Below are 115,343 nucleotides of genomic sequence, written 5' to 3' on the forward strand. Positions count from 1 at the left end.
CAGGGCAAACATCTTCTGTTCCTTGCTCATCGTATACTATTTTAGGGCAAAGCTAGAGACAGGAAATCAAGATGGCAATATGTGCTTGGTGGGGTGGATACGGAGTACCACCGTTTTTGTATTAAGGTTTATAAACCCTATCCGTAATTCCTTACCGCGAAGTACTCCCTGGTGGTTCATGTCATTATTGGAGAAATAGATCTTAGGGTCGGTCTCGCCCATCACGCTGAAAAGCCCTTTGCCGGAATGCATGCCCCCGTTGGGTTCACGGTAGGAAGCCCCGTGGATATGCGAAATACCGTTAATGCCGAACCGGGCAAAAAAATCGGCCTTCGGCATTACCTTAAAAAGCGTATCCATCACGTAAAAGCCACCAGTAGTGGTTGTTAGGCCATAGCTTTGAAAGGTGTCAAATTCGTGATTGCCCAGCTTTCTTTTATCTTCCGCCGTTTGTTTAAATACGATCTCCCCCTTTTTATTGATGAATGCATATTGGAACTCGCTACGGTCTTTTGGTTCCACCTTTGCAAATCCTCCGGAAAATCTAGAGGGCCTTATAGAAAACAGAAGCGGAATTGCCAATTCGCCTTTTTCATTGACATAGCCGTATTTCTTTATCCCATATTGATCTTTCTGCCCCACTACCGCCATGCCATCAAAAAAAGGTTCGGCTTCGTCAAAAACGGCCTCAGTCAACTTTTCTCCCGATAGTTTCATATATCCCAGTTTCCAACCTTCCCTGTATTCGGAATAAACACCTATACCATTGCCGATCTTCGCCAACCCCGTACCAAGAACGTACCGCTTACCGGTATGGGTGATGTAATGGTGTTGAACGGGATGTTTGCCCTGTTTGTTTTTTGGACGGTCGTACAAGGTCCGTACTCCTTCAAGGAGTTGGCCGTTAAGTCCCATCCGAACACTCTTGGTCTCCGGGGATCCGGTGAGTTCTTTTCCTTCGGCGTTCATATACGATTCAAAGCCGCCCTGTGCCTTTTTTTCATATTGAAAAATACCGTTGACATACACCTCGTTTTCACGAAACACATAGGTATTGCCAATATCATAAAATCGGTAGGTATTATACGGAAACACAAATTGTCCGTCGGCATTTATCATGGTACTGGCAGTGCCTTTGTGGACTATGGCCTTGCCGTGGTTGAAATGCCCAAATCTATCCGCATCCACATACACCACATTTTCCGCAATTTCTCCCCCGTGCAGGTGTAAAAAATTTGTGCCGTTGGGGGCGTTGGGCTTCGTTTCCGTTTCACTTTTGGTATCGGCCTTCTTCTTAAAAATAGTTTTCAGGGCATTGAAGTCTTTTTTTACCTGCTCTACCGATTCCTTTACGGTAGGTTGGGTCTGGGCCAGGAAAACAGCAGGAGACAATAGTGTAAGCAACAAGCTGATTTTCAAGGTGACAGTTCTATAATTTTTCATCTCTACAAAAATTCAATAAATCACTGATTTAAGGTTGTTTATGTCGGTTGGCATTGCTATTCTTTTTAAAAGCCCACCTGCCTGTTTTTGCACAGTTTATTGGCCTTGATGGTCGCCATGATTTTGTGCTGGTTTAATTATATGCCATAGTAAAGGCTATTTGGGGATTTCTTTTTTATCCATAAAATATCCAATTGTCCCGCCCACCAGGGCAAAGACCACCATGCTCAATACAATGTTGAAGACAATGTCCACGCCGTTACCTATAAAACCGTTATATCCGTCCACGACATCGGGGAGGTTCCCCACATAACTGAACATCCCCATCAAATTTTTGATGATATCCGATTGAAAATAATAGCTCAAAGGTATTCCCAACAATACTCCGACAAACCCAAAAATTACCATCCTGCTTTTATTTTGGACAGTTGCCAAGTATAGGCCAAAGTAGGCAATAACCCCTAGGGGAATAAACAAAAACGTAAGCACAATAAAAGCTATCCTGACCCCTACAGGAGCCAGTCCAAGTTTGTGGGAAAGCTTACTGCAAACCCCGAAAAGCGATTTTTCCGGGCGTGTAAAAAAAGTGGGAATGTTTTGAGTATCCATAAAAAAGGAACCGTTTATGGTTTACGATAAAGGTATCACAGTTACTTACCTTATAAAACCCCAAATGATTATCCGTTGTATTTGATTTATTTCATGATGGATCAAAATGATTTTTTGTTAAAAACCATATCTTTACAAGTATTCCTTTTTTAACATTCTTATGAAATGAGCCATAACAAATCGTTGATACGCACCAATAAATATAATGGCGAATCGAACCCGCCTGAACGGAACCGGCAGGTCTTACCTATAAAAACAATAAAATGAACGGATGAAAAGGGTTTTTGCATTGATTTTTCTACTCTTTTTTTGCATTGCAACCAACGGTCAGGGCCTGAAAAAAGAGCTTGACTCCCTGTTGGGCCGTATTACCGTATTGCCCTCTACGGATACAACGACCATTAATTTAAGGAATGATTATACCAAAAAGGCCCTGTTTGCAAATCCTGCCGACAGTACACTTACCGATTTTGCCCAGCAAACCTTGGAAGATGCAGGAAAAATTGGCTATCAAAAAGGTGTAATGCTGGCGTATGAACGTTTGGCACTCATCAGCCAATATTCTTTGTCCAATCCCTATAAAGCCCTCGACTACTACCATAAAGCCCTTTCCGTTTCTGCGAACGATCCTAAGCTGGCACCTTATAAATGGGGTGTTACTGGTGGCATAGCCACGATTTATTACGAGCAGGAAGAATTTGAGAAAGCGCTGCGCTATTTTAAGGAAATCCTACAAAACAACAAAGACCTGGGACTCACTGCTACTGCGAATATCGCTAATGTTTATGGGTCGTTGGAGAAAACCGACTCGGCCATTTATTATTATCGGAAAGCATTGGCCTATAAACAAATAGAGGAAAACCCCACTTACAAGGCCAATTTGTACAGCAATTTGTCACTGATGTACGAAAAAGCGGAAAATGCCGAAGCAGCCGTAGCCTCAGCTGAAAAAAGCCTGAATTTGGTCGATTTGCATGGAATCGAGTTTGTACGTCCTACCGCTTATGCCAATGCATCCATGGCCTATCTGAAAGCAGGTGATTTTGACAAGGCCGAACACTTTGCAGGGGAATCCTTAAAGCTAAGTGAAGCACAAGGGAACTTATTTTTGCAAAAATCGGCCTGGGGAACCTTGGCAGATGTTTTTGCCGCCAAGGGCGAATACCAAAAAGCCCTCGAAGCCCATATTGCCTTTTCCGGACTGAAAGACAGCCTGAACAACCAAAACCGAAGGGTAGGAATAGCCCGAAAGCAAATGGAGTTCGATTTTGAAAACGAACGTACCCTGGCGCAAGCCGAAATAAAACGGCAAACCACCATAAAAACGGTTTCTGTTTTGGGCGCTTCTGCCCTATTTGCCGTTTCGGTATTGGGTTTTATATTGTACAAGCGTAGAAGGGATGCATTGGGGCAAAAGCAGGAGGCCGAGTTTAAGGCCCTGATTTCGGATACCGAACTGAAGGCCCTCCGTGCCCAAATGAACCCGCATTTTATTTTCAACTCGCTCAATTCCATAAGCGATTATATCCTGAAAAACGACACAGCTACGGCCCGGGACTACCTTACGCGGTTCGCCCAGCTAATGCGGATGGCACTTGAAAATTCGGGACATAGGGAAATTTCCCTGAACGAAGATCTGAAGTTCATTGAGCTCTATCTGCAAGTAGAGTCCAAAAGGTTGCCGGGCAGGTTTTCCTACACCATAGATGTTGAAAACGGACTGGACACCGAAAATATCCTTGTCCCCCCGTTAATCCTCCAACCATTCATAGAAAACAGTATTTGGCACGGTTTTATATCCAAAGGTTCCAAAGGGCATCTTATGGTGGAAATAATAAAAGAAGGCGAAATGCTGGTATGTAGCGTGGACGACAACGGAACGGGAAGAAAACTAAATGGAGCGGAAACCGATAACAAAAAATCGCTTGGCATCGCCATTACCGAAAACCGTATAAAGATCCTGAACAAACAGAAAAAATCCACTGGCCAACTTCAAATCACGGACAAGCCCAATAATGCAGGAACGCGGATAGAGGTAAGCCTTCCACTGCAAACCGCTTTTTAAAAACAAGTAACATGACCATAGCCGTAATAGACGATGAACAACACTGTACGGACAGCCTCCTTGCTTTGTTGGAACCCTACAAGGGCGAGATGGAAACCGTGTGTTTTAATACCGTAGATGGAGCAATAAGGGGTGTGGAAACCTTGCGGCCAGACATTGTATTCCTAGACGTACAACTAAACGAAAAAACGGGGTTCGACGTACTTTCTTCCGTTTCCCATCGTGATTTTTGCCTGATCTTCACCACGGCCTACGAACAATATGCCATTGAAGCCTTTAAATTTTCCGCCATTGACTATTTATTGAAACCCATTGCCAAAGAAAATTTTGAAAATGCAATGCGAAAGGCGTTGCTACGGTTGGAACAAAACCATCTTAACGAAAAGATAAATGTATTGCTGTCGCACATTTCCAAGGGAAACAACCCAAAAAGGATAAGTATCCCTTCCAAAGAGGGCTATAGTTTCCTCAATATCACGGATATTGTACGCTGCGAAGCCGATGTAAACTATACACATATTTTCACTTTGGATGGGAAGAAACACACGGTCTCCAAAACATTGAAATATTTTGACGGACTTTTATCCCATCACGGCTTTTTCAGGATACACAGTTCGCACCTTATTAATCTGAACAGCATAAAATCGTACGCTAAAAGCGGTTATGTCACCCTTTCGGATAATACCAAATTGGAGGTTTCGGTAAGAAGAAAAGAGGCGTTCATAAAGGTTTGTATCGGGATTTAGTTTTTGTTGGGCAAAGCCGGCATATTATCGTATTACATTGGTTTAACTCTCACATCACCATACATGCAAATATAGATATCAAAAAAACAAGGGATTTCCCTTTCGAAAAACCCCTTAAGAATACAAGTGCTGTATTTTTACCGATTTGTTAAACACCTACCTTAACGCTGATTCTCCGGTTGTGCTATCCAGTTGGCATAATCCGTACCCCCTAAATATACCGCATTATCCGGAGCCAAAGTGTCTGTTTCTATAGATGCGCCCGAGTACAATGACTTTGTATCGGAAACGATCTTATATTTCTTTTGTGTGGCAGCAGTATAGGATTTAATCCAATCCGCCATAGGGTATTTTTTAGGACCCCCTATTTCCAAAATGGTATTTTTAGGTTTTTCAACAGCTATTTTGGCAAGAAATCCGGCAACGTCCTTACTGGCAATGGGCTGTATGTTGGCGTCTGGCAAAACCACTTGGTCATTGATTAGACTCATGTGGACGATACCTGCCGCAAATTCAAAAAACTGGGTAGCATGTACAATGGTATAAGGAATCTCCGAAGCCTTGATCATATCTTCCTGTACTTGTTTGGCACGGAAATACCCACTTTCCTGTAGTTTTTGGGTACCGACAACCGAAAGTGCCAGATGGTGGGTTACCCCTGCTCTTTTTTCTGCTTTCAACAAATTCCCGTTAGATGTTTTAAAGAAATTCATTACGGCATTGTCTTCAAATGAAGGGGAGTTGGATACATCTACCACCACTTGGGCGTTTTGCAAAACGGCATCCAGACCTTCACCGGTAAGCGTATTCACTCCCGTGTTGGGGGCCGCCGCAATGACTTCATGTTCGCTGTTTTTTAAGAGATTTACTACTTGACTTCCGATAAGTCCGGTGCCGCCGATAACTACTATTTTCATAATTGTAAGATTTAATTATTTGATGGTACAAAGTTGAAAATAGTGCGGGCTAAAAAACTTAAGCTGGTTTAAGAAAGGTGTTCCGCCTTAATTTTTTTGAAGGCTTTGAGGGAAACGCCCATATACGATGCAAAAATGGATTCGGGAACCCTTTGTATCAAGATCGGATAGGTAGTTTTAAAGTAATTGTAAAAATCGGCTTTGGAGGTGGTGGCATAGGTTTTTTGCTTTAACAGGGCAGCCCCGTAGGCCCGTTGGTGTATTGTTGTACTGATTTTAAAATATGTTCTCGCAATACCTGCAACATATCCCATTAATTATTTAGGTTACCGATTTCTTACGAAGTTCGCTCAAATATTCGGGGGTAAAGCCCAAAAACGATGCCAGATACTTTTGTGGAATACGTTGGGCAAACTCAGGATGTTTTACCATGAAAAAATGGTACATTTCCTCTTTGGTATACCCATAAAGGTATTTAAACCGCATTTGTGCAGCGGCAAAAGCGCGCTGGTATATGAAACGAAAGTAGCGCTCCAAAACCGGATGCCTATCCAATAGCTCATCAAGTGCCTTTCGTTCTATAAACAACACTTCCGAGATTTCCATTGCCTGAATATAAAACTGGGTCTGCAGTTGATGTTCAAAAGCGATGGTGTCCGTCAGCCACCAATTTTCAATGGCAAACTCTGTGGTCTGTTCAGTGCCTTTATCATCAATGAAAAATTTGCGCAAGCAGCCTTTCAGTACAAAATAGCGGTATTTGCATAGTTGTCCCTCTACTAGCAAGTTTTCTTTTTTACGATAGGTCTGGATTTGGAAATATTGGAGTACCTCGGCAAACTCTTCGTTACCTATATGCGTAAATTTGTTGATATGGGATTGGAAAATATGCATATCTAAAACATGGTTCTACTCGGTTTTATTAATACAAAACACTAAGGACAGGCCTTTGCAGGAAAGGCAATCATCTGCCGACCATAAAATTACCCATATTGGCCTTTGGAATTTCATGAACATCATTATATTTTTCAAATATAACGAACATTCGTAAATCGACATCTGATATACAAACCAAAGAAGCACAATAGGGATAGCTATATTGGTATTTCAGGTAAAAGACCTAAAATAGCAGGCTTATAAGAATCTCTTCGAATATGGGAAAACGAACACTTTGAACGGTAGAGAAGCTACCGAGCCTTTAACTATTGTATCAACAGGGTTTCCTGTGCAAGGAGCTGCGTTATACGTCTTGGACACCAAAGACGAACAAAAAATTCAAAACAATTAAGCTGATTTCTTAGCCAATTGGGAAAAGTTTAAATGAGTTCTAACAGTATATAACAAAAACCGATTAGAGCATAAAAAATGCATCATCGGTAAGAGGAACGAGGAAGCAATCTGATCATTTGAATGGACAGACTGCCACGCTGCACTCACAGTGACGGGTCGTCATTGCGAACAAAGTGAGGCAATCTGCCCAATGTGCGACAGATCGCTTCGTACCTCGCGATGACGAAAAACTATTTTTTGTCATGTACTAAAATGAGTTCTATATCCGTTTTACGAATTTAATGGTTTTATGTTCTGGTTGACGTGGAAAAAGTTTTCCGGATCATATTTGGCTTTTATTTTGGCAAGGCGCCCATAGGTATCACCATAGCTTCCCCGAATCCGTTCTTCGCCTTCCTCCATCATAAAATTGATATAGGCACCGCCCATGGAATATGGGTGTAGGGCTTCCCAAAAGTTCCGCGCCCAGGACTTTATTTTCCCCATATTTGCCGGATCGGGATCCACACCGGCAATTACCATGGACCAGTTGGCATCACGTTTTCCCCAGGCGGTTTCATCTTTGCCCACTTTATGGGCCGCACCGTTTACAGGATATAAATGCATCCCCGATTTAAGGTTCGGTACTTCCCCAAAACGAAGGTGTTCGGCGATGGCCCCATCTGGTATCTCCCGTACAAAATCCCCTTTCCAATACCATTGATCGCCCGGTGGATAGAGTTCGTCAAACATTTGTTGCAGATTTGGATAGGGCATCTCCCCGGTAAATTCGAACAGTGGTTTGGCCACATCCCGTGCCTGTTGTATGTATTTTTCAAAACCATCTACAGGTCCGGTGTAGCACCATAGCAGGCCACATATTTTTTTGCCCTGAATGTCTTCCGGGAAAGGTGCTGCGGGCGGTACAGCATTTTCAAGGTAAAAGGCATATACATCATCGGGCAATTGTGGAAGCCAGTCGCGATACCACTTTAAAGTTGTTTCAAGTTTGTCGAGCGGCCAGAACAAGGGTCCTGCGATAACATTTTTTACGGGATGGAGCTGAAACTTAAATGTGGTTACAATTCCGAAGTTTCCCCCACCTCCGCGCAGGGCCCAGAACAGGTCGGGGTTTTTGTCCTTGCTTGCGTGGACAAAATCCCCGTTTGCAAGAACAACATCGGCGCTCAAAAGATTATCGATGGTGAGTCCGTATTTACGTGTCAGGTAACCATGCCCGCCACCGAGGGTAAGTCCGCCCACTCCGGTTGTGGAAATAATCCCGCTAGGCACGGCCAAACCGTGTTCGTGCGTTGCCCTATCAACATCCCCCCAAGTACAGCCTGCGCCAACAGATGCGGTTTTGGTTACTGTATCAATTTTGATTTCCTTCATATTGGAAAGGTCAATAACCAACCCATTATCTACAACTGCCAAGCCTGCACCGTTATGACCTCCCCCGCGTACGGACACTTCCATATTGTTCTTACGGGCATAATGTACTGCATTTACCACATCCAATTGGTCATGGCATTTAACAATGAGTGCCGGTTTTTTGTCGACCATTGCATTGTAGATGGTCCTTGCCTCATTATATTGTGCATCTTTAGGCGTGATGACCTCACCTGTTAAGCCTTTATGTTCCATAATTGTATGTTTTGGTTGTTTTTACGGAATAAAGGTAGTTATACTTATAGGCCGGTAGCTAACGGCTATGGTTCAAAAAATACCGTTAATGATTCGAAATTTAAAAATAGCATCGAGAATTTACAGACCACGAACTATGGATGTGTTTTTGCCCGAGTTATCATTTTAAATCGCAGAAGGTTTGAACCCGAATTTTTCGGTAAAACATTTTGAAAAGTAGGACAGGTTGTTGTAGCCAACTTCCATGGCCACTTCCGAAACATTTCCTGATTTTTGTTGCAATAATGTTCTTGCTTTATTCAATCTGAGGTCTCTTATGAAGTAGTTGGGAGATCGTCCCGTAATGGTTTTTATTTTTCGGTACAGTTGCGGTCTGCTTACACCAATGTTCCTGCAAATACGACCGATATGCTTTTTATCCTCAAACAAACCGCTTTCCAAGGTATTGATCAATTCGGATAAAAGTTTTTCTTCAGAGGGCGTGACCACTTTTAGGAGTTCAGGATCGGTACCAGGTCCCAGATGGGCCAATTTTCCAGTAAGCGAAGAAATCAAAATCTGATTATCACTGGCAGCATTGCTCAACCTATGGGCGAGTTTAATGGTTTCGTTAAAGAAGTCACCATCCGTTGTTACCGGTTGTGCCGTTGCCAATCCGATCTTAAAAATTATGCTTGGTCTTTGATTTTCACTATTGAGCAATTTTTTTTGAAGCCGCATCGAACATTGAACCGCTTGCGAAGCATCGTCGAAGGCTGCAATTAAACTATCGTCAATTTCCCAGGGTATTGCCCTGCCATGGAATGTGGCAAAGTTATCCAATGTCTTTTTTATCGCCCAATTGGGAAGTAAAAGATCTTCGAGATTTGACGAATCTTTTGCAGTGGTGACACCTCTTATGGATATAGCCAACATACTCCGGTACCCCAAATCGGCTTCCCCGCTACTATAGGCCACCAATCCCCCATCAGACTTGGCAGTATGGGTGCCTATTGCCAATTTATAAAACCCTTGTTCTACTTCGGTAATGGCACAGGCCACATTTCCATGTGCCAGTTTGTGTACCAGTTCACAAGTTTCCCTATCGGGAGCTTCTATCAGACAAAAAACCGTACCCGCATTTTCATTGACCCAAAATTGATGGTATTTCACTCCATAATCATCCTGGATCGCCTTGTCGGCCATATGTGCCTCTTTGACTTCTTCTATGGTAACAGCGTCGAATTGATGATAGTCTATAAAAAGTGGCATCGTATTTAAGTTTATTCCGATTCGTATTCCAATAGCAAAATAGAATTCTTATATATATCTGGTAAAAGTCTACAGTTGGCAAAAGGCAGTGGGCGGTAAACAGTGTTCAGTAGACAGTATTCAGTAAACAGTTTTTAGTAGGTAATTTTTTGCCTACTGCTTACTTATCCCATTCCGTTCCAAAACATTCGTAATTTGATTGTATGGTAGTTTAGTTAAGGATTGGTTTACAACATATTAAATGTACAAAATTTAACTTTTTCAGGGCATTTTTACAAAAGAAAAAAAACATACCTATAATCCTGAAATCAATACTTCGAAAGGTCCACCTACAGTTAAGCAATTGCCTTTAAATTTGAATGACCGAAATGGCCAAAATCATGACTGCGGATTTACGGTCGATTGGGCGTTTGTATAATGGGTTCAGGAAAGTTGTTGATCGATCTCAATACAAAATGGTGCATCCTGCTTTGAAATACAAAACAATGGAAGTGCTTCCCAATACAGTCATCACTATTACGGATATGAAAAATACCATGGCTATGCAACATTTTTTTGCCTTGGCTAGATAAACTTAAACGACACAGTAGCATTGACACTACACTAGTTGAAAATAAAAAAGCGGAGTCTTTCGATTCCGCTTTTTTTATGATTGCTGCACTCAATACTACATTTAGTTCCCTTCTTCGGTTACAGCGGCATTAAGTTCAAAATCTTGAACAGTCTTGTTCCCCGCAACAATTTCAATATCTTCGGCAGATTGTGCATCGTACCCATCAAGTTCTACGGTTACATCGTAGTCCCCGGACAAAAGACCCATAACCATATAGGCACCGGTCTCGTCCGTAAAAGTGGTCGTATTCAGGGTATCTGCCGCAAAAACAGATACTTGTGCCCCTTCTAGTCCAACGGCAACTTCCTCCTGCAGAGTAGTCACCATTCCTGCAAGGCTTCCGGCAGTAGACAGATTACAGGCCTTGATTACCGGTTTAAAATTAAATCCTGTAATACCTGCCAAATCCTTGATATTCCCCTTTGCTATAAAAGATTTGCTCACATCAAAATCCAGCAACAGGTCGGCACTTAAATTACCGGCTACGGTTATACCCGGTTTTATAAAGACCTTAATTCCGGTTTGTTCACCACTTGGAACTTTTAGATCATAAGTGGTACCATCGGTAAGTACCACATTGATTCCTTTTACATATACCCTTACCAGATCATAGGTGCCATTGGGAACTTCCGTGTCCACCAGGGTTTCGGTTATTCCATTTGTTAGGTCCAAGAGGTTGACCTCTATTTCCTGTTCCATCAATACGGTAAAGGGAGAACCGGTTTCATCTGCCATTTCCCCTTCCGTTTCGGTATCGGATTCCATGGCTATATTGCGGGCATCTATTTTAAAGATGGTCACGTTGGCCTCTGCCACCAAATCATGGGGAAAAGGGGCATCTGTCAATCGAATTGACATCTTTCCCATTTTTGCACTCTCATCGTTATTATCCGTACAACCAATGAACGCGGCAAAACAAGCCAATAGAATAAATGACAAAAATTTGATTTTCATAGTTTTAGATTTTGTGTTCAACATTATTATGTAGGTTTTAGCCCAAAAATTAGGGTCGTTCATCCATATAACAACCCAAAGCTTACAAAACCCTACCTCCAAAATCAATTTTGTTCATTTTTTTCGATGAAATGCAAGCTTTAAAAATTGGTATACTATAAATATATACGGGTCCAACCACTAAAATGGCCCTTTTCGCAATACTAAATTATGGGATTGGCCTATGTAGTTGGGCATAATTATGTTTTCAGAGGCTGACCAACGTTGCAGACGAGTGTTAGCGGGTAGAATTTATTGAAACGAACAACTAGTGTTAAGTTAACCCTGAAATGACTTCTCGACTGCCCGCCCGAACGGGCCGTTCGGCGGGCGCTCGAAGTGACGATAGATTGTCTGGTCGAGCGGAGTCGAGACCTGAATTTAATGACATAACATCCTTAACATAACACTAGTTTAAATTAAAAAAGACGGGATTTAACAAAAAAAGTGATTTTATAAAGTGACTTTTGCATAATATTCGTGTCACAACCTAAGGATATCCATTCAATTAAATTAGTGAAGTGATTAATTTGGACAAAGAACTAGGTGATAATGAGCTGGTTGCTAAAATTGTTGAAACAAATGATGCGGAATTGTTCGGTCTACTTTATGATAGGCATGCTCCAAAAGTCTATAACCGATGTTTGAGTATTTTAAGGAATAAGGTGGAAGCACAGGATATGACCCATGATATTTTTGTGTTGATTTTTATCAAATTGCGCTCTTTTAACGGCAAATCAAAATTTACGACCTGGCTATATTCCATAACCTATAATTACTGCATCAATTATATACAGCGGGACAAGGAAAAGGTAAATAAAAAAGTAGATCTTGAAAATCATATGTTGTCCGTGGATAAAACTATTTCGGATGAGGAAATTTATCAGTTGAGAATAGACAAACTACTTCAAGCAATGGAACTCATCCATGCAAATGATAAAATCTTGCTTATTATGAAGTATAAGGACAATTTTACATTAAAGGAAATAATGGAAATAATGGAAATTGGTGAAAGTGCCGTAAAGATGAGGCTTAAAAGAGCAAAGAACAAGTTAGTTGAAATTTATAATCAAATAGATTAAATGGAGAATCCGTTCGAGCAAATATTGAGTAACGATACCTTGCCTGAAATCATCAAAGCAAGGGTAATGGACGATATCAATCTTATTAAACTTGGTTTCGACCTGGCCAATCTTTTTGTGGTAAAAAACCCTAAGATAATTAACGAATCAATTAAGAATTTAAAAAAATAAGCCAACCTTATGAAAAATAGTTTTTTATTTCGATTACCGGACAATTTGTTGGATTCCCTTTATAGTTTAGGTCTAAAGTTTGTCAAAATAATACTCTTTATCATCCTGGCCTGGATCGTATTGCGAATTGTCCTTTCCATTTTAAAGAAGTTCCTGAAGTTATCCAAGGCCAAAACCAAATTTGAATGGATACAGCATAAGGTAAAACTGCCGTTTCAAATAGATTTGGAAACGGTGTTGACCGGTTTTGTACGATGGTCGTTAATTTTGATATTGGTAACCATTGGAGCGGATATTTTGGAATTCCCCAGTGTTTCTTACCAAATGACCAGAATAATAGACTTCTTTCCAAAATTGGTTAGCGCATTGGCTTTGTTTTTATTGGGACTTTACCTGGCCTCAACAGTGAAGAAATTCTTAGGAAGTATATTGGATTCATTTCAATTGGGAGGCAGAAAGCTATTGGGCAATATAGCTTACTTTTCCATATTTGTTTTGTTTTCAATTTTAGCCGCGAACCAGGCCGGCATTAATACGGATATCATTACGACCAATCTGGCATTGATATTGGGAGCCTTCCTGGCTTCAGTGGCCCTGGCCATGGGATTAGGTTCCAGGGATATTGTTTTTCGACTTATTTTGGGATTTTATTCAAGAAAAAACTACACCATAGGAACCCTGGTGAAAATTGATGATTTTGAAGGGCGGATAATCGCCATTGATAACATTTGTATGACCGTGGAGAACCATGATAAAAAAATTATATATCCTATAGAACTGGTTGTCAACAGCAAAGTGGAAATAGCGAAGAGTTAAAGGGATATTCAAGTGACTTTTTAAACTTTTTTGTGTCAAATAAGAACGAATCAAACTTATTTGAATGACACTTTTTTTAGTCCTTGCAACCCTTGTATTTATCTTATTGATCTATCTATCATTTAAGCGTTGGGATGTATTACACGCAATGATAGTGCATCAAAATACGGCTCCCTTACAGAAATATTTGAATCGCTTGGAAGATAATTCCCAATCGGGGCTCCTAATTACAGAACTATCCAAAATAAAAGATCAGGAAGCCCGGGAAGCATATTTGAATGAACTGCCCTTGGCCACTTATGTGTTTTCCGCTTTTACCGGCCGCGGGAAGTTCGTCAACCCCACATTTGAACAACTTTTCGGGTATACCCTTAATGAAGTTCCATCGGTCCATCATTGTATGCAATTGATCTTTCCTGATGAAAATTATCGGCGTTACGTTAAAAATGAGTTGGATACCATATGCAGGGAGAACAAAAAGGGATCCTCTATTTTTAGATCTGTAGAAGTTTATGTTTCCTGTAAGGACGGTTCAAAAAAATGTATTTCTTTGGGTTGTGTTGGGAAAGGAAATAGAATGTGGTATTATGGCTATGACACCACCAAGAGTATGAAGAAAGAAGACCCCCTACTTCATGGGGAATATCAAATGAATACGCTTAATACCGATAAAAACAAAATTTTTTCCATTATTGCCCATGACCTTAGAAGTCCGTTCAATACCATATTGGGCTGTTCCGAACTATTATTGGATAGCATTGGGGAGAAGAATAAGGAAGAAGCGTATAAATACTCGGAAATAGTACATGCAACGGCTCAAAATTCACTTGCCCTACTCGACAATTTGTTAAATTGGTCAAAATTGCAGACGCAACAAAATAATTTCAATCCCCAAAATATAATTCTATCCGATATTATTAATGGGATTATAGAACTATTCTCTTCAGCTGCAACGATCAAGGAAATAGAGTTGGTTCATCTTGGATCGTATGATTTTGAAATCTGTACCGATATGGATATCTTAAAAACTGTATTAAGAAACATAGTCTCCAACGCAATTAAATTTACCAGAGTTGGTGGAAAGGTATGTATTATGACGAAAAAGGAACCGCCTAAGGTCATAATTACAATTTCTGACAACGGCATTGGTATCAACGAAAGAAATGTGGATAAGTTGTTTAATATTGAAACAAATAAATGGACCTTTGGAACGTCCGATGAAAAAGGTTCCGGCCTCGGATTGCCCCTTTGTAAGGAATTTATGGAAAAACTCGGGGGGAGTATATGCGTTAAAAGCATAGAAGGTGAAGGGAGTGAATTTAAATTGATCCTTCCCCTTAATTATGGAGGTCAAAAATTGTAACAAAGGATAAATTGACTGAACACGGACGGGCTCTGCCTTGGATGCGCCGTAGAGATAGTTACGATACAAGGCATTGAATTTTTTGTCCTATATCTTGGTTCTTGTAGCGCAGCGGTCTTGCTTCTGACACCCCTGATACTCTGTGCCGAGGTAGTTCCTTTTAATCCCGATGGTTATTGGGCGGGTATTTAGCCTAATTTAGCCCATAAGAACAAAACCACAATACATGAAAATAAAAATTGATAAGTTTGTCCTATCCATTATAGGCATTATCATCATCGCTTATTTTTTTCCGCAATGGGGAACCCGTGAAAGTAAAATTCCTATCGACATCATTAGTGCGATAGGAATTTCACTTATATTCTTTTTTTATGGACTTAAATTGAGTCCGGATAAATTAAAGGCTGGACTAAAAAACTGGAAATTGCATGCGCTAATACAGGCTACTACTTTTTTGATCTTCCCTCTATTGGTTTTGATTTTCCGTCCCTTCCTTCAAAATGAAGAACAAGAAACCATGTGGTTGGCCTTCTTTTTCTTGGCAGCCCTTCCCTCAACCGTATCCTCATCGGTGGTTATGGTGTCCATAGCAAAAGGGAACATACCGGCCGCCATTTTTAATGCCAGTATTTCCGGAATCATAGGCATAGTTATTACACCTCTTTGGATGGGACTTTTTGTACATGGGGCGCAAACAGATTTTGATTTTACCGCATTTTACATGAAACTTTTTGTACAAATAATACTACCAGTGGTATTGGGATTCTCCTTGCAACGTTTTTTAGGTAATTTTGCCCAAAGGCACAATAGTAATTTGACCCTCTTTGACAAGTCCATTATCCTACTGATTATTTATAAGAGTTTTGCGGTATCCTTTGATGACCAAATCTTTAGTGCCGTCTCTCTTGTAGATCTATTGGTACTTTTTTTGGGTGTATTGGTATTATTTGTTGCCGTTTTTTACCTGACCCGATTTATGGCCGGAAAATTACGGTTTAACAGGGAGGATCAAATTACGGCACAGTTTTGTGGCACCAAAAAATCATTGGTACACGGCACGGTCTTTTCTAAAATACTTTTTGGAAACATGGCGTCCATAGGAATAATATTATTGCCCTTGATGCTGTTCCACGCCACCCAAATATTGATCATTAGTATGATTGCTTCAAGAAAAAGCCGGATCTAGGGCTTTTTAGTACATGACAAAAAATAGTTTTTCGTCATCGCGAGGTACGAAGCGATCTGTCGCCCATTGGGCAGATTGCTTCACTTTGTTCGCAATGACGGCTCGTCACTGTAAGTGCAGCGTGGCAGTCTGTCCATTCAAATGAACAGATTGCTTCCTCGTTCCTCTTAGCAATAACGCATTTTTATGCTCTAATCGGTTTTTGTCATGTACTATTATTGGGCTTATAAATTGGGTATTATTCATTTAAATCAACATTAATAGTCAATTATCAAGTCTATGCAATAATGCCCGGATCCCAAAAGCCACTGATATTTAGTTCGGTAGGGACATGCAAAATTCATTATGTATGGACAATTCAACGGTTTCCTAAGCTAACTTTGGATTAGGTTTTTATACCTTAGCGCATTCAAGCCATAAATATGGCCATGGCAAAACAACAACGCTATTTTGTTAAAGATTAAATGGAGCAAATCTTCCGGATCGGATTTTAAAAAGGCATTACTTTTTATGGTCATCAGTACGTTTTCATTTACTTTAATGAATGTTACCGTAAAATCTCTGGACCGGATCCCAACCTTCCAGATCGTATTCTTTAGATGCCTGGGTTCCTTCGTACTGGCAACCACCTATATTATGGTAAAGGGGATTCCAATTTTTGGCACCCAGAGAAGACTGATGTTGTTAAGGGCCGTGTTGGGCTTAACGGCCATGAGTCTTTTCTTTCTTTCCCTAAAGCATCTCAATGTGGGCACGGCAGTTTCATTACGGTATTTATCACCTATTTTTGCCGCTTTCTTTGCTGTTGTCGTATTACGGGAAAAGTTGAAAAATGTGCAATGGATTTTCTTCCTGACCGCCTTTGCAGGGGTATTGGTCCTAAAGGGATTTGATGGCAATATCAATACTACCGGGTTTGCCCTAATCTTAACTGCTTCCGTTTTTAGTGGAATGGTCTACGTTGTTATTAGAAAAATAGGGGTGTCGGACCATCCGGCAGTTGTAGTAAATTACTTTATGTTCGTTGGTACCGTTATTGGCGGACTGTTGGCCATAGCGGTTTGGGTGGAGCCAATAGGGTACGAATTGATGTTTTTGCTTTTATTGGGTGTCTTTGGTTTTATGGGACAATTGTATATGACCAGGGCTTTTCAAATTGCCAAAACGAACCTTGTGGCCCCCTTAAAATACATTGAAGTGATTTTTACTATTTCCATCGGGGTTCTATGGTTCCATGAGGCCTATACAATTTATAGTTTCATAGGATTGTTTATGATTATTTCGGCTTTGGTGCTGAATACTTTGGTAAAGAAGGATTAAGTATTATTAAAATAAGTATTATTAAAAAAGGGCAACAAATCCCAAATAAGTTATAGCTTTGTACCTTAAATGGGGTGCTTGCATTTACTGCAGGCTGAGATGATACCCAGGAGTTTTTACTCTGAACCTGATCCGGATAATGCCGGCGTAGGGATTTTGGTCCAACAGCAGCATCTTGCAAGTTGGGATTTGCTTCATCTTTTTCCATTTTATAAATTAAGGAATCGATGGAGAATTTTTTTACACAGCTTACATACTTACAGATAATTGGAACGGCCCTTGGGGTGGCACAAGTCCTTTTGGCAAGGAACAATAATATCCACAACTATTTATTTGGAATAGCATCCATACTTATTGGTATATGGGTACTTTATCAAACAAAACTATATGCGGATATTGTACTTCATCTGTACTATTTGTTTATGAGTATCTACGGCTGGCTTTTTTGGAAATATGGCAGACAAAAAAAGGAAACGCCTATTACCTACTCGGACAGATCGGAACAAATAATGGCTATTGCTATTGTAATCGCCTGCTTTGCGCTAATGCTCTATTGGTTGGGCCATTTTACCAATTCGGATGTCCCTGTCTGGGATGCGGCCGTAAGTGCCTTTGCCTGGGCGGGGATGTGGCTCATGGCCAAAAGAAAGATGGAGAATTGGATCTACCTTAATATCAGTAATCTTATTGCGATCCCCTTGTTCGTTTACAAAGAACTGTACGTTTATGCGGGCCTGACCATTTTTTTGTTTGTTGTGGGGACCTCTGGATATTTTAAATGGAGAAAATTAATTTTGGAAAACAATAATGGACAAACTGCACAAGCTTAGAAAACTGGATTGGGGAACCGATGTATTTCCACAAGATGTTTTGGATTGCATCAACAGTGAAAACCTTTGGAACCTATGGGTCCCAAAAACCCATGGCGGATTGGAACTATCCCTAAAGGCGGGATTGTCCTTGCTGAAGGATTTGGCCAGGATCGATGCCAGTCTGGGATGGACCATCACACTTTGTAGCGGGGCCAACTATTTTGTAGGCAATTTACAGCCAAACAAGGCCAAGGAAATTTTTATGAAGGCCGGATCCCCTGCTTGTTTGGGCGGAAGTGGAGGGGTTTTTGGGTCGGCGGAAAAAGTGAACGATCAGTACAGGATCAAGGGGAAATGGCGCTATGCCACTGGCGCTCCCTACCTTACCCATTTTACCTTAAACGCAGAAATTCTGGAAAATGGAACCCTATTGCGAAATGATGACGGATCGCCAAGGGTGCAATCGTTCGTAATTCCTAAAAATGCAGTGCAGGTCATTGAGGATTGGAATACCATGGGCCTTAAAGCTACTGCCACACATTCTTTTGCCGTTAAGGATTATATGGCCCACAAGAGCTGTAGTTTTACCTATAATGAAGTTTATCTGCCCCAGCCTATTTTTAAGATCCCCTTTTCCCTTTTTGCCGATCTAACACTTTGGGTAAATTACATAGGTATTGCGGAACATTTATTGGAAGAGGCCAATACGGAAATTTTAAAGGGAAGCTTGGATGCCTTGAAAAACATGATTTTGGAGTCCGATCGAAAAATATTCCATTACGTTAATGAAATTGAGGGAATGATCGAGCAAAAAAGGGCTATTGAAGAGGATTATATGCGAAAAATACACCATGGGGCCGTACACTCCGTGAAGGAAATTTCCAGGAATATCATAGAAATCTTCCCAAAATTAGGGGTAAGGGCAAGCACAAAGGACCATCTGTTAAACCAGATTTTCTGTGATTATTTTACAGCGACCCAGCATCATATTTTTTCAAGGGAATGAAATTGGTTGAAAGTTGAAGGTTTGAATGTTCAAAGTTGTCCGATGTGTGTGGAGATCTTTTTATTGGGTTGGGCAATAAGAAGTAGCGGTTGACAGTGACAGTTGGCAGCTTTAAAATTCAAGGTTTCAGGTTCAAGGTTCAAAGCGTGTTCTATGCGGGTATCAGTAGCTGATTGAAGTTTCGAGGTTCAAATTTGTAAAGCTGTTATTTTAGTTTCTTTGGAAGTTTTATAGGCACGAGTGTGACACTCGCGCCAACTCGGGAAGTGGAAAACAGGCTATGTTATGGGCATATTAAAGGTTGCATGTTCTATGGATTCAAGAACTTGTTTGTAGGCAATAACCTTCATAAGGTTGTAGCCATCTTTATAACAAATACAAGTGATAAACCTATCTTTTCCTTGGATTTGGAATTAGCCAATAAAGTTGTACCAATTACCTTAAAGGAATTCATCGATTAAATTTTAAATGTTACTATTCCATAGTCCATTGCAAATATTTGACCTGAGATAGAGGATGCTCTTTCCGATAATAGAAATTCGGCCATTTCCGCTACTTCCTTTGGGCTTAGGTATTTCTTTAAAGGATGGCGCTCTTTAATATTTTCGACCATCTTTTCATTGCGCAGTAGTTTGGAGGCCAACGGTGTATCCGTCACCGTGGGTGCAATGGCATTGATACGTATTTTTGGTGCCAATTCCGCACCAAGGGATTTTACCAAGCCTTCCACCCCGGATTTGGATGCGGCAATACTGGCATGGTACGGCATACCCAATTTGGAAGCCACTGTGCTAAAAATTAAAATGGAAGGGTGATCGGCTTTTTTAAGCACATCCAAATATTTGTGCAGGGCCTTTACGGCACCAATAACATTGATTTCATAATCTTCCCTGAAATCCTCCAAGCTTAACCGTGTAAATGGTTTTAAATTGATACTTCCGGGACAATAGACCAGTGCATCCATTATATTTATTTCGGGCAATTCATCCTTTAAAATGTCGCAGCCCATATGTGTTAGATTGGAGTGGGACTCTTCCGGTGAAGATCTACTTATGTTAATTACCTTATGGGTACCCAAAAAGGTTTTTACAATAGCCTTGCCTATTCCCTTACTACCTCCAATTACCACTATTGTTTTCATTTTTTAAGTGGATTTATAGGCCGGTTACCAAATGTTTGCCGTTTAATCTTTTTTCTACCTTTCTTTTTAAGGCGGTCAGGCGTTTCATGATTTCCATTATCCTGTCCTCCTTTTTGTTTTTATAAATTTCGTTCAAACCCAAAATGAGTGCTTTTGCTTTCCTTGAAATTTCAATTCTGTCACTAGTGGAAAGCGATTTAAGATTTCTTTTTTCAAATTCCAATGCTTCGTCAATGAGATCCATAATGTTAATTTTTAATATAATTCTGTAATTCCGCTATTTTTGATGGGGTATTGAATTGTCCTCCAAAATAGGAGGTTACCGTAGAGGAGGATTCATCTTTTATTCCCCTGGAAGAAACGCATAAATGTTTGGCATCTACAATGACCGCCACGTTTTCCGTACCCAAAATACTTTTCAGATCCTCCGCAATTTGGTTGGTAAGACGTTCCTGTACCTGGGGCCTCTTTGCATAATATTGTACAATCCTGTTCAACTTGGACAAGCCTATTACCTTTCCAGAAGAAATATAGGCTACATGGGCCTTTCCTGTTATGGGTACAAAATGGTGTTCACAATTGGAGTAAAAGGTGATGTTCTTCTCTACCAACATTTGATTGTATTGGTATTTGTTATCGAACAAAGCTATCTTTGGCTTGTTCGCCGGGTTTAATCCAGAGAAAATTTCATCTATATACATTTTGGCAACGCGTTCTGGAGTGCCCTTGAGGGAATCGTCCGTAATGTCCAATCCCATTACGGCCATAATTTCCTGAAACAATTGCGCAATACGTTGCTTTTTCTCTGTGTCCGGAATTTCGAATGCGTCCACTCTCAATGGCGTTTTCAAACCGGTATGTAAATGGTCGTCGCCAATATCGGTATGGGAAAAACCGTTTAATTTAGGATTGCTCTTTTTATTTGGTGTCCAGGTTTCTGTATGCATATTATCTTTTTAATTGTGCTGTACCTTTGTACTCTTTACATAAGTCAAAGCACTGTTAGCGTTTTGAAATTGAGTTATTTGTAATTTGTTTTTGTCTAGAACACTTAAAGCGGCCTTTTTCAAAGGTTCTTAATTTTTGGTGTTTGGTGGCGCGCCCTTGTACACGCTTACGCCATAATATAAAACTGCTTGGCTTCATTTTCCGTCGCATTAGCCTAATTACCTCCTGTTCCGGTATTAAAAATTGATACATTATGGCTTCAAATGGGGTTCTGTCTTCCCATGCCATTTCAATAATTCGGTCAATATCCCTTTCGCTTAAACTCATTTAAAATTTAAAAAAGCATATTTCAACTCGTACCTGGATTTATATTTCATCAATTTATTCATGAAGGATTTATTGTTTTCAAAGGCCTCATCCTTTCTGAACCTAATATATCTTCCTTGGGCATATAGACTGCTACGGTCACCTTTGTAAATTACCAGTTGATAATATGGTATTACCCATGTAAAATTTGTAAAACCTTTGATAATTCTGACAAGTACCCCTAAAGGCCTTAACTCTATATGGGCATAAGTAGCATCAAAAGTGCTGTTGAGGTAAGTTTTCATATTATCACTGGATTCCCTTATTATCATTCTTTTAGAAACAATGCCTTTCATTTGTATGGTTTTTATAAAACTGAAAGGTTTCCCAACGAGATCATTTGCAAGTAGGGGAGTATCTTTGTTATTATGTGTGGTTTCTAAAATCATCTTTTACTCCATAATCGATATTTAAACCTGCCTGCCGTAGGCAGGTGCTCCGACGCTTGCCCGCCCGTATCGTTAGGGCGGGCCTGCCTTTGTCGGCAGACAGGCGTCGAAATCAAACTTGAATTTTCTTTCAATGCCTCGTGGGCCTGCCTTTGTCGGCAGACAGGCTTGCCCCGAGGTAGTTTACGACACTATTCCCAAAATTACACAATGTTTAATTATTATTAAAATAAGTTAAACAGTATTGGATTCTATTTTCTTATGACGGTATAGGCTTCCACTATATAAATAAGTTCTAGTTGGTCACCAATTTATTGATCAGCCCATTAAAGATCAAGCCATGAAATGGAAGCACAGTGTACCAATATATACGGCCGGCAATTCCACGGGGCCTAAAGGTTGCCGTTTGTTTTAAAAGTCCTTTTTCAATCTTAAATTCTAGCCAAGCTTCTCCAGGAAGCTTCATTTCCGCATATAGTAACAGTTTTTTTTCTTTTTTATCACTAAAGATGACCCGCCAAAAATCCAGGGCATCCCCAGCAGCCAATTCGGAAACATGGGTTCTTCCTCTTCTTAGTCCAATACCACCCACCAATTTGTCTAGATATCCTCTAATTTTCCATAGAAAATTGCCGTAATACCAGCCTGTTGTACCTCCAATAGACCAAATTTTGTTGATGCTGGCCTGCTCATTTTGAATTTTACGTTCTTTATAATCCTTAAAACATCCGTATTGAGGAACATTAACATATTTGTGAAGGTTATTCTTTAGGCGGCCACTGCTTACCATGGAATCTTTCCAGCTGGATACAATACTGTTCTGTTCAATTTTTTCGAAAGCCAACTCGACTGCCTCTTTATAGGTAATGGGGCTCACTCCCAAGAGTTGATTTATCTTGCTAGGTTTCCCAACAATTTGGACACCCATACTATCCACTAATGTTGTTGCCAATTTGTAAGAGGTGGAGGTAACAAAATAAAGCCAATAAGAAGAAAGTTTTGGAGTCATGACCGGTACTGTTAAAATGTAGCGCTTTAACCCCCTTATTTCCGCAAATTCCAATAGCATTTGTTTATAGGTCAAAATCTCGGGACCAAAAATGTCATATGAGGTGTTGTAAAGCTCTTTCTTTCCTTTTGCCCTTGATAAAAAGGCCAAAACGTCCCTTACCGCCAAGGGCTGTGTTTTAGTGTTGAGCCATTTTGGTGCTACCATTATGGGTAGTTTTTCTATGAGGTCTCGAATGATCTCGAACGATGAGCTTCCAGACCCAACAATGATACCTGCCTTAAAAACAGTTAGGGCATAGAAATCCGAGGCTAGAATTTCTTCCACATTTTTTCTGGATTGTAAATGTTTGGAAAGTTGCGCTTCGTTTGTAATGCCACTTAAATAAATAACTTGTTTTAAGGGTGTAGAGGAAAAATAGGTTTTGAAATTAGCAGCGCAAGCGGCTTCCAAATGTTCAAAATTTTTGGAAGAGTTGGACATGGAATGAATTAAATAATACGCCACATCAATATCTTTAGGAATACATTTTAGAGTTTCCGGTTTTAAAAAATCGGCCTCGACAATACTGATGTTGTCATCCTCGAGGTAGTTTTTATCCGCTCTTAATTTATCCCGTACCACACAGACCACATGGTGCCCTTCGTTGGTTAAAATAGGAATCAATCGTTTGCCTATATATCCTGTAGCACCTGTGACGAGAATTTTCATTTGATATTTTTAGGATAAATAGTTCAATTGGATGGAAACACTAAAACGCATGGAAGTTGTTGATCTTAATATGGCCTGCTTTTAAATCGAACATAAGATTATAAAGACCAAAAAAAGTTCTATTGATATATATAAAATGCTTGGAACCTCTGTTGCCGTTCATTTTGCGCAGTTCGGTACTTTTGGAGTAGCGTTGCCCCAATTCCATTATTTTACCAAAGAATTCACCATTGGAAAAGTCGAAGCTTTCTGCTTGAAATGGCAGAGTGAAAAGACCCAACAATTCGCGGAACATCTCGGTGAAAAATTCCTTTTCCTCTATGGAATCGTCCTCACGTAAAATTTCCAGTTCATACAGTTTGGAGACAAAGAATTTATAGTCCGTAATATTTTCTGGTTTGGCCAGTTCAAAATATGGGACATAAAAGTCATTTGGAATAACTTTCATACAGCCAAAATCCAGGGCAATCAATTCATCATCCTTGGACACCAAGAAATTTCCAGGATGTGGGTCGGCGTGTACTTTTCTTAGACGATGTATTTGAAACATATAGAAGTCCCATAATGCCTGCCCTAATTTATTGGCTTTTTTTTTGTCGGTATTGTTGGCCGTGAACTCCGAAAGGTGTTTACCTTGCATGTAGTCCATAGTGATAATTCGGTCGGATGATAATTCTTCATAATATTGAGGAAACAAAAGGTTGGGTATGCATGAGCAGGCTTTGGCAATTTCCTTGCTCTGTTTCATTTCCAACACATAATTTGTTTCCTCTATTAATTTTCCTTCAACTTCTTTGAAGTACTTGTCCGAATCTTTGCCTTTAATGTTGAACATTTTGATCGCAATGGGTTTAACAAGGGCAAGGTCCGAGCTTATACTCTCGGCAACTCCGGGATATTGGATTTTCACAGCAAGTTTTTTCCCATATTTTGCTGCCTCATGGACTTGTCCAATACTGGCAGCGTTTACTGAAGTTGTGTTGAAGGAATCAAATAATTCATTGGGCGGTTTGCCAAAATAATTTTTAAAAGTTTTAATTACCAGTGGCGGGGATAAAGGAGGTACGGAAAATTGTGCCAAGGAAAATTTTTCTACGTAGGCTTGGGGCATTATACTTTTTTCCATACTTAACATTTGAGCTACTTTTAGGGCGCTTCCCTTAAGTTGTTTAAGGCTGTCATAGATGTCCCCGGCATTGTTTTCGTTAAGCCTTGATCTTGCTTCAAGCTCTGTTTTAGTAAGTTTGTCACCAAAGTACTTGAGATAGTTAACTCCAACCCTGGCACCTGTGGATACTAATTTTGAGGCACGATGTATTTTTGAAACAGGTATATTGTCTATTGTTTTCATCCAATGTTTTTAATTCATGTTCATTTTTTCCTTGAAAATGAATTTTCCAAAGTCGAGTACACTTTTAAGGGGAACAATATTTAAAACATCAAAACTAGTATTGACCGATTTCTCTATAAATATATCCGTCTTTTCAAAGGCAACCGAGTTGTCCTCCATCCAGAACTTCAAGGTCATTAGTAATTGCAGCCAAGCTGATTCTTCTAATGCACGCCGTTGAAATTGCCCTATTTTTTCCTGTTCAACGTCTATAGTTCCTATATCCAAATCATTAATGTAGGACCTAAAATGCCTTTTTAGCCCAGATAACATGCTTAGCCCTTTGAGACTGTTTTTATGGCGCTGCAGTGAGTGCGTTACATAACTTCTATTAGCTGTTAAAATTTCAAAAAAGGTGAAATAAAAACTTAATAGTCTATTGCGTGCATCGTAGGATTTATATTCCTCGCTTTTATCCAAAATTAAAACGGTATTATCAAAAAATGTTTTGAAAATATGTTTTTCTATGGCCTCGAACGACCCAAAAAAAGCATAGAATTTAGACTCTTCAAAGTTGTTGGCTTTTGCAAATAGGTAAACCGATTTTGGATTTTCATTATGTTCAAGGACATGGTCCATATAAGCTGAAACAATGTCGTTTTCTGTAATAGTTTTCTTTTTTGCCATGACTGTAGAATGTTGGGTACAAGTTATAAAATGTTTAACGTTATAACTTAAATATTGAACAAAATTTAACTTCGTTTTGTGACATTCCAGCTAACAATGCCATTGTAGGACTTTTTTATAATTTATAACCCAAAAATGGCCCTGTTATTTAAAGGGGACAACTCCACAACATTTTATTTAAATTAGTTATGGGGATTTTTTCCCAATCTTGCCCGAAAAGTTATAATGGGGGCAGTTTCGGCAAAAGGAACGGAATTTACTTAGGTCTTGGGCTATCAAAGAATTTGGACCAATTGATCTATCCGGGAAAAAGTAAAAATAGATTTGGGCAATTCTTTTTGATTTACTTCTTGGAGCATTTTTCCTGATATCCAAAGCTCTGAAGTAGTGTCTTTTAGCAGCAATTCATGAAAATCATGTAGATATCCCATCACATTTTCTTTGCCAGGTTGTACTGTGAAATTGGAAACGAATACAACATGGTCATACAAGGGCAAAAAATCCTTTAAACTGAATATTGGAATGCTTGGACCAAGAAAGATGGACTGATACCCTTTTAATAGGATTTCATAATGCAGGAACATTAGCCCCAATTCATGTATTTCATTGTCCGGAAGATACAGTACAAAGGTCTTGGAGGTATTGGAGGGTACGCTGTATTGCAACTTTTCGGTATTTACCAGAATCTTTTGTTTGATCAAGGCACAAATAAAATGTTCATGGGAGGGCGTTATGGTATCGGTTTGCCAAAGCAATCCCACTTCGTTTAAAAAAGGAATAAAATAGGCATAGAAGATTTCCCTAAACGATTTTTCCTTTAACAGGTCATTGTACGTTTTGAAAAACAGCGCCTGGTCAAAGTTCATCATGGACATTTTAAAGGAATTCATCACATGTCCATTATCGTTTTGTTCTGAAACCAAATTTCTTACAATTCCCGAAATTTTATCCTCCCCTAGTTGCGAGATCTTTGAAATTTTATAACCGTTGTTATAGAGAAAAGTAATATTGAGAAGTTTTTGTAAATTCTCTATATCGTAATATCTAATGTTGGTGTCCGTTCTATTAGGTTGAAAAAGATTATAGCGCTTTTCCCATATCCTAATGGTGTGGGCCTTAATGCCGGATAGATTTTCAAGATCCTTAATGCTAAAGTTGCTTTTAACGTTGTTCATTAATATTATAAAAATAGTAAACAAAAATATTGTTTTTAAAGTTCGATACAATGTTTCTTGGAGCGTTTAATTTATGGCCGTGGTTTGGACACCAATCAAGCACCAGTTTTTTAAGTTATATTCCCTGAAAACAGTTTTTTCCAATATTTGCCATAGCCGTGGAAATCGTATCTTTATGGTTCAACAAGGATCTATTGAAATTACACCGCCAAATCATTTTCAGTAATTTAGGGGAACTACTGCATTTCTTGAAAAGTACCAATTTCTCCAAGGCCATTCTGATCGCTATGGCGGTTACGATTCCCGTTTTGCTCTCCTTAAGATGGGGACATTTGGAAATTGGACTGGCGCTTTGCTTTGGGGCATTCTGGAGTTCCCCCAGTGACGTGAGCGGCAATTTTCGACACAAAGAAATCGGGATCCTATTTTCTGCGGTCTTGGTAATGCTGGTAAGTTTTATTGGGGGCTATTTAAAATTTGAAACTTGGCTGCTGATTCCGGTTTTGGGGCTTTTAACCTTTGCTATCGCCTTTATTTCGGTCTATGGATTTCGGGCTTCCCTAATTAGTTTTTCCGGCTTGTTGGCCTTGGTATTGAGTTTTGCCCATGAACCCCAGGAACTTGAAGTTTATGAATATGCTCTTTTAATAGGTGCAGGCGGACTATGGTATCTGTTTTTGGCAGTAGCCTGGTACCGCATAAATCCCAAAGCCCAGACCGAAGAACTTTTTTGGGAGACTTATAGACTCACAGCTGAGTTTTTGGAAACCCGGGGTAAATTGGTGGGTCCTAATACGGACCGGTTGGAATTGCAATCAAAATTATTCGAAATTCAAACCAAGTTGATCGAACATCATGAAACGCTAAGGGAAATTCTGCTTCTTTCAAGAAAAAGCTCCGGGCGATCCGGTTATCAGGCCAAGAGATTGTTAATTTTTGTTGAATTGATAGACATGCTCGAAACCGCTATAGCCAATCCGGTCAATTATGGAAAAATGGATGCTCTTTTTAGGGATCATCCCGAGTTTGTTGGGAGTTTTCAAAATATAATATTCGAAATGGCCGGACAATTAAGGACCATCGCCGAAGCGGGAACAGACCACCGTAAGATTCCCAAAAATGCCATATTGGCCAATTGTTTTGAAAAGGTGGAACATCATATAGCCTTTTATAGAAACGGTACGGGCACTGGGGATTATGAGGGGTTCCTAATGCTCCAGAATCTTTTACAGTATTTGAAAGAGCAATTTGAAAAGCTCAAAAAGATAAAATGGCTTTTGGGGAATCCGGATATGGGTTCGGTAGATTTGGTAGATCAGGCCGCGGCCAAACGTTTTATCGTTCCCCAGGATTATGATCCCAAATTATTGCTGGGCAACTTTAGTTTTAGGTCTACCATATTCAGACATTCCTTAAGGTTGTCAGTGACCGTTATGATAGGGTATGCCCTTGGTACTTTTTTCGATTTTCAAAACCCCTATTGGATACTTTTGACCATTATCGTTATCATGAGGCCCAGTTACGGACTCACCAAATCCCGCACCAAGGATAGGATAATCGGTACGCTTTTGGGAGGGGCCATTGCCACCGGATTTGTTTTTATCATACAGAATCCCTATGTTTTTGGGGCCTTGGGAATGGTGTCCTTGGTGATTGCCTTTTCTATGGTCCAGAAAAATTATAAGGCAGGGGCAACCTTCATTACATTGACCGTAGTATTCGTTTATGCCATTATTAGACCGGATATCATAACCGTTATCCAGTACAGAGTATTGGATACTTTGATAGGGGCAGGGCTGTCCTTTGTGGCCATGTTGTGGATTTTGCCGGCATGGGGATTTATGGAGATTAGGGAGCAAATAGAAAAAAGTGTCAAGGCCAATAGAGGTTTTTTTGCCCAAATTGCGGCTTATTATGAACAAAAGGGAAAGGCGACTACCACCTATAAGATATCCCGAAAAGAGGCTTTTGTAGAAACTTCCAACCTTAGTTCGGCCTTTCAAAGAATGGCGCAAGAACCGGTATCCAAACAAAAAAATCTGGATAAAATATATGAATTGGTAGTGCTGAACCATACCTTTCTTTCGTCTTTGGCATCGTTTAGCACCTATATCCAGAACAATCCTACCACTAAGGCCTCCTTAAAATTTAAAAAGTTTATTTCTGAAATTGATGAAAATCTGTCGCAAGTACTTCTACTTTTGGCGGACTCAAATTCCAAAAGGGCACTTATAGAACTGGGGAACGATCAATTTTCCAAGGAACAGCTCCCCACCTTTGTGCCGGAGGATATTAAATTGTTTCCAAATGTAGATTTAAAATTGGAGCGGGAACTTCAGGAAGCCCACCTGGTCACCGAACAATTGCACTGGCTATATTCCTTAAGCGGAAAAATGTTAGGGGTGGTCTCGAGAATTGAATTTGAATAGAAGATTCAAGGAAGACTTTTTATCCATAGAATTCCCTGAAGCCCGCCCGAACGTCAAGGACGGACAGGGCCCTGCCTCGGGTGCAGCGTTTTGGATTGTCACGATGCATGGTCTTGCTACCAATACCTCGTATTCTATACCTTGAGGTAGCTCATTGAGGTATTGGTAGATTGTCCATGTCAGTTTAAACCATTTATGTATTTTTACATTTATGACTTTTCTGTTCATTCACATTTAAAATTTTATGATTAAAAGAATTATTCTTACCCCTTTCCAAAAGTTTGTAAAAATTGAGAGTTTAAGCGGTATCCTCTTATTTAGTGCCACCCTAATTGCCATGATCTGGGCAAATTCAGGGTTCAGTGAATCCTACAATTCCCTATGGCAATATAAAATAGGCATTGGCTCAGAAACCTTCCAGCTTACAAAACCCCTTATCCTTTGGATCAACGATGGCCTAATGGCCTTGTTTTTCTTTCTGATCGGATTGGAGATTAAAAGGGAACTTCTGATCGGGGAACTTAACGGACTTAGAAAGGCAATGTTTCCACTTTTTGCGGCCATTGGGGGAATGATCTTTCCCTTGTTGTTGTTCCTTTTCTTAAACGACTCGGACCAAACGGCCCAAGGATGGGGTATTCCCATGGCAACCGATATTGCCTTTTCTTTGGCAATCTTAAAACTCTTGGGGGATAGGGTTCCCTTAAGTCTTAAAATATTCCTTACCGCATTTGCCATAGTGGACGATTTGGGCGCGGTTATGGTCATCGCCATATTTTACAGCGGGGGGGTAGATTGGCTATTAATTTTATATGCCTTGATCCCTCTATTGATACTTTCTTTTCTTGGATTTAAGGGAATCTATTCCAAGTACTGGACAGTAATTCTTGGAATTGTAATCTGGGTACTTTTTTTAAAGTCGGGCATACACCCAACAATAGCTGGCGTACTTGTAGCCTTTACCGTACCTATCCGACAAAAGATAGATATGCAGTATTATACGGAGAACTTATCCAAAATAATGACGGGTATTGCCCGATCCGATGACGGGAATGTTCCGGTCCTGTCCAATGAACAAATAGGACATATGGACGATCTGGAGGATTTGACCGATAAATTTACTTCACCTCTACAAAAATTGGAGCACCGGCTTCATGGTTGGGTGGCTTATTTTATTATGCCCATTTTTGCCTTGGCCAATGCAGGGGTCGTCTTTGGTACCGATATGGAATTGAATACCTCCCTGATGCTGAATATAGCTATAGCTTTGTTTATGGGGAAATTGATAGGGGTTACCTTGTTATCATGGTTAGGGGTTAAATTAAAGATTGCGGTATTGCCGGACGATATTAATTTTCTCCAGATTACAGGGATAGCTATTTTGGCCGGAGTTGGTTTTACCATGTCCATTTTTATAGCCAACCTCGCATTTTCAAGCAATTTAATATTTATTGATTCGGCCAAAGTGGGCATCCTTATTGGGTCTGTTGTTTCAGGTATTGTGGGATATCTTGTATTGCGATGGAGCGGGGGGATAGGAAAGAACCTATAAAAGGACCTAGTGTCCAGTCAAGCCTAAACCTACGGGTAATTTAATTTGTCTCTTGAGCCGCTCCTCGTTGCAAAAATCCTTACGTAGCTACAGCTATGCTCGTTTTTTGAGCCTTGGCCCAACTCAAGATCCATCATTCCTTATCCGTGAATTAAACGTTGACTAGACACTAGTGTGGTGTCAATGCTACCGTGCTCAAGGTTGTAGGGATGTCAAAATCATGCATTACAATTAAAAGGACATCAAATTTCTTGGCCATTAAATGGGCCAATTTTAAGGTGGAAGCTGAATTTAGGGAATAGTCCGTTGCGTAGAGGATGGTATTCATCTTTTGCTAATTTGGAATACTGTTCCCAAGCTACAGCATAAATTTTATTTTTAAAATGACGGATGTCATGCAATACTTATTGGTCACCTGATATATGTCATGGTCAAAGACCCATGCCTGAACTAAATTTGTAACTATAACCATTAAAATTGAGCACCATGGAACATATCGAAAAAAATAAGGAACTTCAATTTGTTAAGAACGGACCATGGCCCGAGTTGTACGTGCTAACCGAGCATTGGAAATCTGATTTGGAGTTTTATGCGGACGATCTCCGTTTTTTGCACCATTTAGTGGATAAATACTTTATGTGGATTACCAAGCCGGAAAATTTGGATATGGTAAAAGAGCTAAAAGTAGGACTGTTCCACCTAAAGAATAAGTGCCATGATTTATTGGAAAAAGTGCAAAGACATAGAATACAGTTGGGTGAAATGGTAGCGGATTATAATAAGTCGGATGCCAATTTAATACGTACCGAACACGAACATCTTGAAGAGGAGGTGGCCAAATTCGTAACCCTGTTCCGAAGCAATAGGAAAGAGGTCTTTGCCATAACCGAATTTATAATTGATAGTGAGAAACTTGTAAATCTGATGGACAATAGATAAATATATCCCCGACCTTGAAAGTATTTCTATACGATAAGTTTACGGTAATGCTTTCTCCTGTTCCATTAAGGGGGGTATATAATTGATCCAAAATAGTATGGCTGACATCTTTTTGATTACTGTACAATTAAGCAAAAACGCCGCATTTGGAGGAGCCGGAGATGAGTTATAAACAGTCTGTTCATCATTTAAATTAAAGGTGTGGAATATGCGCATTGGGTTGGTCTTATTTATGGTACTACACGGCCTCATACATTTCATGGGTTTTGCCAAGGCTTTCCAATTTGGGGAGATGGCACAATTTACCAAAGAAATTTCAAAACCATTAGGGATACTGTGGTTCATAGCGGTCTTATTGTTTTTAGGGACCGCAATACTGGTATTGCTGAAAAAGGAATTGTGGCCTATCTTGGGCATTGCGACAGTAGTCTTTTCTCAAATCTTGATAATCACCGTGTGGACGGATGCCAGGTACGGAACTATTGCGAACATCATTATTTTGGGAGCGGCCATTGTAGGCCAAGCCAATTTGACATTTGAAAGGAGTTATAAAGACGATGTTGCTTCTGCCATGAATACAGTTGTCCCGAACCCTGTACTTTTATGTGAAGAGGATTTGGAACCTTTGCCGGAATGTATCAAAAATTATTTACGATATACGGGGGCAGTAGGAAAGCCAAAGATTTATAACATGAAGATTACTTTGGAAGGTGAAATGAGGGAAAGAGGTAAGGATTGGTTTAAATTTACTTCTGAACAACATAATTTTTTTGATTGCCCAACCAGAATGTTCCTTATGAAGGCCAGGGTAAATGGACTACCAACAATGGGATACCATAAGTACAATAGGGAAGGGGCAAGAATGAATATTAGGCTCTTGTCCCTATTTTCAATTGTGGATATCAACGGTTCTGAACTGTATCCTACAGAGACCGTCACCTATTTTAACGAACTATGTCTATTTGCCCCGGCCGCCCTTATTGATGAACGGATCAGCTGGGAGGTTATCGACAATTTATGCGCAAAGGCCACCTTTGACAATAAAGGAACTGTAGTATCTGCCGTATTGTACTTTAACGAAAAGGGGCAACTGATAAATTTTGTTTCCAATGACCGCTATTCCGTTTCTGAAATGCAGGCATTTCCTTTTTCAACTCCTGTAAGTAATTATAAAAACGTAAATGGCTATAAACGGCCTTTCTATGGCGAGGCTATTTGGCAATACCCTGAGGGCGAATTTGTCTACGGAAAATTTTGTGTTAAAGATGTTGTATACAATATAATGAACCCTAATGTATTTGGTGATGAAACTCAATAAAGAATGGCACCTGGCACATAAAATGCCAAAAAATGCTACCGTAGATGAACGTATTCAATGGCATTTGGAGCATCTAAAAAACTGCCAATGCAGAACCGATATTCCAGAAAAATTAAAAGTTGAAATACGGAAAAGGGGCATACCAATGAAATAGAAGTATGAAGGCAATGATATTAAATAGGGTAAGCGTTTTAAAAATTACTTCATATCCCGTCCATTAAAGCCTTGTTACGGGCCAAGAGCCCAGAGGGGGGCAGGAAGCCGTTGTATAAACATTGGAGGTAAAAATATTGGATTAAGTTATCATTACATTTTGAACCGTTACCTTGTAATTATTTATTCTACATCCGCCAATTGGTCCTTGCCCTTTACTAAATTGGATTGATGCTTCTTTACCAAACGATCTATATCGGCAAGAATTTCAGGGTGCTTTGCCCCAATATCAAAATTCTCGGAAGGGTCTTCGTTTAAATTATATAATAATGGGGTATTGTGCACTACCTTGTCCCCAAATTGGCCGTAAGAGCCTTGGGTAATGTAATGCGCTTTGTAACCTCCGAGTCGGGCCGCATACAATTGTGTTCCCCTGTAGTAGAAAACTCCGTTTCGCGGACTAGGTCCATTTTTAAAAAGGGCGACGCTTAGGTCATAACCATCCATTACCCTATCCTTGGGCATTGGCACGCCTGCCAAGGCACTAAAGGTGGTGAATAGGTCCATAGTAGTACCCAATTCGCTTACTACGGCAGGAGCTATGTTGGAAGGCGACCAAAAAATACAGGGTTCCCGCATTCCACCCTCCCAGGTCATGCCCTTTCCTGCCTTTAATAATCCGGCACTGCCACCATTAATACCATAGGACAGCCATGGTCCATTGTCCGAAGTAAAGACTACAATAGTGTTTTTATCCAATCCCTCTTCCTTAAGCGTAGCAATTATTTGTCCTACGCCATGATCAATTTCGGCTACCACATCACCGTAAATTCCTCTTTTACTTTTGCCCAAAAAGTCCTTGGATGCAAAAAGGGGTATATGCGGTAGGTTGTGGGCCAAGTATATAAGGAAAGGATTGTCCTTATTTTTTTTGATATAGGCAATGGTTTCTTGGGTATATCTTTTTGTAATGGTGTTTTGGTCGGCCGGCCGTTCTATTATCTCCGTATTCCTCATAAGGGGGACATTGAAATTTTCGGTGGGCAAGTTGCCATTCGCTTCCCTATATTCGTCTCGGTTGCCCACAAAATCCATGTCGTTGGAGTAGGGGATGCCAAAATAATAATCGAAACCGTTATTGGTAGGCAGGTATTCTTCCTTATGCCCTAAATGCCATTTGCCAATGCATGCCGTACTGTAGCCTACTTTTTTTAGTTGTTCCGCCAAGGTAATCTCCGAGGTGGGCAATCCAAATTTGGAATTCGGGAACAACACCCTTTTTACATCACTGGCCATACCGCTTCTTACCGGTAGCCTTCCAGTTAATAAGGCAGCCCTACTGGGGGTACAGACACTGGCACCTACGTAGAAATTGGTCCATTTTTGTCCTTCGGTGGCCATCTGGTCCAGATAGGGTGTCTTAATGGTAGGATGGCCATAGGTGCCAAGATCCCCATAGCCCAGATCGTCTGCAAAGATAATGATGAAATTAGGGGTTTTTCCTAGGTTTTCCTGGCTCTGACCAAAATTGCCACAACTATTGAACAATATAAGGGTTATTAAGGTTTTAAAATATAGCTTTTTTGTAAATACTTGATCGGTCATTGTTTCTATTGGCTTTTATTGGGTTTGAAGATAACAAAAAAAAAGCATGGACACTTTCTGCAAAATCACGACTTCCAAATGTGGTATCATGCTTTTCCACTCTTTGGGCGTGTATAGGCTTGGGCTATAAATTCGGCAACACATGCCGGTTTTTCTTCCCCTTTTAGTTCAAATACAAGCTTCAATTTGTATTTGGCCCCGCCTTCAAAAGGGCTGAAATCCATTAGGGATACCCGAGCCCTTAAGAGGGCGCCTTCCGGAACGGCATTCATGAACCGTACTTTGTCCAATCCATAGTTTACCCCCATGACGATATCTTTGATCTTGAAGGTTTCAAAGCAGAATTTGGAGGTCAGGGACAGCACCAAAAATCCATGTGCCACTGTTTTTTTGTAGGGAGAATATTTGGCTGATTTCTCCGGGTCTATGTGGATCCATTGATTATCTCCCGTTATTCTGGCAAAGGTATCGATCATATCCTGGGTTATTTTCATATAATGGGATACCCCCAATTCCTTGCCTAAGTGTTGGGCCAAATCCGATAGCTGTGGAATTTCTGTGGAATAGGCTTGGTTGGTTGGTCTTTCTTCCGTCATTTGTTTGTGTAATTATACAGTTAATGGGTCTTATTACACGGGCATGGCACCACCATTGGCATGCAAGGTATGGCCACTTATAAATCCGGCTTCTTTGGAGGCTAGGAAGAGATAGGCATGCCCCATATCTTCGGGAGTACCGATTCTGCCTACGGGAATCATCGAAATCCCGGCCTGTACAACATCTTCGGGCATTGAATCCGTCATTTCGGTTTTAATAAATCCTGGAGCAACAGCATTGACAGTAATATTGTATTTGCCAACTTCCCTACAGAGGGAATGCGTAAAGCCTACTATCGCAGCTTTACTGGCACTATAATTGGTCTGTCCAAAGGCACCTTGATAGGCATTGATGGAGGAGGCGGAAATAATCCTGCCATAATTGGCCGTCTTCATATGGGGGACAATGGCTTTGGCGGTGATATATAGGGAATCCACATTAACGCGCATAACTTGATCCCATTCCCGGCGACTCATTTTTAGGATAGATCTGTCGCGGATTATTCCGGCGTTGTTGATAAGTACGTCTATCTTCCCATATTCGGAAATTACCTTTGCAACGGCCATGTCAACAGAATCTTGGTTGGACACATCTACATTTTGATAAAATATCCTGCCACCCATTTTGGCAATATGGTCCGCAGTTTTCCGGCCTTCTTCCAGTACATCCCATAAGGCTACAGTGGCCCCTTCATTGCAGAAGATTTTGCAGATTCCTTCGCCTATTCCTCTTGCACCACCGGTTATGATGACCACCTGCCCCTCTAATTTTTTCATTTCGTGTTTTTTTTAACCTATTTTAATCTAGTATATAGTCAAGCCTAAACCTACGGGTAATCCAAGGTGTCTCTTGAGCCGCTCCTGCGTTGCAAAAATTCTTACGTAGCTATGGCTATGCTCGTTTTTTCCGCCTTGGCCCAACTCAAGATCCATCATTCCTTACCCGTCATTTAAACGTTGACTAGACACTGGTAATTTAAAAAACTTTGGACACAAACGCTAAAGAAGAGGCATGTATTATTGGGAGAAGATAAGTAAGGCCATCCCTTCTGGCCGTGATTATTACAAGTATGGTATTTTTAAAAGAAAGCATAGAAAGAAAATACCCTAGAAATCAAAGAAATTGATTTATAGGGCAAATGTTATTTTTTATCTTTTATTGTTTTAAAACTGATACCTAACACCTAGTGCAATATCCAAATCCAGATCATCCGAATAGTCGTCATTGAAACCCAACTCGGGACGTATGTCCAGGGACAGCAAAAGGGGGAAATCAAAATTACATTCTATACCTATATCGCCGGCAACCAATGCAAAGGTACCATCCCCAGCCGGCGAATCAAAGGAGCCAATTCCTGCTCCGGCACCGACATACCAATTAAATAGCCCTTCTATCGGCATTACCCATTGATAGAGTCCCACCAATTTAAAGGCATCCACATTGTTGGAATCGCGCCAACCCAGATCAAATTCGAGCCTGTTGTTGTCAGTTACCGCCCTCTGATAGGAGACCTCCCCTCCAAATCCGTCATTGTCCCCAAGCCTTAAACCAAGGGCATTTTTGGAAACATCTTGGGCATTGGCCGCCACAATTGTCATTGTTGTAATAGCTATTACACTAAGTATTTTCTTCATGATTATGACTGTTTTAATTTATTACAAAAATAGATATTGTTGGGTATCCCCATTGTCCCCATCAAAACAAATTATAACTCCATTGGGATTCTAAGGGGTGGTCTATGGAAAAAGTCAATATTAAATGTTGTAGGGCTATTAATTAAAATGGGATTGCCGTACTTTGTAATTACTAGTTTTTAATTTATATACCGTTTATGGCCCACCGCAAACAGATAAAGCGCAGGGTATGGATCATCCTGATTCCGATAGTCTTGATCCTACTTTTGTTTACCGTATTACATTTCAGGGCCAAGGCGTTTATTAAAAATTTTCTGGACGAAAAAATACCCGATCATATACATTTGACCTATAACCAAATTGAAGTAAATCTGTTGGCGGGCTCCATTGGATTAACGGAGGTAGGGTTGGATTTTTTGGACAAGGATACGGGCATTGGAAAAGCGGGGCTAAGCTTGGAAACTATAGATATTGAGGGGATAGGTTATTTCAAGGCACTATTTGGAAACACCATAAGTGTCCGTCATATCCGATTGTCAAGGCCAAGGGGGGAATATTATCAAGGATCGCACCAAGTAGAAAATCAAGAGGGTTCGGTACCCGAAGGAACCGAGGAAAAAACATTGTCCATAGCCCAATTGTCCATTGAAGATGGTGCATTCAGGATTTTGGGAAAGGTTGGGGATTCTTCCGTTTTTTCCGTGGAAAAGCTGAATTTGGCCTTAAAAAATATAAACGTGGATAGGGAAACAATAAACGGGGAAATTCCATTTTCCTATGGGGATTATGATCTGAGTACAGGAATGATTTCTGCTGATCTGGGCCCATATGAGGCACTTACCCTAAGCGGAACAAGTATTAAGAACAGGGAATTACTACTTGGTAATTTATCCCTGAAATCTAAATTTGACAAGACAACCCTTTCCAAAAAATTGGACAAAGAGCACGATTATATTGATTTGAAAATTCCTGAAGTGCGTATGGTAAATATGGATTTTGGATTTAATGCAGAACGATTTTTCCTGAAGGCCACATCGGTTGTTCTTCAAGAACCAAATATGGAAATATATCGTGATAAACTAGTTGCGGATGATTATGGGCAAAAAAAACTATACAGCCAAATGCTTCGTGAGCTGCCCATAGATCTGAATGTTTCAGAAGTTAAAATTAACGATGGATATATTTCGTATTCGGAATTGGTAAAAAATGGTACAAGCCCGGGAGAGATCTTATTTGCAGATCTGGAGGCCACCTTGGGCAATGTTTCCAATACCTATGAAAATGGTGTAAAAACCGAGATTGATGCCAGGGCCAAACTTATGGGGGAAGCACCGATAGAGCTTACATGGAATTTTGATGCCAATAAGGATAACGATGCATTTTTTGTTTCTGGCGTAGTTACGAATTTTAGGTCTGAAAGCATCAATCAATTTCTGAGGTCCAATCTTCGTACAGAGGCAGAAGGTGATATACAAGAGCTCTATTTTACAGTTAGTGGGGATGTGAACAGTTCCACTGGGGACATGAAAATGAATTATGAAAATTTTCGCTTTAGAGTTCTTAAAAAGGATAGGATGGGCGTAAATAAACTATTGACCTTCGTTGGCAATATTTTTACCAATGATGGTTCAGGGACGGACAAATCCGGATATAGATATGGGGAAATATATGCTGAAAGGGATAATACCAAGTCTTTCTTTAATTATTTATGGCTCAATGTAATGGACGGGATGGTAAGTACACTTACCGGGAATGGCAAAAAGGAATAATTTATTTTCGGGATAACGGCCATACAATTACCTTTCCATAAGCCTTGTGCATATAAAGCAAAGCAATAAATCGTTTGAATCAATTCTTCAGGAGAAACCATCGTAACTTGTGCTTATTAATAGAAAATAAAATTATTTAAATATTATGAAAACAACACAAGCAACTATCGGGATCGAGAAAGACAATAGAAAGGCTGTAGTGGCAATGCTGGGCAAACTTTTGGCGGACGAGTATTTACTCTATACCAAATTGCGGAATGCGCATTGGAATGTAGAGGGGATCGACTTCCACACCAAACACGTTTTTTTTGAGGAAGAATACAATAAGATAGAAAAAATTGTTGATGAGGTTGCAGAGCGAATCCGTATGTTGGGATTCTATTCTCCTGGAACTTTAAAAGAGTTTTTAGCACTTTCCCATTTGAAGGATGAAAGCCCAAAAAAGAACGATAGTGCCAGTTTTATGGAAGTTTTACTGGAAGACCATGGTACTATAATCAAGTTCATTAGAAAAAGTATCAGTGAAAATGCAGAGGACCACAATGACGAAGGTACGGCCGATTTTATAACCGGAATCATGCAAATGCACGAGCAGATGTCCTGGATGCTGAGAGCTTCCTTGAAAACCTTTTAAAAAGAAAACAACACACTTTAACTTATTCAAGAACGGCAGGGGAATCTCCTGCCGTTTTATTGTAAGCTGGTGTCCTGTCAACCCTACTTTAGCCATCCCAAGTCTTGCTCTTTTTCACCCGGCCTTCGTTAAAAAACAGTTCCGTAGCTACGGCTATGCAACTTTTTTTTGCCTTGGCCAGATAAAAAATAGCGGAGACTTAAACGACACAGTAGCATTGACACGACACTAGGCCAATGGGAATGAATGCCTGTTGGGTTAATAAAAAAATAAACAAAAAAAACCAGTCAAAAAGACTGGTTGTATAAATAATATCAACTATAAATTAGGCTGTAACAGCTAACTGATTTTGATGGTCCTGATAGTGTTTGGGACTACAATTGTATTTTTCTTTAAATATCTTGGAGAAATAGCTTCTGCTGGTTAGGCCTACACTATATACTATTTCCGAAATATTGAGCTCGGTGGTTTTTATAAGATGTTCTGCGGTCTCTACCCTTACGTTCCTAATGTAATCTGTAACCGTTCTATCGAACATAAGTTTAAAACCTTCCTGAAGTTTCGCAGGTGAAAGACCGGATTTATTACTTAGGTATTTTAGGCTATATTGAATTTCCGGATAGTTCTTAATGAAGTTGGATAGCTCCTTTATGTCGTCCATCTCATCTTTGGTCAAGGATCCGAAATTATTTTTTGCATTCTTTTTATCCTCCTTGTGTTGCTGGATCTCCATGGCCAAAATAACGTGGACAATACCTTTTATCAAAAGATTTCGCACCAGTCCCTTTTGGGTAATTGCGGCCAATTGTTGTATTTTCTCTGCAATCTTAAGATTATAGGAGCCGACATAGGCACAAATATTCTGCCCTGTTTTTGGTAAAAAGGTTTTTAATAGCTGATTTCTAAGGAGGTCGATACTTTCACCCTCATGTTCAACTTCATTTGTGTCCACCATAATATTGGTAAGCTTAACAAGTTCATCTTTCCTAAAGAACAAGGTAGTGTCCTGACTGGGGTCACAGGAAAAAATTCCTGTTTGGAATTGGTTTAGAATTCTTTTTTCTCCTTTGATTCCAAAACTGTGACTAATTTTTCCCTTGGCACAATACATAAAATGAATGGGATTGGTAATGGGCATATTATTTATGAGCAGCATATCCTCTTTGAAGACAATGTTGTATTCCATGAACGATACGTTGTTCTTAAAGGAAACTCCACTGATGACTCCGCTTACCAAATTATTGTGCAGTTCTAAACTGTATTCCTGTGGTCGGATTTTTAATTTTCCTCCTAGGTCTTGCTGTAACTGATTGAATATATTGGCTATATTGTTCGTTTTTAAATATACAATTTTCATGTTTTCGTATTTTAGAATTATTACTTCTTTTATTTATCCCTAACAACCCTGATAATAAATAGAACCACGGCAATTAGAAGGAATAGGTGTACCATCATGCCAATGTTGAATAAGAAAAAGCCAATTACCCAAAGTAAGAGCATAAGTAAAGCGATGATAATCAGTATTTTCGATATTTTCATTGTTAAAAAAGTTACTGAACCTGGTTGGATTCAGGTTGGCAATTGGTCATTCCTAGGATAAAATTATCAGGAATGTCATAATTTTTGTTGTCCTTGGAATCCAAAGTCCAGCTTTTACCGATCTTTGAATTTAATGGTGCTGTTATTTTTTTCATGTTGGCCGTCTTTAAATTTGTGTTCAGTAAAGGTCGTTATCGTAACAGCGTTTAATGTTATACAATTTTTGTATTCTGTTATATAATTCAACGAAACAGTCCCTTTTCATTAAATAAAACAGGATTTTAATGGATAACATCAATTGAAAGGAATAGTGGTAATTATGTTGTACTGGATTTTATTGCCGGTCTTAGGGGTCTTGGTCGTTGTGGGTTGGACCAAACCTTGGAGCATTATGTAAGGTGAAATAATTATATAGATGCAATCCCAAAAGTTAAACATGCAATGACTTCTCACTGCGCAAACCTTGAATCTTGAACCTTGAACCTTAGACGGGGAGGTATATATAAAAGGTAGCTCCTTTGTTTACATGGCCATGTGCCACAATATGTCCTTTGTGCTTTTCAACAATTTTTTTGCAAATGGCCAATCCGATTCCGGTACCCGAATATTCATTTTTTTGATGCAGGCGTTGGAATAGTTCAAATATTTTTTGGGCATTGGCCTGATCAAACCCAATGCCGTTATCCTTTACGGAAATACAGTAATATTCCTTGGCTTTTTTATTAAAGTCGGCAGCTATGGAATTGCGTTCCATTTTTTGGCATGCGATCTCTATTCTTGGAGTTTCTAGGATACTGTGATATTTGATGGAATTGGAGATCAAATTGTTGAAAAGCTGCTCCAATTGAAAGGGAACGCCCCGTACTTCCGGAAGATTGCCAAGCACAAACTCTACCTCGGATTCCCTAATTGGGGCCTCCAGATCTTCCTGCACTTTTTCCATAACAAGATTCAGGTCAACCTGTACAAAGTCCTTTTTTTTCTTGCTGATCCTGGAATAGGACAATAGGTTTTTTATAAGGGTCTGCATGCGGTTGGCAGAAGATTTGACCTTATCAACATATAGGGCTTGCTGTTCCGTAAAGTTGGAGGAATCGGAATCCGATATTCGTGAGATAAACATCTGTATCTTCCTTAAGGGTTCCTGGAGGTCATGACTGGCAACACGGTTAAACGACTCCAATTCACTGTTGGTGCGTTTTAGTTCCAGGTAATTGTCCTTTAGTTTTTGTTCGTTCTTTAGCTCATTGGTAATATCCTTTACTACCCCAATAAATTCAGTTTTTAATAAATGACCTGTATTTTGAAGACATTTTACCTTCCCATTTTTAGTTATAATGCGATAGGTGTAATTATTGATCGTTTTTTTCTCCAGGGCAAGGTGTAATTTTTCATCGAATTCCTTAAGGTCTTTTGGGTGTATAAATTTCCTATAATTTTCAAGTGTCGGCTTAAACTCGTTGGGTCGGCAATCCAATAACCTGTAAAAATTATCGGACATGGTGGCCTTCTTGGTTTTAATGTTCCAGCGGTAACTACCAATTTTTGCAACGGCTTCGGCATCGTTTAGAATGGAATTCTGTACCGTTAATTGTTCATTGAGCTCCAACAAGCGTTGTTTGGCATTAATTATTTGAGTACTGTCATAGGAGGTTAGGGTTATACCATCGTTTAGTTTGTTTATGGTAGTGTGGACCCATACCTGTTTTTCCTTCAGGGGGTATTCGGCTTCATGTGTTTCAATGCTACCGTTGTCGGCACATTTTACCATGAGGTCGTATAGTCCGGATTCATGCACAAAGGGATAGATTTTGGAGATTGATCTTCCAATAACTTCTGCCACTTGTATCCCGGTAAGGTTCTCACTTTCCGTGTTGGTGTACAAATACTTAAAATCCATTATTTTACCGTTCAAATCCCTCTCGGTAATAAGGTGACTAACGGTATTACTGGTACTTTCAAGGATATTGTTCAAAAAAGACTTGGTCTCGATCAAATTATGGTTCTGTTCTTCCAACTGTTCGTTCAAAACCTTTAAATTCTGTGTAAACTTTTTTTCCGCTGTAGTATCGACCGAAGTAGTCAAAACGCCGTTCTCCATTTTTACGGCCGTAGTTTTGAACCAAAACTTATTGTCATTAAATTCAAAATATTTTTCGAATTTACGGGTGGCGCCCTCAGTTATAACCATGGACAGTTCTTTAAAAATGCCATTCTCAAAGTTAACGGGAAATAGTTCGGACATTTTACGATGCTCAATTTGGTGGGATTTTAAGCCGATGACCGATTCAATTTTATCATTGGAAAAGACGATGGTAAAATCTTCTACTTGACCGTTTGTATTATAGACAGGTGAAAAATAACTAATTATATTGTCCGTACTGCTCAACGTATTTTGAAGGAATTTCTCAGCAGTAACCATTTTTTTTCGCTGGGAATTAATTTTGATAAATGAAACAATGAATATGACCAGGGCGAACATGCCCAATAATAGGGAGGTAAGGGGGGTAAAAAAAATTTGGTTCCTATATTCCGCTTTATGTTTGGCAAGTTGTATCTGCTTTTCTTGGTACATTTGGTTTCTAAGCAGGTTCAATTGGGTGATGGATTTGGAAACTTTGGTTATTTTTTCCCTGTCCTTTGAAGAATAATTTGTTTTTTGAAAAGGAATATTCGAGATTATTTCCAAGGAAATATATAGGCTATCCTGCCAAGATCGGACCGCTTGTAGGATTTTCTGATGTACAGGATTTTCGTGGGTAAGTAGCCTTAGTTTTAGAAATGATTCCTGTACCTCCGGTTTGTAATTTTCGTAGGAAGAAATACTCAAGGTGTCATGGGAAAGTAGGTTTTTAAGCTCGGTAGATTGCATTTGGGCATAATAGGAAAAAAGTTGATTTATTTCCATGTCTACCTCCAAGGTATGGGAAACCATATCTGCCGATTTCCCAAGCTGTACGATTTGTTTGTAACTAATGCTCCCCAGAAACATGAGAAGGGCGATGGCCAAAATAAGGGAGATGGCAAGTACTTTGGGAGAGGATGTTATTTTTCTTATCGGCATGCCATAACTCTGTTTAGATCCGCAATAAAAAATTATCCTTGTTCAAGGCCGAGGTATGGTATTGCCAATTAAGCTGTAAAACCTTTTCAATGGCCTGTTTTAAATCACTAAAGCTATTCGGTTTATTAATGTAAATATTGGCTCCGTTCACAAAGGTTTCTTCAATATCGGCCTCGGAAGAGGAAGTGGAGTATATGGCAACCAATAGGTCATGAAGTCTGGGATGGTTTCTAATTTCACAGAGACACTGCATTCCATTTTTAATGGGCATGTTCAGATCCAGAAATACTATTTCAGGGAGGATTACATTTGGCAGGACCAAATAATCCATTAACTCTTTTCCATTATTGAAAAGCGATAGTTTTGTTTTGATCTTTATTTCGTTAATGGCTTCCTTGAATAATGTTCTGTCATCATCGTCATCATCTGCCAAAGCAATGTTTAGGGAATGTAAGGGCATATTTTGGTGTGGTTATCCTTGGGTTAGGGTTCTTTCCTTCCGTTTCAAAATTATTTTTTGAAAGGCGGAGGGAGTAAGTCCGGTCGTCTTTTTAAATTGGGCAGATAAGTGTGATACACTACTATAGTGGAGCTTGTACGCTATTTCTGTTAAGGTTAGGTTGTTCTGGAGGATTAAGTTTTTGGCGAAATCTATTTTTTTTAAAATTATAAAATTTTCGATGGAAGAGTAGGTAGCTTCTGAAAAGACCGAGGACAAATACGTATATGAATAATCCAATTTTTCAGAAAGATAGGTAGAGAAATTATAAAGCTTGGGGTTCTCTTCATCATTGATCCATTCTGTAATGGAATCTTTGATCCGTTGCACTAGGGCCATTTGTTGGTCGTCCATAATTTCTATGCCGTAATTTCCCAATAGCGAGGCCATTTCCTTTTCTTCCTTATGTGTGGGCTCTCTTTCAAACTCAATTTCCCCAACACCATGAATGGTATATTTCATGCCCAAGGCATCCAATTGTTCCTGCAGAACGGCCTTGCAGATATGGTTAAAATCAAATTTTAGATAGATTCTCATCAGTTGCATATAATCTGGACCACGTTATATGGATCCTATAAATTATAGAAAACAATGTAGGCCTTATACACAAAGATGATGATTTTTTAATATTCAATAGCCTGCTCGGTGAATTTTTTTATCAATTGTAAAATTACATGATGTTGTAGTTGATTTTAATAACCTAATTGGTAGAGTTGTAGGAGGTACATCTAAGGCCTTGGCCATATTAAGGATATACAACATCATCCTTCTATCCCAACCGTAGTGGTTTTATTAGGTGTTATGGGGCGTTAGTTTTTTAAGTAGTTTTCTTCGGGAATTTCCTTAAAAAATTCTGCAGTTTCAATGTTACTGGAAGGACTATAATTGGCCAAAACCGTTCCTTTGCTGCCATCGGTCGTTTCCACAATATACAAAATGGACATATCGGACGGATTGCTCATTCCTTCAAAACGATATTCCTCCAAAATGGTAACATTCTCTGGCGAATACCCTATTTTAGTATTCAAATCTATCAATTTCATATGATCTACCCGGTAGGTAGCCTTATAGCCCTTTTTTTGATATTCGTCTATTATCTCCTTTTCGTTCTTGGTAAATTCATTCTTCATTATTAATAATTTTAATATTTATATACATTTAATCATATCCCTGTCAGGGGATTTACTTGTTATACCCCGCCAATGGCCGTGGTTTGCACCCCTGGCTATAGGTTCTGGATTTTCTGGATGAAATAAAAACGGACAAGATCCGCTAGGGAAAATGTCCGTTGTTAATCAAATCCAACCAATCTATGGGATTTTATTAATTGTCGTCCGTGGCATCATCAATTTCATCCCCAACTTCTTCCACACCTTCCTCAATGTCGTCACCTACTTTTTCTATTCCATCCTCAACTTTCTCACCTGTAGTCTTTTCTTCCCTACAACTGGTTAAGCTGGCCAATGAAACAGTAAATATGATAGTAAGCAAAAAATAAATTATCGATTTTTTCATTTTTTTTTATTGTTTTAAGGTTACGTACGTTGTGTACTTATTATTATTATTATTATTTACCATGTGGTATTGATCAGATTTTTTTTCTTCCTGTAAATAATGAAATTACAAACAGAATCAAGAAAATAAAAAATAAAATTTTAGCGATACTGGCAGCTCCTGCCGCTATACCCCCGAATCCGAAAATTGCGGCAATTATTGCCAATATTACAAATGTTACTGTCCATCGTAGCATGATATATGTGCTTTTAGGTTAATACTAGTCAATTGTTCTTTACACAATCTCTGTAACAAATCTCGGGATATTCAATTACATGGTTTAACGTTATCACAATAATGGTTAACACATACGGATTTGGTGTAAGTAGTTTTGGTTCAGTTGCCTGTAGGGTCGTTATTTTTAAAGTTTTCTGGAAAATCCAATGTTCGAATAGGGAATGGGATATTGATGCCGTTATCGTCAAATGCTTTTTTTATGGCTATCATGGCCACTGTTTTGGCCTTTAGTACCTCAAGGGCATTGGTAGATTTGATCCAAAATCGGGTTTCAAAATTAATGGAACTATCCCCAAATTCGGTATAAAGAAAAATGATCTCTTTGGCATCCCCTATATTTTCAAAATTGGAGATAATGGTCTGGCACACCAAATCGCGCACAAATTCCAGATTGGACGAATAACTAACACCGCACTTAAGGATTACCCGTGATTGGGCCGTGGTCGAGAAATTTCTAATCGGGTTTTCCAAAACCAACTTATTGGGGATATACACCAAATTGTTATCCGATTGTTTTATGGTTACCGCCCTTAGGTCTATATCGATTACCTCGCCCTCGTAATCGTTGCTTTCTATCCAATCACCAAATTTTATATGTCTTATATAGGATAGTACAATACCGGAATAGGTGTTGGTGAGGGCGCCCTGCAAAGCTAGGCCCACGGCAAGACCGGCTACCCCGGCACCGGCCAAAATGGTGTTGAGGGTTTTGCTTAGGTCCAAAATTCCAAGTACCAAAAATAATCCCGCTAGAATAACCATAATAGAAATTAATTTGGCAATTAAATTCTTCATGGATTTTTGCAAACTACTTTTTTCCAGTAGTTTCCAAGTAATTTTGGTGACATATTTGGAAAGTAGAATTACTAATGTGAAAACGATCATCGCCAATATAATGTTTGGCAAATTCACAATTAAATTGTCTGCCCAAGAGACTAGCCTCTTTGTCATTTTCTTCCAGGCTTCGTCGATATTTAATTCCATAGGGATGCTTAAAGTTGTTGTTGATAAGGTAAGAAGATTTTTGGGAATAGTCCATTATTCTGAACAATATAATGGAACCGATACAATAAAAATGGTTCCGATATAAAAGTGTACCGGAACCATTAATTAACAACCAACCTAATCATCTTGATTGAATTACCGTTGTAGTTCGTGGTAATCCAAAGAAGAATATCTTTATTCATATGTCCCCTAAGATTGGGTCCACCTGATTTCCAAATTTATTTAATGCTTCTTATTTCTTACATACAAAATTACAGTGTCCGGCCCAAATGATTGTGCTGTATTCTATTTTATGTTGACTCTTATGCTATTGAGATAATGGTGTCGGCCGTTTTTCCGGCCTATTCCTGATTTTACCCGATGGACGTAGATTATTGTTTGTGTTACTATTTTTTGGAAAAGGAATATGAGGAAATTGGGTAATCACTATCTTTAATTCCATGAAAAGGGGCAATTTACGACCTCAATACAATCTTAAAAATAATATGGATATGGAATATGTTGAATCGGTGAATCCCTACGATGGAAAGCCAATGGAAAGATATAGAATATTTTCGGAAGATGATATTGATAGGGTAGTTGATAGGGCGGGACACGTCTTCCAAAGCTGGAAAAATGAAAGCGTGGACCATAGGTCGGGACTGTTAAAAAAATTGGCCAAGGCATTGTTGAAGAATAAAAAATCTTATGGGCAGCTGATGTCCAAGGAGATGGGAAAACCTATTAGCCAAGGTATTGCCGAAATTGAAAAATGCGCATGGGCCTGTGATTTTTACGCCAAGAATGCTGAAGGATTTCTTGCCGACGATCTTATTGATACCGAAGCGGATGAAAGTTTTATTAGTTACGACCCCATAGGCTGTGTATTGGCCATAATGCCCTGGAACTTTCCTTTTTGGCAGGTTATCCGCTTCGCGGCTCCTACACTCACTGCTGGTAATACCGTAATTTTAAAACATGCCAGCAACGTTCCTGGCTGTGCAATGGCACTTCAGGAGCTGTTTCTTTCTGTAGGCTATCCGCAGGGGTGCTTTCAGATTATTATTGCAGATCACCAGCGGCTTGATTCCATCATCGGAAATTCTATTGTTCAGGGGGTAACCCTCACAGGTAGTGAGAAGGCAGGGAGGGCCATTGCCGCTTTGGCAGGAAGGCACTTAAAAAAATGTGTTATGGAACTGGGGGGCAATAATGCCTGTATAGTATGGGAAGATGCGGATTTGGATAAATATATGGACACCATGGTAATGGCCCGAATGCAGAATACCGGTCAAAGTTGTATAGCGGCAAAACGATTTATTGTAGTGGAGGCTATTTATGAGGAGTTTTTACTGAAATTCTCCGATAGGATCCAGGCTCTTAAATCTGGTGATCCGTTGGACAAGTACACAGATATCGGGGTAATGGCAAGGGAGGATTTGGCGAACGATTTGGCGCAACAAGTGAGTGGTTCCTTGGAAAAGGGAGCCAAAGTTGGGGTTGGAAATAAGCGGGACGGCTCCTATTATGAGCCTACGGTACTTATAGATGTGGTTCCCGGGATGCCCGCTTTTGACGAGGAACTTTTTGGTCCGGTAGCAGCTGTGGTCAGGGCAAAGGATAGAAAGGAAGCGGTTGCCTTGGCCGCAAATTCCAACTATGGACTAGGGGCCATGCTGTTTACCAAAGACATCAAATCTGCGCGGCAAATAATCGGGGATATCCCCGACGGGGCATTTTTTGTCAATGAAATGGTTAAGTCCGATCCAAGATTGCCATTTGGTGGTACAAAAGCGTCCGGATTTGGTCGTGAACTTTCTATGGAAGGTATGTTGGAGTTTGTGAATAAAAAAACGGTTTATCTAAGGAAATAATGGAATAGGAAGCTTTGTGAAGAATGGCCTTACTCTATGTTATCTAATTAAAGGCTAAAATTCTGCCTGTTCCCAATAATTATCTGGATTCATAGCTCATGATCTATCGGGATTGGTATCCAAAAACTTTGATACTCCAATTAGATAAAAAGGGGAAGTGGCAGTGAAATCCATTTTTTGCCTACGGTCTACAGCCTCCATCTTTTTGCTTACTGCCAACATATCACCCAGTCATTGAAAAGGAATTCCATTCCGTTCCAAAATTCCTGCCTACCGGCCAGGCAGGTCTGTAATTTCATTGAATAATAGATTAGTTTAGTCTGTGCCCCAATTGTTCCTAAACGCAAATTGCTCTTGGGGCATACGTTGCCTTTCGTTCATTTCTTTTTTGCGAAGTTTTTCGGGCAGGTTCTCCAGTTCCCCACCATAGTAGCCTATGGCAATTGCCGTTGCTATATGGAAATCCTTTGGAATTTGGAAGATGTGCTGGGCCTTTTTGTAGTCCAAACCTGCCATATGGTGCATGGCTATACCCATATACTGGGCCTGGACCGTCATTGCGCCCAATCCAAGGCCCAAGTCATGGAGGGCATGGAAATTTTCTTTTCCTTTTTTTGTTTCTTTCTTAAATGCAGTAAGCATTAATAGGGGCGCATTTTTGGCCCAAATTTTATTGGAATCGCTAAGGTTGTCTATAATTTTTTTATAGGCCTCAGAACCTTTTACCGCATAAAGGAACCGCCAAGGTTGTTCGTTATTGGAACTTGCGGCCCAACGTACGGCTTCAAAAAGTTGGTTCAAATGCTGTTCAGCGATTTTTTTATCCTTAAAAATTCGAGGACTATAGCGCTGTTTTAAGAGTGCAAATATTTCATAATCGGAATCGGCAATATTTTCTAATTGTACTTGATCCGGAGATGTCATATTTATTGTTTTTAAAGTGTTTTTAAATTATTTTTTTGTGGCGGCCAGTTTGTAATCTTAATAACTGGTACTGTTTTGAAAGCCTCTTTTGGTTTGGCCTACCTTGTTCGGTTTTTTAGACTTGTTCCAAGATTTAACTTCATTGGTTTTCTGATTTTCCAAATGGACCATTACGTAATTTCGGTCGGTATAAGGAAAAGTTTTTGTGTTTAGTGGGGGTTGAACATCACTCTTATTCCTACATTGGTTTGAGGTGTATTTATCCCTGATTTAGGCATTTGATCCGTTTACTTGTCCTAGACCACAAAGGAGTTTAAACTTTACGGACTTTGGATATTATACCAATGATAATAATTTATGGGAAGCTTTCTTGACTCAGAACCAATAATATTTGATTCTTTCCAGAATGGTTTTTTAATGTTTTTTATGGTACTTGGAATAGGCAGGTGGCTATGGCTTACAGAAATTGGCTGTCTGAAATATGATGAGGGATAATGTAGCTGGCCATTTCTAGGAAAGGAATTATACCGGGATGGTCTATGGAGTTTTAGGCAGGTCTCGGTTAAATCCAGAATTTGCGTTTCATTCTTAGGAACCCTATAATAAAATTGATATACATCAATACGATAAGGGATAGGTGAATTCTTCTTAGATGGACAAATTCATTTAATTGGTAGATAAAATTATAAAATCTGGATATCTTGATGGGGGCATAACCCAGATAAAAAATGAGTAGCCCAATGCTTATCCATTGAATACCGGTTAATCCATAGTCCATTTTTTTTGATGTATGCCTATGTTCCCAGAAAAAGAGGATAATACAGATTAAAATGGCAAAAGCCCCGACCAAATAGCTATATACCTGGGCTTCTAGCTTAAAGTTTTGAAAAAATGGATTTATTAAGGAGGTAATCATAAAGAATATTCCTGTCAAGAGTATAAAGTTTTTATATTTTTTGTTCTCTATGTAGCTCCAATAGACATAAAAAAAATAGTTGAAGAAAATTATGTTGTAAATATTGTATATTATAACATTATGCTTAACAAAAGCGGTAAAAATGGAAATATGGAATACCTCATAATGCTTTGTAAAATAGCCCAATAATTCCGTTAGGAAGGTGTACATTAAAAGTATGGGAAAATACTTTAAGGGAGTACTGTAATATTTGGGATATTTTATTAAGGCTATCAATAAGGTCAAGGCATAGAGAGGTAGGCAGGCATTCTCTAAAATAGCATCCAATATTTCCATTTTTGCTCAGATCCGGGTTAAGGGGCCATATTAATCCTCATGATATGGAGGAGGAACCATATGGGCTTCGTTCAACACCAGACTTTTATTTGTGCCATAGAAGGGGGCAGGTGATGTTGTCGGCATAAATGAGGCTTCCGATTTACTTTCCCCGGACCTATCCGTTCCTGCTTCTTTTTTCGGTTCCAAATTATCTGTAAGTAGAACAGGGACATTTTTGCCATCGTCCTCTTCCCTAATATAGAACCCATATTCCCGGTCGTTTTCCTTTAGGGCGGGAATAATAAAAAAGGAATTTTGTTTGGGATGCTTTATTTCCCTACCATCATCAAAGGTCTTTTTATCGGGATAATTGGAAAAATAAAAACGTAGGGAGGAAATTTCCACATTGGCCCTTTTGGCCTCTTGTTCAATATAGTCCATATATTCCTTAATGGTATTGTAGTCATAATATCCAAAACGGGCCACATCAAATTTTTTCTCCGGGGCAAGTTCATTTTCATATGCCTCGATCAGGCCAACCCTGCGTTCGCCATATGCATCGTACATGGTTTTTGCCTGGGCTACGCTAACAATCTGCTTGGGGGCGGAAATTTCCGTGGGTGCGGGTTCTTTTACCGGGTTTTTTTCTTTTTTCTGTTCACAGGAAGTGAAACCAAAAACAATAAGGGCCCCAACGCATAATTTGGCCTGGGTTCTTTTTAGGTTTTTCATAATTCAAAGATTTTCAATTAGTTGTTAATACTGTAATTATTCAGAGATAAGCGTTGGGGGAAAACACTTGTTAAATTAGGTGTTAAAGTACTGATTATTGTACATCTAAAAAAATGCCTTAAAAAAATATTCATTTTTTTAAGGCATTGATAATTAAAAAAAATCCCATTGGGCGTCATAACCTAATGGGATAATAGGACTGTTCCCGATTTTTAGGGATTATGCGTAATAATTTTATTGGTTCATAGTCAATAAAAACTCCTCGTTGTTCTTGGTTTGTCTAAACCGTTGTTCAATAAATTCCATGGCCTCTACCGGATTCATATCGGCCAAATACTTTCTCATGATCCACATTCTCTGAATAGTGTTTTCATCCAATAATAGGTCGTCCCTTCTTGTACTTGACGAAGTAAGATCAATGGCCGGGAATATTCTACGGTTGGATATTTTTCTATCCAATTGCAACTCCATATTACCTGTTCCCTTGAATTCTTCAAAGATTACCTCATCCATTTTTGAACCGGTTTCGGTAAGTGCGGTGGCAATAATGGTCAGGGAACCTCCGCCTTCTATATTACGTGCTGCCCCAAAGAATCGTTTTGGTTTATGAAGGGCGTTGGCATCCACACCACCACTTAAGACCTTTCCGGACGCAGGTTGTACCGTATTGTAGGCCCGGGCAAGTCGGGTAATGGAATCCAATAGGATAACCACATCGTGGCCACATTCTACCAAACGCTTGGCTTTTTCCAAAACAATATTGGCCACCCTAACATGTTCTGTAGCCTCCTTGTCAAAAGTAGAGGCAACGACCTCACCGCGAACATTGCGCTGCATGTCCGTTACTTCCTCCGGGCGCTCGTCTATCAAAAGGATAATTTGATAAACTTCAGGATGATTGGCGGCAATACCATTGGCAATATCCTTCAAAAGCATGGTCTTGCCCGTTTTTGGTTGGGATACGATCATTCCTCTTTGTCCTTTGCCGATTGGGCTGAACAAATCTATAATTCTTGTAGAAATGGTACTTTGTCTTTCTGCAAGGTTAAATTTTTCCTGTGGGAACAATGGGGTCAGGTGTTCAAAAGACACCCTGTCCCTCACTATTTGGGGATCTATTCCGTTTATCTTATTTACTTTGATAAGGGGGAAATACTTCTCACCTTCTTTCGGGGGACGAACATTTCCTAGTACGGTGTCCCCAGTTTTTAATCCAAATAATCTTATTTGGGATTGGGATACATAAATATCGTCCGGTGAGGAAAGATAATTGTAATCGGAAGATCTTAAGAAACCGTAACCATCCTGCATAATATCCAGAACACCCTCGCTTTCTATAATACTGTCGAACTCAAATTCCGGTTCTTTGTATTTGTTTTTTAGGTCCTTATCAAAATTGCTGTTGTTTTTGTCAACGTTGCCTTTTTGATGGTGCGGATTTTTTTTATGCTGGGGTTTGTTGTTCTGAGGCGTATTTTGCTGGGCCGTATTTTGCTGGGCCGTATTTGGTTGGGCCGTATTTTGTTGCGGTGTCCCTTTTTGAAATTCCTTTTTTGCCTGAACAGGACTATTGTTTTGGCGCGGTTTTCTTTCCTCTTTTTTATCCTCTGCTACATTAACGGTTTCTTTTGGGCTATTCTGTTTTTCTGTCGGTGCAGCGGATTTTATCTCCGGTTTTTCTGGTGTGGTGGTTTTGGGACCAGTTTCTTTTGGCCTCGATTTGATTATTCTGGACCTTTTGGGCTTTGCAGTACTGTTGTCCTCCGTAAGCACTTCGGTCTTTTCTAGAACAATTTTTGGATTGGATGCCTGTACATCCAATATCTGATATACCAAATCGAGCTTTTTTAAAGTTTTAAATTTGGCAACATTTAGGCCCTTGGCAATTTCCTGAAGCTCAGGAAGCTTTTTTGATTTTAAATCTGAAATCTCAAACATTAAGTTTTGAATAAATTATACGTATTACGAAAATTATGAAGTGTATGCTGTTCTTGTTTTTGGATAATAAAGGGAATGAAATCCCCTGTTGGTAAGTAATCTGACTTATAACGTAGCAATATTACAAATTATTTTCAATATTTAGGTGATAATTTTTAAAAAGACACTTATTTTTGCCTTTAAATTGTATTACAAAGCATGATTCAAAGAATCCAGACCCTTTATTTAATCGTAGTTATACTATTAGGTGCAGTTTTGCCGTTTTTTTTAAATCTATGGTCCGATGCAAGGGGAAATGAGATATTTGCGGAAAATGAGGTACTTGTTTCCATTGCTTTTTATGCCGTAGCGGTCCTTGGACTGTTGGGGATAGTGTTGTTTAAGAATAGACAAAATCAATTTGTGGTGAACAGATTGAATATGATATTGAATCTTTTTTTACTAGGATTTTTCGTTTACCGATCACTAAACTTATCCGGAGAAACCATTGTTTCCGAGAAGGGTATTGGGATGCTGATTCCTGTATTTTCTATCGTTTTTTTAGTCCTGGCCAACAGGGCAATAAAAAAGGATGAAGATCTTGTAAAATCTGTTGATCGTTTGCGTTAAACCTAACATCTTAGTAGTATTAGTGCGTGAACCCGGGGTAGTGCCCGGGTTTTTTTGTGATTTTTTTATTTTAAGGTTACTTATTTTATTTCTATCCAAGCTGTAAAATCCTTTACTTATTAGTTTATTAGTTTAGTTAAAGGTTAAAAACCTGCCTTTTCCTGCCTATGATTTCATTGTAGTTACTTTAGTTTCCAAAAACTTTGGTAGTCTAAAGATGGTAAAAGGCAGTGGGAAGTGAAATCCGTTTTTTCTGTCAACTGCTTACTGCTTACCGCTTACTTCAAGAACCACCCCTCTTGCCAAGTTCTATAATCTCCAGATCCTTAATGTTTTCCTTATCTATTTTAAATCGCAACATGGTCCGTATTTGATGAAAGCCATGAATCCCGCAGGCGCCGGGGTTCATATGTAATAGGTTTAACTTTTTGTCCCACATTACCTTTAGGATATGGGAGTGCCCGGAGATAAAGAGTTTTGGGGGGTTCCTTTTGATATCTTCCCGGATACGCATATTGTATTTGTTGGGATATCCGCCAATGTGGGTTATCCAGACATCGACAGCCTCACATTTAAATCGGTTGTCCAAAGGATATTCCAATTGGATTTTGTTTTCATCTATATTTCCATAGACGCCCTTTACCGGCTTTATTTTTAACAGGGCATCCATCACCTCTAAATTGCCAATGTCCCCTGCATGCCATATTTCGTCGGCCTCTTTGGCATATTTTAGGATTTTATCGTCCATATGTCCATGGGTATCGGAAAGAAGGAGTATTTTTTTCATCTTTTTTAAAAATTTTATAATTAGCTAAAAAATAAGTGATTACAAAATTTACAAATAGATGTAACCACTTCGTTCCCGCCCGTACCGAAAAGGTACGTTCGGGCGGGTTTGCAAAAACTTATTTTAATCATATCGATAAGGTATGCTTAAAAAAGTTTATGCCCATTTCATGTGTTCATTTCTTTTTTAATTTCTTTCACGAAAGCAAATTACAAATTGAAAGTCTGTTTAGACTATGTTTTGGGGTAGTAGTTTGAAATTTTTAAAGCTGTAAACTTATGGTAATTGGACTAATGGGCATAACTATATTTTATTACAAAATTGTATTTAAACATCTTGGCCATCTGTTTTTCTGCTCAGGAACAGGTATCTTTGCCAATTACAAAACTAAATTATTCGTTTGAGGTATTTCGTCCAATTTTCTTATCAGGGCAGGTCGTACCACGGTTGGCAAAAACAGCCCAATGCCATTAGTGTACAGGAGATTATGGAAAACGCCTTTTCCTTAATATTACGTGAAACAGTGGTCTTGACCGGAGCGGGGAGGACGGATGCGGGGGTCCATGCCAGGGAAATGTTCGCCCATTTTGATTCCGATGCCCTTTTTGAGGGGTCGGAGTTGGTTCACCGGCTAAACGCTTATCTTCCGGAAGATATAGCCATATTTTCTATTTTTGAAGTTCCTGCGGAGGCACACGCCCGCTTCGATGCTTCAGAGCGTACATACGAATATTGGATAGTGCAAAGTAAGGATCCCTTTTTGGTAGATGGGGCCCATTATGTGAAATATCCGTTAAATATAGAGCAGATGAACAAAGCGGCGGCTATTTTAGTACAACATAAAGATTTTGAGTGTTTTTCAAAATCCAATACAGATGTAAAAACCTACCGTTGCGATGTTAGAAAGGCCTATTGGACCCAAGATAGGGAAAAGTTGGTTTTTACCATATGTGCCGATAGGTTTTTGCGGAATATGGTCCGTGCCATAGTTGGGACCCTTTTGGATGTTGGTATGGGCAAATATGCACCTACTAACTTGGAGGTTATTTTGGCGAGTAGGGATAGGGGAAAGGCAGGGGTATCGGTACCTGCAAAAGGTTTATATTTGACAGCAATAAAATATCCAAAAAATATTATTGATCACAATGGACAAGGATACGGGGAAAGCATTTGATTATAGATTGTTTAAGCGCTTGCTTAGGCATGTTAGACCATATTTGATTACCTTTTACGGGGTGGCCATAGCTGCGATACTTTTGTCGGGTTTTGCTGTACTAACTCCCATTTTGGTAGGAGAGATAGTCGATAATGCCATTACCAACAAGGATGGCCAAAAATTACTGGGCTTGACTCTGGCCATGGTGGGCGTACTGTTGGGGGAGGTATTTAGCCAGTTATATTTTAATTATTATGCCAATTGGCTGGGGGAATCCGTAATAAAGGATATACGGATAAAACTTTTTAACCATCTTATGGGGTTTAAGATGAAGTATTACGATAATTCCTCCATAGGCTTGTTGGTTACCCGGGCTGTAACGGATATGCAAAGGATTGGGGAAATATTTAGTGAAGGTTTTTTTGTGATAGTGTCCGACCTGTTAAAAATGTTGGTGGTTGCCATTGTTATGCTTGTGGTCAATTGGAAGCTATCGCTCATAGTATTTGCGGTATTGCCTATAATCCTATATGCAACACGACTTTTTCAAAAGGCTATGAAGGTAGCTTTTATAGAGGTTAGGGCCCAGGTTTCCAATCTGAATTCGTTTGTGCAGGAACGTATCACTGGGATGAAGATAGTGCAATTGTTTACCAGGGAAGAAATAGAGAAGGAAAAATTCAGGGAAATCAATGAAAAACATCAAAATGCCTGGTTAAGGACGGTATGGTACAACTCCATTTTTTTTCCGGTGGCCGAAATCGTATCCTCCATTACGGTAGGATTGATCGTTTGGTACGGAGGGTTGCAGAATGTTACCAATATAAGTAAGGAGGAATACGGTACCATTTTCATGTTCATATTGTTATCCAGCATGTTGTTCCGTCCGCTCCGCCAAATTGCGGATAAGTTCAATACCCTTCAAATGGGTATGGTTGCGGCAAATAGGGTCTTTAAAATATTGGATACCGATAGTAATATTCAAGATGTGGGGACTATAGACAAAGCAAGGGTTAAAGGGAATATAGAGTTTCGCAATGTACATTTCGGCTATTTGGAAAATGAAGAAGTTTTGCACGGAATTTCCTTTAAGGTAAAAGCTGGGGAGACCATTGCCATAGTTGGGGCCACAGGGGCCGGAAAATCTACCATAATTAATTTGCTCAATCGATTCTACGAAATTAATTCGGGAGCTATTTTGATCGACGGAATCAATATCAAGGACTTTAAGTTAAATTCCTTAAGATCCAAGATAGCCGTGGTGTTGCAGGATGTATTTCTTTTTGCCGATACCATAGCCAATAATATTTCCCTAAAGAACGAAGACATTACAATTTCGGATATGGAGGATGCCGCCAGGCAGATAGGTGTCCATGAATTTATAGCAAGTCTGCCGGGTGGATATGCCTACAACATAAAGGAAAGGGGTACCATGCTTTCCAGTGGTCAGCGACAGTTGATAGCCTTTTTAAGGGCCTATGTGAGCAATCCCAGTATTTTGGTATTGGATGAAGCCACATCCTCGGTAGATACCTATTCCGAACAGTTGATCCAACGTGCCACGGAAAGGATTACCGAAGGTCGCACTTCCATTATAATAGCCCATCGTTTGGCAACGATCAAGAAGGCCGATAAAATATTGGTAATGCAGAACGGTCTAATAGTGGAGACCGGTACCCATAAAGAACTATTGAAACAAAAAGGGTATTATAGAAATTTATATGAAGCCCAATTTTTGGCCGAAGAGGTAGTTTAAGGCTTGATCGGTCTTAAGTGAATCGTGAAATGCCTTCTCGACTCTCCCGATGGCACGAGTGTTGCACTCGTGCCAAGAAAACTTTCATAGAAACTCAAATAACAGCTTTACAAAGTCTCCCCGCCCGGCACTTCATAAATCCTTTCACCCTAAAACAATCGGACATTGGTTTCAATCCCTTCTTTAAAAATTAGATATTGGACCTTAGGATTGAGATACTAGATACTAGAATTGAGATGCAAGATTTTAGAAATGAGAATTAGATTTCAAACCTGAAACCTTGAACTTTCAACCGTATCATCAAGTCCTTACTCATGTACTGTTGACCGGTATTAAAGTAGGTCCGATTTTATCAAACTGGAAAGCTCTTCCAAATTCTTGAACAATACAAATTCCCCATTCTTTATATAGGAGATAAGGCCCGTTTCCTCACTGACTATAATGGCCAGGGAATCTGTTTTTTCGGTAATGCCCACGGCCGCCCTATGTCTGAGGCCAAAACGCAATGGTATGGAGCGTTCATTGGAAACAGGGAGGATTACCCGGGTAGCCACTATGAAATTATCCTCAATAACCGCCGCTCCATCATGTAAGGGGCTGTTCTTGTAAAAAATACTTTCCAGAATGGGCTGGGTTATTTCAATATTCATTTTATCCCCGGTCGACTTAACAAAGTCCAACGAATTATTTCTGGCAATAATGATCAGGGCGCCGGTTTTGGTACTTGCCATTCTTTCACAGGCCGCTATAATGGCATCCACATTGGTCCCAATGGTGAGTCCGTCTTCCTTGAGAAATTTAAAGTGCTTTAAAAAGTTGCGTTTGGAGGCAAAATTGGTAGAGCCTACCATTAATAGAAATTTTCTAATCTCCTGTTGAAAAACAATGATCAGGGCAATAAGTCCCACTTGCATAAAACCACCTACCATACTGCTTATCATTTTCATTCCCAAAACTTCGGTCAACTTCCAAAAGGCCCACACGATAACGATACCGATAAATATATTGATGGCTACGGTTCTACGGACCAATTGGTACACATAATACATGAGTATGGCCACCAAAAAGATGTCTATGATATCGGTTATACTAAAATCTAAGAAGTTTAAAAAATCCAATCCTGTGGTTTTTGTAAAAATAGGAAATAAGCTATAACCCCTTATTAAATTCCGAAAAAATGTTTGGGATCTTTTTTGAACAATTTTTTAATGGGAGGGAATTATTACCGATCATGAACGATCCTCACAGCCAATAATGGCCTTGAATATATGAACGCATTCCATAGCTTCCTTCACATCATGTACCCTTAATATTTGGGATCCATTGGCAAGGGCGTACATATGTAGTGCCGTACTGCCGTTCAATGCATTTTTAGGTGTGGTTTGGAGTAGCCTGTAAATCATGGATTTCCTGCTAACCCCTGTTAAAATGGGGAGGTCCATAGCGTGCAACAGTTTAAATTTTCTGAGAATTTCATAGTTCTGTTCCATGGTCTTGGCAAACCCAAATCCCGGATCAATAATGATATCGTTAATGCCATAGGTCCTCGCCATGGCCACTTTTTCCGAAAAATAATAAAGTATTTCTTTTAGAAGGTCTTTGTAATTGGTCATTCCCTGCATAGTGGAGGGAGTACCTTTCATATGCATCATTATATAGGGAGCTTGGTGTTTTCCAACAATTTCGAATATTTTAGGATCCAAAGTGCCGGCGGAAATATCATTGATTATTGCTGCCCCATGGGCCAGGCATTCATCGGCAACCTTACTTCTAAAGGTGTCTATAGAGATAAGGATCTCCGGGAAGGTCTTTAGCAATTGTTTTACTAAGGGGATGATTCGGCCCAATTCCTCATTTTCACTTACATGATCGGCACCCGGCCTGGAACTGTACGCCCCCAAATCTATAAAACTTGCCCCATTGATCAACATAGTTTCTACCTGGGCAATAATCTCGGTTTCGTCTTTGTACTTGCTACCGTCATAGAAGGAGTCTGGAGTAATATTGATGATTCCCATTACTCTGGGAGTACTTAGATCCACTAATTTTCCTTTACAGTTAACGGTCATGTTTTTTATGTGATAAAAGGGAGCAAAACTTTTGGTGGTAAAGTTTAAATCTCGATTTTTGAATAGTTTAAAATTTTAAGCGAAATTTACATAAATTAGAAAGACTAAATGCATAATACCTCCGAGCAATACAATGCCGTTATCAAAATTTGTAGGGATCTGTTCCTGAAAAAGATGCAAGATTACGGTAGTGCATGGCGAATTCTAAGGCTTCCATCCCTTACAGATCAAATTTATATCAAGGCACAGCGCATTAGGAGTCTACAGGAAAATGAAGTACGCAGGGTAGATGAGGGCGAGGTATCCGAGTTTATCGGAATTATCAATTATTCCATTATGGCTTTGATTCAAATTGAAAAGGGGATTGTTGACCAACCCGATCTTAGTGCTTCGGAAGCAGTGGCCTTGTTTGATAAACATATTTCCATCACAAAGACCTTAATGGAAAATAAGAACCATGATTATGGGGAGGCCTGGAGGGAGATGAGGGTAAGTTCCCTGACCGATCTAATTTTGCAGAAGTTGTTGCGGGTCAAGCAAATTGAGGACAATAAAGGGAAAACATTGGTCAGTGAGGGAATAGATGCCAACTATCAGGATATGATCAATTATGCCGTATTTGCAATGATACATCTAACCGATAAAAAGTCAATAAATATAAACAGATGAAACGAGCATTAATAAATTTTAAAAATACATTCACAAAAGGGGATGTTTAAAATTTTTAATGGGAGAGCGAGAGCAACGAGTGATTGCACACGTTCTCAACCTGCCCGACTAGCCATTCAAGCGGGTTTTATAATTTATTTAAAATCAATTAATTACTAAAATTTAAACGTGTGAAATACATAGTGGCATTGTGTCGTATAATTGTTGGTCTATTATTTATCATTAGCGGATTTATAAAATTGAACGATCCTGTCGGATTTTCTTTTAAGCTGGAGGAATATTTTAGTCCCGGAGTGCTCGATTTGGATTTTCTTATGCCCTATGCCCTAGGGATTTCCATTATTGTGGTCGTTTTGGAGGTCCTGTTGGGAGTAATGCTTTTGATAGGGTTTAGGATCAGATTTACCTTGTGGAGTTTGCTGTTGATGATCATCTTCTTCACCTTTCTAACCTTTTATTCGGCATATTTCAATAAAGTTACCGATTGTGGCTGTTTCGGGGATGCCATAAAATTAACGCCCTGGGAATCCTTTACCAAGGATGTGGTATTACTGGTACTTATTATTCTACTCTTTTTTGGTGCGAAACATATTGGATCGCCTTTTGGTGATGGTTCCAAAAGATTTATTGTAGGACTTAGTTTGTTGGTTAGTGCTATCTTTGCCTATTATGTGCTGAACCATTTGCCGGCTTTGGATTTTAGACCCTATAAGATAGGGGCCAATATAGAGGAAGGTATGAGCGTTCCGGAGAACGCACCGGTGGCCATTTTTGATTACAGTTGGAAATTTAATGTGGATGGGGTAGAAAAGGTAGTGGTTACCAATGGCGATTACCCTGCTGTGGATGGCGAGTTCATTGATGTGGAAACCAAAGAAGTTCAAAAGGGGTACGAACCACCTATCCATGATTTTACCATTGAAAAGGACGGTGAGGATATGGCTGCTTCCTTCCTACAGGAACCCAAACTGGTTATGGTGATAGCCTATGATCTGGCAAAGAGCAATTACCGCGCATTTGTGGAGATAAAGAAGGTGACGGATACAGCCATAAAGAACGGTTATAAGGTAATAGGTATGTCCGCTTCAGGAAAGGATTATACCCAAAAGATGAAAAATGAATATCAATTGGGGTTCGATTTTTATTTCACTGATGAAACCACTTTAAAAACAATTGTACGTTCCAATCCGGGAGTTTTGGTATTGGAGAAGGGTACCATTGTACAGAAAGTGCATTACAACGACATGAAGGATTTAAAGTTTGAATGATTTTGTGGTCATATCCTTAAAGCCCAAAGGCGAATAGGCCTAAATCTTATAAAGAAAAAAACATAAATTAGAATTACAATGAGAAGTAAAATAGTAGCAGGGAATTGGAAAATGAACAAGAATTTAGAGGAAACGGAAGTGCTGTTGGCAGAACTTTCCGCTAAACTTCCAGATACCAAGGCCGAAGTGATGGTAGCACCAACATTTGTAAATTTGGCGGCCGCTGTGGATAAATTAAAATCGTCTACCATTGAGGTCATTGCCCAAAACATGCATTTTGCGGAAAATGGGGCCTACACAGGCGAAATATCGGCCGATATGCTGTTGGGGATAGGAGTGGACACCATTATTATAGGGCACTCCGAGAGAAGGGCCTATTTTGGGGAGACCGATGAGATTTTGGCCAAGAAAGTGGTGGCCGCCCTGGCAAAAAACATGAGGGTAATGTTTTGCTTTGGTGAGGAATTGGAGGATCGTAAGTCCGGCAACCACTTTAATGTTGTGGAAAGCCAATTGAAAAATGCGCTGTTTTCCCTGGATGCCTCGGCATGGAGTAAAATTATTCTGGCCTACGAGCCGGTATGGGCCATTGGTACGGGAGAAACCGCTTCTCCGGAACAGGCACAGGAAATGCACGCTTTTATCCGTAAAACCATTACCAATGCCTATGATGAGGGCATAGCCAACAATGTATCCATACTTTACGGAGGTAGTGTAAAACCAAATAATGCGGTCGAAATTTTTTCCAAGCCGGATGTGGATGGTGGACTAATAGGTGGGGCTGCATTGATTGCGGACGATTTTATTGCTATAATCAAAGCAATAGACTACTAGGTACATAAGAATTGAGATACATTCCTTGGTAAATATAGTTTTACGAGGATTTTGTGTCAACCATAGATCAGGAAAGGCCCGTTGAACCATCAACGGGTTCTTTTTCTAAAAACGGGTTTCTAAATTTACATATTTATATAATGTCGAATTCGATATACCTAGAGTATAATTTTAAGGTCGAGCCCGTTCAACCGGCTTCGGACATTCTTATAGCTGAATTGGGGGAGGTGCAATTTGAAAGTTTTGTAGAAACCGAGGATGGGGTTCTGGCCTATATCAAAAAGGAAGATTGGTATCCAAGTATTCTGGACGACCTACAGATTTTTACCAACCCCTTGTTTCATATTGATTATGACTTTTCGGAAATAGAACAGGAGAATTGGAACGCCACCTGGGAAAGTAATTTTAGTCCCATACAAGTGGGGCGTCAATGTGTAATCAGGGCTCCTTTTCATGAACGGCCCCAGGTAGATTATGATATTGTGATAGAACCGAAGATGAGTTTCGGGACCGGTCACCATGAAACTACCTATATGATGTTACAGCATATATTGGAGCATGATTTTATCGGCAAATCCGTTTTGGATATGGGAAGTGGAACCGGGGTTTTGGCCATTTTGGCGGCCATGAAGGGAGCGGCTTCCATAGATGCCATAGATATAGATAATTGGTGCTACTTAAACGCTAAAGAGAATATTGAGCGCAATAATTGCGACCATATCAATGTTTACGAAGGAACTGCCGATTTACTGGTAGACCAGCAATACGACATTATCATAGCCAATATAAATAGAAACATTTTGTTGGAAGACGTTCCTACCTATGTGAAATGCCTGGACAAGAGCGGTATATTGTTTTTGAGCGGCTTTTATAAAGAAGATATACCACAGATTTCGGAAAGATGTAGGGAAGTAGGCTTAAAATTTGAAAAAAATCTGGAAAAGAATAATTGGGTTGCCGTAAAATACGTATTTTAGGAGGTATTAAAATTGAATTCTATGAGTACAAAGGAAAAAGTCTCGGAAGAATTACTTTTGGATGAGGAGACAGTAAAGCAGAATGAGATTGTTTTGTTCAATGATGAGGTTAATACTTTTGATCACGTTATTGAAACTTTGATAATGGCCTGTGACCATACTCCGGAACAGGCGGAACAATGCTCCCTTATTGTACATTACAACGGTAAATGTACGGTTAAGACGGGGGAATATAAGGATTTAAAGCCAAGATGCACCAAGCTTTTGAATGCAGGATTAAGTGCAGAGATCATGTAGCCGGGAAATAGATTCCAAAAGCTTTTTCTTCTTTTTTAAACAAACCATTCCACTTCCCAATGCAGGGAGTAGTTTTGGCCTAGCCGATAATGGGCAATTAACAATGGACAAAAAGCAATTAACAATTAGCAATGGAGAGGATAATGGCGTTCCATGTTGAAAAAATCCCTTCCTGAGACGGCCCGTCCCACATTTTTATGGAAGTTGGGGTGTATATTGATGGAGATTGATCGGATCTCGGTTGCTATTGCAATCCCATTAAATTTGGGTGTACACAATTGACAAAAGCCAGTGGACAGTGAACCCCGTTTTTTTATAAACTACTCATTGCTTACAGCTTAGGGCTTACGGCTTACTGCCAACTTATCTTCCAGCCCTTGTCAAGGAATTCGGTTCCTTTCCAAGACCCCTGCCATTGCCCAATAGTTTAATGGGGCAATTTTTTTTGGAGAAGGCCATAGGCGAAAGTACCCAATAACGCTGCTGCAATTACAATAAGCATGCTAAAAATACCGGTACCCACCAAAATGTACATGGGTCCGGGACAAGCACCTGCCAAGGCCCAACCCAATCCGAAGATGGTGCCTCCAAGAATATATCGTACAACCCCTTTATCTTTTGGAACCAGATCTATTTCTTGCCCTTCTGTACTCCGAACCTTAAATTTTTTAAAGAGCCAAATAAAAAGAATCCCTAAAGAAACTGCAGAACCAATAATTCCGTACATGTGAAAGGACTGAAATTTGAACATTTCATAAATACGGTACCAGGACACTGCTTCCGATTTTACCAGCACAATTCCAAAAAAGATACCTACCAACAAGAATTTTAAGAATTTCATTTTTATAATTTTTACTAATTGTCCAACACTTTTGCTACCCAAAAATCAGGGGCAGGATAAGGAACGTCATTATGAGTCCACCTATAAAAAAACCTATTACGGCAATAAGGGAGGGCAGTTGAAGGTTGCTTAGGCCGGTTATGGCATGGCCCGAAGTACATCCTCCTGCATACCTTGTTCCAAAGCCCACCAAAAACCCTGCAATGACCAGGACAGAAATTCCTTTTAGGCTCAATACGCTTTCCCAGCTATAGATCTCTGGGGGCAAGAGCGTCTCCCCAACGGTATTGAACCCTAAGTCATTTAGCTCCGAAATGGTTTCGGCATTTAGAGCAATTGCCGATCCATCGGATAAAAATTGGGTTGCTATATAACCGCCCAGTACGGCACCTAGAACAACGGTCAGATTCCAGCGATGGGCCTTCCAATCCAACTTAAAGTAGTCCGAATATTTTCCCGCACCCCCAATGGAACATAATGTTTGCAAGTTGGAAGACATACCGAATGTTTTACCAAAATAGACTAGAAGTAGCATTACCAAGGCAATTAAAGGCCCGGACACGTACCAGGGCCAGGGTTGAAGTAAAATATCCATATCAATATTTATTATGTAGCAAATATAAGGATATAAATTTCCGACTATTGTAGTTGGCCATGGTAAAAAGTGATGGACTTGACTTGGTTTATTATCAGTTAAAGGTTAAAACCCTGTCCGGTGCCGTTCGGACGGGCCTGCCTTTGCCGGCCGGTAGGCCTGCTTCCGATGGTTATTGGGATTTGTTTCCAAAGACTTTGGGGGTCCACGGTTTGCAAAAAGCAGTGGGTGGTAAACCGTGTTCAGTAAACAGTTTTTAGTGTCTACTGACCACTGCTTGCTTATCCAATTCCATTCCAGAATCCCTGTCGGTAGGCAGGCTTTTAATTTCGTGGCATGGTAGTCTATTTAGTTTAGGACTATCTCGTCCAAAAACAACCAACTTTTACCTCCCGGATTGGGGTGCCAGGAAGGATTCTTGAGCTGACTTATTACTTCCACTTTTACGAATTTGGATTTGGTAGGTGGTATGTTAAGGTCGAAAAATTGGAATTTGGTATCCGAGTTGGATTTTTCCTGTGGTACCTTCTCCGTATGAACAAGCTTAAAATTATTACCATCCTGGGAGACCCATACCTTAAAGCCTATGGGGTAAAAAATCCATTTCTCAGGGGAAGAAAATGCCCCTACCGATACGCTGGATATCAATTCTTCTTTTTGGAGCCTTAGGGTGGCCGCAAAACTACTGCCTTCGTAGCCTATCCAATTGCCGTCTACTAAATTGCTGGTCCCTCTTTTCAGATCTATTAAGGTATTTCCTCCATTTCCCTTGTATTTTTCGCTGGGCTTATTGATAAGGGTAATGGATTTGGGCAGAATATTCGATCTTTTAAAACTCACTGTTTTTACGGGGCTTAATTCCCAACCCGGTTTATGGCTAACGGCCTTGAGCTGGGTAGAATTGGTAAGTACAATGGGGTCCTTGTATTTAGTTGACGTGCTGTCCGGTTCCGAACCGTTCAAGGTGTAGTATAGGTCTACTCCCTTATAAAAATAGTCTAGGGTCACTTTAATTGAATCCTTGAAGAAATCCGTAGCTGCAATTATGGTAGGTGGCTCCAAGCTGGACGGACTAAAGATATTTTCGTTGATACTTACTATCGTAATATCCTTGTTCTTACTACTGAAACGATCCAACGCTTCTTTAGAGATTTTGGAATTCCATGGATATAAGGTTTTTAAACCGTTTAGGGAGGTCAATTTTTCCAGACCCTGATCAGTAATATCGGTACCGTATATGTTTAGGGACTCCAAGTGTTTCAAATCTCCTATAGCCTCTATGGACTTATCAGTGATCTTTGTATTTTGTAATTGCAGTTTGGTGAGGTTCTTGAAGGTGGTTAGGTATGAGGAAATAGTGTCATTGAAATTAGTGTTGCCCAAATTGAGTTCAACAATGTTTCCTGCATATTTTTTTAATGCCTTCAGATCATTTTTTCCAACACTTTTGTTGCCGGACAAATTTACTATCAAGAGGGGATTTTTTTCTGCCAATTTTGTGATTATAGGGTTGTTGATGTTGATGGAGGCCAACCAATTTTCGGGAACCATGGATACTTTTTCGGCAATAAGGGCCCTGGTGGAAGTGTCCTTTTCCAATGAATATAGGATATCACTTATCCTTTCGGTCTTATCCAAAGTCCCGGCCAAACAATCAAAGCAGTTATCATGGCCTATCCACCATTCCAATAATTGAATTTCCTGATCGGTCAGTTGAAGCTTGCCCTTAGGGGGCATATGGTCCTCGTCTTCCATGGGTAGTTTAATATGGTGTACCAACCTTGGGGCTTCTCCCTTTTCCGCAATCAACAAGCTGCCGGATTCCCCCCCTTTAAGGAGCTGTTCTCTGTTGGTCATGATCAGACCTCCCTTAACCTTGTTGGGATTGTGACAGCCTGTACATTTATTATCCAGAATTGGCATGATAATATCGTTGAATACCAAGGCTTTGTCAACGTTCGTTATCACCACCTTTTCGGTCGTTCCATTATTATAGAGGTAGTCCTCTCCATGGGTCATACTTCCCCCATAATGCCCTGTTAGGCCTAAAAGGCCCATTACGGCAATAAAAAGGGGTAGGTACATGTTTTTGGACCAGGTCTTCTGATATTTTTTTATAATGTAAAGTAAGATACTGCCTATGGCCAATGCAACGGCCAACCAACGATGTCTGAACAACAGGGTCCCATCATAACCTCCATCTTCGCCCAATAACCAACCACTGGCCACGGATAGCACTGTGCTTGCCGCAGCAACGGCAAGGGTAAAGGTGATAATGTGGTTCACCATTTCGGAATCTTTCTTTCTAAAGTAGAGTTCCATTAGAAAGGCCACTACAAGAATACCAATGGGCAAATGTACCAATAGGGGATGCAGACGACCAAGGCTTATAATCTGAAGTATCATACTATGGTTTATAGGCTTAGGTTAGGATATCCTTTACAATATGGCCTTCCACATCTGTTAATCTAAACCTTCTTCCTTGGTATTTATAAGTTAATTTCTCATGGTCTATGCCCAATAAATGTAACATTGTAGCTTGAAAATCATGTACATGCACCGGATCCTTTACAATATTGTATCCAAAGTCATCCGTTTCTCCATAGACGATACCGGGCTTAATACCTCCACCGGCCATCCAAATGGAAAAAGAACGTGGATGATGGTCCCTGCCATAATTGGTGTCCGTTAAAAGGCCTTGCGAATAATTGGTCCTTCCAAATTCCCCTCCCCAAATTACTAGGGTATCTTCCAATAATCCCCGTTGTTTAAGATCGGCAACTAAAGCGGCAGAGGCCTGATCTACGTCTTTTGCCTGTTTGGCAATGGCGTTGGGAAGATTGTCGTGTTGGTCCCAGCCCATATGGTACAATTGGATAAAACGAACGTCCTGTTCCGCCAATCTTCTGGCCAAAAGGCAATTTGCGGCGTAGGTTCCCGGAATCTTGGCCTCGGGTCCGTACATTTCATAGATATAATCGGGTTCATTGGCGGTATCCATGACATTGGGTACAGAGGTTTGCATTCTATATGCCATTTCATATTGGGCAATCCTACTTTTTATTTCCGGGTCCCCGGATTTTTGATAGTGTTTGTCGTTCAAGGCGGCCAAATTGTCCAGCATTTCGCGTTTAACCTCTTTGGTAATTCCCTTAGGGTCGTTCAAATACAGAACGGGGTCCTTGGCGGCCCTAAATTGAACACCTTGGTGTAGGGAATGTAAAAATCCATTGCCCCATAACCTAGTGTACAAGGGTTGTCCGTTGGGTCTTCCGGTACCTCGCGACAATAGGACCGTGAATGCCGGGAGGTTTTCATTTTCACTGCCCAGGCCATAACTTAGCCAAGATCCAATACTGGGCCTTCCCGGTTGTTGGGAACCGGTCTGGAAGAATGTCACTGCAGGATCATGATTGATGGCTTCCGTGTACATCGATTTTATAATGCATAGTTCATCTACCATCTTGGCAGTATAGGGCAGAATATCGCTTATGTAGGTGCCGTTTTTGCCATGTTGGCTAAAATTGTGGAGGGAGCCGACCAAGGGGAACCTATCCTGTCCGGAAGTCATCCCGGTAAGACGTTGTCCGTTTCTGATAGATTCTGGAAGATCTTCCCCACGCCTTTTGTTCAATAGAGGTTTATAATCAAAAAGTTCCAATTGGGAAGGTCCCCCGCTTTGGAACAGATATATTACCCTTTTAATTTTGGCAGGGTGGTGCAAAGAATTAAGAATTCCCTTTACCCCTTCCAATCCATCGTCCTTGGTGAGTATGCCATTTTCATCCTTTCTAAATAGGTTGGCCCCTAAAAGGGATGCCAAGGCTACCCCGCCTACGCCCAAGGCCGTTTTGCCCAAAAAGGACCTTCTGTTTAGGATCAAGGATCGTTCTTCTATAATTTTTTTTTCGCTCATGATCAACCCCTGCTTATAGTTTCATCCAAGTTTAATATGGTATGTGCGGTTAATGCCAATGCGGCCAAGTGTTTTTTGGAATAGGTACTGTCTATTTCAAAAGCTCCAATGGAAAGGTACTCCTGTGGGTCAATGCCCTCTTCCTCCACTTTTTGGAGCATGTTATTGTAATAATTGTACAACATGGACAATTCTTCCCCATCCGGATTTCTGGATGTTGCCAGTTGGAAAATGTACATTATCTGATCTTTTACCCCTACCTTGCGGTCCATGGCATTTTTGGCAATGAGCCTCGATGCCTCTATGATCTGAGGGTCGTTTAACAAAACCAAGGCCTGTAAGGGCGTATTTGTCTCTTGCCGTTTTACCGTACATAGATCCCTCGATGCCGCATCAAAAGTCATCATGCTTGGAGGTGGAACGGTTCTTTTCCAAAAGGTATATAAACTTTTTCTATATAGGTCTTTCCCGGTACTGGTAATGTAGGTGGCCGTACTTCCTCCACCACCTCCTGTAGTAGCCTCCCATATTCCTACGGGCTGATAGGGCTTAACACTGGGGCCGCCCACTTCTTTGTTGAGCAATCCACTGATCTTCAAGGCCTGGTCCCTGATTAATTCTGCCGTTAGCCTTAATCTTGGGGCACGGGCCAAAAGGCGGTTTTCTGGATCCAATTCCTGTAATTCCTTGGATACTTTGGTACTTTGTTGATAAGTAGCGGAAAGCGCCATATATTTTAACATCTTTCTTGAATCCCAACCTTCCTCCTTTAATTTGATGGCAAGGAAGTCCAGCAACTCTGGGTGCGTCGGCAATGAGCCTTGATTGCCAAAATCGAAGGAAGAAGCTACTAGGCCCGTACCGAACATACGTTGCCAAAATCTATTTACGGTAACCCTGGCAGTCAATGGATTGTCTTCATGGAAGAGCCATTTTGCCAATCCCAAACGGTTTTTTGGATATTCTTCAGGAAAGGGAAGAATGGATTCGGGGGTATTGGGGTACACCTGAGTGGTGGGTTGGTCGTAAACCCCCCTGTTCAGGATATAGGAAGGCCTAATTTCCTCCATTTCGTTCATGACCATGACAGGAACCTCCTTCATGGGGGATTTTTGGAGCTGAACAAAGCTCAATATGCCATTTTTTTCCTTTTCGGTAATGGTCATATACGGTTTTGGAATTTTTCCCGCTCCCCCGGGTGTCAGCCCCAATTCATCAATATTGTTGAAGAAACTGAACAATTCAAAATGGTTTTTTTGACTTATAGGGTCATATTTGTGGTCGTGGCAGCGGGCACATTCAAAGGTTAGTCCCAGAAAAGCAGTTCCAAAGGTTACCGCCCTGTCCTCAACATACTCAATGCGATATTCTTCGGGTATAACCCCGCCCTCAAAGGTTATTTTATGGTTCCTGTTAAAGCCTGTGGCAAGAATCTGTTCCGCATTGGCATTTGGCATGAGATCTCCAGCCAACTGATAAGTTACAAACCTATCATAGGACATGTTCTCTTTAAAGGCGTGAATCACCCAATCTCGCCAAGGCCACATGATTCGTTCAAAATCATCTTGGTATCCATGGGTATCCGCATATCGCGCAATATCCATCCATTCGGCGGACATGTGCTCTGCATAATCAACTGTATTTAACAATGAATCTATAATTTTTTCATAGGCGGTAGGGGAGTCGTTATTAACGAAATTGTTGATCTGTTCCACGCTGGGTGGTAGCCCGGTCAGGTCAAAGAACACTCTTCTCAGTAATTTTTCTTTGGTAGCCTTTTCATTGGGTTCCAGGTCGTTTTGTTCCAGTTGGTATAATACAAACCGATCAATTTCATTTTGGGCCCATGTAGAGTTTTTGGTTTTTGGTACGCTGGGCTTCACTGGAGCAATAAATGCCCAATGTTCTTTGTATTCGGCCCCTTGTTCTATCCACTTCTTCAGAATATCCTTTTCGTATTTAGTGAGGGTAAGATTGGATTCCGGGGGTGGCATCATTAAGGATTCGTCCTCAGTGTATATCCGCTTCACCAGTTCACTATTTTCAACGTCGCCGGGAACAATGGCATAATGGTCCTTCATTTTTCCCAGGGCCAGATAGGCGTCTTGGGCGGTGTTTAAGGATAGACCGCCCTCTATGGCATTTTTATCCGGACCATGGCATTTGAAACAACGGTCCGATAGGATTGGTTTTACGTGAAATGTAAAGTCTATTTTTGCCGGGATTTTTCCATTACCCTCTTTGTTGGCCGTCGTTACAGTACTTTGCGCTCCTTGGTTACAGCTAAGGGTAAATAATAGTGGAATACATGTAAGAAACGAATATAACCCGGTTCGGGATGGGGTAAGAAATTTTCTTATGGGTTGGGCTAACATTTGGCTTTGGGTAAATTAACACTGAACTGGTTTAAACTAGTTCACTTCTAAGATAGTTGGTTTACAATAATTTAACATTAAATTTCGACAAATGACAATTCCAAATAGATAAATGCAGCGAAAAAAAGAAAAAAAGTGTAATTAGTACAGTTTATTGGTTTCGGTAGGAGTTAAAACCCTACCTGAACGAAGTTGGGCAGGCCTGCCTAAAGGACGGCAAAGGCAGGTACAATTAACAATTAACAATGGACTTTTAACAATGGGAGTCCAAAATTAGCAGTGACAGTGGGAATCGATTTTTTTGCTTATGGCTTATGGCTTATGGCATACCGCTTACGGACAACTAATCATCCATTCCTTTCCAAAAACCCCGCCTGAACGAAGTCGGGCAGGCCTGCCAACCATGCCGGTAGTCTACTTTTGGTGCATAGGAGCGGTTTATTCCAAATCGCCATCAAGAATTTTACTTTTTACTTCGTTGAGATAGCTGCGCCCAATGGTATATCTAATCCCTTGTACTTCCACACTATTGCCTTCAATGGCATTGATCTTGTTAATGGCAATAGTGTACGACCTATGGATTCTGATAAATTTATCCGCAGGGAGTTCTTCGGTAAAACTACTCAAGGTTTTATGAATGATATGTTTATCGGCCTTGGTCTTTATCCTGATGTAATCCTTTAGACTTTCAATGACAATAATGTCGTCCAAATAAATTTTTTGCAACTTTTTCTTATCTACCTTTACAAAAATACTGGGATTGTCATTGGTGGTCTGCACTTCGTTTTTGGTACCGCCCCCCTTTAAATTAATAATTCTATTGACCGTCTTTAAAAATCTATGGAAGGGTATGGGCTTCACTAAGTAGTCTATGGCCTCCAGCTCAAAACTTTTTAGGGCATAATCTTCGTGGGCCGTTGTCATAACCACCATGGCCTTTGAATTTACACTTCCCAGGAGGTCAAGGCCGTTCATAATGGGCATATTGATATCCAGGAATACAATATCTACTTCATTTCTTTGTAAAAAAGTAGAAGCGTCAATGGCATTGGTGAAGGTCTGTACGAGTTCCAGTTCCTTGATCTGATCTACATAGTTTATTAATATATTGATTGCCAATGGCTCATCATCTATAATTATTACCTTAAAACTCATTACACTTTTAATTTAAGAATAACGTTAAACATTTTGTCCTTTTCAAAGATGGACAGGTGGTAATCTTCGGGTTCGTAACCTAGTTCCAAACGTTTTTTAACATTGGAAAGTCCAATTCCACCAACTTCTGGGTTTATGGAGTTGCGCGGTTTATTTTGGGGAATAGTATTGCTGATTTCAAAATTTAGGATGTCGTCCACTACTTCCAAATTTATTTTGATGTACATGCTGCCAATATTTTTACTGGCGCCATGTTTAAAGCTGTTCTCTATAAAGGGCATTAGCAGCATGGGCGCAATACCTTTTCCTTCAATATTGCCAGAAACGTTCATATCAATTTTTAAGGAATTATCGAATCGGATACGTTCCAAATCGATATAGTTTTGGATACATTCTATTTCTTTGGTCAATTCTTGGTAAGGTTTGTCCGTTGCATATAGCAAATAACGCATTAATTCTGATAACCTCAGAACAAGCTGGGGTGCTTTTTCCGATTTTTCTAAAGTTAGGGAATAAATATTGTTAAGCGTGTTAAAGAAGAAATGTGGGGAAACCTGGGATCTTAGGAATTTTAATTCCGTGGTCAATTGTCTTTTTTCCAGTTCATGCAATTTGCTGTTCTCATTTAGCCAGTCGACCGTTATTTTGATTGCCGTAACGAACGACATTACATATAGTTCCCCCAACATGGTCACTATGGCGTAGTTCAGGGTAAGTGTCTCAACATCACCTGCCTCCGGCATTACGTTGTTACTTACCAAATAATATGTGAGATTGAATTTCACTAAAAGCCCTATGAACAAAGAAGCCAACAATAAAATAGTGTATGCAAAATATCGTTTTGTGTAAACAAACTTGGGCATTAAAAAATAAATATTGAAATAGGCCAAAGCCATATGAATTGGAAAGCCCAAAAGATTGGTCTTTACGGAATAGGCAAAATCCTGATGTAGGTTTCCCCAGCGAAAAATATTGAATAGGATATATACGGCCCAAAAAATGATGTGGTGCCTATAATTGATATTGAAATCACCCGAACTATTTTTACCAAGTAATTTATGATTTAGATTTTTGATGGGCATGAGCATTGATCACAGTCTTATATTTCTAAAAATTGGCGTTTGGCTTTACGGGTTGGTCGTTGGTCTAATTTTATTCTTCTTCCTGAAAAAAAAATAAATATTTAGTTCAGTTAAGCGTAATTTACTTAAAATAGCTCTTATTAATTTTTTGAATTCGCGACTATAAAGTGTCGATAATTTGGGGAATTTATAAAAAAAATAAGAGTTGTTGTCCATGGGAGTGAAAAAACACAGGGCTGTAGTATATTTTTAACCTTTGCACAACAGTACATGACAAAACCCATTAGAGCATAAAAATGCGTCATTGCGAGCATAGTGAAGCAATCTGCCCAATGGGAGACAGATCGCTTCGTACCTCGCGATGACGAAAAATTATTTTTTGTCATGTACTAAACCTTTACAAATAAAAAAAATCAGAAGTTGATGTACTTTTTGTTTCAACGCTAAAAAATAATTTGAATGAACGTAATCGATGTCACCATTATATTTGTTTATATTGTGTTGACCCTCTTTGTAGGTATCTGGGTTTCAAAAAAGGCCTCCCAAGGGTTAAAGTCTTACTTTTTAGGGGGGAACAACATAAAGTGGTATTATTTGGGGCTGAGCAATGGGTCCGGAATGTTCGATGTCTCCGGTACTGCCTGGATGGTAGGGATTCTATTTTTATATGGTGTAAAGAGTTTTATGTTCATGTGGCTATGGCCCATTTGGAACCAGATTTTTGTGATGATGTTTTTGGCCGTTTGGATAAGGCGGTCCAATATTATGACCGGATCGGAATGGATACTTACCCGCTTTGGCGACGATAGGGCAGGGAGGGCATCCCATAGTATAGTGGCCGTATTTGCCATTGTTGCCGCAGTAGGCTTTATTGCCTATTTCTTTGAGGGTGTAGGTAAATTTCTGACCATTATCCTTCCATGGGATATGTCCCTGCATATGGGGGAAATGGTTTTACTGAACTCCGAACAGGCCTATGCCATGATCATTATATTTTTGACCACGATCTATACGGTCAAGGGAGGGATGTTCTCGGTGGTAGCCACGGAGGTACTGCAATATATTATTATGGTTATTGCCGGTGTACTTGTAGCGGGCTATGCTTTTTTTGCTTTCTCCGATGTGGAGATCAACACTGTTATAAGCACCGAATGGAAAAATGTATTCTTTGGATGGGAGTTGGGGACCCATTGGGACAAGGAGTTTCAGGCATTTAATAATTTGATAGATTCCGAGGGCTATAAAATGTTCGGGGCCTTGATTGGGATGACACTTTTTAAAGGTTTCTTTGCCAGTATAGCAGGACCCACCCCTAGTTATGACCTGCAGAGAATATTGTCTACCAGGACGGTCAAAGATGCTGCATATATGAGCGGATTTACCAATTTGGTGCTGTTTATCCCCAGGTATTTGCTTATATCCGGGATTGTGGTCATAGCCCTGGTAGTGCTCACACCTGAAATGATAGCCAATCCCGGCCTTAGTGGAGCGGAATTGGAGGTGCTGCTGCCCAAGGTAATCAACTTTCATGTGCCCGTAGGAATTAAAGGCCTGTTGTTGGCAGGACTGCTCGCAGCGTTTATGTCCACATTCTCTGCCTTTGTCAATGCCGGTCCCGCCTATTTGGTCAATGATATCTATAAAAAATATTTTAGGCCGGAAGCATCGCATAGGCATTATATTAAGGTAAGCCATATAGCGTCTTTTTTGGTGGTGATTTTAGGTGTTTTTATGGGGTTTTTCGCAGATTCCATCAATTCCCTTACCTTGTGGATAACAAGTGCCCTTTTTGGTGGCTATGTTGCGGCCAATTTTTTAAAATGGATCTGGTGGCGATTCAATGGCTGGGGTTATTTTTGGGGTATGCTGTCCGGTTTGATTATTGCGTCCCTGCAATTTGTACTGGATAACAACAAGGGTAATTTTGTGGAGGGTAGTTTATGGTACGATCTTTCCCATGTGCACGCCATTTATCTTTTTCCGATCATTTTTGGGGTTTCCCTATTAGGGTCGATTTTGGGAACCTATTTCAGCCCCGCTACCAATAGGGAAGTTTTAATGTCCTTCTATAAAAATGTGAAACCCTGGGGTTGGTGGGGCCCAATTTATAGGGCATTGAAAGCGGAAGACCCCACCTTTGAAAAAAATAATGGGTTTTGGTGGGATATGATGAACTGTGTCATTGGGATCCTATGGCAGTCCAGCATGATCGTGCTCCCTATTTACTTTATGATCAGGGATTACCCAAAGGCGATCATGGCATTGATTGTTTTTGGTGTTACCTCTGCCATCCTGAAATTTACATGGCTGGATAAGGTGAGGAAAATACCTAACTAAAATAGTTTTAGCCGGTTTAAAAGTTTAAATCAATTCATGGTTTAATTTAGAGATAAATAAGTTTAATTATAATTTTAGAATAAAGTGAGCAATATTCCATGGCAAGAAAGGCCTGCCCATAGTAAGGATGTAGTTTGGCGATATACGGAGAACCCAGTGGTAAAAAGAGATGCCATACCATCCTCCAATAGTATTTTTAATAGTGCCGTAGTGCGCTTCCAAGATGGGTACGCCGGGGTATTCCGGTGCGATAACAAAGCGGTGCAGATGAATATTTTTGCCGGTTTTAGTAAGAACGGGATAGATTGGGATATAAACCATGAGCCCATTCAGTTTCAAGCAGGGAATACAGAAATGATCGAATCCGACTATAAGTACGATCCGAGAGTGGTCTTTATTGAGGATAGGTATTGGATTACCTGGTGCAATGGCTATAACGGACCTACCATTGGGATAGGCTATACCTTCGATTTCAAGGAATTTTTTCAATGTGAAAATGCCTTTTTGCCCTTCAATAGGAATGGCGTATTATTTCCGGAGAAAATTGATGGTAAATATGCCATGTTGAGCAGACCTAGTGATAATGGCCATACCCCCTTTGGAGATATTTACATTAGTTATAGTCCCGATATGAAATATTGGGGAGAGCATCGCTGTGTTATGAAGGTAACCCCATTTGTGGACAGTGCATGGCAGTGTACAAAAATTGGGGCAGGACCTATTCCCATACTGACCGATGAGGGTTGGCTAACCTTTTACCATGGGGTTATAAATACCTGCAACGGATTTAGATATTCCATGGGTGCGGCTATCCTGGACAAGGAAAGGCCAGATAAGGTATTGTACAGGACCAAGCCCTATTTATTATCTCCGCAGACCACTTATGAATGTATGGGCGATGTGCCAAATGTGGTGTTCCCTTGTGCCGCGCTACATTCTATAGAGGAGGACAAGGTAGCCATTTATTATGGTGCTGCGGATACGGTTACCGGTTTGGCATTTGGACGCCTATCGGAAATTGTAAGGTTCACAAAGGAGAATAGTTTGTAAACCGTGTTTTTCAACACCATTTTGCTTGTTAAATAGAAACCATTAAAATCTATATATGAAGACTACTTTTTTCAGCCAAACCAGCATCTGCTCATTGGTACTTTTGCTTTTGTGCTTTGGTATTGCCACCGTAAACGGGCAAGAATTGGAGCCAAGGAACTATATTGCGTACAAGGCAACAGAGAAACTGATTATTGATGGGCAAGGGGATGATACTTCATGGCAAAAAGCACCTTGGTCGCAGGATTATATCGATATCGAGGGCAAAAAGGTACCGGATTACAGGACCAGAATGAAAATGTTGTGGGACAATGAGTACCTATATGTTTTGACGGAAATAGAGGAGCCCCATGTATGGGCTACTTTAAAACAAAGGGACACGGTTATTTTTTATAACAATGATTTTGAGATTTTTATAGATCCGGACGGGGATACCCATAACTATTATGAATATGAAATGAATGCCCTTAATACCCTGTGGGACCTGTTTCTGACCAAACCGTACAGGAATAATGGCAAGGTGGTGGATAGTTGGGATATTCAGGGGGTGAAATCGGCAGTAAGTATTGATGGTACCTTAAATGATTCCTCGGATACGGACATGGGATGGACGGTAGAAGTGGCCATACCATGGAAGGTGGTCACCGAAGCAAGCCGCGGGGGCCATGTGCCCGAGAACGAATTTTGGAGAATCAACTTTTCCAGGGTTAATTGGAAATTCGATTTAGCGCAGGGAAGGTATTCCAGGAAGAAAGACGATAGCGGAAAGTTTATGCCGGAATACAATTGGGTCTGGTCACCTCAGGGAGTTATAAATATGCACGAGCCGGAGCATTGGGGCTATGTGTATTTTTCTGCCAAGGAGGTGGGGGAAAAGGATAGTTTTTCCATTCCTCAGGACGACTATATAAAATTTTATTTGTATTCGCTTTATAGGGGAGTCCTTCAAGGAAAAAAAGATGCTGAAAAATTGGTGGAAGTGCCTAGGGAAATTTTAGGCAAGACCATAAAGCCAAGTTTGGAAAAGCACCGCTTTGGATATAATATATGGGTAAAGAGTCCATTTACTGGTAAAATATTGGTAATCCAGGAAGATGGGGAGTTTAGCAGTGTTGATGAAAAGGAATAGGGCGATTAATGGATGTTTAATGGTTGGGACAATAGTGGAATAATTGGAAGGCCAGGGAAAGCGCACCCCTAACCCCTCTCGAGAGGGGTATTGATATGCGTTTGGTTAATATGCAATCCGCTGAAAAAATAATGTAGTCTCGTTGTGGAAGTGTAGATTTTTTGACCGATTTGAATATTCTTTGAAAATAATTGTAAGAGGGATCTTAAATTAAGATGACTGACTAATGAATCGGGTTACAGAGAACTCCCCTCTTGAGAGGGGCTGGGGGTGTGTAATTTGAAGTTTGAAACCGTGGTTTCCCTGGTCCATGACCTTAAAAGCAGTAGCCGGGGGGGTGTAAAGTGACACTCCATATAAAACTAAAGCCATGAAAAAACGAAAAATCATTCCTTACAATCCCAAATTAAAAGAGTTGGCCCGTGAATTGAGAAATAATAGTACAAAAGCCGAAATAATATTATGGTTAAAATTGAAAACAAAACAGATGTATGGCTATGATTTTCATCGCCAGAAACCTGTTGATAATTATATACTGGATTTTTTTTGCCAGGAATTGATGTTAGGTATTGAAGTGGATGGATATTCCCATGGGATTGTAGAAGTCTATAATAAAGATGTTATAAAAGAAGGGAAGATGAATAGTTTGGGTATAACGATTTTACGCTTTACAGATAATCAGATATTAAGGGATATGGAGAATGTGTTACGGGCAATAGAGGGATATATCCTGGACTATGAGGAAGAAAATGTGTAAAACACCCCTAACCTCCCGTAAAAAAAAGTGGGACAGACGCTCTTAAGAGAGGAATTGATTTATGGCCAAGTTGAAGGGAATGACAGGGATTCATCTTAAATAAAATGTAATGTTGTGGGATATCCTTGGTAATTGTGGGAATAAACTTATTGATCACACATTTCATGGAAGTTATTGTGGGATGGGTGTTTATTGATGATGTAGCAGTGGAATAATTGGAGGACAAGGGAAAACACACCCCTAACCCCTCTCTAGAGGGGAATTGGTTTTTGACCAAATTGAAGGGGATAATAGGGGGGACACTTTAAATACAATGTAATGTTGTGGGATATCCTTGGTAATTGTGGGAATAGATATCGATTAATTTGATATGGGAATATGTTTCCAATAAGGGTAAAGGATAAAATTGAGGATAGATTGAATGATGTGGGTACAAATAACTCCCCTCTTGAGAGGGGCCGGTGGTGTGTAATATGAGGATTGAAGCGTCTTCTGGAAAGTGTAAACGGTATGTTAATGAAATATAATATTCTACAAATATTAATAATTCTTTGTATTGGGGCCTATGCCCAAAAGCGACCCGTGGATTACGTAAACCCGTTTATTGGGACCTCCAATTTTGGGACTACCAATCCGGGGCCCATTGCCGTTAGGGGAATGGTTAGTGTAGCGCCATTTAATGTGGCCGGACCCAAAAATTTGCCTTTGGAAAAGGACAGTCGATGGTTGTCCACACCTTATGTGAAGGAGAACACCTTCTTAACAGGGTTCAGTCACGTTAATCTTAGTGGTGTAGGCTGTCCCGAACTGGGAGTGATCTTGGCCATGCCCACTACAGGTGATCTTGAAGTAGATCATTTAAAATACGGAACCTCCTATTCCAATGAAGTTTCCAAAGTAGGATACTATTCCAATACCTTGGACGATTACAATATAAAAGTAGAGGCCACGGCTACTACCAGGGTCGGGGTAAGCAAGTATTACTTTCCCAAAGGGGATGCCAATATCCTAATTAATCTTGGGTTGGGGCTGACCAATGAGCAAGGAGCTTCCGTTAGGGTGGTTTCATCATCGGAAATAGAAGGGATGCGCAGTGTTGGTTCGTTTTGTTATTACAAGGCGGAGGAAGCCTATCCTGTATATTTTGTAGCGCGATTCTCCCGGCCTGCGGACGAATTTGGGGTTTGGAAAAAGCCTATGATCTATAAAGGAGCCGAAGCCGAGTGGATGGGCTATAATGGTAAGGTGCGGCTAATGCCAGGATATGCCATGGAAGTGGTAGGCGATAGCATAGGTGGCTATATGCGGTATAATTTTAAAGAACCTACGGTGGTGGAAATGAAGGTGGGTGTTTCCTATGTCAGCATTGAAAATGCCCGTGAAAACCTGGAAAAGGAAACAGCAACGAAAAGTTTTGACCAAATTTTGGCGGAGGCCAGGGAAAATTGGAACGGATATTTGTCCAAGATACAGGTTGAAGGAGGCATTGAGGATGATAAGGTTAAGTTTTATACGGCCCTGTACCATACTTTAATTCACCCCGGCACCCTAAATGATTTTAATGGGGATTATCCCAAGATGGGAACTAGGGAGGTCCTAAAAATACAGGATACGCGGTATACCGTTTTTTCGCTTTGGGATACGTACCGAAATCTGCATCAATTGATGAGCTTGGTGTATCCCAAGCAACAATCCGATATGGTAAAGAGTATGCTCCAGATCTATGATGAAAGCGGTTGGTTGCCTAAATGGGAATTGAATGCCACGGAAACCACTACCATGGTAGGTGATCCTGCTGGTATTGTTATTGCCGATACCTATTTAAAGGGGATACGCGACTTTGAGGTGGAGAAGGCCTATTCTGCTATGGTTAAAAGTGCCGATCAAATAGAGGGTAATCCCCTACGTCCAGGGCTTAAGGATTATTTGGAAAAAGGCTATCTTACCACCAAAACGACCAATAGCGGATCGGTATCCACCACCCAGGAGTACAATATTTCGGATTATGCCATAGCACAATTGGCCAAGGTTTTGGGTAAAAAGAAAGATTATCAACGGTTCTCCCAAAGGTCCATTTCATACCGAAATCTTTTCGACAGGGAATTTAAGCTTTTGAGACCTAGGAACGATGATGGATCATGGGTATCTCCATATAATCCGGAAGCAGGGGCCAATTTCGTGAAAAATTTAGGTTTCATAGAGGGCAATGCATGGCAATATTCCTTTATGGTTACCCATGACATCCAAGGTCTTATGAAGCTTATAGGCGGGCCCAAGCCTTTTGTAAACAGGTTGCAGGATGTTTTTGACAAGGGCCATTTTGATATGGCCAACGAACCGGATATTGCCTACCCCTATTTATTCAATTATGTGAAGGGAGAGGAGGGGAGAACCCAAAAAATGGTTTCGGATTTATTGAATACCTATTATAAAAATTCGGCCGATGGCCTCCCCGGAAATGATGATACAGGGACCATGTCCGCCTGGGCGGTTTTTTCAATGATGGGGATATATCCAATAAGTCCCGTCAATCCAATTTATGCCCTAACAACTCCACGGTTCAATAAGATAACCATACATTTGGATAACCGGTATTATCAAAAGGAAAAATTGGTGATCACTTCCAATATTTCGGAGAAAAACAGGTATATTGATCATATTGACCTTCAGGGTAGACCCCATAGGGAATACTTTATATCACATGATGAATTGATAAAGGGGGAATTGTTGGAATTCATATTAAAGGAGTAGTGCTAAATCTAAAAGATGGGATTTTTAGGGACAAAATTTAAATTTATAGGCCTCTTATTGGGAATGTCCGTTATACTGTCATGTAATAATGATGGCATTGTACTGGTACATCAGGGGAAGACGGATTATGAGCTGGTGTATATGGGCAGTGCTACCGAAAGCCAATATAAATCTGCGGAATCGCTACAACATTATCTATATTTAATTGGTGGGGCCAAGTTGGGTTTGGTAGATGAAAGTTCCCAGAACCCGGAAAGGAACAAGATTTATATAGGAAACATAAGTGGGGAAAATTTGGGTAGGGAAGAAATTGTCATTAGGACGGAAGGCAAGCATTTGTTCATTTATGGAGGATCGGATAGGGCTACAAAATATGCCGTATATGAATTTTTGGAACGCTACTTGGATTGCAGATGGTATGCCCCCGGAGCGGAAAAGATCCCCGTTTCCAACACTATTGATCTTCCGGCTCTGGATTTTCGCTACCATCCGGATATCACCACAAGAACGGTCCATTCCAGATTGTTCTATGATAATCCCGAATTTGCCGATAAGCAGAAAGTAACCTACGAATCATTTCCGAATTACGTTCCCTCTGCCCGCGTACATACCTTTCATAAATTTCTGCCTGAGGAACAGTTTTATTTATCCAACCCCGAATATTATGCTTTAAGGGGAGATAAAAGATTGCCGACCCAATTGTGTTTAACAAACCCGGATGTTCTGGCCATTGTCAAGGATTCCGTAGCTTCATTATTTCAACAATATCCAGAGGCGGAGGTTTTATCCGTAAGCCAGGATGATAACCAGCAGTATTGCCAGTGTGATAATTGTAGCAGGATAGATCAGGAAGAAGGAAGTCCGTCCGGAACAATGATCAGGTTCGTAAACGAGGTAGCTGCGGATTTTCCCGACAGGATGATCTCCACATTGGCCTATCAGTATACCCGCCGGCCGTCCAAGACCAAGCCTTTGGATAATGTTTTGATCACACTGTGTTCCATTGAATGTGACCGAAGTGCTCCCATTGCTGAAAAATGTACCGATTTCGCCAATGATTTAAGAGGGTGGGGTGCACTCACGAACAATATTAGGATTTGGGACTATACTACGCAGTTTACCAATTTTTTGGCCCCATTCCCAAATATAAAAACCTTACTGCCCAATATTCAATTGTTTAGGGACAATAACGCCAAATGGGTTTTTGAGCAGCACAGTAACCAGCCAAGCGAATTGTTTGAGCTAAGGTCCTATATTATGGCCCAATTACTTTGGAACCCGGATCAAAATGTAGATTCCCTCCTCACTGATTTTACTGATGGATATTATGGGGAAGCAGGGCTATTTGTAAAAAAATATGTAGACGAAATTCATTCCAAGATACAGGAGAATCCTGATTTTTTCTTGTTTTTATATGGGGATCCATCAGAGGCCTTTTCATCTTATTTAAGTCCGGCCATGCTTTCGGAGTATTCAAAATTGTTCGATAAGGCGGAAAATGCGGTGGCCAATTCACCTGAATTGTTGGCAAGGGTAAAAATGGCCCGACTTGGAGTGGATTATGCTATTTTGGAAGCTTGTAGAAAAGAACTGACGGAGACCTATAGACTTTTGATTCCCAATACCGAGGGTAAAAAAATAATAAATCCTTTGGTAACTACCTTATTGGATAATTTTAGGAAAACTTGTGCTGACAATAATGTTAGCTTAATGAACGAGATGGGTTTTACCGTAACCGAATACTTGGCCAATTATATGTCGGCCTTGGAGGTGATAAGAATGCCCAATGTGGCCAGGGGGAAAAAAGTGGTCACGATTACGGAACCCAAAAAGTACGCCGATGAGGATCCAATGGCGTTGACCGATGGTGCTTTGGGGGGCAGCAGTTTTTATGCCAATTGGTTGGGGTATGAGGGTACGGATATGGAGGTGGTTATAGATTTAGGGAAGCCTTTGGCCATAAGTACCATATCTTTGGCCTTTTTGCAGGTTACGAACCATATTGTATTTTTTCCTTCAAAGGTTGGTTATTCCGGGTCTTTGGATAATGAACATTATTTTAATTTCGGGACCATCAATAATCCAATGCCCTTAACTAAGGAAAGCAAGGTAAACGACATTCAGTATTTTAAATTGGATTTTGACAAAAGAAATGCCAGATACATTAAGGTGAGGGCTAAGAATACCCAAACACCATATTGGCACCATGCGGCAGGTCTGCCTTCTTGGCTCTTTGCGGATGAGATTATAATTAATTAAAACCAGTACAACAATGAGGATAGTTAAAAACAGAATTAGAATTTTTATGATGGCCTTGGCATTTACCCTTGTTTTTCAGACCATAAATGCACAGGCTATATACGAAGATGAAAGATATGTTCCCGAAACCGATCCTTTGGTACTCGAAAAGTTGGAACAATGGCAGGACATGAAATTTGGCCTATTGATGCATTGGGGCACTTATAGCCAATGGGGAATCGTGGAGTCATGGTCCCTATGCCCGGAGGAATATGGCTGGTGCGAGCGTACAAAGGGCTCTGATCCCAGTAATTACAATACATACAAAAAAGAATATGAAGCGTTGCAGACCACCTTCAATCCAGTAAAATTTGACCCGGACAAATGGGCCATGGCGGCAAAAAAAGCAGGTATGAAATACGTGGTGTTCACGACGAAGCACCATGATGGGTTTTCCATGTTCGATTCCAAATACACGGATTATAAGATTACCGATCCAAAAACGCCATTTTCTAAGAACCCCAAAGCCAACATCACCAAGGAAATTTTCAATTCCTTTAGGGACCAAGGATTATGGGCAGGAGCTTATTTTTCCAAGCCCGATTGGAATACGCCAACATATTGGGATCCCTATTATCCTCCAAGGGACAGAAATGTTAATTACGAGCCTGAGGCCAATCCTGAAAAATGGCAGGCCTATGTGGATTTTACACACAATCAAATTTTGGAGCTGCTTACGGATTACGGCAAGGTAGATATTTTGTGGTTGGATGGAGGCTGGGTGGCCAAAACTCCAAAATCCGAAATCACCAATTGGTATGAGCAACAACTGGTAAACAATGAGAACGGCTACTTAAAGAACCGTATTGTTAACCAGGATATCAAGATGGATGAATTAGTGGTGAAGGCCAGAGAAAAACAGCCTGGATTAATTGTTGTGGATCGTGCTGTTCATGGAAAAAACCAAAATTACTTGACTCCGGAAAACAGGGTACCCGAAAAGCCATTGCCCTATCCTTGGGAATCCTGTATCATTGCAGGGGGCGGATGGTCCTATTCCTTTGATGCCAAATATATGTCCGGCCGCGAGGCCATCCATACCTTGGTGGATATTGTGGCCAAAGGAGGGAATCTGTTATTGAACATTGCACCCAGCCCGGAAGGGGAGTGGGATGCAGGAGCCTATAAGTTGTTGGACGAAATAGGGGATTGGATGGCAGTAAATAAGGAAGCCATTTATGGTACACGGTCTATGGCACCCTATAAGTTCAGTAATACTTGTGTAACTGCAAAACCGGATGGTACCGTATATCTTACCTATTTGGTGGAAAAAGGGCAAACTACATTGCCTTCAGAAATTCTGTTTCCGGATTATGTTCCCAAAAAGGGGGTGAGGGTTCAATTATTGGGGTCTAAGCAAAAACTAAAATGGACCCAAAAAGAAGAAGGAATGGCCATACAACTACCCCAAAATAGGGAAGCCGATCTATTGGACACAGAGGCCTTTGTAGTAAGTATCAAATAGGGAAGAGCTGATAAATTGGAGTTATATTTCAGGTGTCAGAAATAGAGAACTTGGTTTGAGCGCATGTTTTTTCATGAAAGAGAATTCAAACCTTCTTTAATCCATTAAATACACTGTTTTCTTCAGTCTTAGGATTCTCAGATCCTTGGACGGGCCTGCCCGCGCCGGTACGGATGAATTTATTCTCCTTGGGAAGGGCCTCCCCCGTGAATTCCACCTAGATCGGGACTGCCTTTTCAACAGTCCCGATAGTGATCGGTATGGCGAAAACCTGTGCCGAGCATTGTCGAGGTATACCCTATGTCTTGTCTTGTGGATAGTCAGTTTCAAGAATTTTTTATTACAAAAAGTTAAATTACTTCCAATTTTCAAATAATACCCCATAAATTGATAGTATTTGTACTTGTCAAGATATTTTTTATACAAAAAAATCAAATTATTATTTCGGTTTCGTGATCCAAATGTTTTCAAAAGCATGTTATTGGACTTTTCTGTGCCGTCATTAGTCGAATTAATTTTCTCGCTAACCTAAGAAATCGAAAATTTAGTAATTAATTAACATTGGGGTAACTCCCATAAACTTCAATTAACTAACTAAAAATTATTAGTATGATCAAAAAATTTCATTACTATTTAATGTTGTCCGCCTTTCTCTGTATACAGGGATTGACGGCACAAAACAAGACCGTCTCGGGAACGGTGTCCGATAATATGGGAACTCCTCTGCCTGGAGTGAACGTAGTGGAAAAGGGTACAACGAACGGAACATCTACGGATTTTGATGGAAACTATTCCATTGAGGTGTCCAACAATGCTACCTTGGTCTTCTCTTCATTGGGGTTTACCACCAAGGAAATGGCAGTTTCAGGTCAATCTACAATCAACATGTCATTGGAGGAAGATTCAGAACAGTTGGGTGAGGTTGTTGTAACAGCTCTGGGTATTAAAAGAGAAACCAAGGCCATTGGATATGCCATGACCGAGGTTCAAGGGGAAGAATTGGCAAGGATCAATGTTGTGAACCCCGTGCAATCCTTGCAAGGTAAAAGTCCAGGGGTAAGCATTGGATCTTCCGATGGTGGTTTGTTTGGTAATTCCAAAATTCAGATTCGTGGTGTATCCACTTTGAATTCAAGTAATAACCAACCCATTTTTGTTATAGATGGAGTTATTTTGGAAAATGCTACATCGGGAGCAAGTGCGGACTGGAATGCTTCATCCAACGATTACGGTAACATTCTTAAGAACTTAAATCCTGATGACTATAAGAGTGTTTCTATACTTAAAGGAGCGGCAGCTACCGCTTTGTACGGTTCTAGAGGTATCAATGGCGTTGTTCTCATTACTACCAAGGATGGATCGGGCACCAAAGGAATCGGTGTTTCTGTAAGGCAATCCGTTGGTTTTGATATCGTATATAGAGGGCCTGCATTGCAAAACGAGTACGGACCTGGAACTTTGGCAGGTTATGTAGGTTATGGCAATCAGGATAATGAAGGGAATTATTACAACTGGGATACCCAGCAATTCTATTATAATGTAGATGGTGTTCCAACTTTGCGTAATCATGCAGGGGGCGGCCTAAGTTATGGTCCTAAATTTGATGGTAGGCCAATTGAAGACTATGATGGTACAATGACTACATACAGTCCTCAAAAGAACAATATGCTGGACGCATATAGCACTGGTGTCAATACCAATACTTCTGTGGCATTGAGCGGGGGTAACGAGAAAGGTAATTTTTACCTTTCCGATTCTTATAATGAAAGAACGGGTACATTGCCCAATAATTCCTTTAAAAGGAATTCCTTAATGTTCAGGGGTTCCTATAACCTCGCCCCATGGTTAAGGGCAAGTGCGTCTGTTTCCTTTACGGATTCCAATTCTCATAATCCGAGAAATGATATTTCACAAGGATTTTTTGATGGCACTTTTGAGAGAACATATAATACTGAGAAGTATATGCAGAACCAATATTGGCAAGCCTCCCACGGCGGGGTACCCAATGCAAATTTTGGAGATGATTATACGGATGTACCCAACAGAGGTCTTTGGTTTGCCTATGAAAACAATAACAATTACAACAAGGAAACCGTTGTTAGACCCATCGTAACTTTGGCTGCCGATGTTACCGATTGGTTAACGATTACCGCTGAAGGAAATATGAACCATTACACCACCGAATATGAAAATAAGGAATTGGGTAGTGGGTATGCCAATGAAGGGGGTTACTATGAATTGAGACACAATAAAGATGTTAGTAAAACCGGTAAATTGACATTTAATTTTAAAAAGGATCTTACCCAAGACTTGTTAGGAAATTTATTGCTGGGAGGTGAAATTTGGAACCAGAAAAAGTCGTTTACCAGAGGATGGACCGATGGTGGGCTAATAGTTCCAGGTAGGTTTTATTTAGGAAATTCTCTTAGGACCCAAAGAGGAGAAGGAGGAGTTTCTGATACCAAGCAACTTAACTCATTATATTTCTTGGCCAACCTTTCTTACAAAGATCAATTATTTTTGGATATTACCGGGCGTAACGACTGGTCTTCTGCATTGGTCTATACCGATGGAACCGGAAATAATTCATATTTCTATCCTTCCGTTTCCGGATCATGGGTTTTTAGTGAAGCAACCGGTACCTCAAACTGGTTTACTTTTGGTAAATTACGTGCTTCTTGGGCACAAGTAGGTTCCGATACCAGTCCATATACCATAAATAAAGGATATGGCCAGGGAAGTATAGATAATGGAGGTAATTTTATATATACCAATACGGTTAACACTACTTTGGTGGATAGGGCTATTAAACCAGAGCGTAAGGATTCCTATGAAATTGGTGCCGACGTGCGTTTCTTTGGTAATAGGTTAGGTATTGATGTGGCTTATTATGATGAAACCATTTCAGAACAAATTGGTAATGTGCCTTTGCCTGCGGAATCTGGCTATAATAGCCTTCTGACCAATATTGGTACTTTGACCAATTCCGGTTTGGAATTGACTGTAACTGGAACACCTATTAGATCTAATGGGTTTAGTTGGAATACTACTTTCAATTATTGGAACAATACCACCATGATAGATGAGGTACATCCTGATTTTGGGGAGTATAAAAATTTAGGTGGTGATATTACTTATGGTAATTTCCGTGTGGGTTCTGTAGCTTTTGAAGGCGGGGAATATGGTATATTATATTCCGATAGCGCACCAAAGAAGTTTGAGTCTTCCGATCCAAATCACCCCAACAATGGCAAAAATCAATTAATTTGGGTCGACTCCAGAAGAGGGGCTTATTTTCAGAGAAGTGGCGAGCCTGAGGAAATTGGAAAGGTTCAACCGGATTTTGAAGGGTCATGGAACAATGATTTCAATATAGGTAATTTTAATTTATCCATCCTATTGGACGCTAGATTTGGTGGCCATATGGCATCGTATTCCAGTAGATATGGTACGGCTTACGGGTATACTGAAAGTTCACTCTATGGTCGGGATCCGGAACATGGAGGTGTAACTTGGACATCTGGTTATGACGATGTACAAGGTACACAGTTTAGTGATGGTGTTATCCCGGATGGTGTATTTGCAGAGGGACAAATGGTTACTGCTCCCAATGGGACTACTGTAGATGTAGGGGGAATGACCTATCAAGAGGCTTTTGATGCAGGACATGTTGAACCTACCCATGCCAGTTATTATAACTATCGTGTAAACTCTTGGGGTGAAGGTGTAGTTAATGATGATTGGTTCGCTGAAGTGAAATACATAGCCCTAAGAAATATCTCAATGGGCTATAATCTACCAAAAATGGCCGCAAGTAAAATGGGGGCAAGAAATGTGTATTTAGGTATTAATGCCAGGAATGTTGCTTATTTATATAACTCATTGCCAAACGACATTAATCCTGAGAGTTTCAGGGGAACAACAAGTTCGGATTCCTTTCGTGAGCGCTCATTTAGTCCGTATATGGCAAGTTATACCTTCTCAATTGCTATTGACTTTTAATAATAAATAATTATAAAGATGAAAGAAACATATAAAATAATTCTAATTCTCTTGGCCGTCTTTATCGTAGGATGCGATAAGGAAGACTTTGCCGAGTTGAACAGTGATCCATCGATACTTGCCGAACCAGATCTCAGATACTCCACAGCCAAGGTAATCAATGATATGTACACCAATGATTATACCCTATGGTTTTATACTAATTTTGATTATGTGTACCCATGGAGCCAGATAACTGGTGCCAATGTTGAATTTGCTGCAGGTAATCCAGAAACCTTTGTGGAAATGGGTGCCCAAGGCGGTGCTCAGAATGTATACGGTATTATTCCAAATGCTAAGGATATCAGGGCAAAAATCGAAGCCTTGCCGGAAAATGAAAAGGCAGCTATGCGTGGGATCGTAGGTGTAACCTATGCTGCTCAGGTCGCAACCGCTTTGACTCAGACCGATTTTACTGGATCTATGATTTATACCGAAGCAGGTTTGGCGCCTTATACCAATCCGCCCTTAATTACCCCGGTATACGATCAACAGGAATTATTGTTCGACACTTGGTTGGCTGAATTGGATCAGGCCATTGTAGATTTAAGTGCTGCTGATCAATTTAGTCTGGGTACACAAGATATCATTTATGAAGGCGATTATGGTAAATGGGCCAAATTTTGTAATCTTTTAAAATTGAGAATTGCCGCAAGGTTGGTCAATGCCAATCGAAGCAAGGCTTTGGGAATAGCGGAAGAAGTGGTAAATTCCTCTGCGGGTTATATGAACGCTTTGGATGAAGACTTTATATATACCAGAGGGATTGAATATCGGGGTACCGGTAATGGAAATCAACCAGGGACAGGTGGTATCAATCTTGTGGATTTCCTTAGGGATAATAAGGACCCTAGGGTACGCTTTCTTTTTGATAAAAATGATTTTAATGCTGAGGTGGTTCAAGCGTTTATAGATGCTGGAAGGCCTTTGCCAAGTTATGTGGAACAATATGTTGTTTTGGATGGCAGCGGGAATTTTGAAAGCTGGTCAGGTCCGGGCGAACCATGGGTAAGGTACCATGGAGCTCCACTTTCTCCGGATAAACAACAGGATGGTGCTTATGACGATTATTTTCAACAGGCATCGCAAAATAGGATTACTTTGGATGGTGTTGATAAAGCTTACTATTCAACTTCCCATTTTGCTGAAAAAACTACTAGGACAGGTATAGATTACACTTATCCTACAAGGCCTGGGGGTCGTTTAATTCAAAAAATCGGCAACCATCCCCCATTGGAGGTAATTCTTGGCTCATCTGCGGAGACTAATCTTTACTTGGCCGAATTTAAACTTTTAGGAGCTAATATATCAGGTTCTGCACAGGCATATTTTAATCAAGGGGTGGAACTATCAATTAGAAGAATGGATATTTTGGCCAAGAATTCAGAAACCTATTATTATGAGAGCGATCCTGTGTATATGGATGAAACTATGGCTGAGATGGCTTCTACTAAGTTGAAGGACGGTGAAATTGCGGATTTGTTGGCATTGCCAGATTATGATTTGTCTACTGATGGACTCGAAAAAGTTTATATTCAACAGTATATCAATTTTGCTATAACTCCACATGATACCTATTCTACGGTAAGACGTTCCGGTATTCCTAGGTTGGGAAGTTCAATTTTACCATGGGAACCTATTTTGGCAGCAGGAACTCCGTTGACAATCCCAAGACGATTTGAGATTGGATCTCCAACCGAGGATAATGTTAATTTTGAAAATGCAAAAAAGTCAGTTGAGGAACAAGGGTTTACTACAGGTACCAATGATCCAAATATTTTGAATACACAAAGAATTTGGTTTGATATTAGTAATCCGAATTACGGAGAAGGACCAAAAAATTAAGTAGTTTAGTAATTAATTTTTATAAGGGCTGTCCTGTTTGGGACAGCCCTTTTTTTATAGTTATTTTAGTTTTTAATGTTTTTATTTTGGATAATAGGGGCGAAACTATTTTGTGACAAGCTATTTATACTTCTTATAGAATAGTGGAAGATAGTTATTGTTTAGCTTTCAATTTAGTTTAAATTACTCCATTATCAAATAGTCATGGTGTCCTCTTTGAATCACAATGATTTTTCTTTTTCTGAATAATACATCAAATGTTTTGATCTAAAGATTCTCCAATCCATAAATACTATTGCTTTTTTGATAATTCTGAGTGAAGTAAATTATAATCCCAAAAGTTTACGGTAAGGCGAAACCTGTGCCGTACTTGGTAGAGGGACTGTAATACTTTCTTGTAGCCATTTTGACGGTCGAAAGACTAGTGTCTTGTCAATGCTACTGGGTCGTTTAAGTTCCCATTGTTTTATATCTGGGCAAGACAAAAAAATGTTGCATTGCCGTAGTAGCTACGGAACTGTTTTTGGCAAAGGCCGAGTGAAAAGGAACAAGGCTTGGGATGGCTAAAGTGGGGTTGGAAGGATACTAGCACCAGTAATTTTTTCATTCGATCAATCCTAAAATATGGATATAAAAAGAGGAGGGTATTTGCCCTCCTCTTCCAATTTATAAATATTCTGTAGCCTAAATGATAATATTAAAGGCTTATTGCTGCATCCAGTTCTTCGTTGTTTCGGAATCATTGCCTCCACCTGTTGCTGCCTGCCAATTTATACGGTTCGTTTCCCGTTCGGAAGGGGGGTAGGGGAGCCTATTGAAATCGTTCACCAAACTTGTGGTCAAAGGTACATTTGGCGTAGCGTTTCCTGTCCTTCTTTGTAGGTTCCAAGCTTCAAATTGTTGGTGGAACAAGGCTATCCAGCTTTGTTTGTAGATTTGGTTAAGGGCAGTTTCTGGATCTGCACTGTAGGCCACATTGGGATCTGTCAGCATGGTAGTCCATTCCAGCTCCGTTGGTTCGGCGGTTGCAGGCTTATTTATATTCCAAATGGCGGAAGCATTGGCATGTCCGTACCAAAATTTAACCGACGCAGTAATGCCTTCAAGGTAAAAACCTTCGGCCATGGCAGCATCTGCTGCAACTCCTGCCAATCCCCTATTATAGATCTCCGCTTTTATAAAACTTATTTGTGAACCTGTAATAATAAATTGAGGAATAGTTCGGTCTTCCGTAAAATACACATTGAATGAGGCAAAATTGGATCTTAATGTATTCCAATCCCCGGTTATCCTACTTGGTTGGTTGGGATCCCCTGTAACGGAAGGAGTAGAAAGTGTGGGGTTTTGGGGATAAGGAACCCATTCGTCGGATTCATTGGGTTCAAAGAAAATTTTACATCTTAAATCATAAATTCCCGAACCGTCAACGGCATCTGTGCTGGACATTTCGCTCCACATGGTCGATCCCATGCGCATATAGGAATTACCCCTCCAAAAGTCCGATCTGTTGATCTCTAGGCCGGCAATGCTCGCTGGATCCAATGAAATATGTTCATCTGCTGTAAGCAGGGGTTTGCTAAGTGCATCTGTGATCACCGGTCCGGCAAATGCAGCATTTTTTTCTATCATGGTCATCGCATACCTTAGTCGCAGTGAATTGGCAAATGTTATCCAAAGTGGAATGTCATTGCCTAAAAGTGTGTCATATCCGCCTAAGGATACCTGGGAGGGATCTGATGATAGATTGTCCATAGCAGCGGATAGATCATTGATGGCCGACTCCATAATACTTTGTTGGCTATCATAGACAGGCCTGAAATTTTCAGACCCCTCAAACCCCTTTCCAGCTTCGCTATAGGGCATATCACCATATAACAAAGTTGTGGTAAGCGTTTTATAGGCCATCAGGATTTTTGTCATAGCGCTAATATTGGTCATATTGGCGGCATCAGGGTTTTCCGAAATGAGTTTTTCAATCTCACGGGAATTGGCCAAACTTGTATAATAAACTTTCCAAGGTTCTGTAGTGTTGTCATCCAAACGATAGCCTGATTCCGCAAACATAGCTGCACTTTGACTCCATTGATATAGCCAAGCAACCGGAATTCTATGGTGCTGGCCGGTTTTTAGGGTAGTTCTTACCAGGTCATTGAACAACCCGGGTACAGTCGCCTCATAAAGTTTGGTTTCATAATTATTGTTTATATCTCCAAAATCTTTGTCACAAGATGATAGGAACAAAAAACTGGCACATAGAAATACTATGTACATATTTCTGTTTGTTTTATTTTTTTTAGTTTTCATAATTCGTTTTTTTTTAATTAAAATCCAGCCTTAATAGAGAAACCAATTGTCCTCATACTTGGGAATGCAGACCATTGTAGCCCTTGTCCATTACCAGTTCCATTGATTGCTTCCGGGTTAAGCCGATCTGGTAGGCTGGAATATACATAGAACAAATTTCTCCCCATTACCGATAGGGTTAGGTTTTGGAATACATTGGATTTTTTTAAGACCTCTTTGGGAATAGCGTATGAAATGGAAAGTTCCCTAAGTTTAACCCATGAATTTTCAAATACGGAAAGACTTCTTGGCCTGTTAAAATGTGACCATCCCGCATACGTAATACCATAGTAGTAGGCTGGGTGGATTACTCGATCGTTTGCTCGCCCATCGTCAACATTATAACCTTCCATAATCATACCTACGTTGTCCGTGGTGCCATCTGGATAGGTATATGGTAAACCACCACCGTTCCTGGCATCCGCTGTTTCTGGTGACAGACCGCTACCCATTGATACGGCATGATCTATGGAATAAATATCCCCACCATATTTAAAATCCATTAAAGCGGACATGCGGAAATTTTTATATCTAAATACATTGCCAAGGCCACCGGTTAATTTGGGGGCTGCATTGCCTATTTCCTGAACATCACTGGAAACAACATACTGCGTACCGATAACTTCACCACTGCCATCTTTGTTAAGGATATTTGTGACTTGTTTTCTTCCTTGGTCGTCCAACTCAAAATCGGTACCATAAATGGTTCCGTAGTTTTCACCTGGGGATGCCTTCATAAAGGCACCCAAACTTCCAAAAACCGTCGCAATTTGTTGTTCTTCAACACCTTCGGCCAATGATATAATTTTATTGGTATTTTTGGCCCCGTTTAGGCTAATGTCCCAAGAAAAATCCTGTGTTCTAAAAATATTGGCATTGACTATAAATTCAATACCTTTATTGCTCAGTGATCCCGAATTGAACACAACTCTTTCGGCTCCGGAAGACAAGGCTACGGCAGATGACATTATCTGGTTTTCGGACAAAATATCATAATAGGTAAAATCAAGGTTGATCTTATTGTTGAAAAAGCCCAAAGCCAACCCGATCTCTTTGGATTCTGAAGTCTGAAAGGTTAAATTGTTCGGAGGAATGCTGTTGGGCCTGGAAATTGTGGCCTGACCTCCAAATGAACTGGTATCAAATACGGCATCCAATAAATAGGGGGGTGCCGCATTGGCACTTTTCCCCCAAGCAGTCCTTAAGGACCCGTAAGTTAATACCTCCGAAAAATTACCCAAATCAAACGCGTCGGTAAATGAAAAAGCAGCATTCAACGAAGGATAGAATGTAGTATTATTATTTTTGGGCAATGTGGAGTTGGTATCCTGTCTTCCTGTTAGTTGCAAAAACAGATAATTATTATACGATAGATCCATAAGTCCAAAATAGGAATAGGATTGAATATCGTTTCTGGTTTCCGTGCTAAGATCGGCAGGACGGTTCGTGTCCGTGTAATTGGAAAGAGAATATATATTCGGCACTCTAAAGGGGCTGCTATTAACACCTTTGACTCCGGCAGAATTGGTTTCATATTCATTGTAACCAATGGTTACACTGGCATTAAACCCATCCGTCAAGAAATTATCCTTGTGCAATGTCGCCATAACGTCCGTATTGAAGGTTTTGTCCTTGCTTATGGTTTTTTCAAAACGTCCACCATTTAAACCGTTTATATTGGTGGTGTTATGGGTTACTTCAAACCTAGTTCCGATTAAATCTGCAGAAGTTCGGACAAAGGCATTTAGCCAAGGAGTAATTTCGGCATTCAATTTTAAAGTAGAAATAAATTCATCCCTCCACAAACGGCTATTGTTTTCATATACATGCCAAAACAGATCTTTGCTATATTCGGCATGCGGGTAAGCACCTCCAAAATCAACCCTATATCCATCGTAATCATCCTCGCCAAAATAAAGACCTTTTTCTAACCCCCTATACTCTCTAGACATACCGTAGATGGTAAACTTGGACCATGAATTGTTATTTCCAATTTCAGGTGCATTTAATCTGGAACTTTGATTGTAATTGGCATTTATGTCCGCACTGAACACTTTTGAGATATTGATATGGGAACCTAGGGAATAACTTGTGCTCCGATGATTCGTATTCTCTACCACGGCATCTCCCTTGGTGCTGTTCAAACCTATTCGAATGGTGCCCAGATCGCTTGCGGAAGAAAAGGATAGATTATGTGTGTTCTCCATACCTTGTCTATACATATACTCCCTGTTATTGGGTTGTGGGGAATACGGTCTTGTTTCACCGTCCCACCAAAGTGCGGGTGTGCCATCCAATCTTGGACCCCAAGAAGAACCTGCGCCAAACCAGCTAAAAAGATCCCAGGTATTAAAACCACCTGGAACCAATCCGTGGGAAGAGTTGATACCGGTAGACCCTCCATATGTTGGCCCGTACAACGAAGGCACGAAACTTTGACCATCTGCTGTTTTTGGCAGCTGAGGATTTGCCGTGAACAGAGCGGCCCTAAAACCACCTCCGAATTCGTTCTGGATATCTGTAAATCTATAAACATCGGTAAAGTTACTTGTTAACCCATATTCTATACCCAAACCTTCTCTTTTGCTTCCTTTTTTTGATGTTATTAATATAACACCATTGGCTCCCCTAGCTCCATATAGGGCAGCGGCATTGGGTCCTTTTAAAATGGAAACATCTTCAACGGTACTCATGTCCAAATAGCTTAAATAGTTGCCCCAGTCCCTATAACTATCTTGATTGGTTCCTAAGTTTCCTTGCGCCAGTTCATTGTTGTCAACAATGGCACCATCTATTACAATAAGTGGCTGGTTATTGCCAAATAAACTGTTATTTCCTCTGATGACCACCCGAGATGAGGCATTGGATAAACCGTTTGAGGTGTTGATGTTTAAACCCGCAACCTTACCTTGAAGTCCTTGGGAAATATCTACCGGTGCGGCCAGAATAATGTCCGCAGCTTTAATTTCCTGTACCGCATAACCAATGGATTTTTTCTGACGTTTTATACCCAATGCAGTTAATACAACTTCTCCCAATTGTTCGGCATCTTCCGTCATAGCCACGTTGAGGGTGGACGGACTGCCAACTGTTATGGTTCTGCTTAAAAAACCAATAGAGGTGTAGACCAAAGTCGAAGTGTTGCCTGCCACCTCTATGGAATAGTTTCCATCAAAATCCGTAGAGGTTCCATTCTTGGTACCTTTTTCTACTACGTTAACCCCTGGAAGCGGTGTTCCAGAATCATCTGTCACCGTTCCGGAAACGGTTTTGTTTTGCGCCATTACCCCATTCAGGAAGAGTATTGCTGCAAACATAAATAAGTAATGATTTTTTTTGCCCATACTGATAGTTTTTTGGTTATTTAGTTAAAATTTTTTGAAATAATGATAATCTAATACATGAAGTTAAATGTATGTTAATTTTTTTCACAAAAAATTGAATTTATCATTAATTCGACCAATAACTATTTGTTGGGTATGGATGGCTTTAAAGTTGGAACTTACGTATAGAAAAATCGTATGAAGGAAGAAAAGCGCTTTCGTTTCTGCAATAATTTGATATTAATAATAACGGTTGGATATAAATTTCCGTGAATCAGGGAAAATATGTCTTCGCCCGGTTAACCGAGTTCTTTCCCTCAGGACTCTGCTTCGAGATTAGTCAGTTTGTGGACTTTTTTTCCAATAAACAATACAATAACACAATTTGGTCTCCCTACCAAGTTCAGATGAAATTATTCCATTCTATTCTCAAATAGAAAAACCCCATTTTTGTTGGCAATTACAATATCCGGCCTATGGTCCTTGTTCATGTCCTCTACAACAATATTGAGTCCGGCACCCGAGTCATGGTCTATAATGTGTTCCTGGGAATAGGGCGATTTTTCAGTAGTAAATTCTATGTAGAGAAGTATAGGGGCGTCACTATCACCGGCATCATTGCCGTTATGGGCCAAGTATCGCTTACCTGCAATCAATTCTTTTTTTCCATCGCCGTTTAGGTCGGCCATGATGGTTGCATGTGTTTGGGAAGTGGTGTTACTTATTATATGTGTATTAAAGTTTTTTGGGCCTACTTGTTCATGCCACCATATCCCTAAGGCGTGGGCCGATGCCGTAACCACATCATTTTTACCATCATTGTTTACATCCAATACCTGCATATGGGAACAAGGTTCGCTTAAGCTTGTAGGGTGGAATTCCCAATTTCCTTCCGTCTTATCAGCTTTGCCCTTAAACCAGCCTTCTGCAATTAGCACGTCTTCCAAGCCGTCATCATCAATATCCCCAATTCCAATTCCATGGGAAAACCGCTCTGTTCCCGGGACATTTTCGGCACTGATGGGGAAGCGCTTCCATTGAGTGTTGCCCGGATTCGTTGGAGCCTGTAGCCAGACAATCTGTTTTTTGTCCACATCCCCGCAAAGAATATCCAATCTACCATCCCCATCCATATCTACAAAACCGGGCGATTCATTGGAGATGCCCATTCCATTGGCAATGGTATGTTTTTTCCATACTTCGGATTTGTTCTTAGGGTTTTCAAACCAGAAACCCGGTTTTCCGGGATAATCAATGATCACTACATCATCCCATCTATCCAAATTTACGTCCATACCCAGGTTAAGGAAAGATTCGCAGTATTCCTTCCAGGGATCAAAGGTACGTGAGGGAGCCATCTCATGACGTTTCCAGGAGGGCGCTTCAAACCAATAGTAGCCGGCAACAATATCCATTAGGCCATCTTTATTGAGGTCTGCAACGGCTACGCCCTCAGAAATAAAATCCCTGGTAAGGATGGTTTTTTTGAATTCCAAAGGTGTTTCTTGTCCAAAGGATGCGAAAATGCAACAGAAATAAATAAGGGGCTTTATAATAGATTTTATCGTTTTCCTTTTCATGTTTTGGTGTGATTATGATGAACTCATTTAAATTAGTTATTTTTTCACTAATAATGGAAAGCTATTGTTTACTTAATATACTGTCAATCTGTATGATGTGGGCATGCTTTTCGTGTGATTCCCCAGCCTTCAATTGTTCCCTGTAATTTTTTAATAAGTTTTGGGATGCAACCGTTTTTAATGCGGCTATCCTTTTAATAGTATAGGTTAATATTTTAGGGGTCTTTGCCTTTGTGGCCAACTGTAAGGCGCGTTCCGCATCCAATGGAATTAGGGGTTCGGTGGCGTACCATAACATCAGGGGTAGGTTGTGATCGGCGATATCTTCCTTTTTCTGTGCCAAAGCTTCTAAAATTGACCAGCGCTGTCCGGGCTCCAAACGGAGCAGGGCAGAGGTGAGGTACAGCCTTACCAAGGCAGAAGTATCATTTTTGGCCATGTCCAGAAATACTTCCATAGTAGTCGATGACACCTTTTTATCCTCGGTCGTTAACTGTATGGCCCAACTTCTAATGTATTCGTTTTCATGGGCCAATAAGCGGTCCAGTTCCTTTTCCGTTAGCCCATGGGTGACATGTAATGTCCATAGGGCCCTTAATTTTCTGGTGACGTCCGGATTATCGGCTAGAATTGCCTTAAGTGCGTTATGGACTTCAGGATTGCCTCCCCGCTCTTGGAGGATGGTCCTGGCCTGCCTTACATAAAATTCGTTGGGATGTAGCTGATAATTTACCAGCTCCAGGTTGGAGGCGTTGTTTAAATTAACCTTGACCCATTGGTCATTTTTATGACTGATTTTAAAGATCCGTCCCAATGTTTTGTCGTGTACCTCCGGGTTGGGGCTGTGACATTGGTTCTGGTCGTACCAGTCTATGGCATATACGGAGCCACTGGGACCGTATTTAAAATTGAGCCATTGGGACCAGGAATCGTTCATGGACAAAAAATCCTGATTGTGGGAGCCAATATATCCGGAACCCGATCGGGTAAGTTGGTCATTGTTAAGTTTGGATCCATTAATGTTGTTCATAAAGATGGTATTGCGATATTTTTCGGGCCAGGAATTGCCGCCCAGGTATATCATGGCACCCGCGTGGGCATGGCCGCCACCAGCTGCTGCCGACCTAAAATTACCGGCATGGGGCCCACGGTCTCCCAGCCAATGTACATGGTCGCCTATGGTTTTAATATCGTCATAGGTATACGGATTAAAATGGTTCCCTGCCTGCCGCTGATATCGTGCCCCTTGGATTACATGGTAGAGGTGTGGAATTACACAGACTGTGATAAATGGATGTCCATAATCGTTAAAATCGATGCCCCATGGATTACTGCTCCCTTCGGCAAATACTTCAAACTCATGTTGTGTTGGGTGATAGCGCCAGACCCCCGCATTAATTTTGGTCCTTTGTTTATCCGATGCCCCGGGCTTGCCTACATTGGAATGGGTAAATACGCCCTGCACACCGTAAAGCCAACCGTCCGGCCCCCATCGCAGATTATTTAATACTTCATGGGTGTCGTCCAGGCCCCAGCCGTCCAATACTATTTGTGGCGGGCCTGCAGGCCTATCCTTTTCGGCATCAATGGGAATATATAACAAATAGGGAGCGGCTCCCAGCCATACACCTCCCATACCTATTTCTATACCGCTAACAAGGTTTAGGCCTTCCGAAAATACTTTTCTCTTATCCAATGTGCCGTCGCCATTGGTGTCCTCAAAAATAAGGATTCGGTCTTTTCCTTTACCTTCCGGGGAGGGGGTAGGATAGGTATGCCCTTCTACGACCCAAAGTCGCCCACGCGCATCCATAGTAAAACTAATGGGTCTCACCACCTCTGGCTCAGAGGCGGCCAGGGTTATTTTAAAATCTTCCGGTAAGGTCATCGCCTTGGCCGCTTCCTTGCCGGAAAGTCCGGAATTTAGAATAGGGTCCAAAGGTGGGAGGACGATAATATCATCTTTGTTCAATTCATTTGGAAAATAGGGGCGAGAGGGGTAGAACCGGAAGTCGTCAAAATTGATATGCGCCCATTGGTCATCCTTAATATAGGGAATTTGGGAAATACCGGTTTCATTGTCAATAATTCGGATAAGGATTTCCTTTTTCAAATAGGGTTCAAGTGCTACTACCACTGGTTGTAGGGTGGCCCTACCTTGGCCGGTAGAACTAAAGATAACGGTATTGTTTTCTGCAAGCACCAATTCTACACGGGTATCGGCCAAAGCACCTCCGGACACCTTAAAGGATGCAAAGGGATGGGAAACCTTGAACGGAATAGAACTTAAAGTACCCGTAAGTTTGTAATTGGTATTGCCTCCACTACTTAAAAAATAGTTGCCATCAAAGGAAATTTTAGCATTGGCTTCGTGTACGGGAGAAGGGTCTTGGTCGTAAAGAGGAGTTTTAAAGGCATCACCTGTGGCCGTCCAATCTTCCAAGGTGGCTTTTTCAAATCCCAAGTTGAGTTTTTTTCCATTTTTTGTGGGTAATACACCTGCAATGGATGGTCCGGAAAGGTCACCTTCCACGACCTCAAATTTACCCACCATACCTGCTGCTCGATGTCCCGGTACGGTACAGAAATAAGTGTCGTTATCCTTCGCCCAAAAGGAAATACTGGTGCTGCTTCCCTTTTCCAATAGGGTGCCGCTCTTTATGCCGAGCTTTTCCATGGCGATATCATGGGTCATGGTTTCTCCGTTGGTAATTGTTACCCGTACCCGGTCACCCTTATTGGCCCTTAAGGTAGGATTTCGGGTGCCGTCTTGGGCGAAATAGCCCAACATGGTAGCTTCAAGGGCAAAGTCCCTATCAATAATGGTACTGTCCCGAACAATTTTGTCCGCAGTATTTTTTTCGTTTTTTGTTCTACAACCAATCGTAATGAGCAAAAGTAGCAATACAAGTGAAGAATAGGTTAGTGGTCTTGGGTGGTTCATAAGGTTTTATATGGTTAGTTAGTGGTATGTTAAGTATGTTTGGTCATTGAATTCAGGTCTCGACTCCGCTCGACCGGACAATTGATTGTCGCCCCTAGCACCCGCCCGTACCGAATGGTCCGTTCGGGTGGGGAGTCGAGAAGTTATTTCACGGTTAACTTAACAATTATTTCAATCTATTTCAATTCTTCAATAAAAATGTCCTTAAAGGCCACCAGGGCTTTTCCTCCCCCGTGAACCTGTAGTCCTATTAGGCCCGACCGCGGAATGGACCTATCCTCTTCGGTATAATCAACCGTCAAATGGCCATTGATGTATAATCTTATCCTGCTACTTTCAGCTTTGATTTCGTAATCGTTCCAATCGCCCACCTTTATCCATTGAAGTACTTTTGAGGAATCCGGTGCCATTAAAGTTTTATTTCTTCGAGATTCATCGTAAAGGCCGGCCCAATAATTTTCGCCCCAATCTGCTTGATATCCGGTCATTTCATGGGCAGGTTCCCTTAATCTTTTACTTCTAAATTGAATGCCAGAATTAACAAAACCTTCATGTCCGGTTAATTTTATTTTTAGTTTAAGTATAAAATTGGCATATGAATTCTTTGTGCACAGGAAATCGTTGTGGGGGACCATTTCATTCAGGGAGCCGCCAACAATAGTTCCATTTTTAATACTCCATGTAGTTAAGGTATCCCCTTCCCAGCCTGAAAATGTCTTCCCATCAAACAGGGAAATAACTTCCCTATTGCTTGAATTCTTACATGCTAGCACAAGAAACAATAGTACCAACGAAGAGAGGAGGAAACGATTCATAGCAATATGAGTTTAATATTGCCCTTAGTCTTTCCAATATACACATTATCAATCATATACTTATATTGTGAATATCCTCAGCTTACATTGGTTTTACTTCTTTAGATAATAAAAATGTCCGTCCTCGGCACCAATCAATAAATTAGGTTTCCCGTCCTTGTCCCAATCTACCACGGTGGGACTGGTAGTATGACCTGCCAGTTTGGTATTGACCAGGTTGCCTCTTTTCTTAAAGATAGTATTTTCATTGGATTTTCCTATATTCTCGTACCATTCAATATTCTCGCTATTGGCCAAGAGATCAAGGTCTCCATCCCCGTCCCAGTCGGTGAATTCAATTTTACGTCTTCCGCTCCCGCCGGCTTCCCGTTCATTTAAGCGCAGCAGATCTTTGCCTATTTCCCCGTCGGCATTCTTAAAGATACGCTGTCCTGGTTTTAGATATAGTTCATCACGCTTTTTAAATCGCTCAAAAAATGCTAAATATCCCTCGTGGTCCAACATCACCACATCCATTAGTCCGTCCTTGTTCCAGTCGATCGCATAGGGAGTAGTTCTCCATTGGGTGGCCAATTCATCCTTGCCGGGATTCCACCAGTTCCATTTGGGTTTGGGAATGTTCTTATTGTTCCAAGCTACTTTAACACCTCCCATTTTGGTTAATTTGGGCCTGTCTTTTTCCCCTATGTTTTTGTACCATTCCACTTTGCCAAAAATGGAATTTAATATAATATCTTTTAGTCCGTCATTATCCCAATCGGCGACCGTAAGGGTTGTATATCCCCATTTCCGTTCTGCCGGTCCCTGAATGGAACCACTTTCTCCCGCCATAATCCGTATTATTTCCCCATCGGCCTCCAAATAAACGGGTTCTTTAAAACCGGGGTTTTCGGCTCCGTCCAAGTTCTCTATAAAACCAATATATCCGGCCGAATTTCCACAAATTAGGTCTTCGTCCCCGTCATTGTCCCAATCCACACTGAAGGGAGTGACGAGGGCCCCAAATTTTATATTTTGGCTTTTTTGTTGAATATATACGGGCGAGATAAAAATGGGCATATTGTCCTTTACTGTGCCTGTATTTTCAATAAGAACTACTCTACCGTCTTCGTCGCCTACTATTAGATCTATTTTATTGTCATTGTTCCAATCAAGGGCTACCGGCCGCATCATCTCCAGGTCCATTTTTAGGATACCCGAGGCATTCATTAGAAATCTACCTTTGGCATAGATAGGGTTGTCCCTATTTCCAATATTTTCAAAATAGGTAAATCGGTCTACGAATTCGCCACATATAATATCCAGGTCCCCATCCCCGTCAAAATCGGCCATATTGGGGGTAGTATTGCCATATACATCAATAGGTTTGTTTCCGGCCAATATTTTTCCGTCGTTTCTATATTTTCCATTGTCATTGGTCAATAAAAATAAGTATCCGCGAAGGTCTCCATTGGTCCATTCACCTTTTTCATTAAAGGCATTGTCCCATCCATATTCACTCCAGTCATCAATACCTACAATAAGGTCCATATCCCCGTCATTATCATAATCTACATATTTCCAATCGCTAAATCGTTCCTTGTATTGATCTAGCAGTTCGGATGCCCGGTATAGACCTAGGGGCCTGGTGTATCCATATCTTCTAAAATTCTCATATTCCAGGCCTACTCCCGAAACCCTAGGTTCACCATCAACATAGGAAATGGCCACATTTCGCATGCCGTCACCTATTTTAATGGGGGCATCAAATATGGGATTTCCGTTGTGGTCCTTAGTGCTGTTTTTGAATAAAAAAGTGCCATTGAAAGGAACGTCCGTACAAGAGATGATCAGATCCAAATCTCCATCCTTATCATAATCCATGGGCAAGGGATTGGCCCAGAGTCCGACTGCCAGATCTTTGGTAGTGGTAGTATCCTTATATTTCAATCGCATTAAGGTTTCGTTGGTAGATTGGCCAAAGGAAACAGTGGCGCTTGATAGGAGCAAGCAAATGATTAATCGTTTAAGCAACATGGGTTGGTTTTTTATATTTAATTTTGCTCGGTTGGGAAATAAATTAAGGTATTCAAAGTAGTGTTTATTTTTTAAATGACCAACACTGGAGTGATTTGAACCTATAGAAGAATTTTTTCATTGGGAGGCCAATGTATTTATAAAGAAATAATGAATTTTATTACAGATCAGGTCAATAGATGGGTTGGGTAAAAAAGATTCATTTTTTTTTAAAAAGATTAGGGTAAAATAGTTTGATCTTTCCTATTTTTGCAATCTCATTTTCGGGATGTGGCGCAGTTCCCGCCAAAAGAGCGGGACAGGCCCGGTAGCGTATCACGCCCCGGGCGTGATGGTCGCATGAAATTAAGGATTATGTAGTTTACATATTGTATAGTGAGAATGCTGACAGGTATTATGTGGGCCTCACGAACAATATTGAAAAACGGCTTGCCACCCACAATTATGGTGGCAAAAAATATACTTCCAAGGGCAGGCCTTGGGTTTTGATAAAAACGTTTCCTTGTGCCGACCGATCAGAGGCGGTAGTTTTGGAAAGAAGGATAAAGAAAAGAGGTATCAAACGGTATCTTGACGAAAAGTAATTTTCGGGATGTGGCGCAGTTCCCGCCAAATGAGCGGGACAGGCCCGGTAGCGTATCACGCCCCGGGCGTGATGGTCGCTTGAAATTATGGAATATGTAGTTTACATATTGTTCAGTGAAACTACCGACAGGTATTATGTGGGTCAGACGAACAATATTGAAAAACGGCTTGTTACCCACAATAATGGTGGTAAAAAGTATACATCCAAGGGCAGACCTTGGATTTTGATAAATACTTATCCATGTATCGATCGAATTGAGGCGGTGCAGTTGGAAAGAAAGATAAAGAAAAGAGGTATCAAACGATACCTTGACGAAAAGTAATTTTCGGGATGTGGCGCAGTCCGGTAGCGTACACGGCTGGGGGCCGTGTGGTCGCAGGTTCAAATCCTGTCATCCCGACTTGACTAGTTTCATTTAGTCGCATGACGTTGCAAATCACCTGATTTGCAACGTTTTATGTTTTTAGGGGTATCAGATGAAACCACTTGAAACTACCTGAAAACACCTCTCTGGTGTCCTAATCGGGAATTGATAACCACAGTATTTTTTGTACATTGAAGTAGCTTTTGAAGGTAATTGACCTTGTGTTTTTTACTATTTTATTCACCATTAAAAAGCTATGTAATATGTTAGAAAACAGTAGATTATCAGTCGTATTTGTTGTTAGGAAACTTAGTTCAAAAATGGATACTATCAAAGTCTATGCTCGGGTCACCGTTGATGGAAAAAGAGCCGAATTCAGTTTAAATCGGGAATTGCCAGTGTCCCTTTGGGACGAAAAACGTAAAAGAGGTAAAGGATTTTCCAAGTACGTTATCTCGCTAAACAAGTATTTGGACCAAGTTTTTACCGGACTGCATGAGGCTCATCGGCAACTTTTGCAGGAGGAAGTTGACATCACCTCTGCGGGAATAAAGGCTCGATATTTAGGAGAAGATGAAAGAGGTAAGACACTACTAGATTTGATTAGTTATCACAATACATCCATGCTCACCGTCCTTAGGAAAGGAACCATGAAGAACTACTACAGTACGGAACGTTGTATCAAGGAATTTCTAAATGAGAAAATGGCCTTTGAGGACATACCTCTTAAAAAACTGAATTATGGTTTTATTGTAGATTTTGAACAATATATACGTAAGTATAAACCGGCTACAAGAATGGGTTGTACCAATAACGGTGCCATGAAACACATGGAGCGCTTAAAGAAGATGTCCAGGCTTGCCGTAAAATTGGAATGGTTGGAAAAGGACCCCTTTATCAATTATACGCTACGTTTTGAAAAAACAGAACGTCAATTTCTGACCGAACGGGAGTTACAGCTCATTGAAGAAACCACGTTCAATATACCAAGTACCCAACGCATAAAAGACTTGTTCATTTTTGCCTGTTATACGGGTTTGTCTTTTATTGATGTTAGTGGGCTAAAAATTGACCATTTGGTAAAAGGAATGGACGGTAACGATTGGTTATATACTAAAAGAACAAAGACCGATGAACCTTTGAAGATTCCTTTGCTACCCAAGGCCATGGAAATCATTGATAAATATAAAAGCAATGCTAGTCTGCTTGAAAATGGAAGATTATTACCTATTTACAGCAACCAAATGATCAACCGCACCCTACGGGATATCACAACCGCCTGCGGTATTCGTAAAAAGATTACCTTTCATGTAGCCCGGCATACCTTTGCCACCGCGATTACGCTTTCCAATGGGGTGCCAATTGAAACCGTTTCTAAACTTTTAGGACATACCAAATTGTCTACAACTCAGATTTATGCTAGGGTCGTTGAAAAGAAGGTAGGCGAGGATATGCAGAATTTGATGGCTACGATGAAGCTAAAAAAGGTTAGGGCTGAAGAAATCTCTTAGGTTGAGCTATAATGTTTTGCGTTATGTAATTTTTATTGCAGACTCGTCATAATTTAGCTCATCTGTGATGTCTTTAATTTCTGAAGGTACTTTTTGTCCAGGAAGATTCCGTTATTAAGTTGTTAATTATTTTGTTCATATCATAGCTTTGAATACCACGAAAATTATTGACTTTCAGTTTTAGAAAAACTAACTTTACGCCTTACTGCTTCTACACGGAATTTTTTATTTTTAATTATTTTTTGGGATTCCGTGTAGAAGCAGTAAGGTAAAAAATTTTGATGAGTCGGCAGGGGCAGAATTTCTGCCCCTGCCGACTCATCAGTATAATGCCTTTTTGTACTCATAAAATCTTATTTATTATCTCAATGTAATTTCGTCACAAATATTCATTAAATTTGTGACGAAATATATATTTTAAAATGCTTGTACCTACTGAAAAACTTATAAAAAATGCAATTTTAAATCATAAGCGTGGAAAAATATTTTTCCCGAATAATTTTGTTAAATTTGGGTCTTCTACAGCAATCAGACAAGCTTTAATACGTTTAGAGGAAAAAGGGCTTTTGGTTCGACTGGCACAAGGTATTTACTTATATCCCAAGGAGCATAAACAATTGGGGCTGCTTTACCCATCATTAGAGGAAATTGCTTTGGCGATTTCCAAGAGGGATAAAGCAAGAATAATTCCAACGGGAATCCAAGCCCTTAATAAACTGGGATTATCTACACAAGTTCCTATGAATCTTGTATACTTAACCGATGGATCTCCTAGAACTGTTAAAATTAAAAATAACACTATAAAGTATAAAATTGCATCTCCGAAAATTCTTTCGGCCAAAAGTGAGACAAATATTTTGGTGATACAGGCATTGCGAGAAATAGGGCAGAAAAACTTGGTTGGACATCAGCTTGAAAAAATTAAGGACGTACTAAAAACGGTAGATAAAGATCTTATCAAGCATGACATGAAATTGGCACCGGTATGGATTTCAAAAATAATGGAAGAGATACTAAAAAATAAAGAGTAAATGAAGGAGTGGTTTAGTCTGTCGGTAAGCGACCGGAGAGAAGCTATAATACAAACGAGTATAGACAAAGGTCTACCGGCTGCAGCCATTGAAAAGGATTGGTGGGTTGTAACGGTTTTGCGTGCTATCTTCAGTACCACATATGCGGAATACCTTGTCTTTAAAGGCGGTACATCTTTAAGTAAAGCCTGGGGGGTAATTGAAAGGTTCTCTGAAGATATTGATTTGGCGATGGACAGATCTTTTTTTGGCTTTAGTGGCACACTTAATCGCACTAAAGTTTCTCACCTGAGAAAGGCTTCTTGTAAATTTGCAAGCGAAGTGTTTCCCGGGGAATTAGCCAAAACTCTTCATGCACAAAATGTTGGAGAATTTTCAATAGAAGTCCGTGAATTTGTACTATCTGATACTGATCCCTTAGCAATAGAAATACATTACAAATCGCTTGTTGAACATATAGACTATTTGGCACCGAGAATTCTAGTGGAAATTAGTTCAAGGTCGTTAAGAGACCCATTTGAAAATAAGGGTATCATCTCTTTCATTGGTGCAAAGTATAAAGGACAACCTTTTGCGGATGAAATAATTTATGTACCAACAGTCCTCCCCACAAGAACATTTTTAGAAAAACTTTTTCTTTTACATGAAGAGTTTCAAAAGCCTGAAAATAGAGAAATATTTAGTGAACGAATGACAAGGCATCTATATGATATTTCTAGGTTGATGGATACTCCATTTGGAGAAAGTGCTTTAATTGATAGTTATTTATACTCCAATATCATTCAACATCGCAAAATTTTTACTAAAGTATCTTGGGTAGATTATTCCAAACATGCTAAAAGAACATTAGATTTTATACCGCCTGATCGGGCAATGAAGGATTGGGAAAGGGATTATGTGGCAATGCAAGAAAGTATGTTTTATGGGAAAACAGAACCATTTGACGAACTAATGAATAAATTAAGAGGTTTAAGAGATAGGATTAACAAAATGGAAGACTAGTAGTTTAATTTTCTCAGTTATACGGAAATTGCGCACAAGACATTTGTTCCATAATTTTTCTTATTATGAATTGAGAAAAGAGTGTTTCTTTATCTTTCTATATTCCAAGCCCCTGCGGAAGTCGAAAAACCCTTCCATTCCAAAGCTTTCATAGCAGACACGCTTCGCCGGTCCGCTCGGGAAGTCCCTCCGTTCCGGCCTGCCTGCCGCCATAGGCAGGTTTTCTCGACCTCCTCGTAGCCGCGCGAAAGAACAAGCGGCGAAAGGCCGCTTGACCTTTCTTCTCCCTACCCACAATTTGGCAAATCCTTATCCATTTTTTGAACTATGACATCGAAAATGTAAAAGGGTCTAAATTCTTTTAATTATCTTGAAATCAGCTTTTAGAGAAATGAAAAAGATAATCGAAAATATTGCCAATTGGTTGGTCGTTTTGAACCGGAGAAAAGACAAAATCAACCGGAACATTAACGCCTTTATGAGAAGAGGAAATAATGGGCTGATTATCGGGTTTATTCTTTTTGAAATATTTGTGGTCTACTTTTCGTTCGATCTATATGAAACTTACGAAATCCTTTGGTTGGCATTGCTTCCGATATGGTTCTCCGTTATTTTCATCTTTTTTATTTTGGTATCGGATGCTTATAAAAAGAAAGTGAAGTATCAAAACCGAAGTTCACGAATGAAACTGGTCGGTTTCAATATGGATTTCAATGAGCGTGTCCATAGAAGGATTTACGGTTCCTTGACCCAATATGAATATCTGGACGAGAACTTGACAAGCTTCTCTGATTTTTATGAAGTTATGGTTCTGGATTTTGACGACCACGATTCGGTGCTACATTTTAACTGTACCCAACCGCAATTAAAATATATTCTCGATAAGTTCAAACAACTTAAAAAGGGGATTAGCTTAAAATCCTTTGAAAGATCCCAAAAAATTTACCACAAGGGAAACTTGATATCTGCAGAGATACTTTCAAAAAAGTACAATGAGTTTCCTCCCGATCATGAATTTGAACGACGGATAGATTCATTCTTCGATTTCTTGGGGGATATTTAAATCTTTTATGGGGTAGATTTCCCCTTTTTCTTCTTTTCACCCGCTTGCATCCCCTTTCTTTGCTTCGAACATTTGTAACACAGGTAGACCGCATTGCGGCTATTTTAAAGCGAGAATTATGGAATTGGAAAATGACATGGTAGATCTCTTAAGGGATATTAAGGGGCTCCTTTCACATCAAAAGAAAGTGATGAACGTAGATGATCTTGTCGCCTATACGGGACTCTCCAAAAGCAAGATTTACAAACTGACCCAGTTACGATTAATCCCCATGGGAGGTAACAAACACATCCGCCAGAAATTCTTTGATAAGGATATTATAGATGCTTGGTTATTGGGAGAACCTAATTTATCGGATGATTATTTGGAGCGGGAATTCAATAAGCAATTGCCACGAAAGAGGAAGTAGCATTTCAATAAATACCAGCTAATTAGTAGCGGTACTAATGATAATAAGAAGTATGTGGATAGGGAGAAAAGATGAAACGGAATGTAGACGTAAAAATCCGACTGAGTGAGAATTCAAGATGTGTCATTGTCATGACAAATCTTGCTTTTGCTCCCGATGGTCGCAAAAGAATAGGAACCAATATCTTGATTTTCGATATAGGATTATAGAGGGAGTTTCCATGGATATTTTTTAAAAGTTTATAGGATGAAGGTTCAGAAAAGCCAAAATGAAAAAGGAGTTTGTACAGTTTAGATGTTCTATTTATGAAAAGAAGCTGCTAAGGGTCAAGGCCGTTAGGAGTGGACTTTCCATAAGTGAATATTGTCGTCGTGCGGCTTTTGATGATCGGATAATAGAACGTTTTACCCAGGAACAAATAGAGTTGTACAAGATGCTGTCGAGGTATGAAACAAATTTTAAGCTTATCGGGAATATGTTCCGAAAACGCAACCCGAAATTGGCGGATGAAGTGGTGCAATTGGCCAGTGAGATACGTGGACATCTTTTATCCTTTAGGAAATGATAGGCATGGGAAAATCCATATCGCATACCGGAGCATCCATGGGTTATGGTTGGAACGGGGAGAAGGAGGCAGAAGTCGTTTACCGCGAACATTTGTCTGGAGACAATCCTAGGGACATCACTCAGGAGTTCAAGGTCATCCAGCAGCAGAACCACCTTTGCCAAAAGAATACCTTGAGTTTTGTACTCAGCCCAACGATTGAAGATGGTCAAGGACTGACGAACAAGGACCTCAATGAAATCGTTGATAGGTTCCTTAAGGAAATGAAACTACAGGAACGCCAGGCTATCGGCTTTGTGCATAGGGATAAGGAACACACCCATGTCCACGTATATGTAAACCGTATCGATTTCAATGGGAATGCATACAAGGATAGTTTTATAGGAAAACGGAGCCAACAGGCGGCGGAAAATGTGGCAAAACAAATGGGCCTGACCACGGTAAAAGAAGTGCAGAAGGAAAAACTGAACCAGATTCAACATGTAAGGGGGGAAATAAAACGCATACACAATAAGGTCATGGAAAAGGACAAGCCAAAAAACTTTGACAAGTATATCAACGATATGGCCAAGAACGGTGTGGAGGTTATTCCCAGTATCAATAAGCGAAACCAACTTCAAGGTTTCCGGTTTGAATACAAGGGGCATAATTTAAAGGGGAGCGAAGTACACCGGACCATGTCGATGGGAAACATAGCGGGAAATATGGGATGGGATATAAATGTAGCCCAAAAGATGGCTAGAGAAAATACTGTAAAATTATTGGACAAGTCCGTTGGGCTATCGCCCAACCTGGCGGCAACCATTGCAAGAAAGATGGTCACTATTGCTATTAAGAAATCAATTGGACTGGGAATAGAAATATAATATCATGGCAAAACTGGATGAAATTATGGAAGTGCTTACCCAAGAAATATCCGGGTTCAACAATTCCATTGGTAAACTGGAAGAACTTTCCACAAAATTTGACGACCTAAAAATAACAGCGGACACCTCTCATTTGGAGTTTCAACTAAAGGAATTTTTAAGGCTGCAAAAAATCAACTTAGAATTTTATAATAAGCGGATGGATGAAGTCTTGAAAAATATAGAAAAATCTAGATGGACCCCAAAATGGGAGATGTCGTTGTTCTACCTTTTCATGATAATGAACACTATGGCATTTGGCTATATGGGCTATTATTTCATCAACTATGAACAGAAAAAGAAGGCTGAGGTTTTAAATGTAAAAAAGGAAAGCTTGGGAAGAGCAAGGGGCTATTTTGAAGACCACCCAATTATTTATAAGGATTTTGAAAAGTGGGTCCAAAAGCAGGATAGTGTTCCAAATCGGGAGTAGGGTTGCGCCCTAATTCGATTTTACTTAACGCTAATCTTCCCGAACACTATAAAATCGAATCAGGATCCATGCGCAAAGTTTAGGGGTAAGATTTGGGACCATGCCAAAGGTATTAATTTAATCCCTCCCTCAATTTTTCATCCCTATAATAAAGATTCAGATGGTCCATAAGTTCTTCCTCTCCTTGGGGCATTAACCTATTTGCTATTGTCAATATTTGGCGGAGATACTCTTTTTCATAACCTGTTTTTTAGGGTTGGCCTTGGGCTTCCATATCCGGAACCAATTGCCGTATCTCATCAAGGAATTCCATTTCCTCATGGGGGATCAAATTAAGTACATATCCAAGTACTTCCCGAATGTTATGTTCGGGTTCGGGGACAACCCTATTCGGGATGTAATCGGCTTCCAACGCCGTGATGCATACCTTTAATAGGTTGGAAATCATAAAGGAGGTTTCCGAATAGCCCTCGGTGATAAGGTTTACGGAATAGAGTTCCTTTTTGGAGGGGTAGCGTTTTAAAGTATGGAAATGTTCCTTGGCCAATCCCCCTATTTTATTCAAGATGTTTATTTCCTCGGATTCCTGACATTGCACTTGAGAAGTACTCTCATTAACAAACGTGTTTTCTTTGGTTGGTTCTCGATTTTCCAAATTCTTTCGGCATTCTGTATTAATTATGTTTTGTTCTGATTTACTGATTTCATGGCCCATAATAGATAGTGTGTTAGAATCATTAATATATATTTAGATTATCTAATCAAATCTATAGATAATATACTTAAATTCCAAACAAAACTTTAGATATTCTATATTTTTCAATTAGAAAAGTATATTTATGTAATCAAATTCAATAGATTTATGACTCCGCTAGGATTATTTTTAACCAAAAAATCGGTAAATCGTGCCATGGTCTCAAGACGGACAGGTATTAGTCAGGCTAGGCTATCCCAATTAAGCTCTAACGAATCTACCAAACTTCGGGCCGATGAACTCTATTTGATTGCCTTGGCAATTGACATTGATCCTTGTGAATTATTGAAGGAAGTATTTAAAGGGCTTAAACTGCCTAAAGAGTAAAGAGCGTTGGGCATGGATTTTTATTGTTTTAAATCAATAGAAGTATTTGAAATCCTAGTTTTAGAAATTTACTAGATGCTTTGAATATTCAACATACAACATATACAGGTACGCGTGCAAGTAGTAGTTTAAAAATAATTGATCTTCCGTACTATAGGTACTGAAATTCAAAGGAATTTAAACTGTTTTCTCTTGCTGGCAATCATTGTTTCTAAAAATTATCTTGGTGAAAATAATTTACATGCAATAGCTTTGGGTTATAGCGTTTTATTTCATGAGGGTAGCTTCAATTTATATATTTTTTGTAAGTATAAAACACTGATATTCAAACTAGTTTATAAAAATTTACATGCTAGGCTAATTTTGGTACTGCACGCTAGGCTAATTATAGCACAATATTTACCCTGACTTTGTTACAAATAATCTTGAAATTTACCCTGACTTTGTTACAAAAAATTAAAAGCTTACTCCTTCACTGTTAGAAATAATCGTCGAAATTTTGCTATAAGCTCACTTTAAAAGATGGTTACTCATTGATTTTGAAAACAATTTTTGAGTTAAATGAGTAATAATATCCCCATAATTGTTATATTTGGGGAAAATATTACCCATTATGAAAAATAAGAAAGCGGTCCTTTTTCCAAAATATCAGAGGATAATGGGGCAATTAGGAGAGAATATAAAGCTTGCCCGCAAACGAAGAAAGCTTACCACTATTCAAGTGTCTGAACGGGCAGGTATAGATAGAAAGACTTTGTATCAGATAGAAAAAGGGAATTCAAAGGTAGCGATTGGTTCATATTTTAATGTTCTGATTGCACTTGGTTTGCAAGATGATTTCTTGAAGTTGGCAACAGATGACGAATTAGGAAGAAAATTACAGGACTTGGATTTATTATAACAGGGAAGAATGGTACAAGGTAAATTTGAAATATACGTTTATGCACATTGGCAAGGAATGCCAGAAGCTAAGATCATAGGTGTTTTGGCAGCACATCATGCTAAAGGAAAGAAAGCCTTTAGCTTCGAATATGATAAG

103 protein-coding genes, 1 tRNA gene and 1 riboswitch (1 of these 105 running past the window's edge) are annotated in these 115,343 nt (G+C 40.2%); of the genes, 50 read left to right on the forward strand and 54 right to left on the reverse strand.

The features are described 5' to 3' along the window. Positions 1 to 66 precede the first annotated feature (66 nt). Positions 67 to 1,443 (reverse strand): WG repeat-containing protein, encoded by a 1,377-nt coding sequence (locus D0S24_RS12770; RefSeq protein ID WP_117020268.1) that lies wholly within the window; start codon positions 1,441 to 1,443, stop codon positions 67 to 69. A 156-nt stretch (positions 1,444 to 1,599) separates the two neighbouring features. Continuing rightward, entirely contained in the window at positions 1,600 to 2,052 is a 453-nt protein-coding gene (locus D0S24_RS12775; protein WP_117020269.1) for a PspC domain-containing protein, read from the reverse strand. Between the two features lie 271 nt (positions 2,053 to 2,323). Between D0S24_RS12775 and D0S24_RS12780 the strand changes: the two genes are divergently transcribed. Both D0S24_RS12780 and D0S24_RS12785 read left to right on the forward strand, forming a co-directional pair. Beyond that, positions 2,324 to 4,117, forward strand: coding sequence for a histidine kinase (locus D0S24_RS12780; protein WP_117020270.1), 1,794 nt, complete (start codon positions 2,324 to 2,326; stop codon positions 4,115 to 4,117). An 11-nt stretch (positions 4,118 to 4,128) separates the two neighbouring features. Continuing rightward, entirely contained in the window at positions 4,129 to 4,863 is a 735-nt protein-coding gene (locus tag D0S24_RS12785; protein WP_117020271.1) for a LytTR family DNA-binding domain-containing protein, read from the forward strand. 161 nt (positions 4,864 to 5,024) lie between these two features. Here the strand turns inward: D0S24_RS12785 and D0S24_RS12790 are convergent, their stop codons facing one another. From D0S24_RS12790 to D0S24_RS12810, 5 genes are all read right to left on the reverse strand, one after another. After that, positions 5,025 to 5,780: an SDR family oxidoreductase gene (locus D0S24_RS12790; protein ID WP_117020272.1), complete on the reverse strand. Its 756-nt coding sequence runs from the start codon at positions 5,778 to 5,780 to the stop codon at positions 5,025 to 5,027. Between the two features lie 68 nt (positions 5,781 to 5,848). Then, positions 5,849 to 6,094 (reverse strand): hypothetical protein, encoded by a 246-nt coding sequence (locus D0S24_RS12795; protein WP_117020273.1) that lies wholly within the window; start codon positions 6,092 to 6,094, stop codon positions 5,849 to 5,851. A gap of 7 nt (positions 6,095 to 6,101) precedes the next feature. Continuing rightward, positions 6,102 to 6,674 carry a Crp/Fnr family transcriptional regulator gene (locus D0S24_RS12800; protein ID WP_117020274.1) on the reverse strand — a complete coding sequence of 191 codons (573 nt, stop codon included), beginning with the start codon at positions 6,672 to 6,674 and terminating at the stop codon, positions 6,102 to 6,104. A gap of 666 nt (positions 6,675 to 7,340) precedes the next feature. Then, positions 7,341 to 8,696, reverse strand: coding sequence for an FAD-binding oxidoreductase (locus D0S24_RS12805; RefSeq protein WP_220377762.1), 1,356 nt, complete (start codon positions 8,694 to 8,696; stop codon positions 7,341 to 7,343). Between the two features lie 165 nt (positions 8,697 to 8,861). Then, complete coding sequence (locus D0S24_RS12810; RefSeq protein WP_117020275.1) at positions 8,862 to 9,947, reverse strand: nickel-binding protein; 1,086 nt, start codon at positions 9,945 to 9,947, stop codon at positions 8,862 to 8,864. A gap of 368 nt (positions 9,948 to 10,315) precedes the next feature. Between D0S24_RS12810 and D0S24_RS12815 the strand changes: the two genes are divergently transcribed. Then, positions 10,316 to 10,519, forward strand: coding sequence for a hypothetical protein (locus tag D0S24_RS12815; protein WP_147321453.1), 204 nt, complete (start codon positions 10,316 to 10,318; stop codon positions 10,517 to 10,519). Between the two features lie 101 nt (positions 10,520 to 10,620). Here D0S24_RS12815 and D0S24_RS12820 read toward each other — a convergent pair whose 3' ends face one another. Continuing rightward, positions 10,621 to 11,514: a DUF4382 domain-containing protein gene (locus D0S24_RS12820; protein ID WP_117020568.1), complete on the reverse strand. Its 894-nt coding sequence runs from the start codon at positions 11,512 to 11,514 to the stop codon at positions 10,621 to 10,623. Positions 11,515 to 12,074: 560 nt separating this feature from the next. Between D0S24_RS12820 and D0S24_RS12825 the strand changes: the two genes are divergently transcribed. From D0S24_RS12825 to D0S24_RS12855, 8 genes are all read left to right on the forward strand, one after another. Beyond that, positions 12,075 to 12,635 (forward strand): RNA polymerase sigma factor, encoded by a 561-nt coding sequence (locus D0S24_RS12825; protein WP_117020277.1) that lies wholly within the window; start codon positions 12,075 to 12,077, stop codon positions 12,633 to 12,635. Further along, the gene (locus D0S24_RS21115; RefSeq protein ID WP_181938086.1) at positions 12,636 to 12,806 is read left to right on the forward strand and encodes a hypothetical protein; all 171 of its coding nucleotides are present in this window, start codon (positions 12,636 to 12,638) and stop codon (positions 12,804 to 12,806) included. A 9-nt stretch (positions 12,807 to 12,815) separates the two neighbouring features. Next, positions 12,816 to 13,622 (forward strand): mechanosensitive ion channel family protein, encoded by an 807-nt coding sequence (locus tag D0S24_RS12830; RefSeq protein ID WP_117020278.1) that lies wholly within the window; start codon positions 12,816 to 12,818, stop codon positions 13,620 to 13,622. Between the two features lie 64 nt (positions 13,623 to 13,686). Further along, positions 13,687 to 14,985 carry a PAS domain-containing sensor histidine kinase gene (locus tag D0S24_RS12835; protein ID WP_117020279.1) on the forward strand — a complete coding sequence of 433 codons (1,299 nt, stop codon included), beginning with the start codon at positions 13,687 to 13,689 and terminating at the stop codon, positions 14,983 to 14,985. A 226-nt stretch (positions 14,986 to 15,211) separates the two neighbouring features. Beyond that, on the forward strand, positions 15,212 to 16,171 hold the full coding sequence (locus tag D0S24_RS12840; protein WP_117020280.1) for a bile acid:sodium symporter family protein: 960 nt from the start codon (positions 15,212 to 15,214) through the stop codon (positions 16,169 to 16,171). Between the two features lie 450 nt (positions 16,172 to 16,621). After that, positions 16,622 to 17,491, forward strand: a complete 870-nt coding sequence (locus tag D0S24_RS12845; RefSeq protein ID WP_251795785.1) for a DMT family transporter — start codon at positions 16,622 to 16,624, stop codon at positions 17,489 to 17,491. A 60-nt stretch (positions 17,492 to 17,551) separates the two neighbouring features. Beyond that, a riboswitch (TPP riboswitch) is annotated at positions 17,552 to 17,662 on the forward strand. Between the two features lie 56 nt (positions 17,663 to 17,718). After that, a complete protein-coding gene (gene pnuC / locus D0S24_RS12850; RefSeq protein WP_117020282.1) occupies positions 17,719 to 18,321 on the forward strand; it encodes a nicotinamide riboside transporter PnuC in 603 nt (200 codons plus the stop codon). After that, entirely contained in the window at positions 18,299 to 19,309 is a 1,011-nt protein-coding gene (locus D0S24_RS12855) for an acyl-CoA dehydrogenase (protein ID WP_117020283.1), read from the forward strand. Before pnuC ends, D0S24_RS12855 begins: the two co-directional genes overlap by 23 nt. A 457-nt stretch (positions 19,310 to 19,766) precedes the next feature. On the opposite strand, the gene D0S24_RS12860 is transcribed toward D0S24_RS12855, so the two are convergent. The 9 genes from D0S24_RS12860 to D0S24_RS12900 all read right to left on the reverse strand — a co-directional run bounded on the left by D0S24_RS12860 (position 19,767) and on the right by D0S24_RS12900 (position 27,065). Then, on the reverse strand, positions 19,767 to 20,450 hold the full coding sequence (locus D0S24_RS12860) for an SDR family NAD(P)-dependent oxidoreductase (protein ID WP_117020284.1): 684 nt from the start codon (positions 20,448 to 20,450) through the stop codon (positions 19,767 to 19,769). Positions 20,451 to 20,463: 13 nt separating this feature from the next. Beyond that, complete coding sequence (locus D0S24_RS12865) at positions 20,464 to 20,694, reverse strand: hypothetical protein (protein WP_117020285.1); 231 nt, start codon at positions 20,692 to 20,694, stop codon at positions 20,464 to 20,466. A 4-nt stretch (positions 20,695 to 20,698) separates the two neighbouring features. Next, positions 20,699 to 21,397: a GTP cyclohydrolase I FolE gene (gene folE / locus D0S24_RS12870; RefSeq protein WP_117020286.1), complete on the reverse strand. Its 699-nt coding sequence runs from the start codon at positions 21,395 to 21,397 to the stop codon at positions 20,699 to 20,701. A 55-nt stretch (positions 21,398 to 21,452) separates the two neighbouring features. Beyond that, on the reverse strand, positions 21,453 to 21,725 hold the full coding sequence (locus D0S24_RS12875) for a TIGR03643 family protein (RefSeq protein ID WP_117020287.1): 273 nt from the start codon (positions 21,723 to 21,725) through the stop codon (positions 21,453 to 21,455). Continuing rightward, positions 21,722 to 22,153: a hypothetical protein gene (locus D0S24_RS12880; protein WP_117020288.1), complete on the reverse strand. Its 432-nt coding sequence runs from the start codon at positions 22,151 to 22,153 to the stop codon at positions 21,722 to 21,724. The genes D0S24_RS12875 and D0S24_RS12880 overlap by 4 nt, the downstream gene beginning before the upstream one ends. Before the next feature lie 295 nt (positions 22,154 to 22,448). After that, positions 22,449 to 23,873 carry an SDR family oxidoreductase gene (locus tag D0S24_RS12885; RefSeq protein WP_117020289.1) on the reverse strand — a complete coding sequence of 475 codons (1,425 nt, stop codon included), beginning with the start codon at positions 23,871 to 23,873 and terminating at the stop codon, positions 22,449 to 22,451. A 40-nt stretch (positions 23,874 to 23,913) separates the two neighbouring features. Further along, positions 23,914 to 25,224, reverse strand: a complete 1,311-nt coding sequence (locus tag D0S24_RS12890) for an AarF/ABC1/UbiB kinase family protein (protein WP_117020290.1) — start codon at positions 25,222 to 25,224, stop codon at positions 23,914 to 23,916. A gap of 9 nt (positions 25,225 to 25,233) precedes the next feature. Beyond that, the gene (locus tag D0S24_RS12895; RefSeq protein ID WP_117020291.1) at positions 25,234 to 25,890 is read right to left on the reverse strand and encodes a TetR family transcriptional regulator C-terminal domain-containing protein; all 657 of its coding nucleotides are present in this window, start codon (positions 25,888 to 25,890) and stop codon (positions 25,234 to 25,236) included. A gap of 275 nt (positions 25,891 to 26,165) precedes the next feature. Continuing rightward, entirely contained in the window at positions 26,166 to 27,065 is a 900-nt protein-coding gene (locus tag D0S24_RS12900) for a MerR family transcriptional regulator (RefSeq protein WP_117020292.1), read from the reverse strand. A 194-nt stretch (positions 27,066 to 27,259) separates the two neighbouring features. Between D0S24_RS12900 and D0S24_RS12905 the strand changes: the two genes are divergently transcribed. Both D0S24_RS12905 and nhaA read left to right on the forward strand, forming a co-directional pair. Continuing rightward, on the forward strand, positions 27,260 to 29,494 hold the full coding sequence (locus tag D0S24_RS12905; RefSeq protein ID WP_117020569.1) for an FUSC family membrane protein: 2,235 nt from the start codon (positions 27,260 to 27,262) through the stop codon (positions 29,492 to 29,494). Positions 29,495 to 29,738: 244 nt separating this feature from the next. Beyond that, on the forward strand, positions 29,739 to 31,046 hold the full coding sequence (gene nhaA, locus D0S24_RS12910; protein WP_117020293.1) for a Na+/H+ antiporter NhaA: 1,308 nt from the start codon (positions 29,739 to 29,741) through the stop codon (positions 31,044 to 31,046). Positions 31,047 to 31,215: 169 nt separating this feature from the next. Here nhaA and D0S24_RS21120 read toward each other — a convergent pair whose 3' ends face one another. Then, on the reverse strand, positions 31,216 to 31,374 hold the full coding sequence (locus tag D0S24_RS21120) for a hypothetical protein (RefSeq protein WP_181938087.1): 159 nt from the start codon (positions 31,372 to 31,374) through the stop codon (positions 31,216 to 31,218). A gap of 158 nt (positions 31,375 to 31,532) precedes the next feature. On the opposite strand from D0S24_RS21120, the gene D0S24_RS12915 reads away from it, so the two are divergent. The 3 genes from D0S24_RS12915 to D0S24_RS21125 all read left to right on the forward strand — a co-directional run bounded on the left by D0S24_RS12915 (position 31,533) and on the right by D0S24_RS21125 (position 33,457). Further along, positions 31,533 to 31,985 (forward strand): hypothetical protein, encoded by a 453-nt coding sequence (locus tag D0S24_RS12915; protein WP_117020294.1) that lies wholly within the window; start codon positions 31,533 to 31,535, stop codon positions 31,983 to 31,985. A 208-nt stretch (positions 31,986 to 32,193) separates the two neighbouring features. Next, positions 32,194 to 33,303 (forward strand): DUF6544 family protein, encoded by a 1,110-nt coding sequence (locus D0S24_RS12920; RefSeq protein ID WP_117020295.1) that lies wholly within the window; start codon positions 32,194 to 32,196, stop codon positions 33,301 to 33,303. Continuing rightward, on the forward strand, positions 33,290 to 33,457 hold the full coding sequence (locus tag D0S24_RS21125) for a hypothetical protein (protein WP_181938088.1): 168 nt from the start codon (positions 33,290 to 33,292) through the stop codon (positions 33,455 to 33,457). Before D0S24_RS12920 ends, D0S24_RS21125 begins: the two co-directional genes overlap by 14 nt. Before the next feature lie 182 nt (positions 33,458 to 33,639). On the opposite strand, the gene D0S24_RS12925 is transcribed toward D0S24_RS21125, so the two are convergent. From D0S24_RS12925 to D0S24_RS12940, 4 genes are all read right to left on the reverse strand, one after another. Next, entirely contained in the window at positions 33,640 to 35,061 is a 1,422-nt protein-coding gene (locus D0S24_RS12925) for a sulfatase (protein WP_117020296.1), read from the reverse strand. 86 nt (positions 35,062 to 35,147) lie between these two features. Further along, positions 35,148 to 35,657, reverse strand: a complete 510-nt coding sequence (locus tag D0S24_RS12930; RefSeq protein WP_117020297.1) for a MaoC family dehydratase — start codon at positions 35,655 to 35,657, stop codon at positions 35,148 to 35,150. Positions 35,658 to 35,690: 33 nt separating this feature from the next. Beyond that, on the reverse strand, positions 35,691 to 36,434 hold the full coding sequence (locus D0S24_RS12935; RefSeq protein ID WP_117020298.1) for an SDR family NAD(P)-dependent oxidoreductase: 744 nt from the start codon (positions 36,432 to 36,434) through the stop codon (positions 35,691 to 35,693). A 387-nt stretch (positions 36,435 to 36,821) separates the two neighbouring features. After that, positions 36,822 to 37,292 carry a hypothetical protein gene (locus D0S24_RS12940; protein ID WP_117020299.1) on the reverse strand — a complete coding sequence of 157 codons (471 nt, stop codon included), beginning with the start codon at positions 37,290 to 37,292 and terminating at the stop codon, positions 36,822 to 36,824. Positions 37,293 to 37,489: 197 nt separating this feature from the next. Between D0S24_RS12940 and D0S24_RS12945 the strand changes: the two genes are divergently transcribed. Both D0S24_RS12945 and D0S24_RS12950 read left to right on the forward strand, forming a co-directional pair. Then, complete coding sequence (locus D0S24_RS12945) at positions 37,490 to 39,061, forward strand: hypothetical protein (RefSeq protein ID WP_117020300.1); 1,572 nt, start codon at positions 37,490 to 37,492, stop codon at positions 39,059 to 39,061. A 145-nt stretch (positions 39,062 to 39,206) separates the two neighbouring features. Then, positions 39,207 to 39,695 carry a Dps family protein gene (locus tag D0S24_RS12950; protein ID WP_117020301.1) on the forward strand — a complete coding sequence of 163 codons (489 nt, stop codon included), beginning with the start codon at positions 39,207 to 39,209 and terminating at the stop codon, positions 39,693 to 39,695. Between the two features lie 325 nt (positions 39,696 to 40,020). Here D0S24_RS12950 and D0S24_RS12955 read toward each other — a convergent pair whose 3' ends face one another. From D0S24_RS12955 to D0S24_RS12995, 10 genes are all read right to left on the reverse strand, one after another. Then, positions 40,021 to 41,052, reverse strand: coding sequence for an AraC family transcriptional regulator (locus D0S24_RS12955; RefSeq protein WP_117020302.1), 1,032 nt, complete (start codon positions 41,050 to 41,052; stop codon positions 40,021 to 40,023). A 29-nt stretch (positions 41,053 to 41,081) separates the two neighbouring features. Then, positions 41,082 to 41,234, reverse strand: a complete 153-nt coding sequence (locus tag D0S24_RS21450; RefSeq protein ID WP_117020303.1) for a lmo0937 family membrane protein — start codon at positions 41,232 to 41,234, stop codon at positions 41,082 to 41,084. Between the two features lie 11 nt (positions 41,235 to 41,245). After that, entirely contained in the window at positions 41,246 to 41,389 is a 144-nt protein-coding gene (locus tag D0S24_RS21130) for a hypothetical protein (RefSeq protein WP_181938089.1), read from the reverse strand. Between the two features lie 329 nt (positions 41,390 to 41,718). After that, positions 41,719 to 44,298, reverse strand: coding sequence for an ATP-binding protein (locus D0S24_RS12965; protein ID WP_117020304.1), 2,580 nt, complete (start codon positions 44,296 to 44,298; stop codon positions 41,719 to 41,721). 13 nt (positions 44,299 to 44,311) lie between these two features. Continuing rightward, entirely contained in the window at positions 44,312 to 44,758 is a 447-nt protein-coding gene (locus D0S24_RS12970) for a response regulator (RefSeq protein WP_117020305.1), read from the reverse strand. A 12-nt stretch (positions 44,759 to 44,770) separates the two neighbouring features. Next, entirely contained in the window at positions 44,771 to 45,334 is a 564-nt protein-coding gene (locus D0S24_RS12975; RefSeq protein WP_117020570.1) for an AraC family transcriptional regulator, read from the reverse strand. Between the two features lie 272 nt (positions 45,335 to 45,606). Beyond that, entirely contained in the window at positions 45,607 to 45,927 is a 321-nt protein-coding gene (locus tag D0S24_RS12980) for a hypothetical protein (RefSeq protein ID WP_117020306.1), read from the reverse strand. Positions 45,928 to 46,120: 193 nt separating this feature from the next. Then, entirely contained in the window at positions 46,121 to 46,312 is a 192-nt protein-coding gene (locus D0S24_RS12985; protein WP_117020307.1) for a hypothetical protein, read from the reverse strand. Positions 46,313 to 46,385: 73 nt separating this feature from the next. After that, a complete protein-coding gene (locus tag D0S24_RS12990) occupies positions 46,386 to 46,547 on the reverse strand; it encodes a DUF1328 family protein (protein WP_117020308.1) in 162 nt (53 codons plus the stop codon). Between the two features lie 140 nt (positions 46,548 to 46,687). Continuing rightward, complete coding sequence (locus D0S24_RS12995; protein ID WP_117020309.1) at positions 46,688 to 47,572, reverse strand: mechanosensitive ion channel family protein; 885 nt, start codon at positions 47,570 to 47,572, stop codon at positions 46,688 to 46,690. A gap of 512 nt (positions 47,573 to 48,084) precedes the next feature. Between D0S24_RS12995 and D0S24_RS13000 the strand changes: the two genes are divergently transcribed. Continuing rightward, entirely contained in the window at positions 48,085 to 49,446 is a 1,362-nt protein-coding gene (locus D0S24_RS13000) for an NAD-dependent succinate-semialdehyde dehydrogenase (protein ID WP_117020571.1), read from the forward strand. A 315-nt stretch (positions 49,447 to 49,761) separates the two neighbouring features. Here the strand turns inward: D0S24_RS13000 and D0S24_RS13005 are convergent, their stop codons facing one another. The 4 genes from D0S24_RS13005 to rho form a co-directional block, all read right to left on the reverse strand. Continuing rightward, the gene (locus D0S24_RS13005) at positions 49,762 to 50,370 is read right to left on the reverse strand and encodes a nitroreductase family protein (RefSeq protein ID WP_117020310.1); all 609 of its coding nucleotides are present in this window, start codon (positions 50,368 to 50,370) and stop codon (positions 49,762 to 49,764) included. Positions 50,371 to 50,932: 562 nt separating this feature from the next. Continuing rightward, on the reverse strand, positions 50,933 to 51,622 hold the full coding sequence (locus D0S24_RS13010; protein ID WP_117020311.1) for a hypothetical protein: 690 nt from the start codon (positions 51,620 to 51,622) through the stop codon (positions 50,933 to 50,935). Positions 51,623 to 51,652: 30 nt separating this feature from the next. After that, positions 51,653 to 52,336, reverse strand: coding sequence for a hypothetical protein (locus D0S24_RS13015; protein WP_117020312.1), 684 nt, complete (start codon positions 52,334 to 52,336; stop codon positions 51,653 to 51,655). Positions 52,337 to 52,570: 234 nt separating this feature from the next. Then, positions 52,571 to 54,274 (reverse strand): transcription termination factor Rho, encoded by a 1,704-nt coding sequence (gene rho / locus D0S24_RS13020; protein WP_117020313.1) that lies wholly within the window; start codon positions 54,272 to 54,274, stop codon positions 52,571 to 52,573. A gap of 198 nt (positions 54,275 to 54,472) precedes the next feature. On the opposite strand from rho, the gene D0S24_RS13025 reads away from it, so the two are divergent. Then, complete coding sequence (locus D0S24_RS13025; protein ID WP_117020314.1) at positions 54,473 to 54,883, forward strand: DUF4293 domain-containing protein; 411 nt, start codon at positions 54,473 to 54,475, stop codon at positions 54,881 to 54,883. 283 nt (positions 54,884 to 55,166) lie between these two features. Here D0S24_RS13025 and D0S24_RS13030 read toward each other — a convergent pair whose 3' ends face one another. Further along, positions 55,167 to 55,670: a metallophosphoesterase gene (locus tag D0S24_RS13030; RefSeq protein WP_117020315.1), complete on the reverse strand. Its 504-nt coding sequence runs from the start codon at positions 55,668 to 55,670 to the stop codon at positions 55,167 to 55,169. 400 nt (positions 55,671 to 56,070) lie between these two features. Here D0S24_RS13030 and truA point away from each other — a divergent pair, with 400 nt between their 5' ends. Both truA and D0S24_RS13040 read left to right on the forward strand, forming a co-directional pair. Beyond that, positions 56,071 to 56,844: a tRNA pseudouridine(38-40) synthase TruA gene (gene truA / locus D0S24_RS13035; RefSeq protein ID WP_117020316.1), complete on the forward strand. Its 774-nt coding sequence runs from the start codon at positions 56,071 to 56,073 to the stop codon at positions 56,842 to 56,844. Continuing rightward, positions 56,816 to 58,582 carry an ABC transporter ATP-binding protein gene (locus D0S24_RS13040; protein WP_117020317.1) on the forward strand — a complete coding sequence of 589 codons (1,767 nt, stop codon included), beginning with the start codon at positions 56,816 to 56,818 and terminating at the stop codon, positions 58,580 to 58,582. Before truA ends, D0S24_RS13040 begins: the two co-directional genes overlap by 29 nt. Positions 58,583 to 58,914: 332 nt before the next feature. Here D0S24_RS13040 and D0S24_RS13045 read toward each other — a convergent pair whose 3' ends face one another. Continuing rightward, positions 58,915 to 59,700, reverse strand: a complete 786-nt coding sequence (locus D0S24_RS13045; protein WP_117020318.1) for a diadenylate cyclase — start codon at positions 59,698 to 59,700, stop codon at positions 58,915 to 58,917. A gap of 111 nt (positions 59,701 to 59,811) precedes the next feature. Beyond that, on the reverse strand, positions 59,812 to 60,651 hold the full coding sequence (gene folP / locus D0S24_RS13050; RefSeq protein ID WP_117020319.1) for a dihydropteroate synthase: 840 nt from the start codon (positions 60,649 to 60,651) through the stop codon (positions 59,812 to 59,814). A gap of 108 nt (positions 60,652 to 60,759) precedes the next feature. Between folP and D0S24_RS13055 the strand changes: the two genes are divergently transcribed. The 5 genes from D0S24_RS13055 to D0S24_RS13075 all read left to right on the forward strand — a co-directional run bounded on the left by D0S24_RS13055 (position 60,760) and on the right by D0S24_RS13075 (position 64,696). Continuing rightward, positions 60,760 to 61,320: a DUF1599 domain-containing protein gene (locus tag D0S24_RS13055; RefSeq protein WP_117020320.1), complete on the forward strand. Its 561-nt coding sequence runs from the start codon at positions 60,760 to 60,762 to the stop codon at positions 61,318 to 61,320. A 170-nt stretch (positions 61,321 to 61,490) separates the two neighbouring features. Then, a complete protein-coding gene (locus D0S24_RS13060; protein WP_117020321.1) occupies positions 61,491 to 62,588 on the forward strand; it encodes a BT_3928 family protein in 1,098 nt (365 codons plus the stop codon). A 78-nt stretch (positions 62,589 to 62,666) separates the two neighbouring features. Next, positions 62,667 to 63,422, forward strand: a complete 756-nt coding sequence (tpiA, locus tag D0S24_RS13065) for a triose-phosphate isomerase (RefSeq protein WP_117020322.1) — start codon at positions 62,667 to 62,669, stop codon at positions 63,420 to 63,422. A 140-nt stretch (positions 63,423 to 63,562) separates the two neighbouring features. Continuing rightward, positions 63,563 to 64,399: a 50S ribosomal protein L11 methyltransferase gene (gene prmA, locus D0S24_RS13070; protein ID WP_117020323.1), complete on the forward strand. Its 837-nt coding sequence runs from the start codon at positions 63,563 to 63,565 to the stop codon at positions 64,397 to 64,399. 21 nt (positions 64,400 to 64,420) lie between these two features. Beyond that, positions 64,421 to 64,696 carry an ATP-dependent Clp protease adaptor ClpS gene (locus D0S24_RS13075; RefSeq protein ID WP_117020324.1) on the forward strand — a complete coding sequence of 92 codons (276 nt, stop codon included), beginning with the start codon at positions 64,421 to 64,423 and terminating at the stop codon, positions 64,694 to 64,696. Positions 64,697 to 65,123: 427 nt separating this feature from the next. On the opposite strand, the gene D0S24_RS13080 is transcribed toward D0S24_RS13075, so the two are convergent. The 7 genes from D0S24_RS13080 to D0S24_RS13115 form a co-directional block, all read right to left on the reverse strand. Continuing rightward, the gene (locus tag D0S24_RS13080; RefSeq protein ID WP_117020325.1) at positions 65,124 to 65,537 is read right to left on the reverse strand and encodes a DUF6691 family protein; all 414 of its coding nucleotides are present in this window, start codon (positions 65,535 to 65,537) and stop codon (positions 65,124 to 65,126) included. Between the two features lie 34 nt (positions 65,538 to 65,571). Next, the gene (locus D0S24_RS13085; RefSeq protein ID WP_117020326.1) at positions 65,572 to 66,132 is read right to left on the reverse strand and encodes a YeeE/YedE family protein; all 561 of its coding nucleotides are present in this window, start codon (positions 66,130 to 66,132) and stop codon (positions 65,572 to 65,574) included. A 348-nt stretch (positions 66,133 to 66,480) separates the two neighbouring features. Continuing rightward, positions 66,481 to 68,538, reverse strand: a complete 2,058-nt coding sequence (locus D0S24_RS13095; protein ID WP_117020328.1) for an FN3 associated domain-containing protein — start codon at positions 68,536 to 68,538, stop codon at positions 66,481 to 66,483. Between the two features lie 16 nt (positions 68,539 to 68,554). Further along, complete coding sequence (locus D0S24_RS13100) at positions 68,555 to 70,048, reverse strand: DUF1501 domain-containing protein (RefSeq protein ID WP_117020329.1); 1,494 nt, start codon at positions 70,046 to 70,048, stop codon at positions 68,555 to 68,557. 2 nt (positions 70,049 to 70,050) lie between these two features. Continuing rightward, entirely contained in the window at positions 70,051 to 72,423 is a 2,373-nt protein-coding gene (locus D0S24_RS13105; RefSeq protein WP_117020330.1) for a PSD1 and planctomycete cytochrome C domain-containing protein, read from the reverse strand. Between the two features lie 438 nt (positions 72,424 to 72,861). Beyond that, entirely contained in the window at positions 72,862 to 73,578 is a 717-nt protein-coding gene (locus D0S24_RS13110; protein ID WP_117020331.1) for a LytTR family DNA-binding domain-containing protein, read from the reverse strand. Then, entirely contained in the window at positions 73,578 to 74,660 is a 1,083-nt protein-coding gene (locus D0S24_RS13115; RefSeq protein WP_117020332.1) for a sensor histidine kinase, read from the reverse strand. Before D0S24_RS13115 ends, D0S24_RS13110 begins: the two co-directional genes overlap by 1 nt. A gap of 459 nt (positions 74,661 to 75,119) precedes the next feature. Here D0S24_RS13115 and D0S24_RS13120 point away from each other — a divergent pair, with 459 nt between their 5' ends. From D0S24_RS13120 to D0S24_RS13160, 9 genes are all read left to right on the forward strand, one after another. After that, complete coding sequence (locus D0S24_RS13120; RefSeq protein WP_117020333.1) at positions 75,120 to 76,997, forward strand: sodium:solute symporter family protein; 1,878 nt, start codon at positions 75,120 to 75,122, stop codon at positions 76,995 to 76,997. A gap of 84 nt (positions 76,998 to 77,081) precedes the next feature. Next, complete coding sequence (locus tag D0S24_RS13125) at positions 77,082 to 78,047, forward strand: glycoside hydrolase family 130 protein (RefSeq protein ID WP_117020334.1); 966 nt, start codon at positions 77,082 to 77,084, stop codon at positions 78,045 to 78,047. 55 nt (positions 78,048 to 78,102) lie between these two features. Further along, the gene (locus D0S24_RS13130) at positions 78,103 to 79,176 is read left to right on the forward strand and encodes a carbohydrate-binding family 9-like protein (RefSeq protein WP_117020335.1); all 1,074 of its coding nucleotides are present in this window, start codon (positions 78,103 to 78,105) and stop codon (positions 79,174 to 79,176) included. Positions 79,177 to 79,546: 370 nt separating this feature from the next. Continuing rightward, entirely contained in the window at positions 79,547 to 79,933 is a 387-nt protein-coding gene (locus D0S24_RS13135; protein WP_117020336.1) for an endonuclease domain-containing protein, read from the forward strand. A gap of 516 nt (positions 79,934 to 80,449) precedes the next feature. Then, positions 80,450 to 82,684 carry a GH92 family glycosyl hydrolase gene (locus D0S24_RS13140; protein WP_251795787.1) on the forward strand — a complete coding sequence of 745 codons (2,235 nt, stop codon included), beginning with the start codon at positions 80,450 to 80,452 and terminating at the stop codon, positions 82,682 to 82,684. Between the two features lie 15 nt (positions 82,685 to 82,699). Continuing rightward, on the forward strand, positions 82,700 to 84,943 hold the full coding sequence (locus tag D0S24_RS13145; protein ID WP_117020338.1) for a DUF4838 domain-containing protein: 2,244 nt from the start codon (positions 82,700 to 82,702) through the stop codon (positions 84,941 to 84,943). A gap of 13 nt (positions 84,944 to 84,956) precedes the next feature. Beyond that, entirely contained in the window at positions 84,957 to 86,447 is a 1,491-nt protein-coding gene (locus D0S24_RS13150; protein ID WP_181938090.1) for an alpha-L-fucosidase, read from the forward strand. A 609-nt stretch (positions 86,448 to 87,056) separates the two neighbouring features. Next, the gene (locus D0S24_RS13155) at positions 87,057 to 90,449 is read left to right on the forward strand and encodes a SusC/RagA family TonB-linked outer membrane protein (protein ID WP_117020339.1); all 3,393 of its coding nucleotides are present in this window, start codon (positions 87,057 to 87,059) and stop codon (positions 90,447 to 90,449) included. A gap of 18 nt (positions 90,450 to 90,467) precedes the next feature. Further along, a complete protein-coding gene (locus tag D0S24_RS13160; protein ID WP_117020340.1) occupies positions 90,468 to 92,333 on the forward strand; it encodes a SusD/RagB family nutrient-binding outer membrane lipoprotein in 1,866 nt (621 codons plus the stop codon). Between the two features lie 705 nt (positions 92,334 to 93,038). On the opposite strand, the gene D0S24_RS13165 is transcribed toward D0S24_RS13160, so the two are convergent. From D0S24_RS13165 to D0S24_RS13190, 6 genes are all read right to left on the reverse strand, one after another. Beyond that, positions 93,039 to 94,637: a SusD/RagB family nutrient-binding outer membrane lipoprotein gene (locus tag D0S24_RS13165; protein WP_117020341.1), complete on the reverse strand. Its 1,599-nt coding sequence runs from the start codon at positions 94,635 to 94,637 to the stop codon at positions 93,039 to 93,041. 17 nt (positions 94,638 to 94,654) lie between these two features. Continuing rightward, entirely contained in the window at positions 94,655 to 98,020 is a 3,366-nt protein-coding gene (locus D0S24_RS13170) for a SusC/RagA family TonB-linked outer membrane protein (protein WP_117020342.1), read from the reverse strand. A gap of 392 nt (positions 98,021 to 98,412) precedes the next feature. After that, positions 98,413 to 99,579 (reverse strand): VCBS repeat-containing protein, encoded by a 1,167-nt coding sequence (locus tag D0S24_RS13175; protein WP_117020343.1) that lies wholly within the window; start codon positions 99,577 to 99,579, stop codon positions 98,413 to 98,415. A 61-nt stretch (positions 99,580 to 99,640) separates the two neighbouring features. Beyond that, on the reverse strand, positions 99,641 to 102,523 hold the full coding sequence (locus D0S24_RS13180; protein WP_117020344.1) for a PVC-type heme-binding CxxCH protein: 2,883 nt from the start codon (positions 102,521 to 102,523) through the stop codon (positions 99,641 to 99,643). A gap of 176 nt (positions 102,524 to 102,699) precedes the next feature. Continuing rightward, entirely contained in the window at positions 102,700 to 103,338 is a 639-nt protein-coding gene (locus tag D0S24_RS13185; RefSeq protein WP_117020345.1) for a DUF1080 domain-containing protein, read from the reverse strand. 93 nt (positions 103,339 to 103,431) lie between these two features. Continuing rightward, positions 103,432 to 105,354: a VCBS repeat-containing protein gene (locus D0S24_RS13190; protein ID WP_117020346.1), complete on the reverse strand. Its 1,923-nt coding sequence runs from the start codon at positions 105,352 to 105,354 to the stop codon at positions 103,432 to 103,434. Between the two features lie 365 nt (positions 105,355 to 105,719). Between D0S24_RS13190 and D0S24_RS21455 the strand changes: the two genes are divergently transcribed. The 4 genes from D0S24_RS21455 to D0S24_RS13210 all read left to right on the forward strand — a co-directional run bounded on the left by D0S24_RS21455 (position 105,720) and on the right by D0S24_RS13210 (position 107,815). After that, complete coding sequence (locus D0S24_RS21455; protein WP_408912548.1) at positions 105,720 to 105,938, forward strand: GIY-YIG nuclease family protein; 219 nt, start codon at positions 105,720 to 105,722, stop codon at positions 105,936 to 105,938. 87 nt (positions 105,939 to 106,025) lie between these two features. Next, a complete protein-coding gene (locus D0S24_RS13200; protein ID WP_117020348.1) occupies positions 106,026 to 106,262 on the forward strand; it encodes a GIY-YIG nuclease family protein in 237 nt (78 codons plus the stop codon). Between the two features lie 4 nt (positions 106,263 to 106,266). Beyond that, positions 106,267 to 106,340 (forward strand) — tRNA-Pro (locus D0S24_RS13205). A gap of 284 nt (positions 106,341 to 106,624) precedes the next feature. Further along, on the forward strand, positions 106,625 to 107,815 hold the full coding sequence (locus D0S24_RS13210) for a site-specific integrase (protein ID WP_251795788.1): 1,191 nt from the start codon (positions 106,625 to 106,627) through the stop codon (positions 107,813 to 107,815). A gap of 164 nt (positions 107,816 to 107,979) precedes the next feature. On the opposite strand, the gene D0S24_RS20930 is transcribed toward D0S24_RS13210, so the two are convergent. Further along, on the reverse strand, positions 107,980 to 108,162 hold the full coding sequence (locus D0S24_RS20930; protein ID WP_147321454.1) for a hypothetical protein: 183 nt from the start codon (positions 108,160 to 108,162) through the stop codon (positions 107,980 to 107,982). Between the two features lie 75 nt (positions 108,163 to 108,237). Here D0S24_RS20930 and D0S24_RS13215 point away from each other — a divergent pair, with 75 nt between their 5' ends. The 7 genes from D0S24_RS13215 (at position 108,238) to D0S24_RS13245 (ending at position 113,223) form a co-directional block, all read left to right on the forward strand. After that, on the forward strand, positions 108,238 to 108,846 hold the full coding sequence (locus D0S24_RS13215; RefSeq protein ID WP_117020350.1) for a DUF6088 family protein: 609 nt from the start codon (positions 108,238 to 108,240) through the stop codon (positions 108,844 to 108,846). Next, positions 108,847 to 109,848, forward strand: coding sequence for a nucleotidyl transferase AbiEii/AbiGii toxin family protein (locus D0S24_RS13220; protein ID WP_117020351.1), 1,002 nt, complete (start codon positions 108,847 to 108,849; stop codon positions 109,846 to 109,848). Positions 109,849 to 110,239: 391 nt separating this feature from the next. Beyond that, on the forward strand, positions 110,240 to 110,911 hold the full coding sequence (locus D0S24_RS13225; protein WP_117020352.1) for a hypothetical protein: 672 nt from the start codon (positions 110,240 to 110,242) through the stop codon (positions 110,909 to 110,911). Positions 110,912 to 111,029: 118 nt separating this feature from the next. Continuing rightward, positions 111,030 to 111,320 carry an AlpA family transcriptional regulator gene (locus D0S24_RS13230; RefSeq protein WP_117020353.1) on the forward strand — a complete coding sequence of 97 codons (291 nt, stop codon included), beginning with the start codon at positions 111,030 to 111,032 and terminating at the stop codon, positions 111,318 to 111,320. Positions 111,321 to 111,588: 268 nt separating this feature from the next. After that, the gene (mbpA, locus tag D0S24_RS13235) at positions 111,589 to 111,885 is read left to right on the forward strand and encodes a mobilization protein MbpA (protein WP_117020354.1); all 297 of its coding nucleotides are present in this window, start codon (positions 111,589 to 111,591) and stop codon (positions 111,883 to 111,885) included. A gap of 5 nt (positions 111,886 to 111,890) precedes the next feature. After that, entirely contained in the window at positions 111,891 to 112,751 is an 861-nt protein-coding gene (locus tag D0S24_RS13240) for a relaxase/mobilization nuclease domain-containing protein (protein WP_309545097.1), read from the forward strand. 4 nt (positions 112,752 to 112,755) lie between these two features. Then, positions 112,756 to 113,223 carry a DUF6730 family protein gene (locus tag D0S24_RS13245; protein WP_117020356.1) on the forward strand — a complete coding sequence of 156 codons (468 nt, stop codon included), beginning with the start codon at positions 112,756 to 112,758 and terminating at the stop codon, positions 113,221 to 113,223. Between the two features lie 250 nt (positions 113,224 to 113,473). On the opposite strand, the gene D0S24_RS13250 is transcribed toward D0S24_RS13245, so the two are convergent. Further along, on the reverse strand, positions 113,474 to 113,878 hold the full coding sequence (locus D0S24_RS13250; protein WP_147321455.1) for a hypothetical protein: 405 nt from the start codon (positions 113,876 to 113,878) through the stop codon (positions 113,474 to 113,476). 207 nt (positions 113,879 to 114,085) lie between these two features. Between D0S24_RS13250 and D0S24_RS13255 the strand changes: the two genes are divergently transcribed. The 3 genes from D0S24_RS13255 to D0S24_RS13265 form a co-directional block, all read left to right on the forward strand. Continuing rightward, complete coding sequence (locus D0S24_RS13255; RefSeq protein ID WP_085496324.1) at positions 114,086 to 114,304, forward strand: helix-turn-helix transcriptional regulator; 219 nt, start codon at positions 114,086 to 114,088, stop codon at positions 114,302 to 114,304. Between the two features lie 613 nt (positions 114,305 to 114,917). Beyond that, positions 114,918 to 115,205 (forward strand): helix-turn-helix domain-containing protein, encoded by a 288-nt coding sequence (locus D0S24_RS13260; RefSeq protein WP_117020358.1) that lies wholly within the window; start codon positions 114,918 to 114,920, stop codon positions 115,203 to 115,205. 9 nt (positions 115,206 to 115,214) lie between these two features. Beyond that, positions 115,215 to 115,343: the start of a type II toxin-antitoxin system HipA family toxin gene (locus D0S24_RS13265; RefSeq protein ID WP_117020359.1), read on the forward strand. Its footprint extends 1,125 nt past the window's final position; 129 of the gene's 1,254 nt are visible here — the first part of the coding sequence; the start codon lies at positions 115,215 to 115,217; its stop codon lies off the right edge, out of view.

Origin of the sequence: Arenibacter sp. P308M17 (assembly GCF_003426735.1) — a bacterium.
Lineage (GTDB): Bacteria > Bacteroidota > Bacteroidia > Flavobacteriales > Flavobacteriaceae > Arenibacter.

What these genes read in the sequence shown, in the direction of transcription:
- D0S24_RS12965 (WP_117020304.1), bottom strand. Translation starts at nt 44,298, where the DNA reads ATGCCGATAAGAAAAATAACATCCTCTCCCAAAGTACTTGCCATCTCC.
- D0S24_RS12885 (WP_117020289.1), bottom strand. Translation starts at nt 23,873, where the DNA reads ATGAAAATTCTCGTCACAGGTGCTACAGGATATATAGGCAAACGATTG.
- D0S24_RS13200 (WP_117020348.1), top strand. Translation starts at nt 106,026, where the DNA reads ATGGAATATGTAGTTTACATATTGTTCAGTGAAACTACCGACAGGTAT.
- D0S24_RS13215 (WP_117020350.1), top strand. Translation starts at nt 108,238, where the DNA reads ATGCTTGTACCTACTGAAAAACTTATAAAAAATGCAATTTTAAATCAT.
- D0S24_RS12920 (WP_117020295.1), top strand. Translation starts at nt 32,194, where the DNA reads ATGCGCATTGGGTTGGTCTTATTTATGGTACTACACGGCCTCATACAT.
- D0S24_RS13040 (WP_117020317.1), top strand. Translation starts at nt 56,816, where the DNA reads ATGGACAAGGATACGGGGAAAGCATTTGATTATAGATTGTTTAAGCGC.
- D0S24_RS12915 (WP_117020294.1), top strand. Translation starts at nt 31,533, where the DNA reads ATGGAACATATCGAAAAAAATAAGGAACTTCAATTTGTTAAGAACGGA.
- D0S24_RS12950 (WP_117020301.1), top strand. Translation starts at nt 39,207, where the DNA reads ATGAAAACAACACAAGCAACTATCGGGATCGAGAAAGACAATAGAAAG.
- D0S24_RS12895 (WP_117020291.1), bottom strand. Translation starts at nt 25,890, where the DNA reads ATGGCAAAAAAGAAAACTATTACAGAAAACGACATTGTTTCAGCTTAT.
- D0S24_RS21130 (WP_181938089.1), bottom strand. Translation starts at nt 41,389, where the DNA reads ATGAAAAAAATAACAGCACCATTAAATTCAAAGATCGGTAAAAGCTGG.
- D0S24_RS13005 (WP_117020310.1), bottom strand. Translation starts at nt 50,370, where the DNA reads ATGACATCTCCGGATCAAGTACAATTAGAAAATATTGCCGATTCCGAT.
- D0S24_RS21125 (WP_181938088.1), top strand. Translation starts at nt 33,290, where the DNA reads ATGAAACTCAATAAAGAATGGCACCTGGCACATAAAATGCCAAAAAAT.
- D0S24_RS12865 (WP_117020285.1), bottom strand. Translation starts at nt 20,694, where the DNA reads ATGGATCTCATTGACGAAGCATTGGAATTTGAAAAAAGAAATCTTAAA.
- D0S24_RS12995 (WP_117020309.1), bottom strand. Translation starts at nt 47,572, where the DNA reads ATGGAATTAAATATCGACGAAGCCTGGAAGAAAATGACAAAGAGGCTA.
- D0S24_RS13260 (WP_117020358.1), top strand. Translation starts at nt 114,918, where the DNA reads ATGAAAAATAAGAAAGCGGTCCTTTTTCCAAAATATCAGAGGATAATG.
- pnuC (WP_117020282.1), top strand. Translation starts at nt 17,719, where the DNA reads ATGGAGAATTTTTTTACACAGCTTACATACTTACAGATAATTGGAACG.
- D0S24_RS13085 (WP_117020326.1), bottom strand. Translation starts at nt 66,132, where the DNA reads ATGGATATTTTACTTCAACCCTGGCCCTGGTACGTGTCCGGGCCTTTA.
- D0S24_RS13105 (WP_117020330.1), bottom strand. Translation starts at nt 72,423, where the DNA reads ATGTTAGCCCAACCCATAAGAAAATTTCTTACCCCATCCCGAACCGGG.
- D0S24_RS12815 (WP_147321453.1), top strand. Translation starts at nt 10,316, where the DNA reads ATGGCCAAAATCATGACTGCGGATTTACGGTCGATTGGGCGTTTGTAT.
- D0S24_RS13145 (WP_117020338.1), top strand. Translation starts at nt 82,700, where the DNA reads ATGGGATTTTTAGGGACAAAATTTAAATTTATAGGCCTCTTATTGGGA.
- folP (WP_117020319.1), bottom strand. Translation starts at nt 60,651, where the DNA reads ATGACCGTTAACTGTAAAGGAAAATTAGTGGATCTAAGTACTCCCAGA.
- D0S24_RS13135 (WP_117020336.1), top strand. Translation starts at nt 79,547, where the DNA reads ATGAAAAAACGAAAAATCATTCCTTACAATCCCAAATTAAAAGAGTTG.
- D0S24_RS13075 (WP_117020324.1), top strand. Translation starts at nt 64,421, where the DNA reads ATGAGTACAAAGGAAAAAGTCTCGGAAGAATTACTTTTGGATGAGGAG.
- D0S24_RS13190 (WP_117020346.1), bottom strand. Translation starts at nt 105,354, where the DNA reads ATGTTGCTTAAACGATTAATCATTTGCTTGCTCCTATCAAGCGCCACT.
- D0S24_RS13160 (WP_117020340.1), top strand. Translation starts at nt 90,468, where the DNA reads ATGAAAGAAACATATAAAATAATTCTAATTCTCTTGGCCGTCTTTATC.
- D0S24_RS13185 (WP_117020345.1), bottom strand. Translation starts at nt 103,338, where the DNA reads ATGAATCGTTTCCTCCTCTCTTCGTTGGTACTATTGTTTCTTGTGCTA.
- D0S24_RS21120 (WP_181938087.1), bottom strand. Translation starts at nt 31,374, where the DNA reads ATGAATACCATCCTCTACGCAACGGACTATTCCCTAAATTCAGCTTCC.
- D0S24_RS12835 (WP_117020279.1), top strand. Translation starts at nt 13,687, where the DNA reads ATGACACTTTTTTTAGTCCTTGCAACCCTTGTATTTATCTTATTGATC.
- D0S24_RS13000 (WP_117020571.1), top strand. Translation starts at nt 48,085, where the DNA reads ATGGAATATGTTGAATCGGTGAATCCCTACGATGGAAAGCCAATGGAA.
- prmA (WP_117020323.1), top strand. Translation starts at nt 63,563, where the DNA reads ATGTCGAATTCGATATACCTAGAGTATAATTTTAAGGTCGAGCCCGTT.
- nhaA (WP_117020293.1), top strand. Translation starts at nt 29,739, where the DNA reads ATGATTAAAAGAATTATTCTTACCCCTTTCCAAAAGTTTGTAAAAATT.
- D0S24_RS13080 (WP_117020325.1), bottom strand. Translation starts at nt 65,537, where the DNA reads ATGAAATTCTTAAAATTCTTGTTGGTAGGTATCTTTTTTGGAATTGTG.
- D0S24_RS12975 (WP_117020570.1), bottom strand. Translation starts at nt 45,334, where the DNA reads ATGAGAATCTATCTAAAATTTGATTTTAACCATATCTGCAAGGCCGTT.
- D0S24_RS12940 (WP_117020299.1), bottom strand. Translation starts at nt 37,292, where the DNA reads ATGAAGAAAATACTTAGTGTAATAGCTATTACAACAATGACAATTGTG.
- D0S24_RS13115 (WP_117020332.1), bottom strand. Translation starts at nt 74,660, where the DNA reads ATGCCCATCAAAAATCTAAATCATAAATTACTTGGTAAAAATAGTTCG.
- D0S24_RS12875 (WP_117020287.1), bottom strand. Translation starts at nt 21,725, where the DNA reads ATGAGTTTAAGCGAAAGGGATATTGACCGAATTATTGAAATGGCATGG.
- D0S24_RS13180 (WP_117020344.1), bottom strand. Translation starts at nt 102,523, where the DNA reads ATGAACCACCCAAGACCACTAACCTATTCTTCACTTGTATTGCTACTT.
- D0S24_RS12795 (WP_117020273.1), bottom strand. Translation starts at nt 6,094, where the DNA reads ATGGGATATGTTGCAGGTATTGCGAGAACATATTTTAAAATCAGTACA.
- D0S24_RS13175 (WP_117020343.1), bottom strand. Translation starts at nt 99,579, where the DNA reads ATGAAAAGGAAAACGATAAAATCTATTATAAAGCCCCTTATTTATTTC.
- D0S24_RS13155 (WP_117020339.1), top strand. Translation starts at nt 87,057, where the DNA reads ATGATCAAAAAATTTCATTACTATTTAATGTTGTCCGCCTTTCTCTGT.
- D0S24_RS12900 (WP_117020292.1), bottom strand. Translation starts at nt 27,065, where the DNA reads ATGAACAACGTTAAAAGCAACTTTAGCATTAAGGATCTTGAAAATCTA.
- D0S24_RS12855 (WP_117020283.1), top strand. Translation starts at nt 18,299, where the DNA reads ATGGACAAACTGCACAAGCTTAGAAAACTGGATTGGGGAACCGATGTA.
- mbpA (WP_117020354.1), top strand. Translation starts at nt 111,589, where the DNA reads ATGAAAAAGGAGTTTGTACAGTTTAGATGTTCTATTTATGAAAAGAAG.
- D0S24_RS13240 (WP_309545097.1), top strand. Translation starts at nt 111,891, where the DNA reads ATGGGAAAATCCATATCGCATACCGGAGCATCCATGGGTTATGGTTGG.
- D0S24_RS13130 (WP_117020335.1), top strand. Translation starts at nt 78,103, where the DNA reads ATGAAGACTACTTTTTTCAGCCAAACCAGCATCTGCTCATTGGTACTT.
- folE (WP_117020286.1), bottom strand. Translation starts at nt 21,397, where the DNA reads ATGCATACAGAAACCTGGACACCAAATAAAAAGAGCAATCCTAAATTA.
- D0S24_RS13230 (WP_117020353.1), top strand. Translation starts at nt 111,030, where the DNA reads ATGGAATTGGAAAATGACATGGTAGATCTCTTAAGGGATATTAAGGGG.
- D0S24_RS13095 (WP_117020328.1), bottom strand. Translation starts at nt 68,538, where the DNA reads ATGATACTTCAGATTATAAGCCTTGGTCGTCTGCATCCCCTATTGGTA.
- D0S24_RS13255 (WP_085496324.1), top strand. Translation starts at nt 114,086, where the DNA reads ATGACTCCGCTAGGATTATTTTTAACCAAAAAATCGGTAAATCGTGCC.
- D0S24_RS21450 (WP_117020303.1), bottom strand. Translation starts at nt 41,234, where the DNA reads ATGAAAATATCGAAAATACTGATTATCATCGCTTTACTTATGCTCTTA.
- D0S24_RS12980 (WP_117020306.1), bottom strand. Translation starts at nt 45,927, where the DNA reads ATGAAGAATGAATTTACCAAGAACGAAAAGGAGATAATAGACGAATAT.
- D0S24_RS12955 (WP_117020302.1), bottom strand. Translation starts at nt 41,052, where the DNA reads ATGAAAATTGTATATTTAAAAACGAACAATATAGCCAATATATTCAAT.
- D0S24_RS12935 (WP_117020298.1), bottom strand. Translation starts at nt 36,434, where the DNA reads ATGAAAAAATTAGAGGGGCAGGTGGTCATCATAACCGGTGGTGCAAGA.
- D0S24_RS13030 (WP_117020315.1), bottom strand. Translation starts at nt 55,670, where the DNA reads ATGAAAAAAATACTCCTTCTTTCCGATACCCATGGACATATGGACGAT.
- D0S24_RS12805 (WP_220377762.1), bottom strand. Translation starts at nt 8,696, where the DNA reads ATGGAACATAAAGGCTTAACAGGTGAGGTCATCACGCCTAAAGATGCA.
- D0S24_RS13025 (WP_117020314.1), top strand. Translation starts at nt 54,473, where the DNA reads ATGATTCAAAGAATCCAGACCCTTTATTTAATCGTAGTTATACTATTA.
- D0S24_RS13110 (WP_117020331.1), bottom strand. Translation starts at nt 73,578, where the DNA reads ATGAGTTTTAAGGTAATAATTATAGATGATGAGCCATTGGCAATCAAT.
- D0S24_RS12840 (WP_117020280.1), top strand. Translation starts at nt 15,212, where the DNA reads ATGAAAATAAAAATTGATAAGTTTGTCCTATCCATTATAGGCATTATC.
- D0S24_RS13010 (WP_117020311.1), bottom strand. Translation starts at nt 51,622, where the DNA reads ATGGAAATATTGGATGCTATTTTAGAGAATGCCTGCCTACCTCTCTAT.
- D0S24_RS12930 (WP_117020297.1), bottom strand. Translation starts at nt 35,657, where the DNA reads ATGACGGAAGAAAGACCAACCAACCAAGCCTATTCCACAGAAATTCCA.
- D0S24_RS13220 (WP_117020351.1), top strand. Translation starts at nt 108,847, where the DNA reads ATGAAGGAGTGGTTTAGTCTGTCGGTAAGCGACCGGAGAGAAGCTATA.
- D0S24_RS12990 (WP_117020308.1), bottom strand. Translation starts at nt 46,547, where the DNA reads ATGCTACGATGGACAGTAACATTTGTAATATTGGCAATAATTGCCGCA.
- D0S24_RS13055 (WP_117020320.1), top strand. Translation starts at nt 60,760, where the DNA reads ATGCATAATACCTCCGAGCAATACAATGCCGTTATCAAAATTTGTAGG.
- D0S24_RS12925 (WP_117020296.1), bottom strand. Translation starts at nt 35,061, where the DNA reads ATGACCGATCAAGTATTTACAAAAAAGCTATATTTTAAAACCTTAATA.
- D0S24_RS13210 (WP_251795788.1), top strand. Translation starts at nt 106,625, where the DNA reads ATGGATACTATCAAAGTCTATGCTCGGGTCACCGTTGATGGAAAAAGA.
- D0S24_RS13140 (WP_251795787.1), top strand. Translation starts at nt 80,450, where the DNA reads ATGAAATATAATATTCTACAAATATTAATAATTCTTTGTATTGGGGCC.
- D0S24_RS13120 (WP_117020333.1), top strand. Translation starts at nt 75,120, where the DNA reads ATGAACGTAATCGATGTCACCATTATATTTGTTTATATTGTGTTGACC.
- D0S24_RS12820 (WP_117020568.1), bottom strand. Translation starts at nt 11,514, where the DNA reads ATGAAAATCAAATTTTTGTCATTTATTCTATTGGCTTGTTTTGCCGCG.
- D0S24_RS12970 (WP_117020305.1), bottom strand. Translation starts at nt 44,758, where the DNA reads ATGCCCTTACATTCCCTAAACATTGCTTTGGCAGATGATGACGATGAT.
- D0S24_RS21115 (WP_181938086.1), top strand. Translation starts at nt 12,636, where the DNA reads ATGGAGAATCCGTTCGAGCAAATATTGAGTAACGATACCTTGCCTGAA.
- D0S24_RS12890 (WP_117020290.1), bottom strand. Translation starts at nt 25,224, where the DNA reads ATGAAAACAATAGACAATATACCTGTTTCAAAAATACATCGTGCCTCA.
- D0S24_RS12775 (WP_117020269.1), bottom strand. Translation starts at nt 2,052, where the DNA reads ATGGATACTCAAAACATTCCCACTTTTTTTACACGCCCGGAAAAATCG.
- D0S24_RS13015 (WP_117020312.1), bottom strand. Translation starts at nt 52,336, where the DNA reads ATGAAAAACCTAAAAAGAACCCAGGCCAAATTATGCGTTGGGGCCCTT.
- D0S24_RS13245 (WP_117020356.1), top strand. Translation starts at nt 112,756, where the DNA reads ATGGCAAAACTGGATGAAATTATGGAAGTGCTTACCCAAGAAATATCC.
- D0S24_RS13170 (WP_117020342.1), bottom strand. Translation starts at nt 98,020, where the DNA reads ATGGGCAAAAAAAATCATTACTTATTTATGTTTGCAGCAATACTCTTC.
- D0S24_RS12860 (WP_117020284.1), bottom strand. Translation starts at nt 20,450, where the DNA reads ATGAAAACAATAGTGGTAATTGGAGGTAGTAAGGGAATAGGCAAGGCT.
- D0S24_RS12785 (WP_117020271.1), top strand. Translation starts at nt 4,129, where the DNA reads ATGACCATAGCCGTAATAGACGATGAACAACACTGTACGGACAGCCTC.
- D0S24_RS12770 (WP_117020268.1), bottom strand. Translation starts at nt 1,443, where the DNA reads ATGAAAAATTATAGAACTGTCACCTTGAAAATCAGCTTGTTGCTTACA.
- tpiA (WP_117020322.1), top strand. Translation starts at nt 62,667, where the DNA reads ATGAGAAGTAAAATAGTAGCAGGGAATTGGAAAATGAACAAGAATTTA.
- D0S24_RS20930 (WP_147321454.1), bottom strand. Translation starts at nt 108,162, where the DNA reads ATGAGTACAAAAAGGCATTATACTGATGAGTCGGCAGGGGCAGAAATT.
- D0S24_RS12830 (WP_117020278.1), top strand. Translation starts at nt 12,816, where the DNA reads ATGAAAAATAGTTTTTTATTTCGATTACCGGACAATTTGTTGGATTCC.
- D0S24_RS12945 (WP_117020300.1), top strand. Translation starts at nt 37,490, where the DNA reads ATGGCCCACCGCAAACAGATAAAGCGCAGGGTATGGATCATCCTGATT.
- D0S24_RS12790 (WP_117020272.1), bottom strand. Translation starts at nt 5,780, where the DNA reads ATGAAAATAGTAGTTATCGGCGGCACCGGACTTATCGGAAGTCAAGTA.
- rho (WP_117020313.1), bottom strand. Translation starts at nt 54,274, where the DNA reads ATGTTTGAGATTTCAGATTTAAAATCAAAAAAGCTTCCTGAGCTTCAG.
- D0S24_RS13150 (WP_181938090.1), top strand. Translation starts at nt 84,957, where the DNA reads ATGAGGATAGTTAAAAACAGAATTAGAATTTTTATGATGGCCTTGGCA.
- D0S24_RS13225 (WP_117020352.1), top strand. Translation starts at nt 110,240, where the DNA reads ATGAAAAAGATAATCGAAAATATTGCCAATTGGTTGGTCGTTTTGAAC.
- D0S24_RS13100 (WP_117020329.1), bottom strand. Translation starts at nt 70,048, where the DNA reads ATGAGCGAAAAAAAAATTATAGAAGAACGATCCTTGATCCTAAACAGA.
- D0S24_RS12985 (WP_117020307.1), bottom strand. Translation starts at nt 46,312, where the DNA reads ATGAAAAAATCGATAATTTATTTTTTGCTTACTATCATATTTACTGTT.
- D0S24_RS13165 (WP_117020341.1), bottom strand. Translation starts at nt 94,637, where the DNA reads ATGAAAACTAAAAAAAATAAAACAAACAGAAATATGTACATAGTATTT.
- D0S24_RS12780 (WP_117020270.1), top strand. Translation starts at nt 2,324, where the DNA reads ATGAAAAGGGTTTTTGCATTGATTTTTCTACTCTTTTTTTGCATTGCA.
- D0S24_RS12800 (WP_117020274.1), bottom strand. Translation starts at nt 6,674, where the DNA reads ATGCATATTTTCCAATCCCATATCAACAAATTTACGCATATAGGTAAC.
- D0S24_RS12810 (WP_117020275.1), bottom strand. Translation starts at nt 9,947, where the DNA reads ATGCCACTTTTTATAGACTATCATCAATTCGACGCTGTTACCATAGAA.
- D0S24_RS12880 (WP_117020288.1), bottom strand. Translation starts at nt 22,153, where the DNA reads ATGATTTTAGAAACCACACATAATAACAAAGATACTCCCCTACTTGCA.